Raw genomic sequence first — 111,351 nt, 5'->3', positions numbered from 1 at the left:
TCGCGCCGCGCTCCTTGCGCGCGCGGGATGCATGCGTCATCACGTTGACCTGGGTGTTCACCGGATTGGTGCCCCAGATCACGATGAGGTCGGAGACGCCCATCTCGCGGGGATCGACGCCGGCGATCTTGCCGGTCCCGGCGGCAAAGCCGATGCGCGCGATGGTCGCGCAGATCGTGCCGTAGAAGCGCGAATACTTCTTCACATGCGACAGCCGGTTGAGGCCGTCGCGCATCACCAGCCCCATGGTGCCGGCGTAATAGTAAGGCCAGACCGACTCGGCGCCGAATTCCCGCTCGGCCGCGTCGAATCGCGCCGCGATCTCGTCCAGTGCCTCGTCCCAGGAAATCCGCGCGAACTGGCCGGAGCCCTTCGGCCCGGTCCGGCGCAGCGGATATATCAGCCGCTCGGCGTGATGAATCCGCTCGGCATAGCGCGCCACCTTGGCGCAGACCACGCCGGCCGTATAAGTCTGCTGCTTGGAGCCGCGTACCCTGCCGATCGAGCGGCCCTCGATCACCTCGACGTCGAGCGCACATGCCGAGGGGCAGTCGTGCGGACAGGTGGAATGGCGGATATCGACCTTGGCATGCTGGTTCATGGCCAAATTGGTAACATCAAACGTCGCCTCCGCCGAGGGGCATTATTGACCCAGCTCGCGCGAAATCCGGGCACGTGCCATGCGGCAGGCGCCCGGACGGGCAGTTATTGGTCTGAGCAGTCCCATCAGACTCGGAAGATGCGGGTATAATGCGATTTGATCGATTCCCCTTCCCGCTCCACCGCCACCGGATCGTCCTTCATCGTCTTGATGTCCTTTAGCGGCCTGCGTCCAGCCTTCTCCTTGGCCTGCGCGTGGACGGATCTGAGGCCGCCGATCTCGACATTGAGCTGTTGGCCCTCACGCCCGAGCGCGAAGGATTGAAACAGCCTGGCGGCATTCGGGTGCGGACAGTCCTTGAAGATCCCGTTAGGGCCGACGATGATCGGTGACCCCTCGGTGGCGTAGACCGGCTCGACCGGGCGGCCGGCCTCTTTCATCTGGAAGATGTTGTATTCGTTGCCGTCGGCCATGACAGCACGCTCGCCGAGATCGAGCTTCTTGGGTGGATCCGTCGAGGACTGCACCTGCATGATGTTCTGCTTGGCGAGCTTCTCGAAGAAGCTCCAGCCGAGATCGCGTTGCATCTGATAGGTCGCGGTCATGATGGTGCCGCTATAGCCGGGATGCGCCTTGACGATCTTGCCCTTCCATTTCGGATCCAGCAGATCGGCAAAGCTCTGGGGCGCCTCCTCGGCCTTCACGAGATTGGTGTTGTAGGCAATGATCGAAAGCCAGACCCGGAAGCTTGCGAATTGCCCGTCCGCATCACGATGCTCGTCGGGGTAGTATTTCGCGACCTCCTCCGGAACATAGGGCGCGAGAATGCCGTCGCGCTTCCACACGATGAAATGTGCGGCGTCGGAGGAATTGACGACATCGACGGCATGAATGTTGCTGGAATATTCCTGGCCGACCCGCTGGAACACACGCTCCGCCCCGGTGCGTTCGACGCGCACGGTGATATCGGGATATTTCGCTTCAAATGCCCTTGCCAGCTTCTCGGCAACCGGCAGATCGGTCGAGGTGTAATAGACGACCTGCCCCTCTTTCTTCGCTGCCTCGATCAACGTCGGCGTCACCGGTTCGGCTGGCGGCGCAGCAGCCAGCACGCGCGTTGAAAGGGCGGCCCCGGCCAGCACCGCGCCCGAGCCCTTCAGCATGTCGCGGCGCGATAGCCCAGGATGTTTCCTCATATGATTCCCCGCACGCGATGGCGAAGTTTGAGTACACCGTCCTCCCGCTCTTATTCCGATGCGCGAAAACGGAGTCTGTCGTCGACAGAAGCTTCAGGTTGCAGCTAGACTTCTGATCAAGAAACAAGACTAAAGTTGGGGGATTCCGTCAATGGCAGGCTTGCGGTACGCCTTGGTGTTCGTCGCGGCGTTGCTGACCGTGTCCATGTCAGGCTCATATGCTGACGCCGAAGACTATCCCGCACGGCCGGGCAGGATCATCGTTCCCTTCGGTCCCGGCGGTCCGGCCGACGTCGCCGCGCGGCAGATCGGCGGCATCTTGCAGGAAAGCCTCGGCCAGCCCTTCGTGGTGGAGAACCGCACCGGCGCCGGCGGCGTGATCGGCACGCTCGAGGTCGCCAAGGCACCGGCCGACGGCTACACCCTCTTGATGATGTCGAACACCCAGACCGCGAACGAATCGCTGGTGCCGCAGCGCAAATATGAACTGATGCGCGACCTGACGCCGATCGCGTCGTTGAATACCTCGGATCTCGTGATCGTGGTCCACCCCGCCGTGCAGGCCAAGACCTTGCAGGAATTCATCGCCCTCGCAAAGGTCCAGCCCGGAAAGCTGAACTATGCCTCGTCAGGTCAGGGCACGCCGTATCACATGGCGGGCGAGCTGTTCAAAGCCATGGCCGGGATCGACGTCGTGCACGTGCCCTACCGCAATAGCGGCGAAGCCCGCGGCGGCGTCATCGGCGGCCAGGTCCAGATGATGATCGATGCCGTTCCCGCGATGGCGCCGAATGTCGCCGAAAACCAGGTGCGAGCGCTCGCAACGACCGGCAAGACCCGTTCGACGGTGCTGCCCAACGTTCCGACGGTGACCGAGGCGGCCGTGTCCGGCTATGAGGCAACGATCTGGCTCGGCCTGATGGCCCCGGCGGGCACGCCGAAGCCGATCGTCGACAAGCTCAACGCGGCTGTGAACGCGGCGATCAGGCGGCCGGAGGTCGAGAAGCTCTGGGCCGCGCAAGGCGCGGCGCCGATGACCATGACGCCGGAGGAATTCGACGCATTCCTGCGCGCCGATATCGTGAAGTGGGCAGACGTCGTCAAGAGATTGGACAAGCTCCAATAGGCACGCGGCGGCGAGTCCACGGGCGAAGGGAACATGGCGCATGAAGACGTTGAACATCCTGAGCGGCGGGGCGGCGCAAGGCCTGGTGCGCAGCCTTGAGCCCGCGTTTGAAGCCGAAACCGGCCTCGGCATTGCCGGCGATTTTGGCGCGGTCGGCGCCATGGCCGACAGATTGCGCGCCGGCGTACCGACCGACATCGTCATCCTGACCGCCGCTCTGATCGCGAAGCTTGCCGACGAAGGGCTGGTTTTGCGCAGCTCGATCACGGACATCGGCCGGGTTGAAACCGCCCTCGCCGTTCGGGCCGGCGATCCATTGGTCAGCGCCGACGACGCGGCCAGCCTGCGCGCGGCATTGCTCGCCGCTGACGCGATCTTCGTGCCGGATACCAAGGCATCGACCGCCGGAATTCATGTCGCCAAGCTGCTCGCACAAATAGATGTCGCTGATGTCATCGCCGACCGGTTGAGAGTCTTTCCAAACGGCGCGACCGCCATGCGATATCTGGCCGAGTCCAATGACCGGCGGCCGATCGGCTGCACGCAATCGACCGAGATCATCAGCACCAAAGGCGTCGTGCTGTCCGGCCCCTTGCCGCCAGGATGCGGGCTCGCCACCATGTACACAGCTGCCATCCCCGCACATGCATCGTCGGCATCGCCGGCGCAACGCCTGATTGCGTTGCTGACGTCGTCGGAAACATCTGAACGCCGCAGCCAGGCTGGCTTTGTTTCTGGCTTGACGTCCTAAATGAGCCAGACCACCTAAAGTGTGATGAAAATGTTCAACCGTTATCGCAAGGTCTTCCTGCCGCCACGATAGCAACGTGCATCGGGCTTGCTTTGTCCGCTGGAACCGAACCTTTTTATCATAGGTGAATTACCCACGGGGGCTTCGCGAAATGTGAGGCGCACTATGACAAATCTGTCGGCTGGCGACGTGTTTCTCACCGTCGCTATCATGAGTGTCGCTTTCTTGACCGAAGTCGCTCTCTTCTCCCTGGTCGGGCTGTTCTGAAATAAACGCGCGCACTGGTACGGCGCAGCCGATGCGACGGCGTGTCCTTCTGTCGGCTCGACAACAAAACCCAACGTTCAAGTCTTTGGGGGAGTTCCGGCGATCGCTCATAGGAACTCGCTCAGACCGGGGAACCAATTTTGAATTTGCCCGGTTATCTGATGGGGTCGATGCGAGGGACCATCGCCATGAGGATCGATCATCTCGTTGCAATTGCGATAGCCATTTGTACCGCTGGTGCCGGATTGGCGGCGGCGCATTCCGTCGCCTTACCACTCGAAAAGCAGTCCGCGCCGACCGCTACTGAATTGGCAACCCGAATAGCCGCGTCCGTGGATGCGTTCGTGCCTCGGTCCGGCGGGTAAACAGCCTCCACTCAAGTGCGTCTAACGCCGTCCGCCACTCGTATTCGGCCGGGATGGAAGTGTGCTGGCACCACAGCACACTCGCAGTGTTCATCGAGTTCATATTTGCATTCGCCCGGCCATCTCAACTAGTAGCCGAGCTTTTGCATAGAGCCGAGTTCTTTTGCGCTATATCAATGATAGGCCAGCCAAGCGGGCTATAGATGAGCCGCATCCGAAAACCTGACTGTTCAAGGGTTACGGGACTCAGGCTCTAGCACTCCGAGCCCCGTTTCGTCCGAGGAGGCTCGTATGCCCGTAAGCGGCCACGTAGATGATTTGCGTTCAGCCGTGCACTACGCACTGGAAACGACCCATGCCATAGCAGTATGTCCCTTCCATCTGGATATCGTGGTCCGTGTCGGCGATGATGCGGCTGAAAACCACGCCTTTGCGCGCGCCAGAAAGCTGATCAAGTGCGATGGCACGACTAGGGAGGGAGAAGCTCTCCGGCAGGAATTCCGACGCCAACTCGGCAAAGCCGCTGATCGGTACTGTCCTCACTGCGCTCTCGCTCGGGTGATCCATAGCTTTAGGCCATATCATTGCTCGTCCGAGCACCGACTAGACTGACCGTCTTACGTGATCGCGGTAACGCTAGGCGTCGGTGGCTGAGAGACCGAGAGCGCTCCCGCCTGCACAAGCGAAGGAGCGCGGTCCATGGCCGATCAGCGAGTCATTAATTGCATTTACACTTCTCAACAGCGAGACAAGCGGATCGTTGATGAGGCCGTAAAGGCCTCTGCCAAATCTATCCGGTTGCTCAAAAGAAAACCCGGCCCGGACACGTTCATCGATCGCAAGACGCAGGAGCCCTTCCCGGAAAAGGAAACCAGATATGGGATCGTGTCCTTTGGCGTGGTGTAGCTGACGGCAGGCCACCGCCGATTTTCCGGCGGGTCGGAAGGCATCAGCTTGCCACGGCGGGCAAGCCGACGATGGGATCATCGCTCAAGGGCGCGATCGTTTCCAGCGTCATGTAGCGGGCGCGCTGGACCGCCCATTCGTCGTTCTGCTCGAGCAGGATCGCGCCGACCAGGCAAACAATGGCGTCTTCATTTGGGAAGATGCCGACGACCTCGGTGCGCCGCTTGATCTCGCCATTGAGGCGTTCGATCGGGTTGGTCGAGTGCAACTTGGCGCGGTGCTGAGCCGGGAAGCTCATGTAGGCAAGTACGTCGGGTTCGGCGTCATCCATGAAGGCGGCGAGCTTGGGCAGTTTGGGACGGAGCTGGTCGGCGACCTTGCGCCACTGCGTCCGGGCCGCTTCGGCATCGTCCTGGGCGAAGGCGGTAGCGATGAAGGCGGAGACGACACGCCGGCCGTTCTTGCCGGCATGCGCCAGGACGTTGCGCATGAAGTGCACGGGGCAGCGCTGCCAGGTGGCGTTGAGCACCTTTACGACCGTGGCTTTGATCCCCTCATGGGCGTCGGAGACAACGAGCTTCACGCCGCGCAGGCCGCGACGGGCGAGCTTGCGCAAGAACGCGGTCCAGAACGTCTCGGCCTCGGACGGGCCGATGTCCATGCCAAGGATCTCGCGCCTTCCGTCGCTGTTGACCCCCACCGCGATGATCACCGCGACCGACACGATGCGGCCATTCTGGCGTACCTTCACGTAGGTGGCATCGATCCACAAATACGGCCAGTCGCCCTCGATCGGACGGGCGAGGAACGCTTTCACCTTCTCGTCGATCTCACCGCACAACCGGCTCACTTGGCTCTTGGAAATGCCGCTCATCCCCATCGCCTGCACCAGATCGTCGACCGAGCGGGTCGAGACGCCCTGCACGTAGGCCTCTTGGATCACGGCGGTCAGCGCCTTCTCCGCCATCCGGCGCGGCTCCAGGAAGCCCGGAAAATAGCTTCCCTTGCGCAGCTCGGGGATGCGCAGCTCGACCGCCCCGGCACGGGTCTCCCAGGTCCGGTCACGGTAGCCGTTGCGCTGCGCCAGCCGCTCGGAGCTCTTCTCGCCGTAAGTCGCTCCGGTCAGCCCGCCGACCTCCAGCTCCATCAGGCGTTGGGCGGCAAAGCCGATCATCTCGCGCAGCAGATCGGCATCGGGGGCCTTCTCCACGAGCGCGCGAAGATTCATCATCTCGTCGGTCATCGGTAGTTCCTCGAATCAGGTTGGTGTCAGCAACCCGACCCTACCGGCGAATTACCGGTGACCACCGCAAAGCCGTCCGCCCGCTACGGCGCTATTTGAGGGCGCGCGTGCGGACTGGTCGGGTTTATGTGGGCGGTCGCCAGGCAAGTGCAGACAGCCAGATAGGAGCCCCCCTTCTTATCATCGTGCATGGGCGGAGGCGGCACCACGGCAGAGGGAATGCCCGTCAGACGCATTGTGGCCGGCAAGAGCGCCGACGCCCGCAGTAAGATAGGAGCAGACCTCGGACGCACAATCGGGAATGCGGTAGCCAATCCGCGCATCAGAGCTTGATCACTGACGTCCTTCGGTTCCGCCTCCACCTATGCACGACTATCTCTATGAACAGCCGATCGGCGATCGGACAATGCTCTGCGATCTAATCCTTGACAGCGGACATCAGTTCGTTTTCAGGCCACGGCTTTGAGGGCTTGAGCGCGGTAGGCCCAGGGCAGTAGCTGGTCGATGTCACGGTTTGGATGCCCGTTGACGATCCTTGTTAGGACGTCAGTGAGATAGGCGAGCGGATCGACATTGTTGATCTTGCAGGTCTCGACCCGGTCGCGTTGCTGCACGATATCCGCGCCGCACAGGAGCGCCTCGCGGCGCTCGCGGATGCACAGCCAATCGCCCATCCTGCTGCGGCAACGCAATCGATCGATCTCTTTCTGGCAAGCCTACGAACCGCCTGGAAGGACGGAGCTATGCGACCGACGGATCGGCCAATCGTGAAAGCGAAAAGAGGCCGGCGCCGTCCCGACTCGCTCATCAGGGCAACGCCGGATTTGCGAAAATGGTTTGAGGTGGAGCCCTGGCGGACGGCAGCGAACTGCTCTCCCGGTTGCAGGTGGAATATCCTGGAGCCTATCCGAACAAGCTTCTTCGAACGCTTCAACGTCGGCTTAAATCCCGGCGCAGCGAGCAAGCGTACGCGTTACTGTTCGTTCCTACGGAGAAAACGCCGCCGGGTATGAGGTCACAACACCCCAATGATGTGCCAGGTGCCAGCGGAGGAGGCGGCCGGGCGCTCCGAAACCCCGGCCATCTCCGCACCCGGCCTCCTCCTCAACCCAAGCCGGGAGCAAAATAAATGAGGCAACCGACCGCACTCGGGAGCATCGATATGTGAGGCAATACGGAGTCTCACCCTGATCGCCGCCGCGCACCCTACCAGGCCCACATGTCGCTGGGGCCACTTCTTACAAAAACACCAGCGCTCTAGCCCGCGCTGGTGCCGTAGTTGCGGAGACGTGCAGCGTGCTCGCCCCGTGCTGCAAGTTTCCGAAATCTGGCCTGCGCAAGGCAATGCGCCATTCGTTCTACGCGGGAGCTCGCAAAATTCGGCCATGCATACCTATTCTCCGGTAATGCCCATTAGCCGAAAGCCGCTCGAAATCCCGCCCGAGGTCGCTAGGCAATTTGCCGCGAAAATGCAGGCGTTCCACGTTCAGTAGAGTCCGCTCCAGCGTGACGAGATGGCGGCCAACACGCGGCACCTGCTCCTAGAGCACATGCCGTCCCAATGCAGAGGCGACGCCATTTCAAGAAAACTCGGTCTCTTGTGAGCGATTGGTCGATGAGGCGAAGAGCCTCCGAGAGGAAGTCAAAGCCATGCCTCCGGGGTCAGATCGTGAGACGCTACTGCGCAAGGCCCGGAGGAGACGGCGGCGCACATGACCGAGTAGATAACGTCGCCCGGACTACGGCAGCCAAGTTGAGGCAATTACCTGAAACACTCCGGCCGGTAGGAACGTTCCCGCCATCTTCGGTTTATGTAATCCGCCAGAGCGGAGCACGGTCCCGGCCGTGACCCTCAGACAGCACGAACGGGACCGCGTTTACTGCGCCGGGGTGCACCTCATTTCCCCCAGCCTCATCCCAGCCCGAAATTCTCCGGAATTGCAGCAGTACGTGTGACAGCTAGGATTGAGCCGCGTGGGTTGAGGGCTGATCGTGTCGAAGGAACGGCAGGCGAAGGAAGCCGCGCAGATATTCCGGCTCTTGAGAGCCTTTCGCTCGATCCGGGACCGGGCAGTACGACGGCATGTGATCGAAGCCGTCGAGGCGATGGCGGATCGCCGCGAGGCTCCCGACGACAAGGCCGACACGGTGAACATCGCGGACAACCAAGATCGAGCCACCATCCGGCCAGAACGCGGCCATGAAGGCGAACAATGATCGCGATGTCAGCAGCGGCGAGGCAGCGCGATCTCGGCCTGGTTGACCCCTATCCCCAAGGTCGAGATCGCGCCTTCGTACACCCGAATCAGTCATCGTACCATTCACTGGAATTCCCCGCGTGTTCTTTGCGTCGTTCGAGGCTGAAACGGCGGTGGCGGCATGAGTATGTTTCTTGTTTTCGGACATGCCTTCAGCGCGTCCATTGAGCCGAAGATCGTGCATCTTCTGCACGATCGCGAGGCCTTTAAGAAGGGATTCGTGGCTGGGTTTGAGGAGGCAGCTGCTGCCGGATTCAATGCCGTGGATAAATTGCCGGTCGTGCTCGATGACATGCTGATCAGAACAACCTTCCAAGTGCTGCAAGAAAAGTTCAATCGATCAAACGACACATCGGAGCGGCGTAAAATCGTCGCCGAAATATTAAAGCTGGCGGAGTTGGCAAAATGATCGCCCCCGACATCGAATTGCGCGCCCTCTTGCTGCCCGAATCGGCTTACCATTATCTTTAGTGCAGCGACTTCGAAATTTACCGCCGCCCCGCCCACGTCTTGAGGACGGCAGCCAATCGGAAGTTCAATATGTTAACGGGGCTGCCCTCCGAAACTGGAGGGCATCCGATTTCATGGCGGCCTTGTTGTGCGCGGCCTTGCCTAAGGAGCGGGTATTCCCCGGTAATAGTCGTCGACCGAGCGAGCCATCGCAGGATCCGACCAATTCCAGCTGCGCTCGTCGCTGTATTTCGGCGCGCTGCTCAGCCGGTCTTCAGTAATGCCCGTTGCGTAGCCGCCGAGGCCAGTGTCGAACTTCAGTGAGTGCCAAGGCAGCGGATAGTGGTCGTCGCCGATCCCGAGAAAGCCGCCGAATCCCAAAACAGCGTACGCGACTTTCCCGCTCACTTTGTCGATCATGACCCGTTCGATCGAACCGATACGCGATCGGTCGGAGCCGTACACCGCAGTCCCTTCGACCTTGTCACTTCCTATAAGACTTCCCGTTTCTCGTTCTTCGTATGCCATGTCATCCCTCCATTTGATTCCAGTTCAACTGCCCCTGCTATCGGCTGTTCCTAGCGATGAGCAGATGCTGACTGGAAATTTAGGCAATCGAAAATGGATGACGTTCGCGGTTACCATGCCGTCGCAGGAGGAACCTCCGCGACCGAAATTGGTTTTGCTCTCATGAGTGAGCTCCTGCCAGTCCTCGTAGAAAAGTCGATCCAAATCGCCTGGGACTTCCTCGAGCGCTCCGGCGAGATCATAGATCCTGGCGACGCGAGCCGCTTCCTTCTCAGAAACATCGATGACATGGCGCGGGCTGGTGAGCGTCGGCCGCTGATGCTCGCGAACAACGCCATTGACGCTTACCGGCGCTACAAGCGTCTGCTCGCGGCATGATCAACCCCAATTGTCCGATCTGCGGCGGCCTCGGCTGGGTTTGCGAAAACCATCCGCACTTGGCGTGGACGACAGACCGGCATGGATGCCAGTGTGGCGCGGGTATGAGATGCGCGTGCAACGGCTCCGACGACATTAATCAGGGTGTGGAGGAGCCCAATGTGAGCGGGGTGCTCGAGGAGATCCCGCCCACCAAAAACTAGCGCCGCGCGGTCTTCTTGCGACGATTGTAGGGTGAGCGGTTGACCGGCCGCAGCGAGATGCCCTCGCGCTGCGCTTTGCTAGCGATCGAGCCTTTCGGTCTCTCCATCTTGAGACTGATGACACCTGTCGGGGTGTTCGCCCTTGCCAGCGCTCGAAGCCGCTTGACTTCCTTGTCGGTCCAGGGCTGACGCGAACGGCGCTTGTACTTGGGGTTGGCTTTTCTTGGCCCCTTTTTGCCGATGGGTGAACCCGGTCGTTTCCATGCTGCCTTTGCCATGTCGTCACCTCCTGATCGAATGAACACACGAATTAGGCCGGCAGTTCCTAGTTAGGAACGGAGCGCCCAAGCCGGAGTTGTTCGAGAATGGAGAGCCTTACGAAAAAAGATCAGTTCGAGCGCTCAAAGATCAATCTGCATGCGCCCGACCAAATGAAATGCTGGGCTCATGCGCTCGGTGTCTCGAAGGAAGAGCTTCGTAAGGCGGTCGATAAAGTCGGGAATTCTGCGGCGGCCGTCCGCAAGGAGCTGGAGGCGAGCTATGATGAAAGAGCAAGAAGTCAGCTCTGAGTGTGCACGCGAAGCGCGAAGACAGGCCGCTCTTCTTCCGCCCGGCCCGATCAGAGACGCGCTGCTGGAGAAGGCTCACCAGTACGGATTGGCCTCAAAGACTGATTTGCATCGCAATGCCAAAGAACCGCCCTTGGGATCCCGCTGAAGACGATACTCTGCAAAAGCTCATCGCGGAGGGCCGTTACGCTGTCGACATTGCCGTTGAGATGAACCGCAGCGAAGCCGCGGTGCGGCTCAGAGCTAGGGTTCTTGGTCTAACGTTCGCCACCGCGCCGCGGGGCCCGAGGCCAAGATAACGCGGGGTCCGATAAGGGTCGCCCCGGCCGAACGCTGGGACGACCCGTACGCCGGCTACTTGGACCTGGACGAGCCACCCGATTTCATTCCGGTGCTGGACCCTGTCGTCTGACCAGGAACATATCCCGATGCGCCGGGGCTGCCAGACTTCGAGCCCTTTGCCTGCATTTCCTGTCCGGGCGCATAACCTGAGGCGCCGGGGCTACCCTTCTTGGAGCCCCTGTCCTGCATCTCGTGGCCGGGAGATTTGCTCGAAACGCCTTGCGCGAACACGGCGGTGCTCGAAGCCATTAAGGCAGGCGGCAGAAAGTGCGATAATTGTGCGCTTCATTTTGTCCTCCAGAATGAGCCCCGGCAACCAACCGCGCGATCCGAACGACGTTCCATGAATATGGCTCATCAGATTCCAATAGACCCCAGAGGGGTCTAGGCAGCGCCGAAGCGCGGCATCGATGAACCGTAGGTGAATGCACCGTTCAGCGAGCATTGCAATGCGCGACTGATAGTCTGCTGGGTTAGCGCTCAAAACGGGAGGACCATCTTATGAAAAGGCTCTTGGCAATCGCAGTTATCGGTTGTGCTTTTTCGCTTACGCCCATGCTGTCGGCATCGGCCATGCCGATGGCAACGCCACATGCAATGGGTAGCACCGCGGGTGAAGTCATTCAGGTCAGAGGCGGCCACGGACACGGGAATGGACACGGTTGGGGTCATCATGGCGGTCGCGGCCATCACTACGGTTGGGGACGCGGCCATCATTATGGCTGGTACCGGGGCCATCACTACGGTTGGCGCCATCATCACCGCCACTGGTGGTGACTGCTTAAATCAAAGAGAGAGGTCGCAAAGTCTGCGGCCTCTCTTTATCGACTGATCGCTGTCGCCTCACGCGCCGGCCGCCCATAGCCTCATCCGGATTCATTGCCCGAGTGGCATAGGCCTGCCCGATCGGATTCGCCCATCGGAAATAATGGAATACGGACGAGCCCTTGTCCGTATGCCTATGCGCACAACAAGCACCACTTAACAGCGAGCAGTCCACGACTTAGCCGAGTTGCATACGGGCGCCCTTCGCTCCGTTGAGTAGACGCTTGAGGTGAAAGCCAGCAAGGGGGTCATCGGCATGCACTCCGACCAGCGCGGCGAAGGCCGGCATGGCCGAAGCGTCTTCGGCCTCGAGCTTGGCAAAGGCTTGGGCGTATCGTGCGGTCGCTGGCGCCTCGAATTCCGCCGGGGCGAGCGGTTCATAGGCGCGCAACGGTTCGCTGCGCCCGCGCAGCAGAAGGTCGCCGACCGGCCGTCCCTCGAAGTCTGCCGCTGCACCCGCAACCGCAGCACTAACGCAGACCCGTGTTCCCAAAGTCTTGTTCGCTGTCTCGAGCCGTGCAGCGGTATTGATGGTATCGCCATAGGCTGTGTAATCGAAGAAGCGACTGCCGCCGAAATTGCCAACCAGGGCGGGACCAGCGTGCACGCCGATCCGTGTGGCCCCGAAATCGACACCCTTTTCCTTCCAGCGTCCGCGGAACACCTCCGCCCATCGATCGATCGCCTGCGCGCAGGCTATAGCGCGGTTAGCGTAGTCGGCCTGCTCGCCGGGCGCGTTGAACAGCACCTGGATCGCATCGCCGATCACCTTGGCCACCGTGCCCTCATGAGCGAAGACGACGTCGGTCAGGCCGCCGACATATTCATTAAGCAGCTCGGCCAGCACTTCGGGCGCGGCGGTTTCGACCAGCGAGGTGAAGCCCGTGATGTCGGTGAAGATGACGGCGACATCACGCCAGTGCACCTGCATATCGTTACCGTCGCCGCCTGCAGCAAGACGCTTGGCAAGCTCAGGCGAGAAATAGCGGGACAGCGAGGCGTGGGCGCGCTCGGCTTCGACCTGGCGGCGGCGCGCCTCGCGCAGCATGTCGATGTGACAATAGTCGTTTCCAGGTCGGCAAAATCGATCGGCTTGGTAAGGAAATCAAACGCGCCCCGGTTCATCGCCGTGCGGATGTTGCTCATGTCGCCGTAGGCGGAAACAATAATGGTCGACTTCTTTTCCTCGGCCTCCTGTAGTTTCGCCAGCAGCGATAAGCCGTCCATGCGCGGCATGTTGATGTCGGAGACGACCAAGTCGACGTCGGGATGCGCCTCGATCGACTGCAGGGCTTCAAGGCCGTCATGGGCGAAGACGAAGCTGACCTGCCCGTCGCGAATCTGACGGCGGAATTTTTTGGAGGACGAGAGCCTCCAGATCCGGCTCGTCGTCGACCACTAGGATGGTAGCGGTCATGCGACCTGTCCGAGCCGCGCGTCGATCTCCTGGCGAAGCTGCCCGAAGTCGATCGGCTTGGTCAATAGGGCGTCGGCGCCGCGCTCCAATGCTGTCCTGCGGGTTTCCGCGTCACCATAGGCCGTAATCATGATCACGGGAACGTCGGGCCGTCTGGCTCGTACCTCTGGCAGCATTTCCAGCCCGCTCATTCCGGGCATGTTGATGTCCGATAGAATCAGGATTAGCGAGGGATCGCGAACGTCGGCGGCCCGCTGAAGTGCCGCCGGCGCGGAAGCGGCGAACTCCATGAGAAAGCGGCCGGCACGCAGCTCGCGCCGAAAATGCTGTCGATACAATACCTCCACGTCGGGCTCGTCGTCGACGACGAGAATGTAAACGCTCAACTCGTGCCTCCGCTATTGCCTTGCACTGCCACCACCCGCGGCAGGGTAATGACGAACTCGGTAAATGCTCCCGGCTCAGTCTCGACGGCGATCCTGCCGCCGTGCTGTTTCACGATGATGTCATGGCTCATCGAAAGGCCGAGCCCGGTGCCTTCGCCGGCGGGCTTGGTCGTAAAGAAAGGATTGAAGATCTTCGTTCTGATCTCCTCCGCAATCCCGACGCCATTGTCGCGGATCCTAACCTCCACTTCATTTGCCATAGCTCGCGTGGTTGCGCTCAATGTCGGCTCAAAGGCATCGCCGGCAGCTTCCTTGCGCTTGTGAGCCGCATAGAAGCCATTGGAGATCAGGTTGAGCAACACCCGCATGATCTCCTGCGGGTAAAGCTCCGCCGTCCCGGCATTCGGATCGAGGTCGCGTTTGAGCGTGACGTTAAAACCGGATTTCTCCGCGCGTGCGCCGTGATAAGCAAGGTTAAGGCTTTCCTCGACAATTGCATTAATGTCGGTCGGACGACGTTCGCCCGTCCCCTCGCGCGAATGCAGCAACATGTTCTTGACGATGGAATCGGCACGTTTGCCGTGCTGGACGACCTTGTCGAGATTGCCCTTCAGCATCTGCGCAAGCTCGTCTACGTCGGTGCGGATCTTGTCATCGAGTTCCGCATTTCCGAGCAGCTCGTTGAGCTCGCCGATCAATTCGGCGGACAGCGCAGAAAAATTGTTGACAAAATTGAGTGGATTCTTGATCTCGTGTGCGATGCCGGCAGTGAGCTGGCCGAGGGATGCAAGCTTCTCGGTCTGCACCAGGCGGTCTTGGGCGGCGCGCAATTCATCGATGGATTTGGCCAGTTCGCGGGTGCGAGCTTGAACCTCCTCGAACAAGCGGACGTTGCCGAGCGCGATCACCGCCTGATCGGCGAAGGTCTGCAGGAGCGCGACCTGCTTGTCACTGAAAGGCAGCACCTCGGCACGGCGAAGTACGATCGCGCCAATGCTCTCACCTTCGCTTAGCATCGGCACGGCCAGAATGGTGCGGCAACCATCCTGTCGCGACATCGCTTGCGCAATAGGAAAGTCGCGGCCTTCATCGGAGAGGACGTCGTGCAAGTGTATCGGCATCCGCTCGGCAAGTGCGAGCCCCGACACGGAGGTGCGGTCGTCGGTCCACGTCTGAGTGCCCATGCCGATCGATCCGTAATGCGCGCGAACGACGAGATCCTGACCCTCCTTCAGGACCAGCACCGAATCATAGGCCTCGCAGAGCTTACAGGCGCTCTCGACGATGGTGCGCAGGACCGGCTCAACGTCGGTCGGCGAGGAGGCGATCACCTTGAGGATGTTGGCACTTCCGGTCTGATAGGTCAGGGCCTCGGAGAGGTCGCGCGTCTTTGATTGCACTTCTTCGAACAAGCGGACGTTTTCGATGGCAATGACGGCCTGGTCGGCGAAGGTCGAGACGAGTTCGACCTGCTTGTCGGTAAAGGGCTCAACCATCTTGCGGGCCAAAAACAGGACACCGACGGGCTCTCCCGAGCGAAGAAGTGGAACGCCGAGCAGAGTGCGATATCCGGCTGCTTGCTGCATCTCCGGATAGGAGTAATCGGCATCGGCGAGGACGTCGGCGATTTGGACCGCCTTGCGCGCCAGAAGCACCCTTCCGACGAGGCTGCCGCGTCCCGGATGCAGACGAACGGCGTCTGCGATCTTTACCCAATCGATCGAGAACTTGTAGTTGGTTACGTGGTGGTAGCCGCCCGTTTCATCTTGCCGGGTCATCGCCGCCATGTCGGCGTTGCAGAGCTGCGCGGCCGATTCGGTCAGGGTGTCGAGTACGGTTTGCAGATCGAATGCCGAGCGGCTGATGACCTTAAGCACGTCGGCGGTCGCGGTTTGCTGATTCAAGGCTTCGGTAAGGCTGCGCGTCTTCGCCTGCACTTGCTCAAACAATTTGACGTTCTCGATCGCGATCACCGCTTGGTCGGCGAACGTCGCTACCAGCTCGATCTGCTTGTCCTCAAAAGACCCGACAGCGAAGCGAAATAGGTTAATGACACCGAAAGCGTGGCCCTCCCGCACGAGCGGGACACCAAGCGCCGCACGAAAGCCCATGAGCTTTTGTGCTCGCGGGCGATTGAACTGTGGATCAGCGAGCACGTCCGGGACGCGAACGGGACGCCCATCGAGAATAGTCCGGCCGACGGAAGCCATGACGGATTACGCCAAAGCGCAAAAAGCGATGCACGATAATCGAAAGCGCCTAAAGGCCGAACGGCTGGCGCGGGAGCCGAAGCGGCCAACCGCACAAGAGCGGGCTAAGCGTCCCATCTGGATGATCACGGAGGTGGAGGGTGAAATGGCCCTGCACTTCCGCCGAGTCGATACTGAACTGGAGATATGGATCGCAAGCAGCGACGACTATTCATTCGTCATCAGCAACGAGAGCCGGAGTGGCCTGGATTGCATGGAGAGCCGGGCTTTGTTGCATCATATCGCCCCGACTATCTGAATGGCTCACGTATCCGGGTCTCCCTTCAGTTCGTTCGCTGAAGCCGAGCGGGCCTGCAATGCGTTCCTGGGGCGCCTCATCATTGAGGGATGACCACCGCCATCCGCCCCCTGCGCAACGGCAAGGACGACGCGATCGGTGGGCTAGGAACATTGGCCGCGTCTCCGGAGTTGCCATTGGCGTGAATAAATAAGGAGGGAAGCGATGGGACGAGGCGTTTTGCTTTGGCTTTTGGGCGTGCCAATTCCTGTGATCATCCTGCTGTGGTTGTTCTTTGGGCACTGACTTCGTATACCAACGCAGTCTGCCGGCGCAGCTAACTAGGATCCATTTCGGGCGGCACATCGAGCGATCGAATCGAGCCCTGCCTTTCAAGGCCGTGCAGTTAAACTGTCTGGATCTACACGGACGCGGCTAAGTAAATCGGCGACGAGGACCACATCAAAGTCTTCGCTTCGATCGAGGCCGCCGAGAAATGGTTCGAGGAAAACGCCCCGGAGGGCGGCGTGGCATTTGAGTAACGCTCCTGGAGTGAAAATGGCAAAGGCCTTACTGCTCTCATTGCAATTGCTGCATTGGCTGTTAATCGCAGGGGTCGCGCTGATAGCGGTTGGCCTGATTGGCCCCTTGTGGCCGGACCAATGTCCAGGGCGAAGCAACCACAGAGCCAAGTTCCGAGCTGCGCCCCCAGTTGTGGTCGAGTAGCTCAGCCATTTGGCTTTCGCCCTCACAGATCCGGGCGGGCGGATTTCCCGCACCCGGCTCTTCCCGAGGGTAACCCGCGTCAGATCCCCGCCATTCGGTCGAGGCCTGCGGAGCCGATTTTAGCGGACGCCAATAGAGCTAGGAACTCCGTTCTCCCACGGAGAACCCCGGTAATCCATCCGCGCTATGGATTGAGAACGAATCGAGGACCCACGATATGGGCAGTCTACTTCGCAGGCAGTCGCACCGGCTCGGCGAGAAACCTGTACGTCGGCACCCGAACCGATTTCCCGCTTTCCAGCGTCGCCCCGCAGAGGGAGCATTCAAAGCTGCCGTCTCCCGGCGCTGATGCATGGCTTCTGGGTTCGCGTCAAAAGTCACCTGCCGCGCGCGATGAGCGCCTCACCCTCAAATGCCCCTCGGATTGGGGGTGTCCTATGCGCTTCTGGCGCGCGCGACACCGGAGCGGAACGTGAAATCGCTTGGTGGCCATACATAGGAATGCCGCGGTGGGAAGTCGCCCGGTCTGACCGCCAAGGCCGGCTTTTGGACCGAAGCGGCAGTTTGGATCAAGGACAACAGGCCAGTTAGGAACGTGCGCGCTTGGCGCGGGTTTCAAACTTTGGTTGTTTCTGCGCGGTTTCAGGGAACATCCGTGATGGCGCTCCAGACCCGCCTTGGGAATAGACTTTTGGCGGCGTTGCCCGCAGCCGACTTCAATTTGCTTGCGCCCCATCTTCAGAAAACGTCTTTCGGGTTCGATGCTGTGCTGGTACGAACAGGAGACGAGTTCAAGCAGGTCTATTTCCCCCTCAGCGGCGCCATCTCGTTCTTAGTCGAAATGTCGGGCGGTCAGATTGTGGCGTCCACTCTCATGGGCTCAGAAGGAGCGGTCGGCGCGCTCTCCGTCCTAAGTCCCTCCCGGTCGCGATCGCCAGTCACGGCAACGGCCTATGTGGCCGGAAGCGCGCTCCATGTACCTGTTTCACAATTGCAGCATGTCTTTGAGCAAAGCGCTGCGATTAGGCGTGTTCTTCGTTTCCATTTTCGCACGCAATTGTTGCAGCTTCAGAACGTAGCAGCCTGCAACGCGGTCCATTCGGTGGAATGCCGTATGGCCCGATGGCTGCTCGACATTCACGACCGAGTTGCGGACAGCCGAATTCAATTAACGCAGGAGGCGTTAGCACAACTCCTCGGGGTGCGCCGAACGACCGTGACGCTAACGATGCGTAAACTTCGAGCGGCCGGCGGCATCATTTCAGAACAGCGACGAATGCTAGAGATCGACCGAACGCGGCTCGAGACGATTGCATGCGAGTGCTATGGCGTGATGCGAGACAGGGTCAACGGCATGTATGATGAGGAGTTGCTAATGAGCTCGCCGAATACTGCACATGCGCAGCACTGCCTTCCTCATGAAATTTAGTAGTTAGAGCGCGATGGTTGCGCGATCCGCAGTAAGCATTCGCCCAGGGCCGCGCTGAAGGACTTGCCGGAGAGCCCCTACGTGTTCGCCGAAGTGGCGGATCTGCCGGGTCAGCATCGACTATCACGTCGAGGTCGAAGCGCATTACTACAGCGTCCCGCATCGCTTCCTCCGCGCCGAGGGTCGAGGTGCGCTTCACCGCCCGCACTGTCGAGATTTTCCACAGGGGCGAGCGGATCGCCGCGCATCAGCGCATGAGCGGCAACCACAAGCCCACCACCGTGCCGGAGCACATGGCGTCCAGTCATCGGCGCTACGCCAGCTGGACCATCGAGCGCATCCGCAAGGAGGCCGCCACGATCGGGCCTGCCACCGCGGCGCTGTGCAACCTGATCCTCGATGAGCGGGCACACCCCGAGCAGGGCTTCCGCGCCTGCCCCGGCATCATCCGGCTCGCCCGATCTTACGGGCAAGAGCGGCTCGGTGCCGCCGCCCTGCGGGCGATCGACATCGGCGCCCGCACCTACGGCTCGGTCAAATCGATCCTCACCAACAATCTCGATCGACGTCCTTCAACCAAGCGCTCCGCGGACAATGCGCCGATCCTTCATCCCAACATCACGCGTCCGACCCTCGACAACTCCACGCGCTCGGCCTTCATGGCATGGCCAAAGCCTTTGCCGACATCGAAGCCGGCGGCGATGCTGCAAGCCTCGGCCATGCCGAATGGCTTGCGCTCCTGCCCGAACGCGAAGCGTGGCTGCGACGCGACAAGCGGCTCTCCACGAGGCTGCAATACGCCAAGGTGCGTCAGCAGGCCTGCGTCGAGGACATCGACTATCGACCACTTCAAGTCGATTCAGCGTACTGATCGTGTGGCTGTCCATACGTACAGTTCTCAACCATCAGCCCAGCCCGCCGCAAGGCGTCTCCCCTCGGAGGCTTACGAGAAGGAAGCCCTTCGCTTCAGATCTTCCAGGGTGTGACCGGGATGCCAGCGCTCAAAATCCTCGCAGATCAGGGATTCAAGCTTAGTCCGCTCTTGTTCGCTCGTGGCGCGGGCGTCGAAAGAGACATCTCGGGGCATGGCTCATTGCATCGCCAAGAGAGAGTCGCTCGCTGACTTCTGCGGGTGGTGTGCGCATGAAGCGGTCGAGCGCATGGACAATCCGCTGCGCGGACTGACGGCCCGCTCATAGTTGCGGCTTTGAGGCATTGCTTGAAACCAACGGAGAAGGCGCCCCGCTCTTGCCTGGCTGCTCGATCTGCGGAATGGCACGGTCGTTATCGGTCCCATGCGCGAGGAGCAGCACGATATGTCGTGCCGCGCAAATGGCTCCTGCCGCGGCCATGCTATTCGCGGTCATCAGACAAAGAATGAATGGCGTTAGCATCGTACAGTCAAGCGCCTGAGCCGAAAGTGTGTTTACCGTTCCTTCGAATGTTGTATGGACTTTTCAGACAGGCTCCTCCTGTCAGCATCGCGGACTGTACCTTTTCAAATGACCGTTGCTCGATTTGGCGGACACGCTCGCGCGATATTTCGTACTCTAAGGCAAGCGCTTCGAGCTTCGGGGGATCTTCACTCAAATAGCGCGCTGTGAAGATATGCCTTTCGCGGGGGCTTAGCTTCTCAATGGCTGCTGTCAGAGCTTGCCGCCGTTGAGCCAGTTCCTGGTCCTCGGCCAACGTCACGTCGTGAGTAGGCGCCGGATCTACCAGCCGTTCGAGGGCATCTCCGACGTCGCCGGCATCCTTGTGACGTAAATTCAGGGACAGGTCGCCACGCAGGCGACGGTCCATATTCACGACTTCACGTTCGGGTACCTTGAGCTGAGCGGCGATCGTCTTGACCTGTTCTGGCCTCAGATCCCCGTCCTCCAAGGCGGAGATCGCACTCTTCGATTGCCTCAGTTTGAAGAATAACTTCTTCTGGGCAGCGTCCGCCGTGATCTTCACCAGCGACCAGGAGCGAAGAACAAAATCCTGGATCGTTGCCTTGATCCACCACATGGCATAGGTGGAAAGGCGGATGCCCCGCTCCGGATCGAATCGCCGCACGGCCTGCATCAGGCCGACATTGCCCTCGGAAATGATATCGGCAATGGGTAGCCCATAACCTCGATATCGCATGGCGATTTTCGCAACGAGACGCAGGTGGCTTGTCACCAGGCGATAAGCCGCTTCACGATCGCCGCGGTTTCGCCATCGCCGACCAAGAGTGGTCTCTTCTTCCCGAGTGAGGATCGGAAATTGTCTAATTTCCGTTAAATACTTCGTCAGCCCGGTGCCGAGCGACGGCAATTTCTGAGAAACAGCTTGAGACATTTCCCCCTCGCAGCGCTCAACAAATTCCCACCTCTGCCGCGCTCTCGTCAGGGTGGCGGCAGAGCAACGAAAGCATCGGTCTACAGAGCGGGACTATCGTCCGCCTCATGGCTGCCAAAACGTCGGCCTTTTCGGTTGGAGCCATTGGTCCTTCGATCCGAATCGGACTCCAGAAGGCGCAGGGCATCCACGATGTCGTCGAAGCTCACAGCTCCATCGATTGTCCGGTTCAATTCTGGATCGTCTTTCAAGGCGCAAGCATCCGCGGCCCAAAGCGATAGAATGGCCCGTTTCTCGTACGAGGTGAGGTCGCAATCATCGACAACGTACATCGGATGAGCAAACGCCTCGGCTGGATGCAGCAGCCGAGCCATCTCCAAGTTCATTGTTCGTCGGCGATCCGTCTGCAGCGAGAGGCGATCGGGAAACGTCTTGTGCAAAAGGGCCTCCACGGAATGCTGCTCTTCGCTCATCCGGCGTGCGATATACGCTCGCTCTAGGTCCGACAGCCGCGTCGCGAGCAGCCTGCGGTAGCGCCGAATATTGGCGCGATGGGCACGCAGGCGTTCAAGATTTCCCTTGATCATCACTCGTCCCCTTCCGGCTCAGGCGGCCAAGGCACGTTCGGTTGAGCGCAACCGACAAGGCTTTCCACCCGGAGGATTCCGGGGTCCGCCGTCGAGTTCGCACAGGGCCTCGAGGATTTCGTCGATCGATACGGGCTTCTTCAGTCCGGCGGGCGAGCGGAGCGACGGGCATGCTATCGCCGATGCGTCGGACGCCCAGGATGCCAGAATTGCCCGCTTCTCGGCCGTCGTCAGGCCGGCATGGCACACGACATCCCTGGGATGTTCGAAAGCGGTGCCGGGATGCAGGAGCGCGTTGAAGTCAAACACGTTGTCGTCAGCGGTCGTCGGCCGCATGGTATCCTCCTTTGCATTGACGACGAGCGGCAGCCGCGCGAAGCCTCGCGCGGCGCCGGTCGGAGCCTGCTTAGGCTGCCTTAGCTTCCAATTTCTGGACATTGTCGGCCGATACGCCGTTGATTGCGATACGGCGCGGCTTCATGGCTTCCGGGATTTCCCGGACCAGCTCAATTTTGAGCAAGCCGTTGTCGAATGCGGCGCTCTTGACCTGAACGTAATCCGCCAGGTTAAACTGCCGCTTGAAGCTGCGGGTGGAGATGCCGCGGTAGAGAAAATCGCGCTCAGCCTTCTCCGACTTGCTGCCCTCAATGGTGATCACGTTCTGTTCGGCCGTGATCGCGATCTCGTTGGGCGCAAAACCTGCAACCGCCAACGAAATCTGGTAGCGGTCCTCAGACAGCCGTTCGATATTGTAGGGCGGATAGTTGTCCTCGCCGGCCCGCTGGGCCATTTCCGCGAGGTCAAAAAGGCGATCGAAGCCAATGGTCGAACGCCAAAGGGGCGAGAAATCATAAGTGCGCATAGCCAAATCCTCCAAAGAGCAAGATGGTTACGAGCGGCACCGGACACGACCGGTGCCCGTCTCAACGGCCGGACCCAAGAGGCGCCCGGAAACCACCGTTCGGTGGCGACAAAAAAATAGCAAAGTCGTTTTTGGTTTCAAGAGGGGGCCAAAAATTTTTTAGGGCTTTGGTCCTCGGTAACCTGACCTGACGTCCGTTTCGTTAACAAGGGCCAAAGCGAGTTATGCACGGGCCCGCAATTCGGCAACGCGGTTGAGGCGCAGGTTCGCCGTCCTCGAGTGCCAGGGAAGCTGCGTGACCCATAGACGGGCCGCGCGTGAAGCATTAGCTCACCCGGGGGGCAGTCCCCTCGAGGTCGGACGGAAGACGAAGGACATGGGGTTCATTGCTGTCTGGCAACAGCAGCGTGTCCATCTTGAACAGCGGCGGGCTCGGTTTCCAGCTCATCCACTGCATCGAATCCAGATAGGGGATGGGCGGAAGCGGCAGAAGGTGGTTCGCGCGCTCGGGGATCTGTTTTGACGGACCGTCCAGGCCCCAGGCACCCGCCGGGAGCAGCATTGCCGCATAAGCGAACGCGCCCGCAATCATCATTCGGGCCCGGCGGTCTGAAGTCTCAGCACGAGCGGAAAGGGTATCATTTCTTGTCATCTCATCCTCCTAATTTCGGCAAGCTGATCCAAGCGATGGTCGGAAGGCTGAGGGCGAACATGAGCCAATGCATCACAGCCGCCCCGCCGTTGGGTGGTGGAGATTGTCTGCGCCTGCTCATCTGAAGCTCCTTGGTACTATCGTTGCTTTCTCGTGGTGGATCGGATGAGCCCGGCCGTCGCCGGCCGGGCTCAGGGTTGATCAGAAGTCCATGGACTGCGCGGCAGGCGCCGTCTCCGCCTTCTTCGGCTTGTCGGCCACCAGTGCCTCCGTCGTGATGAGCAAGGCGGCGACTGAAGCCGCGTCCTGCAGCGCGGTGCGGACGACCTTGGCAGGATCGATCACGCCCGCTTTGACCATGTCCTGGTACTCTCCCGTAGCTGCGTTGAAGCCCCAATTGTAGTCGGCGTTCTCGAGCAGCTTGCCGACGACGAGCGAGCCGTCTTCACCGGCGTTCTGGACGATCTGCCGGGCAGGAACCTGGATGGCGCGACGCACGATATCGATGCCGGCCTTCTGATCTGCATTAGAAGCTTTGAGACCATCGAGCGCCTTCAACGCGCGCAGAAGCGCCACGCCGCCTCCGGGCAGGATACCCTCCTCGACCGCGGCGCGCGTTGCGTGCATTGCATCGTCGACGCGATCCTTTTTCTCTTTGACTTCGACCTCGGTGGCACCGCCGACGCGGATTACGGCGACGCCGCCAGCGAGTTTCGCCAAACGCTCCTGCAGCTTCTCCCGATCGTAGTCGGAGGTGGTCTCCTCGATCTGCGCCTTGATTTGGGTGACGCGGGCCTCGATGTCCTTCTTGGCGCCTGCGCCGTTGACGATGGTCGTGTTCTCCTTGTCGATGACGACCTTCTTGGCGCGCCCGAGCATGTTGAGGGTTACGTTCTCGAGCTTGATTCCGAGATCCTCCGATATCGCCGTTCCGCCGCTGAGAATCGCAATGTCCTCGAGCATGGCCTTGCGGCGGTCGCCGAACCCGGGCGCCTTGACGGCTGCCACTTTCAAGCCACCGCGCAGCCGATTGACGACAAGAGTCGCGAGTGCTTCGCCCTCGACGTCCTCGGCGACGATGAGCAGTGGCTTGCCCGACTGCACCACCGCCTCCAGCAGCGGCAGCATGGTCTGGAGCCCGGAGAGCTTTTTCTCGTGGATCAAGATGTAGGGATCCTCGAGCTCGACCCGCATCTTCTCTGCGTTGGTCACGAAGTAGGGCGAGACATAACCGCGATCGAACTGCATGCCTTCGACCACTTCGAGCTCGGAATCGAGGCCCTTGGCTTCCTCGACGGTAATCACGCCCTCATTGCCGACCTTCTGCATGGCATCGGCAAGGAAACGGCCGATCTCGGTGTCGCCGTTGGCGGAAATGGTGCCGATCTGCGCGATTTCCTCGTTTGAGGTGACCTTCTTGGCATGCGCCTGCAGGTCCTTGACGATGGCTTCGACCGCTAGATCGATGCCGCGCTTGAGGTCCATCGGGTTCATGCCGGCGGCGACCGATTTTGCGCCTTCCTTGACGATGGCTTGGGCTAGCACGGTCGCCGTCGTGGTGCCGTCACCGGCGAGATCGTTTGTCTTCGAGGCGACTTCGCGCACCATCTGTGCACCCGTATTCTCGAACTTGTCTTCGAGCTCGATTTCCTTGGCAACAGTGACGCCATCCTTGGTGATGCGCGGGGCGCCGAAGGATTTCTCGATGACGACGTTGCGTCCCTTGGGACCAAGCGTCACCTTGACCGCATTGGCGAGCGTATCGACGCCGCGCAGCATCCGCTCGCGGGCCTCAGTTGAGAATTTCACGTCTTTGGCAGCCATATTATCTGCTCCTTTCTCGAATGACTGTCAGCTTCCAGCTTGCTCAGGCGGCCCTCTTGAGCGAGGCGGCCTTGTCGACCACGCCCAGAAGATCGCTTTCCTTCATGATGAGGTAGTCCTGGCCGTCGATTTTCACTTCGTTGCCGGACCACTTACCGAAAAGCACGCGGTCGCCGGGATCAACGTCGAGGGGCACCAATTGCCCTTGCTCATTCCGACCGCCAGGGCCCGCGGCGACGATTTCACCCTCCTGCGGTTTCTCCTTTGCGGTGTCGGGAATGATGATGCCGCCAGCAGTCTTTTCTTCGGCATCAATGCGGCGCACGAGCACGCGGTCGTGCAATGGACGGAAATGCATGCACATCCTCCTGATTAGGTCAGCGATGTCAAAAATCCGGGTCCGGGAACCGGGCCCCGGGCGGAAGCGACTTAGGTAACGCACAAAATCCGTTCAAGAGCTTCTACGAAAATTTTGGCGCCTCATCCGAACGATGCACTGAAGGCTCTTGAACAGTCGACTTGAGCCAACCAGTTAATCGCCGCCACCGCCCCGGAGGACGGGGCGATAAACGCGGTGTGCTGCCGGAGAGAAACGATGCGATACTTGCGTGGGCTTGCGCGACTCGGGCTCGGCTCGACGCTGGTGTTAACCCTTTCCGGACCGCCAGTTCTCGCCCAAATTCCAGAGATCAACATCGGCCGCGTGCCAACCCTTGCGCCGTTGGTCAAGGAGGTGACGCCGAGCGTCGTCAACATCTCGGTGCAGGGACGCGTGCGTGAGGACAATCCGCTGTACCAGGATCCCTTTTTTCGGGAGTTCTTCGACGTTCCGAAACAGCTGGAGAAGGAAATCAACGCCGCCGGATCGGGCGTGATTGTCGACGCCCAGCGCGGCTATGTGTTGACAGCAAACCACGTTGTTGCCAACGCGACCGCAGTGCAGATCAGAACCAAGGATGGCCGAAAGTTTGCCGGTCGCGTGGTCGGCCGCGATGCGCCGACCGATATCGCACTACTACAGGTCAAGGAGCCAGTCGGGCTGAGGGCCATCGCGCTGGGCGACAGCGACGCGCTTCAGGTCGGCGACTTCGTCATCGCGGTGGGTAATCCCTTCGGCCTGGGCCAGACCGTCACGTCAGGCCTTGTCAGCGCGCTCGGGCGCACCGGCCTTGGCAAGCACGGCTATGAAGACTTCATCCAGACTGATGCTGCGATCAATCCCGGCAACTCCGGTGGCGGCTTGATCAATCTGCGCGGCGAACTCGTTGGCATCAACACGGCGATCATCTCTCCGGGAGGAGGCAATGTGGGAATTGGCTTCGCGGTACCCATCAACATGGCCCGCAAGGTGATGGAGCAGCTCGCGCAGACAGGGCGGGTCGAGCGTGGCCGCATCGGCGTTGCGCTGGAGGATCTCGAGGCGCCCGCTGCGGGTGTGACGCAGGGGGCCCGTATCAAGGAGGTCAGTCCCGGCTCGCCCGCAGAGCGCGCGGGCCTTCGCCGCGGCGACATCATTCTGAAGGCCAACGACATCCCGATCCGCAGCGCCACGCAAATGCGCAACCTCATCGGGCTGACCGCGGTCGGTCAGCAAGTTCGGCTGACTATTGAACGAGAGCGCGCTCTAGAGAGCGCCACGGTCGAAGTCGCACCGTTGGCCGAGCCGAAGCCGAGAGGGCGCGGGCCGGGGTGAAGAATGTTTGCATATGACCGATTCCGTCGAAAAAGGCTGGCAGTATTTCGTTGTAATAGCTCCGTCGCGACGTGGCCGAACTGCTCTACCGACCCTATGCGAGCCTCGGGGTGGGCATCGGGATCAACTGGCCATCTTTCGAAGGTTTTGGGCGGTGGCCGCGAGGATGAACTCGTCGCGCGCGCCGTTTGGACCTCGTAAACGCAAACGGTCGAGCTTGAGAATGCGCTTGAGGTGCGCCAACAAGCGGAGCCGGCGCGAGGTGCCTCCCTCCCACGATCTCGCGATGTGGCGCGCCATGTCGCGAGCGCCCTCGTAGATCGAGCGCGGCACTCTCCGTGAGGCCTGCTTGGGGCAACACCGAGCCTTCAATGTGCATCGATCACAATCGCGCTTGCTGGCGAGGTAAAGCATGGTGGCACCATCATTCACCAACGTTCTGTCGTGGTAAGAAATTTGCCGCCAGGGCAACGATAGATGTCCCCAGCATGGTCGTAGGTGAAGTCGTCGCGCGAGAAGATCCCGCCTGTGCGGGCCGAATTGTCGAAGACTGTAACGTGCGGCTCGATGCCATGCTCATAGACCAGCCAGGCGAGCATCTCGGCCGAGCCATCGCCACTGTCGCCGAGGAGCCGGCTCGGATAGAGATCAAACCGCTCCAGCGACCGCTCAATCATGCGCTTAGCGGTCAATACCTCCGCCTGCCGGATTGCCGTCGTTGGCCAAGTCCCTTATCGCCTTCGATCGCCTTCTGCCGATTTGCATCGGCCTTGACTAGGCTCGCATCGACTGCAAATCCTTCGCCGCCGACCAGTCGTTCCTCGATGCAGCGGCGCAGCACGCTCTCGAACACGCGACGGAAGAGGTCGCTCTGCCGGAAGCGCCTATGCCTGTTCTTGGAGAATGTCGAATGATCTGGCACCGCCCATCCAGACCGAGCCGGCAAAACCACCGGTAGGCCAAATTGAGGTGAACCTGATCGCACAGGCGCCGCTCCGATCGGATACCGAACAGTAACCGATCAGGAGCATGCGGATGATCAGCGATCGAAGGCCGACCGATGCTGCTGTAGAAAAGCGCCAGGTCCCGCCGGACCTGTTCAAGATCGACAAACCTGTCAATCAACCACAGCAAGTGATCAGCCGGGATATGTCTTTCGAGCGAGAACTCATAGAACAACGCGGCCTGTTCGACTTTCCGATGCTCTATCATGATCTTCAGTCCTGCCAACTAGACAGACTGAATCACCGATATCTCTGCAGTCGCAACAGCCGCCATTTTCAACAGAGTCGGCCATAAGCAAAAGTTGTAGCGGCGAGAGCAGCGAAGCTCGATTGGCATCTCACGTCGGAACGGCGATTTCGCAAACCAGCCCTTCCGCGCGCCAGTCAAAGAGCACCTTCCCGCCAAGTGGATTGATCGTCCCTTCGATGAGCCGACTACCAAATCCCTTGCGTTGGGGCGCCTTTACCCTCGGTCCGCCCAGTTCGGTCCAGCGGAGCACCAGCTGCCCATCCTCGGCGCGCGACCAGGCCAATTCTATCCGGCCTCTTGTGTTGGATAGCGCTCCATACTTGATAGCATTGGTTGCTAACTCATGCAGGACAACAGCAATCGCCTGCGCAGCGATGGGTTCTAACACCGTCTGCAGCCCCTCCATCACAATCCGCTTCTGGTGACCCTCTTCGAGGTAAGGGGCAAACTCCTGCTTGGCGATCGCCGAGACTTCGGCTCCTATCCACCGCGTTTCAACAAACAGCGAGTGAACATTTGCCATCGCTTGGATGCGCCCGCTGATCACTTCCTTGAGGCCCTCGGAGGTGTCGGACTGAGAAAGGTTGATAATTGCCTGTACGTTAGAAAGGATGTTCTTGCTTCGATGCTCCGCCTCGCGAGCCAGAATGCTAATCTGCTCCTGAGTTCGCTTCTGCTGGGTAATATCTCTAGCAATTTTTGATGCGCCGACGATGTTGCCGTGGGCGTCTTTGACAGGAGAAACAGTTAGCGAAACGATGATTGAGCTACCATCCCGACGTCGCCGGACCGTCTCGAAATGGTCGATGCGCTCACCTCGTCGGATGCGGGTTAAAATCTCCCGTTCTTCGCTGAGCCGGTCTTGTGGAATCACGAGTGTAATGGGCTGACCAATAGCCTCCGTGGCCGAGTAACCGAAAATGCGCTCGGCCGCCTTGTTCCAACTCGTAACAATGCCATCTAGATTCTTGCTCACAATAGCATCGTCGCTGGACTCGACGATGGAGGCCAGAAGATTGGCCAATCGCTCGGCGCGCTCCAGAGCCCGCTCGCTGGCCAACGGCTTGAGTTGAAATCCCGACTCGTTTTTAGGCCCCAATGGCCGCTCCCCGAAACTCAGATGCTGCACCGCCGTTGGTGCCCAATCATAACATCAAACGCAAAGAGCTGCGATGTTTCAAGCTGGGTCAAAAGTCGCCCTTGGCGGTCAGACCGGGCGACTTCCGCTTTATGACCGCAAGCCAACGTTTATGAGTACACATACGCGTCGGCTCTCGGTAAAACGGCAAATTGCCAAACGCTGGTGTCTTTAACGCTTGCGCGCGGCGAAGTGCCAGTGATGGTCGCGTTACGTCTCTTTCTGCCAGACAGTTGGACAAGCGACGTATCTCGTATGAAGCGCGCTCGCATGCCAGGGAGGCGGGAGGGATCGAACCTCCGAATGGCGGAATCAGAATCCGCCGCGGTCAACGCCGTTCTAGACTTGCAGGCGCCTCCGATTGGATTCCCGCCCTCGGACCTCAGGGGGCAATCTGATAGCCAGCTTAGTTTAGTGACGTCTTCTGAAGATAATCAGTTTTTGGTCTGATTCTGGCTCTGCAGAATGTGTATTTCGGCGCGCGCCAAGTGGCGACGAAGTGCGGCAATTGCTTGAAGATTCACCTCGAAGGCGACGGGGCCCATCTCCTTGGTCTCCAGTCGAATGGCAGCATGTCCGTCGGAACGCAACATCGTCTCCGAACCAGTCACATTCAGGATCACAAGGTTTCGGTCCATTTTCCCTCCCATCGAACCCGTCTCCTCACGAGGACGCTTCCTCGTTGCCTAGACGAGGCAGTGCTACCGTCGGCTTGGCTTCGGCGTAAGCAGACTCTATTTCACCTCGCTTCTTTCATTTTAGCATGAAATCGCCGTTCCGTTCCGCCAACAGATTACGCGGCTCCGCCGCACAGCGCTGGATCGCGTCGGCTCTTGAGAAAATCCCGCTATTCGTCGTTAACAGGAAATTCGTCTTAATTGATCGGCATCTACACCGCGTTGGGCAGCTAGTAAATGCGGTGAAAGCGCAAGGCTAGTGGATCATGAACAAGCGGATGGGGACGGACGGCGGTCTGTCGCGGTTTCAGCCCGACGGGGAATTGACGATTTGGGGGCAGCAGCCGGGCTTTGATGTCCGGCATCGGCGCGAAATCGCGAAAGGGCTGAGTGGCCTTTGATCCAGCGAGATTGCTGGCGGCGCTAATCCGCTCAAATAGCGCTCGCGAAAGTGGCGACAGTGGTCAATGCCTTCACTTGCATACTGAACCGTGCGGTCGTGATATTGGCGTTTGTCGTGTTCGCGGCCTGATCAAAGTCGAGCGAGGGTGACGCATTGCCGATCTGACTGAATGCTATCCAGTACACGGCGACTTGCCCGCAAACAGCCCGATGGCATGCGCAGGCGAATTGCGGACGAAGCGCCGAAATGGCGCGAGATCATCGCAAAGGCGGAGATCAAGGCGGTCTGAGCAGATCAACATTGCGCGACACGCACAGCGTGTGATCTTGCGAGCACTAGCCAGCATCCGTAGGCTCCCTGTCCATAACAAAACACCAGGGAGGCGATCGTCATGACCACAAGGCGGGATTTCCTGAAAGCGGGAGCAACGGCGACGGCAGGCATCGTGTTCTGCGGCTGCGGGCTCGTCCACAACGCGAATGCGCAGCAATCGCGCCAGCAGTTGCCAATCACGATCAACGGCAAACGTGTCAAGACGATCGATATTCACGCGCATTGCCATTTCCGCGAGGCCGGAGCCCTGCTCGGCGCCGACGCCGGAAAGCTGCAACTGCCGCCGGTCAACGGCGCCAGCGAGGCCTTCATCGAGATCGACAAGCGGCTGGCTGCGATGGACGCGCAGGCCGTCGACATGGAGGTGCTTTCGATCAATCCGTTCTGGTACGACCGCGATCGCGACCTTGCCGCGCAGATCGTGAAAATCCAGAATGAAAAGCTCGCCGAACTTTGTGCCTCGAAGCCCGACCGGTTCGCGGCTTTCGCCTCGCTGACGCTGCAGGCACCGGACCTTGCGGTGCAGGAGCTGGAGACCGCGGTGAAGAAGCAGGGGCTGAAGGGCGCGGCGATCGGCGGTGTCGTCGATGGCGCCGAATTCTCAAATCCGAAGTTTCATCCAATATGGGCCAAGGCCGAGGAACTCGGCGTCCCCCTGTTCATCCATCCGCAGGGCGTGCCCGAGCTCAACAAGCGGCTCTCCGGCAATGGGTGGCTTGGCAACACGATCGGCAATCCGCTCGAGACGACGATCGCACTCTCCCATTTGATCTTCGAGGGCACGCTCGATCGCTTCCCGGGACTGAGAATCATCGCCGCACATGGCGGCGGTTATCTCGGCTCATACGCCGACCGCTCGGACCATGCCTGTCTGGTTGGACCCAAGGGATGCAATCCGGAGATCAAGCTCCAGAAAGCGCCGGCGGAGTATCTCAAGCAGATTTACTTCGACTCTCTGATCTTCACGCCTGAGGCGATCAGGCACCTCGCCGCCCAGGTTGGCGCCGGCCAGATCGTGCTGGGAAGCGACTATCCCTATCCATGGCAACTGGCACCGGTCGACCACATCTTCGCCTCGTCGTCGCTGAGCGACGATGACAAGGCCAATATTCTCGGGCGGACCGCAGCAAAGCTGCTTGGAGTAGCCGCGTGAGGACGGCTGCTGCTGGACAGGGGGCTGTCGTCGCGCCTTGCCGCGCGACGACGGCATCAACGATCAGTAGGCCTTCACCGTTCGGATCTCGCTGCCCGGCCGAACCGTTGGTGCCACCTGCGCGATATTGGGTATCGGATCAGTGTAGACGGCATCGGTTCCGACGAACTCCGCTTGCGCCGCGTCCGATATCCATCTGACCGGCGCCGGATGACTGACCAGCATCCCGATCAAGGCAACGACGACGAGCAGCGGCAACGCGACAAGCTTGATGCTGAAGCTCTGGTAATTATGCTGTGGGTCCTGCCGCCGCTTGTCGAAAGAGCTGTGCATGGATTCCTCCATATGTGCTCCCCTGACGCGTCACTTACCGCAGCGCACGCAAGGCCGATGTGAATGGCTTCACAGGCGTTCTTCAGCTCACCGTTTCGTGAGATGCGCGACCGACCGGGCAGCCGGCGCGACTACTCGCCGTCGTTCGCCCCGGCGTCGACCAGTTCCTGGAGCGTCTCGGGCTTCAGCACGACGATCGCGCCATGCTCGAGCCTGACCCAGCCGCGTATCGCCCACGCGCGGAGCTGCTTGTTGATGCTCTCGCGCGTCATCCCGACCATCTCGCTGATCTCCTGCTGGGTGATCGAGATGGCGCGCCCCTGCGGCTTGTGCTTGTCGCTCAGGCGCAGCAGCGCGCTGGCCAGACGGCCGGGCAGGTTCTGCAGGATAACCTGCTCGACCTGATCGCTGGTCCGGCGCAGTCTTTCGCAAAGCAGCTCGATGAACTTCATCGCAAGCGTCGGCTGGCTGCGCACGAACGGAATGAACTCGCGCCGGTCAATGACGAACAGCTCGCAATTGGTGTTGGCGGTGGCATCGGCCGTCCGCGACAAGCCGTCGAGCAGCGCGATCTCCCCGAATATCTCGCCGGCCTCGATCAGGTTCAAAATCGCGTTGCGACCATCCGGCGACGAGATGCTGATCTTGACCGTGCCCGAGATCACCGCAATCAGGCTGGTGCCGGGATCGCCCTTGGAAAAGATCGTCGTCCCACGCTTCAGCGTGATGTGCTTGGCGTAGCGGCAGAGCTGATCGAATGCCTCGGGCTCGAGATCGGCAAAATAGGGATGCTTGCGCAACACCGACAGCTTGTTGTTCGAAAACAACGGCGCGCCGGCAGTTCGTTCTATGGGCGGCGCTCCGGTCATCGTTTTCCAGACTGATTGTGTTGCGTTCAATCGGCCGGGCGCCGACAATGCCATCGATCAATGAAAGCAGCAGAAGTATAGCCCCACGGGGCCCCTACAGCAACAAAAGGTCCGAGCCGGCGCATTGGGATGGAGGGCATCCAAGGTACAATTTGGAATAAATCTGCGCCGATGCAACGCTCAATTGCAGCCTGTGGGCTGCCCTTGATCTGACATGCCCGGCCGACAATCTCGCCTGTCAAAATCCCGTCTGTGCGAAGGGTCAACGCGCCAACTCACAGCAGCTTGCCGTCTGGCCCAAAGAACGGATGCGGCCCGTCAAACTGACCGATCGGGACCTGATGCGTGACCAATTGTCCAAAATCCGGCCCGCCAAACCACGTGTGCAGGTGAAATGCCGGCGGTTCCACCTTGAACGATGGTTCGCGGAGCTGTCCAAGGTCCAGGTCGACCGCATGGTTCGGCGCGGGGCACAATGTCACGGGAATCCCGGCAAAGGAGGTCAGCATGGCACGATGGACGTGCCCGCAGCCGATCAAACGCACCCGCGGGTGACGCCTGACGATTGCAGCCAGTTCTGCGGCGTTGAAAAGGTCCTGGCGGTCCATGTGCCAGATGCCGCCCTTGAACGGCGGGTGATGCAGGAAAAGCAGCGCGGGCCGGTCGAGCGCTGCCGCCAGCGTCGCGTCCAGCCATTGCAGCGTCGACGGTTCGAGCATGCCATGGGGCTTTCCGGCAACGCTTGAATCAAGCAGCAGCAAATCGAGGCCATTCACCTCGATCCGCTGATCGAGCGGGCCTGTCGCGTGAGCATAGGGTGCGCCCGGAAACGCGCCGCGCATCCACGCACGCGAGTCGTGATTGCCGGGAATTCCGGCAAACGGAACGCGCAGCGGGGCGAGCAGTCGCTTGAGATAGTCGTATTCCTCGACCGACGGCGTATCGACAAGGTCGCCCGAGATGACGACGAAATCGGGCGCCGGCTCGAATGCGCTGAGCGCGGCCACGCAGCGTTCAAGCGCCTTCGCGGTATCGACCCGGCCATAGGCCAACGCTCCCGGCGGCTTGATGTGGAGGTCGGAAATCTGGGCGATGAGGACCGGTTTCGACGGCATCGATCAATCTCGTGGTTCGGAGGGGAGCAGACGGACAGCGTCGGGCGCAATCGAAAGCCCGACACGATCGCCGATCCTGGCTTGAATCGTGTTGGGAGCGTCGACATTGAGCGGCTTGCTCGATGCACCGCTCACGACGAGCCGCTGTCGGTCGCCGATGAAGCTGACGGAATCGACGATTCCCGAGAGCAAACCCGCGCCCGCCTCCGTCACGCGAATGGTTTCGGGGCGGATCATGACGGTCGCGTTCGCGGTCGTCGCTGCACCCTCGATCGGCAGTCGCCCGCCGGGCAGGATCAACACGCCGTTCTCGACCGGAGCCTCGACAATGTTCGCCGCTCCGATGAACTCCGCCACAAACCGTTCCTTCGGCGCGAAGTAGACCTCGCGCGGCGTGCCGATCTGGGCGATTGCGCCTTTCCGCATCACGACGATCCGGTCGCCCAATTCCATGGCTTCGGCCTGATCATGGGTGACATAGATCGTCGTGATCCCAAGTGCGCGCAACAGCCGGTTGAGCTCGCTGCGCAGCCGGTCCCGCAACGCGGCGTCGAGCGCGGTCAAGGGCTCGTCGAGCAGCAAGATGCCGGGCCGGATCGCGACGGCGCGCGCCAGTGCGACGCGCTGACGCTGGCCGCCCGAAAGCTGGTCGATGCGGCGATTCTCCAATCCCGTGATGTTCATCAGCGCAACCAGTTCGGCGACGCGTGCGGCGCGCTCGCCCCTCGCAACACCGCGGATCTTCAGCCCGTAGGCGATATTGTCCGCCACCGACATGTTGGGGAACAGGGCGTAGGACTGGAACACCATCCCGACATTGCGCCGTTCGATCGGGACCGAAGTCATGTCCTTGCCGTCGAACAGGACCTTGCCGCCGACATCCGGCAGCTCGAGGCCTGCGATGATGCGCAGCATCGTGGTCTTGCCGCAGCCGGACGGCCCAAGCAGCACCAGCGTCTCGCCGCGCGCAATGTCGAGGGTTGCGGGATCGAGCGCGCGCGTGCCGTCGGCAAAGGTCTTGCCGCAGGCCTCGATCCGCACCGCTGCGCCGTGCCCGGCCGTACTCATCGCTTGTGATCCCTGTCGGCCAGCAGCTGCATCGCGACCAGCAGCGGAATGATCATCACGAAGAAGATCAGCGTATAGGCCGACGCCACTTCGAGCCGCATCGAGGCGTAGCTGTCGGCGAGCCCGATCGGCAGTGTCTTGGTCAACGGCGTATGCAGCATCCAGGTCAGGTTGAATTCACCGAGCGACAGCGTGACCACCATCAGCGCGCCGGCGAGAATTCCGGGCAGTGCGTTCGGCACGATGACGTCGCGGAAGCGCCGCCATGACGACGCTCCGAGCGAGGCCGCCCCCTCATCCAGCGTCTTGATGTCCACGGTCGCGAACACCGCCATGACCGACCGCACCATGAACGGCATGGTGAAGATCACATGGCCGACCAGGATGAACAGCCAGGAGCGGCGAAAGTCGCCGAAGCTGCCATAGGCGAGCAGCAGTGCAAGCGCAATCGCAAGCCCGGGGATCGCCAAAGGCAACGTAATGACCTCCTCGACGATGCGCGCAAGCCGGCCTCCCCGCGCATGCAGCGCATAGGCTGCGGGAACACCGGCGAGCAGCGTGACGGCAAGGGTCGCGAATGCGATCACGAAGGAGAGCAGGATGGTGCCGGCATAGAGCTCCCATACCTGCGCGACCCATTGCAGCGTCACGCCGGACTGGATGCCCCGGAAGTAATTGACGGTCACGCCGGCGGAGATCGACAGCCCTGCGGGAACCACCAGGAAGCCGGCAACGAGCAGCGTGAAGATGAACTGGCCGGCGAAGATCAAGCCATTGCGCATGCGTTCACCCGGCCGCCGCGACCGCGCTGCCGCTGAACGAGCGGGCGAGCGCGAGGATGAGCCAGGTGATCAGGCCAAGTCCCACCGACAGCGCGGCCGAGGTCGCGAAATTGGCGGCCAGCGTGAACTCGGTATAGATCAGCATCGGCAGCACGTCGATATTCGTCGCCAGCGTAAACGCAGTCCCGAAGGCCCCCATCGCGGTCGCAAATGCGATCGCGCCGGACGCAACGAAGGCCGGCGCCAGCGCGGGCAGCACGACGTCACGCTGCACCGCCCAGGGGCTGGCGCCGAGCGAACGCGCGGCTTCCTCCAGACCGACATCGAGCTTTTGCACGGCCGCCATGATGGTGAGGATCACGCGCGGGATCGAGAAGTAGAGATAGCCGAGGAACAACCCGTAGATCGAATAGGCGAAGACGAACTTCTCTCCGAAGATCCGGTTCGACAGATCGCCGATCAGCCCCTGCCGCCCGGCCAGCAGAATGATCATGAAGCCGACCACCACGCCGGGAAACGCCAGCGGAAAGGTCAGCATCGCGATCAGCACGGCCCGCCCGGGAAAGCGGTGCCGCTGCAGAAACATTCCGGCTATCGTCGCCACAATCAGCGTGACGACCGTCGTTGCCGCAGCGAGGAGCACGGTATTGATCAGCGTCGCGCGATAACGAGCTTCGGTCAGGATGGCGAGATATCCGGCGAGCCCGTGCGGTCCTTCGGCACCCGCGACCACCAGCCGCGCCATCGGCAGCAGGAAGAATGCCGTGGTCACGACCGCGAGCGGCAGCAGGCAGAGCCAAACGAAGGATTTTTGCGACATCGGAAGAATGGTGCCCCGGCGAAGGGCACCATATTGCCTCAGCGAACCTCGGCGAGATAGCGGTCGACGAAGGCTTTTTGCACGTTTTCCATCTCGCCCCAGTCGACGCTCTTGGCGCGGGCATAGTCGCCGTCGGGGAGGAATTTCCCCTTCACGGAAGCCGGCAGCTCGATCGGGCGGGCCGGACGCAGATAGGCATTGGTCCAGATCGCCTGCCCCTTGTCGGACAAGAGATAGTCCATCACCTTCTTGGCCTTCTCCTTGTCGGGCGCGTTCTTCACGAGGCCAACGACATAGGGAAACACCACCGATCCCTCGCAGGGAATCACAAACTCGAAGTTGCCCTTCTCCGAGTACTTCGCGCGGTAGGCATTGAAGTCGTAATCGAACAGGATCGGCATCTCACCGGAGACGACGCGGGATATGACGTCTGCTTGGGTACAATCGGGTCGTTCTTGCGCAGCTCCTTGAAGAAGCTGATCGCCGGATCGAAATTGCCTGGCGAGCCGCCGAGCGCCAGATTGACGGCGACCGCGCCGACATAGCCGACCGCCGCCGACGACGGGTCGAGATAGCCGACCATCCCCTTGTAGTCGGGTTTCAGGAGATCCTTCCAGCAGGCAGGCACCGGCTTGCCGCCGAGCGCATCCTTGTTCACGAACAGGCCGAGCGTGCCGGAGTGGATCGTGGTCCAGTAGCCATCCGCGTCCTTGAGGCCGGCCGGGACCTGATCCCAATGCGCCGGCTTGTAGGGCTCGAGCGCATCCTGGGCCTTGGCCTTCATGCCGAAGGTCACGCCGAAATAGCCAATATCACCGACCGGATTGCTCTTCTCGGCCAGTATCTGGGCTAGCGCCTGGCCGGAATTCTTGTTGTCGTGCGGGATATCGTAGTTGAGATCCGCCTTGATCGCCTTCAGCATCGACGCCCAATCCGCCCATTCCGGCGGACAATTGTAGCAGATCACGTCGGCCGCCCTGGCTGATTGCCACGGCGCGATCAGCATTAGCGCCAGCAACGCAAGGACAAGGCGGACGGTCTTCATGGGAGGCTCCGATCTGGGAGAGGATGCAATGAGGATTTCAACATCAACCGGGCGACCAAGTATAGGCCGCGTATGAATGTTTTGCGACGCGCTTGCTGCCGTGCAGCAAATGCAACGGCTCCGATGCCGACTATCGGGTGCTCGCGGCAACCACTGGTTTCGCGCTAGGCTGCCGGCCAGAAGAGGAAGCCCATGTACCAGCCGCCCGGCGTCAAGACATCGCCCGATCTTCCCGTCCCAGACCTGATGACAGCCTGGGTCCTTGGTGACCCCGATCAGCTCCTGCTTCGCGAAAAGCCGACGCCGGTCCCGTCGCGTGCCGAGGTGCTGGTGCGCATCGACGCGGTTGCGATCTGCGCCACCGATCTCGAAATTATCCATGCCGGGTCGCCAGCAAGCATTCAGGGCGGCCTGCCCTTCAACAAGAACTTTACGCCGGGCCACGAGTACATGGGCACGGTCGCCGCGCTCGGGCCTGAAGTCGACGAGTTCAGGATCGGCGAGCGGATCAGCGTCGAAATCCACGCCGGCTGCGGCCAATGCAAACGCTGCCGCCAGGGCATGTACACGTCATGCCTCAACTATGGAAAGCCGGAAAAGGGCCACCGCGCCAACGGCTTTACGACCGACGGCGGATTCGCGGAGTACGCAGTCAACCACATCAATACGCTGGCGCGCGTCCCGGATAGCATGAGCGACGCGGAGGCGACGCTCGTGGTGACTGCCGGGACGTCGATGTACGGCTTGACGGAATTGGGGGGATTGGTGGCGGGCGAGAGCGTCGTGGTGATCGGCCCGGGGCCGATCGGACTTCTCGCAGTTGCCGTGGCCAAGGCGCTTGGCGCAAGCCCGGTGATTCTGACCGGCACGCGCAACAAGCGGCTGGCGATCGGCCAGGAACTGGGGGCCGACCGCGTCATCAACATCAACGACGAAGACGCCGTTGCGGTCGTGAAGCAACTAACAGGGGGGATCGGCGCGGACTATGTCGTCGAATGTGCAGGCACCGAAGCGACACTCAACCAGGCCATTCACATGACCAATCGTGGCGGCAAGATCTGTCTGGCCGCCTTCCCGCACGAGGCCGCGACGCTGGACATCGCGCATCTCGTGCGAAACAACATCTACGCTTACGGGATCCGCGGCGAGGGCCGCAGCGCCACTCACCGCGCCATGGAATTGATGGCAGCGAAGCGGTTCGACGCGTCGAGGATCCACACGCATACGTTTCCGCTGGCCGACCTGCCGACGGCGCTCAGATATGCACGGGATCGCGTGGATGACGCGATCAAGGTCGTCGTCACCACTCGCAAGACCGACGCGATCGCGCGCGCCGCGGAGTAAGGTCCATTCGCGCCGGCGGGAGACCGGAAAGCCCGCTCACACCGAACAATATCGTTCCTTGATCTCGTCGTCGGCCAGCAGGGCCTGCGCCGACGCCTGGTGCACCACCGCCCCCTGATCAAGGACGTAGGCACGATCGGCGATGCCAAGCGCGAGCTCGACGTTCTGCTCGACCAACAGCACCGTCGTTCCCTGCGCCTTCATGTTGCGGAATAGCTCGAACATCTCGTCGACCAGGACCGGCATGATGCCCTCCGAAGGCTCATCCAGCATGATCAGGTCGGGCTTTGCGATCATCGCCCGCGCGATCGCCAGCATCTGCTGCTCGCCGCCGGACATCGTGACTGCCTCCTGGTCCATACGCTCGGCCAGCCGTGGGAATACTCCTGCGATCTCGTCGATCAGCTCGGCTTCCCGCTTCTTCGCCGGCGACGCCACCAGCCCGAGCCGCAAATTTTCCCGGACCGACAATCCCTGCACAATCCGCCGCTCTTCGGGAACATAGGCAAGTCCGAGCGCGAAGCGCACATGCGGCGGCCGGCTCAGCAGCTCCTCGCCCTTGAAGGTGACCGAGCCGCGCGTTCGTCCCATCAACCCCATGATCGATTTCAGCGTGGTCGTCTTGCCGGCTCCATTGCGACCGATGAGGCAGACGATCTCGCCTTTGGTCACCTCGAGCGTGACGTCCTGCAGCGCGTGACTTGCGCCGTACCAGGCATTGAGCTTGCTGATCTGCAGCATCCGTCAATGCTCCCGCTGGCCGAGATAGACCCGCTTCACCGCCTCGTTCTGCCGGACCTCCTGCGGCGTTCCTTCGGCGAGAAGTTCTCCGTGGTGCAGCACGAGGATGCGATCGCTGATCCCGAGCACCAGCTTCATCTTGTGCTCGACGAGGATGACCGTACGTTCCTTTGCGAGCTTCACGATCAGATCCATCATGGTCCGGGTTTCCTCCGGGCTCATGCCGGCCGTCGGCTCGTCCAGCAGCAGCAACCGGGGTTGGCTGGCGAGCGCCATGCCGATTTCCAGCGCCCGCTGCTCGCCATGGGCCAGCGTCTTGGCGGCACGTTCGCGAGAGTCCCACAATCCGACCAGGGCCAGCAGTTCGTCCGCTCGCTCGACCAGCTCGGTCAGGCGCGCGCGGGGACGCCAGATGTCGTATCTCGACACCAGCGCCTGCAGACCGACGCGGATGTTTTCACGGGTCGTGAGCTGCGGAAACACGCTGGTGATCTGAAAGGACTTTGCGATCCCCATATGCGCAAAGCGGTGCTGCGGCAGGCCGGTGACATCCTTGCCCTCGAATTCAACGCTGCCTTTGGTGGGCGCAAGCGCGCCGCACAGCAGATTGAAATAGGTGCTCTTACCGGCCCCGTTCGGACCAATAATGGAGGTGATCGCTCCTCTCGAAAACTCCGCCGAGATATTGTTTAGCGCGACAAACTTCCCGAACGTCTTGCCGACGCCCCTGGTGCGCAGGATGATTTCTTTGGTTTGGTCTTCCGCGGCACTCATCGCCTGCCTCGCGCGATCAGCGTGCCCCAGATGCCGGCAGGGAAGAACAGCACACATGCAATGAAAATGGCGCCAACGATCAGTTGCCAGTGAACGGTCCACACCGAGACCACATTCTCCAGGACCAGGAACACCGCGGCGCCGATCATCGGCCCGAAGAACGTCCCCATACCACCCAGCAATGCGATCATCACGACCAGGCCCGACGTCTCGTAGTGCAGGATCTCGATCGGAACGATCGACAGATGCAGCGCCTGCAACGCTCCCGCGAGACCGCAGAAGCCGCCAGACAAAACGAAGGTCAGCAATCGGGTCTTGGTGACGTCATAGCCTGACGCGCGCGCGCGCATCTCATTCTCCCGCACGGCCTCAATGACGGCGCCAAATGGCGAGGCCAGAATGCGCGACATCACGAAAAAAGCGGCAATCACGAAGGCCGCGATGACATAGTAACGGATCATCGGATTGATGAAGTCGAGCCGCACGCCGAACAGATCGATGGTGCGGACGTTGATGCCGCGGAGGCCGTTTTCGCCGCCAGTGAGGTCAACCGCTTGATAGAAGAGGTAGTAGATACATTGCGACAACGCCATCGTCACCATCGCGAAGTAGATGCCGCGGGTCCTGATCGCGAGCACGCCAATCAACGAGGCCATCAACAGGCCGCCGGCGATCCCGGCCGCGATGGCCGCATACCATGGCCAGCCAAAATGCACGATGGCGATTCCACAAAGGTAGGCACCGGTTCCGAACAGCGCCGCGTGACCAAACGACAGCAGACCGAGATAACCGAAGACGAGGTTGAAGCCGACGGCGTACAATCCATAGATCAGGATGTTCACCGCGAGGGCCGTGAACGGCATCACCAACGGGAAAATCAGGATCACCGCGGCCACAATGCTGGCGCGATGCCGCGTTGCGAATTCGTACCAACTGCCCGCCGCGGCACAGGACTGTTTGATGGATTCGGTGGCTCCGGTCATCCCTGGCTCTCAGCTCATCAATCCGGCACGGCCGAAGAAGCCCTGGGGACGAACAATCAGGACGATCGCCATCAGGGCAAAGATCGACACCTTGGCCATCTCGGGTGCAAACAGCGACGTCATGCTGACCACCACACCGACGAGGAGGCCCGCCAGTACGGCGCCACCGATCGAACCCATGCCTCCTACGACCGTCACCACGAAAGCCTCGGCGAGAATCGTGCCGCCCATCTCGGGAATGACGCCTTGAAGCGGGGCAGCCAGCAGCCCGGCAAAGCCCGCAATCGCGGTGCCTATCCCGAACACGATCAACCAGACCCGAGAAACGTTGACCCCAAGAACGCGGACGATTTGCGGATCGCGCGCGCCGGCGCGGATAATGAGTCCGAAGCTGGTTTTTTCCAGGAACAGCCAGAGCGCCAACAAGACGACGGCCGTCGCGCCGATCACGAACAGGCGGTAGAGCGGAAAATATCCGACACCGATGTTGACAGCCCCCTGCAGAAGCTCGGGCGTATCGAAGGGATAACCAGTCTTGCCGAAGGCAATGCGCACGCATTCGACCATGACGTAGCTCAGCCCGAAGGTCAGCAGTAGCGGATAATCGATGCCGCGGCCGTAAAGCGGCCGGATCAGCACGCGCTCGACGGCAAGGCCGAACAGCCCGATCAGGAGTGGTACCGCCAGCAAGCAGAGCCAGAAATTGCCGCCGATCGAAATCAGGTACAGCCCGACATAGGCGCCGACCATGTAGAACGCGCCATGGGCGAAGTTGACGACGGTCAACATCCCGAAGATCAGCGAGAGGCCGATCGCAAACAGCACGTAGATCGCGCCGAGCGCCAGCCCGGCGAATAATTGCAATGCAATCAGGTCAAAGCTCAGGCCCGCCATTTGTCCCCCTCAGCACGGTGCGCACCGCCCCGCGGTGCGCGCCGGCGCATGGCTCAACTCTTGTGGCCAAGCGCGTCGCAGCTACGCAGGTTCTTCTCGTCAGGCTCTTCGGTCGATAGAACCTCGAACACATCCGACTCGTTCTTCATGTCCTTGGACTTCGACTTGATCACGAGCACCGATTGCACCGACTGGTGATCGCATTTGCGATAGTATTGCTGCCCCTTGTAGTAGTCGTATTTCAGAGCCTCCAACGACGCGACGACCTTGTCGGTCTCCACGCTGCCCGCGCCCTTGACCGCCTCGAGCACCGTCCGAACACCGCCATAGCCGAGCGCGCCGTAGTCGGTAGGCAACTTGCCGTCATACATCTTGCGGAATGCGTCGTTGAACGCCTTGGTCGAGGCGAACTTGTCCTCGATGCCCCAGAAGAACGAGCAGCCGCCGACGACGCCTTCGAATGCCTGAGGGCCCGCCGCAACGCGACTGGCATGCGACAGCAGCGGCGCGATGATCTGGATCGATTTCTTGATACCGAAGTCGGTAGCCTGTTTCAGTGCGATTTGCTGATCCCGGCCGAAATTGCTGATGCAGAGAATATCGGGCTTCAGCGCCTGGAGACGCGGCAGCAGGGTCGAGAAATCAGTCGTCCCGAGCGGATGGCGGATGTCACCGAGATTCTCGATGTTGAATTGCTTGCCGACCTCGAGAAAGCCGCGAACCATCTCGTGACCGTAAGCATAGTCCGCTGTGAGAAACGCAACCTTCTTGCCGAATTTGGTGAAGGCGTAGCGACCGACCGCCCCTGACGTCATGTGCGGGTTCAGCGCTTCGTGGAACGTGTATTTGCTGAAATCTGCTGCCTCGTTGATGGCGTCGGACTGGCTGATCGAATTGAAGATGACGCCGCGTTCCTTGGTGACGTTGTTGATCGCGAGCTGAACCGCCGCGGACAGACTGCCGACGACGAAATTCACCTTCTCCTTCTCGACCAATTCCAGGGTCCGCGTCGCCGCCTCACCGGGATTCAGCTTGTCGTCGCGCACCACGAGCTCGGCCTTGCGGCCGTTGAGACCGCCGGCATCATTGAACTGGGCGATAGCAAGCTGACCCGCCCGCACCTGGTCCTGGGCCTCGGCGCCGTATGGACCGGTCAAAGGAACCGGGAAGCCGATCTTGATCGGCGCTTCCTGGGCCTGAAGCAGATTGATGCGAAAAGGCGAGACGGCAAGAACGGCGCCGGCGCTTGCCGTCGTCAGCAGACGACGCCGCGATATCGATCCAGCTTTGGTGACCTTCTTCGTCATGACTATTCCTCCCCAAGAACTGTCTGCGTTTTGCTTATCGTATTGTCGTTGCCCGGAACGTCTCCGCTCAGATCCGTCCCAAGGCGGTCAGGATAACCTGAGGCGTGAGCGGAATCTCGGTAATTGTTGCGCCAAACGGCCGGAGCGCGTCATTGACCGCGTTGGCGACCGCAGCTGCCGCGCCGGCCGTCCCCGCCTCCCCTGCCCCTTTGGCTCCCAGCTCCGATTCCTGCGTCGGAGACACCACGTGGCCGATCTCGATATCGGGCATCTCGCCGGACATCGGGACCAGATAGTCCGCCATATTGGCATTGGTCAGCTGACCGCGTTCATCGTAGATGCACTTCTCGAACAGCGCCGCGCCGAGTCCCTGAACGACCCCGCCCCGGATCTGCTCGTCAACCAGTTGCGGGTTGATGATAGTGCCGCAGTCTTCGACAACCCAATGCTTCAGCAGCTGAACGAACCCGGTCTCGGTATCGACCTCAAGCCATGAGGCCTGAACGCCATTGGTGAATGCAAAGGGATATTGGCGCGGAACGAAATGCCGGGTCGCCATCAATTCGGGCTGGATGCCTGGCGGCAGGGTGTCCGGCCGAAAATAGACGATCCGCGCAAGCTCGTTCAGGTCGATGCGCGGCGCGCCGTCGGCGGCGTTGACGACACCGTTGTCGACGATATCGAGCTCGGCCGGCGTCGATTGCAGGATGGCCGCGGCGACGTTCAGAATATTCTCTCGCAGGGCCTTGGCTGCCTGCAATGCAGCTTCGCCGCCGATGCCGGCACCGCGCGAGGCCCAGGTGCCGCCGCCATAGGGCGTGTTGTCGGTGTCGCCCAGGGTGACGCGAACGCGCTCCATCGAAACGCCAAGCACGCTGCCGACGATCTGGGCCGTCAGCGATTCCGACCCTTGCCCCTGTTCCGTGATGCTGGTCTGGCAGATCACCGACCCTTGCGCGTCGAGCCGGACCGCAACGCCGTCCTGCGACGAGATTTTCGCGCCGCCCACGCCATAGAAAGCAGCGCTGGGATTGGTCACCTCGATGAAGCTCGCGATTCCGATGCCTCGATGGACGTTTCTGGCGCGCAAGGCCGCTTGCTCAGCGCGCAATGCGTCGTAATCCATCATCTGAAGCAGCTTGGTCAACGAAGCGTGATGCGAAAGCCGCTCGAACTTCATGCCGGAGGGTGACGCACACGGATAGGCATCGTCGGCGATCAGATTGCGCCGCCTGATTTCGACGGGGTCCATGCCGATCTTCGCTGCCGCCAGATCGACCAGGCCCTCGGTGACCGAACAAGCGATCGGGTGTCCGACCGCCCGGTACTGGCACATCACGTTCTTGTTTTGGAAGACGACGCGCGCCCGCGCCCGATAGTTCGCCGTGGCATAGGGCCCGCCGACCAGATTGACCACCTGATTTGCCTCGATAGCGCTGGTGCGCGGATACATCGAATACGGGCCGATCCCCGTCAGGTCGTCGATCTCGAAGGCCGTAATCGTACCGTCCGGCCTGACGCCGATCCGACCCCTGCACCGATGGTCACGGGCGTGGATGTCCGTGTTGAAACTCTCGACGCGGTCCGCCACGAACTTGACCGGCCGGCGCAACAGCTTGGACAGCGCGTAGGTCGCCATTTCGTCGGCGTAGATATGGACCTTGATGCCGAACGAGCCGCCGACATCCTTGCAGACCACCCTGACCTGCGCTTCCCTTAACCCAAGATGCAGCGCTGCGATGTTCTGCACCATATGGGGCGCCTGCGTACCCTGATAGATCGTGAGCCGTGCCTCGGCCGGATTCCAGTCGGCAACGACGGCCCGCGGTTCCAGCGTCACGCCGGTGTGGCGCCCGAATACGAAGTCGGCCTCGACGAGTTCGGACCCCGACAATGCAAGATCGACGTCGCCGGCGTCGAGTGTCCGTTCAAAGGCAAGATTGTCGCCGAGCGCAGCATGAATGACGGAAGCTGCCGGATCGAGCGCAGCTCGCATGTCCGTCACCGCCTCGAGCTCCTCGTAGTCGACTGAAATATGCTCCATGGCATCTTCGGCTGCAGCACGGCTGGTCGCCACAATCGCTGCAACGGCCTCGCCCTGCCAGCACACGCGGTCGACCGCGATCGCGTGCTGCGGCGCTGACTTCAGTCCCTTCAGGTGCGAGAGCACCCCGACCCACGGCGTGATGACCGCTTCGAGTTCACGGCCCGTGACGATGGAAATGACACCCGGCATCCGCGTCGCCGCGTCGGCGTCGATCGCTGCGATTTTGGCGTGGGCATGTGGCGACCGTAGAAAAACCACATGCGCCATCCGCGGCAGTTCGAGATCACTGACATATTGGCCGCGCCCCTGCAGCAACCTGTCGAGGTTCGGCCGCGGCACGGTCTTGCCGATGTAGGAATTCGGGCGATCAAGCACCGAAAGCGTGTCTGCTGGCGCCCGCGTCACCGTCATACGCCCCGCTCCGCGCGCATCTTGGCTGTCGCCTCCACCGCATCCACGATGGCCTGATAGCCTGTGCAGCGGCAATAGTTGCCGGAAAGATGCTCGCGGATTGCTCGACGATCAGGCACGGACACGTGCTTCAGCAGGTCCTGCGCCGTTATCAGCATCCCAGGCGTGCAATAGCCACACTGCAATGCATTGCGCTCGCGAAATGCCGCCTGAAGATCGGCTATTTCACCGCTGTCAGACAGCCCCTCGATTGTCTCAACTGACGCCCCCTGCGCCTGGACTGTCAGCATCAGACAGGAGCGAACGATCTCGCCATCGAGCCGGACTGTGCAGGCACCACAAACGCCGTGCTCGCACCCAACGTGGGTTCCGGTCAGCTTGAGATTTTCCCGAAGGAAATCAGCAAGATTGAGCCGCGGCAAGACGAATGCGTCGATGGGTTCGCCGTTGACCAGAAGCGAGACCGGTACCGGAGCGTTCACTTGCCGACTCCCATTCCCAGTTCTGGCCGTGCGAGCAATGCTGCCACGCAGCGGCGGAGCAAGACCATCGCGAGGTGTCGACGCATGGCGGCGGTCGCCTGCTGGTCCTCGTGTGGATCGAGTTCATCGGCAAGTGCGGTCGCCGCCTCTGCGAGCAAGGCGGGAGTTACCGTGGCATTGATCAGTTTGCCGGCGGCCACAGCGAGCAATGGCCGATCGCCAACAGCAAAGAAGCCGAGCCGAAGAGCTGAGAACCTCCCGGCTGCAACAACAGCACGGGCGGCAAGACCAACGACAGCGTAGTCGCCATGCCGCCGGGCATACTCCTGAAAGAAAAATGTCGAGCCTTGGCCTGCGACCGGCACCTCGACCGCGACAAGCAACTCGTCCGGCAGCAGCGCCGTTTCGTAGATTCCCCTGAAAAACTCAGTCGCAGCAATCCGGCGCCCGCCGGCCGAGCCCCGAACAACGATGGTGGCGTCAAGCGCCACAACACAGGCCGGCAGCTCCGAGGCAGGATCGGCGTGAGCGAGGCTACCGCCGATCGTTCCGCGATTGCGAATTGCGGGATGGGCAACGTGGGCAACGGCATCGCGCAACAGCCGCGCGTGCAGTGCAATCTCCGGCGATCTGAGCAGATCGACGTGCCGGGTCAGCGCGCCGACGACCAGCACGTCTCCCCTCACGGTGATGCCGCGCAACTCGGCGAGGCCGCCGATATCGACCAGAATGTCCGGGGACAGGAGCCGCAGGTTCATCGCCGGCATCAGGCTCTGACCTCCCGACAGAACCTTCGCCTTGTCGCCGTGCATGGCGAGCAGCTCCAGCGCATTCACGACGCTGGTCGCGCGGGCGTAGGCGAAAGCCGCAGCTTTCATGTGGGCGTGGCCTCCCGGGCCCAATTTTGGTTTGCCCGATTAGAGGGCCGCCCTCTTCAAAGGTCAAGCTTGTTTATCGAGTGATTATTTGTGCGGCAGGGCTTGTCTTGGCCTCGGGAAGGACGCAGGTTCCTTGCCAACCAAAGTTCAAATCGCGGGGAGGCGGATCATGAAGCTCGGTTTTTTTACGATGCCGATCCATCCTCTCGACAAGGATTGGCGGCAATCGCTCCGGGAGGATCGTGAGGCTTTTCTGCTCGCGGATGAGCTCGGGTTCACCGAGGCGTATGTCGGCGAGCACGTCACCGACAAGGCCGAGAACATCACCTCCAGCATCGCTTTCATTGCCTGGCTCGCAGCCGCAACCAAGCAGATCAAGCTTGGAACCGGCACGATCAACATGCCAAACACGCATCCGGCAGCAGTCGCAGCGGCCGTCGCCATGCTCGATCACATGCTTGATGGCCGCTTCATCCTTGGAATCAGTCCTGGTGGATTGCTGTCGGACGCGGAGGTTTTCGGCAATCTCGATGCCGACCGCAATGCGATGTTCCTCGAAGCCATCAATCAGGTTCTTGATATGTGGGCTGGTAAGCCGCCCTATGACTTGCAGGGCAAATATTGGAACATCTCTGTCAAAGGGACTCTGATCGAGGACATCGGCCAGGGAATCGTCGCTCGCCCCTTGCAGGCCCCTCACCCACCAATTGTGGTGACCGCGGTTGCGCCATTCTCAAAGGGCGTCACGGAGGCGGCGGCGCGCGGCTGGGATCCGATTTCGGCGAACTTCCTGATGCCTGCCTGGGTAAAGAGCCACTGGCCGAAATATGTCGAGGGTTGTGCGCGCGTGAACCGGGCAGCCGAGCCAGCCAATTGGCGGGTCGCCAAGAGCGTGTTCGTGGCACAGGATGCAGCAACCGCGAAGGCCTATGCCACGTCGCCCGATAGTCCCTACGTGTATTATTATCACCAGTTGTTCACGAAGCTGAAGCGCAGTGGCCGGCTCGAATTGTTCAAGACGCGACGGGATCAACCCGACGCTGAGGTTACACTGGAGTCGATCTGCGACAAATTGATCATCTACGGCACGCCCGAAAGCGTGGCTGACCAGTTGCTGGCGTTCCAGGAAGAGATTGGCACCTTCGGAACCCTGCTTTACGCCGGCAAGGACTGGAAAGATCGCGAGCTTGGCCGTCAATCGATGATCCTGATGGCCGACAAGGTCCTGCCGCGGATCAATGCCGCTGCCGGATCATCGACGTGAAGGAGGTTCGACATGGCCCTTACTGATCGCATTCCGTACCAGGCGCAGGTCGATCGCCCGAAATTGACATTGCCTGACGGCAAGAAGCTTGCCGTGTGGGTCATCCTCAATGTCGAGGAATGGCGCATCGAGAACGCGATGCCGCGCACCGTGCTGAGCCCGCCAATGGGGCAGCCCCTGCTGCCCGACGTACCGAACTGGTCGTGGCATGAGTACGGCATGCGCGCCGGCTTCTGGCGGCAGTTCAAAGCTTTCACCGATCGAAAGATACCGGTGACGCTGGCTGCGAACGCCAATGTCTGCAACAGCTATCCGCGTGTGGCGTCTGCGGCGCGCGAGGCGGGCTTCGAATTCATGGGACATGGGTTTGTGCAGGGCCCGATGCACAAGGTCGAGAACCAGGCGGACGCAATCAAACGCGCGGTCGACACGATTGCTGGATTTACCGGCAAGCCGCCGCGATCATGGGAAAGCCCGGGCCTGACCGAAACCGAAGAAACGCTCGATCTCCTGCGCCTCAACGGGATCGAATACGTGGCCGATTGGGTGATCGACGATCTCCCCCAGGACATCGCCACGCCGCACGGCACCGTGACGACGATTCCCTATTCGGTCGAGACCAACGACATTGTCATTCACGCGCTGCAACACCTTCCTTCGGAACAGTTCCTGACGCGCTGCACTGACCAGTTCGACCGGTTGTACCTCGAGGGCGCAGAGAACGCGCGGATCATGGCCATCTCGGTGCATCCCTACATCACGGGTGTACCGCATCGTATCAAGTACCTTGAGGCCCTGCTCGAGTACGTCATCGGCCATGACGGCGTCGCCCTCATGACGGCAAGCGAGATCGGCGATTGGTATCGGGGTCAGATGGCGACAACGTAGCGCGACTCAGCCGACGACCTTGATCGGCGCCCGTCGACGATCGGTCGCACTCTCGGCCATCCTCTCAAATCCCGCGAGGAAGATATCCAGCGCGTCACTGATCATCTGCGCCTTGTCCTCGAGGACAGGCGCCTCGTAAATGTACTTGCGTACGCCATAATAGAAGATGCCGCCGTGAAACACCCAGGCCAGCTCGAGTTCTGCGGCGCTGGGCCTGCCTTGCGTCGCGAGGCCGGCGTCGTGGCGGCATTCCCTGAGAATGCGCGTCAGGATCTTGTCCTTGACCATGCCAACATACCAGCGATTGATATCGAGGCCCTTCAGGCCGGAGTAGAGATAGATCCGGAGCCATCTTCGGTTGAAGATCGCGTCGGTATAGATTTCGTAAAATTCCTGGAGCCGCACGCGGAGCGGACGTGACCGATCCGAGAGCAACTTCTCCCAGCCGATTTCAAGCGGTTCGAGATACACCTTGCGGTAGACCTCCTTGATGAGATCGTCCTTGCTCGGAAAGTAGCGGTAAAGCAGCGGCTGCGTTACTCCGAGCTTGTGAGCAAGGGCACGCGTGCCGCCGCCAAATCCCTCCTCCGCAAATAGCTCGGTTGCCTTGGTAACGAATTCACTGCGACGATCGACAGCTGATAGTCGCCTCTGCTTGGCACGAACGCGCTTGACGGGCGTCTTTCGATTCATGATGTCTTGTCACCACCGTCGGCCAGGAACCGGCCAAAACCTCCGCGCGCGAACAACAGCGGATTGTTCCGGTTATAGGCGTAGGCTTCCACCGCGCCCAGGAAAATGACGTGATCCCCGCCATAGTAGCGGTTGGCGGCACGGCATTGGAAATTCGCGACCACATCGGCAAGCACGGGAGCATTCCCGAGACCCGGCGTCCAGCTCACGCCCGCGAACTTGTCACCCGACGATCTGGCAAACTGCATCGCCAGCGCCTGCTGCGACGCGTCTAGAACGTTGACCGTGAAATGGCTGGCATTCTGGAAGATCGGCAGCCCCTGCGAAAACATGCCCAGGCTCCACAACACCAGTGGCGGGTTAAGCGACACCGATGCAAAGGAATTGCAAGTAATTCCATACGGCCGTCCTTCAGCCGCCATCGCAGTGACTATCGTCACACCTGTTGCGAATGTGCCGAGCGCATTGCGGAAATCACGGGGATCGATCGCCGAACTATCGCTTGCGAGCTCACTGGCGGGATCCAGCGGATGTTTGGGTAAGTCGGACATCCGGCTAACCTCAAAGCGTCAGGTTTTCAGACGGCAGCCCGAGAGCCACCCGCCCGTAATTGGTGCCCGCCGCGTCGAAATTGAACGCGAGATGCGAATTCACCGCATGCGCGTCGCGGAATTGGCGCTGCAACGCTCCCGAGGTAAACAGGCTGCGTGCGCCGCCCGCCGCAAATAGAAGAGATACCGCCTCGGTGCACAAATTGACCGCGAACGCACCGTCGCGCCGGAGCTTCGTCTTCGCTGCAATGCCCGGAATGTCGCCACGCCGGACCTCCGCAAGCGCCTCAACGCAGTTCGTGCGCATGATCAGCCGCGCGGCATCTATTTTCGCCGACGCCTCGGCGATCTTGATCTGCGTGCTTTGCAGATCCCCGATCTTGGCCCGGTTATATGTCGATACGCGGTGTCGCGCGATCTCGACATAGTCATCAAGGCAAGCCTGCGCATTTCCCAAACCAACCCCGGACAACACATAGGGAAACAACGAAAAGACCGGAAGCATGTAGAGCGCATTCGGATTGACGACACTGCCCGGTGTCGCACCTCCCGCAAGATCGCTGACGGCAACCGTCATATGCTCGGGAACGAAGGCGTCGGTTACCCGCACGTCGTTCGACCCCGTCCCGCGCAAACCAGCCGCATTCCAGGTGTCGTCGATGCTGTAGTCCCGCCTGTTCAACAGGAATAGCCGATACTCGACACCATCGGCCTCATCATCCGAGGCGACCACGCTGGCGAGCATGTTCCATCCGCAGGATTCCACCCCGGAGGAAAACGGCCAATGACCGCTCAGAACATATCCGCCACCTACCTTCCTCGCACGACCTGCCGGGAAGACGAAGGAAGACGCGATCAGCGCATCCGGATCCTCTCCCCACACCGCGCTCTGCGCTTCGGGGGCGAACATACCCAGCATCCAGTGGTGACTTGCAAGGTTGGCAAAATTCCAGGAGACCGAGGCGTCTCCCTGCCCGAGGGCATCGGCGCAGTCGACCAGCGCAACATAGTCGAGCTCGCTGCCTCCGACGCGCTTGGGCTGCAGGATCCGGAAAAGGCCGCTATCGAGCAAATCCCGCTCGGTCTCCGGCGGCAATCGGCGCAGCTCTTCGGTCCGTGATGCCCGTTCGCGCAAGGCCGGAACAAGCGCCTTGGCTCGTGCGACCATGACCGAATAACGATCCATATCCGGGCCTGGCTGTAGCTTCGTGTCGAGCCCGCGGTCAACCTCAACCATGGTCTCTTCCTTCGTTCGATCTCCAAGACATTTGCACGTGCGATCGAGCCGTCAACTCAGTTTATCGACCGATCACCAAGACGCGCAAGCCTGCATTTCGCGAAATCAGCGCTCAGGATCCACGACTGCTGCCGAGCGCCCATTTTGAGAGAACGCTTCGATCGATGCTTCGTTTGCGCTGGACTGGCCATTCTAGCACTCCCGTGGCCAAGATTCGATCCCGCTAGCGACGGCATCGAAAGTGCTACCTACTGACCGGAAAAAGGAAAAAAATGGCCCCGTCGGTTCGGCTAGGGACCTCTAGGGGGACGAATTGTTCGCAACAACTCGGATCCGCGCGCCGCAGTTATTTTCCGAGCGTCGTCCTATGCCTAACCAAACGGCTCCGAGAAACCCCGTGGCGATTACTGTGGCGAACGCTTTGAACGCATAGCTTTGCGCCTGCTCCGCGTTCCCGCGCCATCGTCGGAGATGTTGAAATCAGCGCAGCTTTCGTCGGTCCCCTTCCTCGAAACCGAATGAGGTCAAGACGGTCGCAATGGTCTTGACTACAGTGGCGTCGATTTCGCTTCGGCGCACCCGATCTTGCTCGATCAACGTTTCCATCACGATTGCTCGACGTCTGCTTCATGTATCGATAGTCACCGTCGGGTGGGCGAGATGGCAAAGACAAGCCCGCCGCGGATTGCTCCGCGCGGGCTCAATAATTTCTGATTTTCGGATTACGCCCCTGAGTTGCCCGACCGGTCAAACCCTCTTTTCGGGTTGAATGCGATCGGTAAAATGCGATGCGTCGGCTTCGACGGTGAGAAACCGCCTTGAACGAAAGTTTGCGCATTGATCCGAAATCGCAACGCGAGCCGGCGCCAAGCGCCTATGCTTGCTGCGATGATGTCAGTGTGCCGCTGAGTTGCCCGACGCGTCAAGCGGACAGCTCACAATGTTTGGATCGACATCAATACAGTTTTGGCTCGCGTCGGTCGAACTGACCCGCGCCGCATTTGATTGCAAGGAGGAAGCGTCGATGTATTTCGTTGCTGCCGTGCTCGCGGTCCTGTCCGGCCTGTTCTACGCCGCGGGCCATCATCAGATCGGCTCTCTCGGTGCCACCATGTGCCAGTATGGCGGCATCTTCTGCGATAGTCCGATGCTCGTTCTTGTCGGTGCAGGATTTGCAGCAGCGTGGGGCATGCTGGTCAGCGTTCGCTGATCATCCCGCGATATTTCCGACGATGATTTTGTGCCGCTGATTTGCCCGACGAGTCAATTCCTGCACCCTGCGTCGGGATGCGATCCCACCAACGCCCGCATCTACTGCGGCGTGCCCGGATTTGCCGGATGAGCGGGCTTTGGGCCGGGTGGAACAGGCTCGATCGGTGCCTTGGGCTCGGTCGGTATGACCTTTGCGCCAGCCGCGCGCGCCGCCTCACCGGTCGTTGAGTAGTTAGCCGAAGCGGCCGGCTGCACGTTCGGCTTGTTCCACGGGCCGTGATCCACGATCAGCATACCGAGCACGCCGAGGATCGCAACCACGGCCGCCACCAACAGCGGCGTGCCACCATGCCGATTTCGATGCTTGACCGAACCGCCATCCGCAATGCCATGCGCCTGCATAGTCATCACCGTCTCCTCCACGGAAACAAGCCGCGACCCGCGCGTAAGTTTCCGGTTCCTCGACGTGAAAGCGAGGCATATTCGGTGGAACCAATCCACCGCTGCGGAATTTCTGGGATATGTGGCCGCCACCGCCGTCCAAAACGTGCGGAAAGCAAAGGGGGGGCGGTCACCCGACGTCGGTCATCTGGCCTTCAATGAAATTGCGGCACGCACATGAGCTCCGAAATACCCGAGTCCCCGCTTCAGCCCACACTCGGTGAACGAGCGATCGACACCGCGACGGACGTTTCGCGTACGATCACGGAGGTGTCGGATGGACTTCGAGCGGCCGCCGACCGCCTCAGCGATGCCATCGCGACTTCGCGCCGACCGGGCGGAGCCCTGGCCACCGTGAGTGCGGTCACGCGCGAAGCGCCGCTCGCAAGCCTGTTCGTCGCGTTTCTGCTCGGCGTCGCCGTCGCGCGCCGGCGATAAAGCGTCGATGGGACCGCGAAAGCCGTTCTAGAACTTGCCCTTCGTCGCGTCCTTGGTCACCGACATCACGCTACCGCTGATCTGCCGCATGTGTTCGCCGGCATTGGTGAACTGGCTTCGCAGGAATTCCGACTGGATCGCATCGCCTCCTGCAGATCCGTTGCGTGCACGAGCTTGCGCGCATGCTCGAACGCCGCCTTCATGTTCTGCTCGGTGAACGACAGCGCTTGTTTGGATATCTCGGTACCGGCGCCCGGCATCGACGTCATCGACTTGCTCGCGGCATCAAAGAACAGGCTAAAGGCCTGTTCGGCCTGGTCGATGGTCTTTTCCGCGAGATCGCGCAACTCGGCGGGAACTTCAAGCTTCGGCTCAATCATGATCGCGCCCCTGAAATAAGCGTCTGGCGAGGTTAGCATAGATTGTGACGGCGTCAGCGCCGGATCGCGAGCTATGAAGACCCCACCCGCTCCGGCCAATTGAGGAAAAATTACCTAGCCGCGCCCGACAGCCGATTCCAATCATGTCAGCACTGTGGCATAGTGATTCGGCTTCTTCGTCGGTCGCGTTCGCGTCTTTGGGGAATAAGGGGATCCGATGCTGCGCGCCGTTCGTCCAACACCGACCTGCACCCGGTTCAAGACCAGCATAGAGATGCCGTGCATGAAGTGCGGCACGCAAATGCGGCTTGCCTTGATCGAGCCGCGCGACCAGGTCTACGACGTGCTGACCTATCAGTGCACGCCTTGCAATTCCGGTGAAAGCTTCCTGAACGCGCGCTAGGCCGGGCGCCCGTTCAGTCGCTCAGCACCGCGGCTCCCGCCTCCGTCAGCCCGGGTTCGTCGTCATGCAGTTCGATCAGACCGAGCTCAGCGAGGACGTGCAGATCCTCATCGCTGACCGGTGACAATTTGAGCCTGCCAGCTTGGATATCCCGCAAGGTCCAGCGCAAGCCGATCGCGCGCTCGAGTGAAAATTCCGCGAATGGATTATTTGCCATCCGCCTCGACTAGTGCGGCATTTGGATCAGACTTTGTCGTTGCCGCGGCGGCTTCATGGACACCACAGATTGATGGCGGCTGGCGCGATCGGGGCGCACAATGCCTCGATCGCGCCGGCGCTTCATGCATCGCTCGCAGCGGCTCAGTAGCGGTAAGGATCGATATCGAGAAGCGGGAATGCGCTGAACACGCTCGGCGGATTGGTCGGCATCGCCGGATGCAGGAAGGACTTGTCCAGTTCGGCAAAGCTGGTGACGCCGAGCAGACCGAGGCAGCGGATCACCTCATCCTCGAGCAGTTCAAGCATCCGGACAATGCCGGCCTCGCCGGCCGCGGCGAGCGCCCAGCACTGCAGGCGGCCGATGCCGACAAGATCAGCGCCCGAAATGACAGCCTTCACAATGTCGGTGCCGCGGCAGAACGAGCCGTCGACCATGATCTTGGCACGGCCGGCGACCGCCTGAACGATCTCGGGCAGGACATGCATGGACCCACGGCCATGGTCGAGCTGTCGGCCACCATGATTTGAGACGTAGATCCAGTCGACCCCGTGGTCGAGAGCGATCTTGGCGTCTTCGGCGGTGGCGATCCCCTTGAGGATAAGTGGAATCTTGAACTTGTCCTTGATCAACTTCACCGTTCGCCATTCAAGCCCCTTCTGGAAATCGCCGCCGGTGGCGCGGATGCGGCTCTCGCGGACATAGCGCTTGGCTATGTCGCGCTCGCGCCGGCTGTAATGGGCGGTGTCGACGGTGAGGCAGAACGCGGCGTAACCATTGTCGATGCTGCGGCTGACCACATCCTCGACAAAGGCATCGTCGCCGCGCACATAGAGCTGGAAGATGCGAAGCGCATCCGGTGCCGCCTTGGCGGTGTTCTCCAGCCCGGGCTCGGACACCGAACTCAGCATGTGCGCCGCGCCGAACGTTCCCGCTCCGCGCGCGACGGCCGCGCCCGCATCCGGATCGAAGATCTCGAGCGCGCCGACCGGGGCGATCATCACGGGAAGCCGGAGCTTGCGTCCGAATACCTTGGTAGAAGGATCGACGTTGATGACGTTGCGCAGGACGCGCGGCCGGAACGCGATCTCGTCGAGCGCCATTCTGTTGCGGCGCATCGTGGTCTCGGTCTCCGAGGCGCCGACGATGTAGTCCCAGGCGTTCTGATTCAGCTTGGCGCGGGCCTTTCGCGCGAATTCGTGCAGGTTCTGGAATTCCTCGCCGCTGGCGCCGAGTTCGACATTGCGCGCCTGTCGAATGGGGGTCCCGTCATTCATGGTGTTTCTTCTCCCGATTTGGCCGGCACATTAGCCGCAGACAAACCGGAAAAGCTACCACCTTGAGCCACGAATCCGGCCAGCGAAGGCCAGCTATTCGCTCGTGAGATGGATCGGCTTTCGACGCGAAGCGGTCCGCATCCGGACAGGCCTCGCGCGAAGCGAGCTAACTGCCCGAAAACCGGTTTCGGTACTCGGTCGGCGATACGCCGAGGTGGCGCAGGAAGGCTCGCCGCATTCGCTCGTCATCGCCAAATCCCGCGCGCTTGGCGACCTCGACCACGCCGCCGATCTGGCGGCTTTCGAGCAGCAAGCGCGCGGTCTCCACGCGCAGCGCCTCGACGCCGCTTGCCGGCGTCATTCCGGTGCGGCTGACATAGGTCCGGGCAAAGGTGCGCGGCGTCATCCCCGCCTTTTCCGCGAGGGTCTCGACCTTGAGGTCGCTCGTGATGTTCTCGATGATCCAGGCGTGCAGCGCGCTGAAGCGTCCCTCGACGTCCGATGCCTGGGCGGCAAGGACGGTCGAGAATTGGCTCTGACCGCCCGGCCGTTTCAGAAACACCACAAGTCTGCGCGCGACATCGAGCGCGATGGTGTGGCCGAAATCCTCCTCGATCATGGCGAGCGCCAGATCGATGCCGGCACTGACCCCGGCCGATGACCAGACCCGTCCGTCCTTGACGAAGATCGCGTTGGGCTCGACCCGGATATTCGGAAAGCTATCCTGCAGACGGGGACAATAACGCCAGTGCGTTGCTGCCCGCTTGCCGTCCAGAATCCCGGTCCAGGCCAGCGCAAATGCGCCAAGGCAAACCGACGCGATACGGCGCGCCTTCGGCAGCGCCTCCGCGATCCAGTTCATCAACTTCGCATCGTTGCGGATCTTCCAGATGCCGGGCCCGCCGGGGATCACCAGCGTGTCGACCTCGGCGGGCGCAATACTGTCGATCGGCGCCGTGTCGATCATCATGCCGACATCGGTCGGCACCAACCCGCCGGAGGTCGACAGGTAGGACAGCGAGTAGTCCGGTCCCGGCAACTCGATCGCTTCCAGTTCTGCAAACACCTGCGCCGGTCCCGAGATGTCGAGCAAGGTCACACCCGGAAAGGCAACGATCGCGATTCGCCGCGTTGCTTTCTTGTCGCGCGGCTCAGGCCGGGGCGCTTTGGCAGTTTTCGAGGGCATATTGTCCTTTAAGCCATTCGAGGCTGCCCTGTATAGCTCGCAATGGAATTCTGGAGTTCTGCCATGCTGCGAAATCTGGGCAGCGGATACGAGGCGATCAAATCGCCTTGGACGGATTACGCGATCTACAGTCTACCCGATGCCTCCCGGGTGGAAGCCTGCGACCGTCAGCCGCTGATGGACGCCATGAACGGCATCATTGCCGTCAACTGGCAGGCCACCGAGCCGCACTGGACGGCAACCTCCTCGCCCTTCGACAAGAAGTATAGCCTGATCCTTGTCTACGATCGGTCTGGCCTCATTGCCTTCTCGGTCTACCGCGTTCTGGAGATGTCGGCCGGACTTGGCATCTATCGCAGCGGCACGGAAGTGCTCCCGGCGCACCAGGGCCGCGGCTTCTACGGCTTCTTCACATCGGAAGTCCTGAAATGCTCCGGGGCCGCCGCGAGAGCCGCGGGCAACGTGATCTACGGCTGGCGAACCCGCAACCCGATCGTCTGGGCAGCGAACGCTAAGATTTGCGAAAAAGTGACTCCTTCTTTGCTCGACGATACGCAGGATCTCGCCCTGCAGGCGGCCTGTATCGAGATGTGCACCTCGCTCTATCCGGGCAGGCCGCTCGAACTACCCGACATGATCATGCGTGGCGCTTACGGCCACATTAAGCACCATCGGCAGGCCTATCATGGCGCCGCGTCGCTGGTCGATGCCGCGATGTCGCGGAAGATTCCGAATTCAGCGGATGCCCTTTTCTCGGTGGGTTACGCGAGGGTGTGATGTCGATGCTCGGACAACAAGCTGTTTATGCCCCGACGTCGCGCTTCACCGATCGCGCCTATCTCGCGTGGACGGCGGTGGCCATCGCCTACGCCATTGCCTTCCTGCAGCGCGTATCGCCGCAATCGGTCAGCCTCAGTTTCATGCACGACTTCAACACCGATGCGGCCGGCGTTGCGATGCTCGCCTCAAGCTACTTCTGGGGCTACACATTGATGCAGATTCCGGCAGGCCTTCTGGTCGACCGTTACGGCGTCAAGCGCGTCGTCCTCGTCAGCATGATCGCCTCCTCGCTCGGCAGCGCCGCGTTCGCGCTGGCACCGAACCTGCTCGACGTTTTTGTTGCACGCCTGATCGTCGCCTGCGGCGATGCGCTGGTCTTCACCGCGCTCCTGAAGCTCGTGGCACAGAGCTTCGCGGATGAGCGGTTCGGCATGATGTCGGGCATCTCGCAGGTCTCGGGCTATGTCGGCGGCGTGATCGCGACCACGCCGCTTGCAGCCGCGGTCTCAGGCTTTGGCTGGCGAGCCTGCTTCCTGTTCATCGCGTGCATTGGGTTGGCCAACCTCGCTTTCGCCAAGCTTGCGCTCAAGCCCGATCCGGCCTCGCACAGCAACAAGACGCTGAAGGGCGTGGTGATCGCCGCGCGGCAATCGCTGGCCCATGTCGCGAACTGGGGTTGCGCAATGACGTTTGCGTCGCACTTCGCGGTGGTAACGACGCTGTCGGGCGTCTGGGGCATTCCGATGGTCGCGCACTTCTTCCACATCTCCCCGACGGCGGCCGGCACGCCCCTGCTCGCCTTCATGATCGGCAATGCGCTCGGCTCGATCTTCCTGGGTCACGCCGCCGATCGCGCCGCGGCGGCGCTTGACCGCGCGCTGATCGGCATTTGCGTGCTCCGCATGCTGCTGATCGCGATGCTGCTGCCGCCGATCGCCCAGACATTTGGTCTCGCCTACGTCACCGTCGTGTTTACTGCCTTGGGGCTCGTCGCCGGCGGCACCGTCCCGCTGGTGCTGAAATGCGTCAAGAAGCTCTACACCGCCGATCTGATCGGCGTGGGCGCATCCGTGAACACCACAGCCGCCGGAATCCTCGCCGGCATCTCGCAGCCCATCATCGGCTTCGCGATGCTAGCCGCCAGCAACGCCTCGGGGACCGACGCCGTACACAACACGGCCGCGATCGGCGACGGCGGCTACAGCGCCTTGATTGTCATTCTGCTTCTCATGTCGCTGCCGGGCATTGCCGGGCCGCTCTTGATGAGAAGCAAGTTGATAGCTCGTTAGTGTCGTTATGAGTGTAGGGGGTGTTATGGAGCGCTTGTTCTTGAGAAAAGGCGAAATCGCGTCAAACTTTCCGGTTAGCAGCTGGCAGAGCGTGATGTTCTCCGAGTTTGAAGCGCAGATGAGCAGCGAGGCAAGGCCGTTCCCTTGCGTGTTCGGCGTGACTGGACATCGCCAGGATCAGCTCCGCTACCTGTTTCTCGACCCATATGATGTGGCGGTGCTGGGCGAGCAACTCGGGCAATATGTCTCGCAGGCGCGCTCGTTCGGTCCCAACACCTCGTTGATCGTGTTCACGCGACCCCGCCCGGTACAGACGCTCGATGCCTATTATCGCAAGATGTGGCTGACGCTCGACCAGCTCGCACGGCTGGACAAGAACCCGTGGCCATCGGAGATTCCGGAACAGATCGACCACCCGATGTGGGAGTTCTCGTTTGCAGGCGAGCCGATCTTCGTGGTCTGCACGACGCCCGCGCATGTGATGCGGCAGAGCCGCCGGTCCAGCGCCTTCATGCTCACATTCCAGCCGCGCTGGGTGTTCGAGAAGATCCTCGGGACGGAGAAGGCCGCGAACGCCGCGTTCGCGGAGGTGCGCAAGCGCCTGATCCCGTACGACAGCGCGAGCCCCTCTCCGCTTCTGGGCCGCTACGGTGCGACCGACGGCCGCGAGTATCTGCAGTACTTCCTGCACGACGACAACAATGCGAGTTCGGGCTGCCCCTTCGCCAAGCTCGCGCAGAACAAGACGCCACCGATCGCGAACAAGGAGCAGGCAGCATGACCCAGATCATCGCAGGCACGAAGACTGAATTTGCGATCGACCCGGAGATCCTGAACCTGCTTCCGCCCCAGGGGTCGGTCGAGTTGCAACATGATGCGGCCGGCAAGGTGCATCAATTCCATACCCATCCGGTCGACGAGATCCTGATGATCATCAGCGGCCGGCTGCACTTCATCTGGGATGGCGGCGAGCGGGTGGTTGGCGCCGGCGACACCATCTTGCTGCCAGCCGGCACGCTGCATCAATCCGAAGCGCTCGAGGGCGGCGCAATCTACGTGATCGCGACGCAAACGCCCGCCAAGCCAATGAACAACTGACGCACAGGAAAGATTTGCGAGCACCTCAGGACAGAGAGGGATCGCGCGGCGGCTCAGCCGCCAAACGTTCGACCAGCTCGATGACCTCGGAACGCTGGTCGGGCGCAAGTCGAAGGAAAGCCTTCAACAATCGCAGGCTTTCCAGTGTTTCGCTCGATGGAGCTCCGAGCTTCTTCTGCAGCTCTGCAACGTATGTGGGATTTTTCATCTCGCACCTTAAGTGAGGATTACGAATGGCATACCCAGGTAAACGTGAAGGCTTGGCCCAGAAGGTCGACACCGCAGCACAAGAGGCCGAACGCCTCGGCCTCACCACGGCAACCCTCATCCTCCGGATGGCACGCCTCGAGATTGATCGGGCGGAGCCCGAGGAAGTTGAAAGTATGCCAAGGAACAACTTGCGCAGCAAGCCGAACTGAGTTCCCGAAACGGACCAGCTCCCGGGCCGCCGGCGACGCGCCGGGCCTGCGACGCCTGAAAGACATCTCGCGAGGCGAGAGGCTTTCCTCTCGCCTGCGGTCAGGCTGGTTTGCGAATAGTTGATCCTTTGTGCAGGCCGAGCACGCTGGAGCGTTTTCGAGCGAAGCGGATACGGGTTCGCGTCAAGGAAACGCGTCAAACCAGAATCTAGAGCCCCGTTCCGATTCCACAGGCACGGAAAAAGGCTCTAGCCGGTGTTGCCTGCCTTGCCAAACGCGCCGGCCTCGGCCAGCGCGGCAATGCGCCGGTCGTCGTAACCAAGCGTCTTGCTCAACACGTCCTTTGTATGTTGACCGAGCAGCGGAGCCGCAACAGGATCAACGGTCGGCGTCAGGCTCATATTGACCGGCGACTCGATGTTCGGAACCGAGCCGGCGGTTGGATGCGCAATCCTGCTCAGGCGATGCCGGTCGCGCACCTCGGGCGCATTGAACCCCTCCTCGACCGTCCGCAGATAGCCAACCGGAATGTTGGCCTTCTTCATCTTCGCCATCCAGTTCTCGAGCGTGTCGCCTGCAAACACGCTGGCAATGATCCCGCGCAGCTTCTCCTTGTTGGCGGTCCGCGCCTTGCGGTGAGCAAACTCGGGATCGGTGACGAGATCCGGGCGTTCCAGCACGTCGGTGACCAGCCGGCGATAGAGCCGGTCATTGGCGCAGGCCATGTAGAGCGGACCATCGGACGCCCGGTAGACGCCGACGGTCGGCGAACCGTTCGGAGAGTTGCCGAAACGGCCGGGATTGTTGCCATTGATGAGATAGGCCATGCCATAGAAGCCGGTCATTGACACCGCGGTGTCGATCAATGCGACCTCGACCTGCTGACCGCGACCGAGCCGATCGCGAGCGATCAGCGCCAGCAGGATGGCGTTGCAGGCCGACATGCCAGTTGCCATGTCGACGATCGGCGGCCCGGTGCGCACCGGCTCGCCATCCGGGAAACCGTTGAGCGACATGAAGCCGCTTTCGGCCTGCGTGATCGGGTCGAAGCCCGGGCGCAGCGCGAAATCGCCTTTGCGGCCGTAGGCGGAGATCGAGCAGTAAATCAGCCGCGGATTGGTCGGCGCCACCGACGCATAATCGAGACCGAATTTCTTCATCACGCCGCCGGAGAAATTCTCCACCACGACGTCGGCCTTGGCAATCAACGCGCGAGCAACCTCGAGCGCGGCCGGATTGTTGAAATCGAGCGCGATGCCGCGCTTGTTGCGATTGAGGCTCAGATACGCCGCGCTCTCTCCGCCGATTTCAGCGTGCTCATAGGCGCGCGTGTCATCACCGCCGTCCGGATTCTCGATCTTGATGACTTCGGCCCCGAAGTCGGCCAGCGTTTGCGTACAGGCCGGGCCGGCCACGACGCGGGTGAAGTCGACGACCAGCAGGCCGTCGAGCGCCGTCGGAACCCCCTCCCCGCGCGGCGTGCGCCCCGGCAATTCTGGTCTGGTCATGATCTGACGCTTCCTCTGTTATTTTGTCAGGCGAAATACGACGGTCCCTGCCAAGACCGGCACTGCTCGCCTTTTAGCGGAAGCTCGTCAGCAAAACCAAACCCGGATTTTGCAGGGCGGGACCTTCGTCGGACATGGCTGTCAATGGTCAGGACGCCCCGGCGGCGCGGGCGGCCGCCGACATGGTCGGACGCCTCGCGTGCGAAGCAAGCCTGCCGGACACCGATCTGGGGGGCTATACGCAGACGGGTGGCGGCACGCCGCCGCCACCCGCTTTCGTGATGGAGAGCCTTCGGGCTATTCGGCAATCATTTCGCCGGAGCCGCCGAACTCGGCCGGAAAATCCTTCAACTTCGGCAGGCCATCGCGTATCTGCAGCACTGCCTCGGAATAGTTGACGTGAACGCCCGGGCTGAACTTCAGCGTCGGGATCGTTGCGGTGAACACGTCGACGAGCCCGAGCGTCGGGTGGTTGGTCATCAGGTGACCGCCGCACTTTGTGCAATATTTGCGCTGGCTCATCGCGGTCTTCTCGAATGTCGCGATGTGGTCCGCGCCCTTGGTGACCTCGACCGCCTCGGGCTTCCAGAGGCTGAAGGCATTCACCGGACCGCCGGACCAGGAACGGCATGAGCGGCAGTGGCAATAGCCCATTGCCTCGGGCTCCCCGCTGACCTTGAGTTCGACGGCGCCACAAAAGCAGTTTCCAGTGTGATTCATCGGTCGTTTCTCCCTTGGGTTATTTTGAGTTATTTAGATTGGGCTCCGCGTCGGCATCGATCCACGTTGCTCGTGATGTTCGTGATGGAGAGAGGATGTAGACAGGTGCGTATCCGCGGCGAACACCCTTGCATGGACGTACCAGACCCTTCCCTGCGCGAGAGGCTTCGAATGCAGGCAGGTCGTCGACGCGACGGAAGTTACATGAGAGTCCGCGCCGCTGTCGACCATCTTCGACACAGCCTGGCCGGGCCCAACCTCGACCGCACACAAGGAAGGAGTTCAGTGTGAGGCAAGGCACAGTCATGCGATGAGTTGCTGCCGTGACGGATTCCAGCGCGGCAAACCGCGTCAGATCAGCGTGGACGGTCCTTCACCGGAGCCCTGCTTGCCGTCGCGTCGTCTGGCGCCGCCCCTCGGTGATCGGCTCGCGCCGCAGGACGCCATCGACATCTGGAAGCTCGTTTCCGAGTTCAGATATCATCCTTTCATACTCAAATACTTAGCTAGCTCTCGGTCCCACGACGCTGAATGGTCTTTCTTGGCAGCAGGGCTGGGGCGACCAAGACAATCCGCGCATTGTTACTGACGTCGATCACAATGGACCTTCGGACTATCTTGGCAAAAGAGTCGGGGGTTGCGAGCGTACATGCCAGAGCAGTGGTCTCGTAGGCGAGGCCGCTGCTCATGGTCATCATCGTGGTGAGTGTAGGTGCGCACAACGTTGCTCAGTCGAGCGGTACCTGGCCGCTCCAGCTGTTTTTTGTCTGCTTTGTTTTGCTCGCTCAGACGCGCTCTACGAGCGATCGAGACAGCGCCTCGAAAGTTTGAAAGCGCTCGATTTTGTTGGCCGCGCGTGTGTCCTCAGAAAAAGAGAATACGTGGCTTTTGAACGAAAGTAACGCCGACGGCAGCAATAGATAATCCAGGACCGCCTCGTTGTTCTCACCCATCCTTAGCGCGACGACCCATCCCTTTTGCAATGTCACGCGACCAACCATCGCCCAGCGCAGCGGCTGGCGCCCATACTTGCGCCATTTGGCCAATCGGAAGCAGATATTCACAGCGTTATCTATCCGCAAACATTCGGTCGACTGATCAAGTGTGGCGCGCCTACCCGCATCCTCAAAGGCTTCGCGAAGACGGTTGGCATTTTCGAGGTGGAAATTGACCCACTTTCTGTGCGCGTCAAGCTTGTCGAAGCGGTCTTGGTTGCCCGTGTAGCCGATCAATCGATAGAGATTTCGAAGCGTGCCAAAGTGAACGAGATACGTGGTGAGCGAAGGCAAACTGGGGCTTGCATCAATAATCGAGGCGTTGAGCTTGCCGTTCTTCATCAGGACCTTACGAAGGCGCACGAGCATCTCCTTCTCGGAAATGCAAACGCAACGCTCCTCCATTGTCTTCTTTGCGCGCAGAAATGTATCACGCTTAATGATTGGCTCGATCGCGCCCTTACGTGTGATCCAGAGATCTCTCGGATTGTGCGTTCGCTTCGCTCCTAGTTTAGCGGTGTCACGATTGTAGATGGAGTCGCCGATATACGCTTCGTTGTGAAGAAGTGCACTTATCGCACTTTGCTGCCATCGGTATCCTCGGTTCGTAAGGACGCCTCTTCGGTTAAGCTCACGCGCGATTTCCGCCTGCGATTTGCATCGTAGATATTCATCGAAGACCCACTTCACGACGTCGACTTGATCTCGCGAGCCTGGCCCGAGTGTGACACGGTCGGTGGTAAGAGACTTCCGCTCGCCGCTCTTCAGAACACCTTTCGGCCTACATTTATCGTCAACGAGTCGCCTCTCTAGACCATAAGGTGCCGGGGCACCCATCTTGAACCCGCGACTTGCCAGACGCAAAGCTCCTGCAAGAACCTTGGCCGAAAGCTCCCGGCTGAACTCTGCCGCCATGACCCTCTTGATATTCTTAACTATGCTCGAAAGGAGACTGCCGTCGTTGTCGAATTGCTCGGCGCAATAGGCAACCTTGACGCCGGCCTTTCGACATATGAACTCGTAATGCGCGCTCTCATCAACATCCTGAAAGCGCCCCCATCGACTGACGTCAAATACCAGCAAATGACCAAACTCAATTCGACCGGACTGAACATCGTCAATCAGTTCGGTCAAGCCAGTTCGATTCTCGATCTTCAGGCCGCTTTCGCCCTCATCGCGATAGGTGCGCACGATCGTGAGTTTATGAAGCTCGGCGTAGGCAGCGATAACCACCGCCTGATTTTCGATGGAGTATTTCTGGTAGTCGGTGGACATGCGGACATATTGCGCCGCTTGATGCATCTTTTGCGGCTGAGGCAGCCGGTCCTTGTGTACAATGAGAGCTTGCACCATAAGGCTGCTCCCGCGCATAGGCGATATAACCGTGGGCTTCTCTGTGCGCAAAAACAATAGCAAAGCGCAGCAGCCTCGTCAGTGTGGCTGAAGATGCTAATCACGTGAGAGGCAGTTTACCTGACGTATCGGCCCCTAAGCCGCAGCCCGCTCGCCTTCCGCCTCTTTTGGTGCAGTCACAGCTTTTTTTACAGACGACCATCCGCGTCGCGCATTGACCGCTTCGCGCGCTCCGGCGGGATCGTGCGGCTTCCGGCGCCTGGCTCGCGGCATTGGTAACCTCCAAAATATCTGATGATGGACGCGCGGAGGCTTCCGCGCGATCTCGGTTGCGGACCGATGTCCGTCGGTCTGGTGATGAATTGCCTCAACCGGCCCCGATGGCTTGAAGCCAGGCGGCGCTCAATACCGGCCTCGCCGTGGCCTCAGGATCGCGACTGAGGTGAAAATGCGGGGTGCAGTAGCTCGAGCCCGACCGGCACGGATGACCGCAGAAGGTCATTGTCTCGCCGTCGCGATCGCCACCATAGGGATAGCGACAGTCTCCGGGTTTGAGGTCGAGCAGCGAAAGATGCCGCGGCACGACCACCACGCAACGAAGTTGCGGCATCTCCACCGTTTCAGTGAAGATCTTTGGCCCGCGAAGCAGATCGGGCGTCAATTCGGCGCGCCCTTCACGCAGCCGCCCGAACCTTGGGAGCTCCGGCAGGGGCGATTTGGGCGGATCGAGGTGCCCCGGCAGGGACGGCTCGAGCCTTTCAAGGCCCGCCAACCCCATGCGCTGCGCCCGGCTGAGCGCCGCGTTGCGCGTATAGGCCGTCTTGAAGGTAGCGTTGATCGTGTCAGCGATTTCCGAATAGGACAAGCCGCGGGCGCGGAGGTCCTGCAAGGCTGCCGAATGCTCCGGCAGCCAGTTCATCGTTTCCATTCCAAATTCCCATTTCTGTCATTCCGCCGGCGCCTCGCACATCTTCCGATATTCCGAATAAAATGTCAAGCCTTGTTTCTGATAATCGTAACGGATATAGTGTGTCCGGGTTTGGGAAAGGATGAAACATGCTGGACGCGGCACTGATCGAACGAGCACTGGAAAAGACCGGGAAGAGCAAAGGCGGGCTCGCCCGCGCGATGGGGGTTCGGGCCGGGGCGGTCTCCGAAATCCTGTCGGGAATTAGGTTGATCAAGGCATCCGAGATTGCCCCGATCATGGAGTATTTGGAGCTGAATTCGGTGCCGATCGTGGGCCGGGTCGGCGCCGGCGCCTCGATCCAGCCGGAGCTTGAGCAGGTCCCGCCGGAGGGTCTCGGCGAAATCGAGCTTCCGTTCCCGATGACGGAGGAGACCGTCGCTTTCGAGGTCTCAGGCGATTCGATGCTGCCGAAATACGAGAACGGCGACGTCATCGTGGTGTATCGCGAGCAGCGCTATCCGCTATCGAGCTTCTACGGAGAGGAAGCTGCGGTCCGGCTGAAGAGCGGCGAGCGATATCTGAAGACGATCGAACGCGGCAGTTCGTCCGGCACTGTCAACCTCAAGAGCTTTAATGCCAAGCCGATCAACGGCGTAAAGCTTGAATGGATCGGCGAAATCTGCGTCACCCTGCCCCGCGGCCAGATCGAAAGGCTGCGCGGCAAATCGGCGGCGAAGAGTCGCAAATCTGCCCGGACGCAGGGCGGGCGATCGTCCGAAAAGTAACCGTGCTGCTTCAGGGACCGATTCGGACGCCTTCGGGCCGAATCGGTCCGGCCGGTGTATGCCTGAATTTCGGTTTTCAACAATTCACCTTGACATACTTCCGATTATCGGAAATAATGCCCGGTGACAGTCAGAACACCGAACGATCCGGCAATGCAGTACTTCGTCGTGATGATCGATTATGGCCGCCGTGGCCGCGAGGCGATCGTCGATCCCGAAATGACACGACGCGACGTCGTCTCACGAATCGCCTCGGGCGAATATACGAACATCAGCTTCATTCACGAGACTGCCGAGCGTTCGGTCGAGGATGTCACGGACGACCTCCTGGCCGAGGCCGCCCTGCCGGAGCTCCCCGCGACCGGCGCGAACCTGCAAGCCAATACGCTGGATCACGCCCGCGACCTGCGCAAACACGAACCGGTCTGACACCGCTCACGGGATGATTGCGAAAACGTGATCTTTCTTGAGCCGGCCACTTGGCCGGAACCCGAAACGGACTAGATAGGGTTCACGCAAAGTCTATTCGGACCAGGCGCGGGTTCCCTCTAGATTAGCGATTCGTTTCTCGGGCCGGCAAATTTCAGCTTCAGATGACTTCGACAACAAACGCCGAGATCGCGAAAGCCGATGGCGATCTCAGGATCGCGCTGCTGCTTGGCATCGCAAACTGGTTTCTGTTTCTGGACCATATTCCGCACAACGTCGTCGGCGCGCTGACCATGCGCAACTTCGGCTTCAGCGGCGCAACCGACCTTTTTGTATTCGTTGGCGGCTACGCAGTGACGCTGATCTACGCCAGAATGACGCTGGAACGCGGATTCCTGGTGGCCGCAACCCGCATCTTCAAGCGCGTATGGCAGCTCTATGCCGCCTATATCGTTTTGTTCGTGATCTATGTCGAGTTGATCAGCTATGTCGCTACCCGGACCGCGGCGCCCGAGATCATCAGCGAGTTCAACATCACCGGCTTCATCGATCACCCGATCCGGACGTTGATCTACGGCCTGTTCCTGCAGGCCAAGCCGCTCAATCTCGACGTGCTGCAACTCACCATTGCCTTGATGGCGTTCCAGCCCATCATCGTGTTCGGGCTGTTGTACGTGCCGAACGTGACGATCGTCGCGTCCGTGACCCTCTATGCGGCCGGCCGGCTGCTCGACTGGAACCTGTCGTCATATCCGTATGGAGACTGGTACCTCAATCCGTTCTGCTGGCAATTGCTGTTCGTGATGGGCGGCTGGCTCGCGCTGATCGGCGCGCGATATGCACCCGCGATCCGCGCGATGCAGGCCGCTCCCGCGCTACGCGCTACGGCGTTGCTGTATTTGCTGTTCGCCCTGACGATCGTCTCGACCAGCGATATCCCGGCACTCGCGCAAATGATGCCGAGCGGGCTGAGCGATATGCTACCGCCAAACGACCGGGAGGATGTCGCGCCTCATCGCATCCTGCACTTCGTGACCTTGACGTTCCTGTTCACGTGGCTGGTGCCGCGCGATTGGGAATACCTGCGATCTCACGCCTTGCAGCCGATCATCAAGTGCGGCGAGGAATGGCTGGCCGTGTTCTGTGCAGGCGTCTTCCTCTCATTCGCTGCGCACCTGATCCTGATTACGGGCCCATACTCACTGGCAAGGCAGGTCGCGGTCAGCATCGCCGGTATCGCCGCGATGACGGCCGTCGCCTACTACGTCTCGTGGTCGAAGCGGCAGGACGGCAAGTCGGCCGTCGGGGCGCATTCCTCAATCCGGTGATCTAGGCTAGTCGATCACACACTAAGCAACATTTTCGACCTTTCCTTTTCGGGAGCGCGGCGAGTTCCTACTCGCCGCATCGGCTGTGCTGCTGGCGACGGTGCGATCGGGCGCAGAGGAATTTCCCGCGCAGTGGACAAAATTGATGTCGCATCCGGGTCTTTCTTGCGGATCAGGTTCCTAGTTGGTCGTCACGGGACGTAATCGGTGATCAGGGCGGGCATTTCGACATCCTCTCCCGTGATGCCTTCCATCGTCGCAATCGCGGGCGCATGGCGTCTCGCGCTCTTTGGTTGTCTCATCAAGCACGCTCAGCCGAGCCCTGCTTGACGGGCAAATTCGTTTGTGCCCAGCTGCTCAAAACAACAAGGTTACTCAGGGGCAGGACATATGGGCGGGCTTTGGCAGGCGCTGGCCGGTTACGGCTTCCTCATCGCATCGGTCAATCTTGCGGCGGCGGACCCGATCAAGCTGCGGGTCGCCGACTCCTTTCCGAAAGGCCACTATCTCGTCCGCCTCGTGCTCGAGCCCTGGATGGCCGAGGTCCAGAAGCGCACCAACAACGCGGTGACGTTCGAGCATTATCCGGCCCAGCAACTCGGCAAGGCCGCTGACATGCTCAGGCTGACGCAAACTGGCGTCGCCGATATCGGCTATGTCGCGCCCGCCTACGTGTCCGACAAGATGCCGGTCTCCGAAGTCGCGATGCTGCCCGGCGCGTTCGAGCATTCCTGCCAAGGCACGCTGGCGTATTGGAAATCCGCGCGCAGCGGCGTGATTGCACAGCAGGATTATACCGCAAACGGCATCCGCCTGCTGCTCGCGGTGAGCCTGCCGCCGTATCGCATCCTGACCGTGAAGCAGCCGGTGAAGGATGTTGCCGATATCAATGGACTGAAGCTGCGATCGACCGGCGGCGCGCAGGACCTCACCCTGCGCGCCATCGGTGCAGTGCCGGTGCGCATGGCGGCGCCCGACGCTTATGAGTCGCTGTCGCGTGGCACGATGGACGGCCTGCTGTTTCCGCTCGAGAGCGTCGTCGCCTACGGCGCCGACAAGCTCGTCAACCATTCCACCGAAGGCTTCGGCTTCGCAAGCTTCGTGGTCGCATATTCGATCAGCGAGAACGCCTGGAAGAAACTGTCGCCCGCGATCCAGAAGGCCATGGTCGACGTCGCCGAGGAGATCCTGCCATCAGCCTGCAAGGAAGTGCAAAAGCAGGACAGCGAGACCATGAGGTCGATGGAGACCGCGGGCGTCCGCTTCGACACCCTGCAGTCCGACGTCGTCGCAAAGCTCAAGGATCTGACGAAGGGCGTGAGCAAGGCCTGGGCCGACGGGCTCGATGCACGCGGCAAGCACGGCAGCGACGCGCTCAAGGAATTCGACGCCGCGGTCGCTGCCATTCCGGCAAAGTGAACACACAAAGCCACGGGGGCAAGACTCTTGATCGACGGATTGTTAAGGGCGCTCGGTGCCATCGAGAAGATCGCCTCGACGATTGCCGCGACGTTCATGTTCACGATCATGATGATCGTGTTTGGCGACGTCATCATGCGTTACGCCTTCAACAAGCCATTCTCGTGGGCCTATGACCTGATCTCGCTCTATCTGATGGCTGGCATCTTCTTTCTCGTGCTGTCGGAAGCCTACGCCAGCCGTGCCCATGTCAGCGTCGATATCCTGCAGCAGAAATTCTCGCCGGCGATGATCCGCATCTCGGAAATCGTGACCTGCATTGTCGGCATCGCCATATTCTCGCTGATCGCCTATCTCGGCTTCCTGCGTGCCGTCGACAGCTTCGAGTCCGCTGACGTGATGGCCGGCGCGATCCCGTGGCCGATGTGGCCGTCGATCGGACTGGTGCCGTTCGGCGCCGGGCTGATCACGATCCGCCTCGTGCTGCACCTCGTCGCACACGCGATTTCGCTCGCGACCGGACGCAGCGTGATCGCACTGCCCGCCTCGCATGCCGCCGGAGAGACATTCGAATGACGCTTCTCCTGGTGATGCTGGTACTGTTCAGTCTGCTTGCGATCGGCACCCCAGTCGGCTTTGCGATGGCGGGATCCGGCGTGCTCGGCCTGTACATGATCGGCGGCATGCCGATCCTCACGGGAATTTTGCAGACCGCGCCGCTCTCGGCCGTCACCTCTTACGAGTTGATCACCATCCCGATGTTCCTGCTGATGGCGGAATTCGTGCTCGTAAGCGGAATCGCCGACGACCTGTTCAAGGCGACTGCGGCTTGGGTCGGACGAATTCCGGGCGGTCTCGGCATGGCGACGGCGCTGGCCGGCGCCGGCTTCGGCGCGATCTGCGGCACAAGCACTGCGTCCGCCGCCACGCTTTCCGCCACAAGCCTGCCGGCAATGCTGAAGCAGGGCTATGAACCGAGAATGGCAGCGGGCGTCGTCGCGATTTCCGGCACCCTCGCGATGCTGATCCCGCCATCTGTGGCGCTGGTGATCTACGGCCTGCTCGCGGAGGTAAATATCGGCGCGCTGTTGATCGGCGGCGTGATCCCCGGGATACTCGTCACCTTCACTATCATGGCCACCGTCTGGTTCCTGGCCTGGCAGGACCCTAGTCGTGCTCCGTCGGCTCCTTCCGTATCGCTTGCGGAAAAGCTTCGCATGATGCGCGTCGTGGGGCCGATGCTGCTGTTGTTCGGCATGGTCACCGGCGTCATCTATACCGGCGTCGCCACACCGACCGAGGCATCCGCGCTCGGCGCGTTTGGCGCGTTCGCGCTCGCCTGCTGGAAGGGCAGGATCAACCGCAAGACTCTGCGCAGCGCATTGCTCCGTTCGGCTCACGGCACCTGCATGATCGCCATGATCCTGTTCGGCGCTTCGATCTTCGGATATTTCTTCACGCTGACGCAGGTGACGCAGAATCTTGTGAGCTGGGTGGGCAGCCTGCCGGTGCCTCCGTGGCTGATCCTGACAATCATTCTCTGCGGCTACATCGTGCTCGGCTCGTTCATGGACCAGATCGCCATCCTGGTGTTGACCGTTCCGATCGTGCTGCCGCTGATCAAGTCCCTTGGCTACGATCCGCTGTGGTTCGGCGTCATCAAGATCGTGACCGCCGAGGTCGGCATGATCACTCCTCCTGTGGGTCTCAATTGCTTCGTGGTCGCGCGCTATTCCGGGCGCCCTGTGGCGGAGGTCTTCCACGGCGTATTTCCGCATTTCGTCGCCCATCTGATCGCGATCGCAATTCTCGTGATCTGGCCGACGATTATCCTCTGGCTGCCTATGAAAATGGGCTACTGAGAAAAGCAACGAATAGAGGGAGAGAAATGTGATGTCCGCTCCAACGAGGTCGCTCGCGCTCGCCGCGGCGTTGTTCGCGGCCACGGCCGGATCCGGCAGCGCCCAGGAGAAGATCACCCTTCGCCTTGCGGACAGTCTGCCCTCCGGCCACGTGATCCATGAGCTCGTCGGCAAGCCGTTCTCCGAGCTCGTCACCAAGCTGACCAACGGCCAGGTCACGTTCCAGCACTTCCCGGCGGAGCAGCTCGGCAAGGCCAAGGACATGGCCCAGCTCACCGCGCTCGGTGTCGCCGACATCTCCTACATCGTACCGTCCTACTCTTCGGACAAGTTTCCGCTGACAGCGGCTGCCGAGTTGCCCGGCATCTTCGACAGCGAATGCCGGGGCTCGCTCGCCTTCTACAAGATCTCGCACAATGGCGGCATCCTGGAGACCAAGGAATTCGTGCCCAACCAGCTTCGGCCGCTGGTGACGCTGGCGCTGCCAGCTTACCAGATCCAGCTCGCAACCGGCCGCGAGGTGAAGACGGCAAAGGACCTCGAAGGTCTGAAGATCCGCACCACCGGCGGCGCGATGGATCTGATGATGCGTTCGATCGGCGGCGTGCCGGTGCGGATGGCCGCTCCCGAAATCTATGAATCGCTGACCCGTGGCACGCTCGACGGGCTGATCTTCTCCTATCAAAGCTCGGCATCCTACGACTTCGGCAAGATCTTGAAGTCGGGCACCGAGGGGCTGAACTTCGGTACCGCGATCTTCACCTATTCGATCGGCGAGCTGAAATTCAAGTCGCTGCCCGAGAACGTGCGCAAGGCGCTGGTCGAGGCCGGCGAACGGACCACGCGCGAGGCCTGCAAGCGATTCGAGGACGGCGAGAAGGCCGCGACCGACAAGATCAAGTCGCAGGGCATGAAGGTCATCAACTTCAGCGACGATGACAAGAAGGTATTCGACACCGCCTTCAAGTCGGTGGCGCAGGATTGGGTGAAGGACGTCGACAAACGCGGCAAGCCCGGCACTGACGTCTTCAAGGCCTTCACCGAAGCGCTGGCCGCCAGCCATTGAGCAGGGTGCCAACGAAAGACGCGCCATCCGCGCCGGCTGGCCCGCTCGCCGGCGTCAGGATCGTCGACCTCACCAGCGTGATGATGGGACCGTACGCGACCATGATCCTCGGCGACTACGGCGCCGACGTGATTAAGGTCGAGAGCCCGGACGGCGATGTCATGCGCCATGCGGCCCCGATGCGCCACCCAGCGATGGGCGCAATGTACCTGCAGGGTAACCGCAACAAGCGCTCGATCGTGCTCAACCTGAAGAAGCCGAGCGGCCGCGCGGCGCTACTGCGGCTCGCCGCAGCCGCCGACGTGTTCGTCCACAACGTCCGCCCCGCGGCGATGGCACGGTTGAAACTCGGCGCCGACGACCTCCTCACCACGAACCCGCGGCTCGTCTACGCCAGCTTGCATGGATTCGGCGAAACCGGGCCGTATGCCGGCCGGCCCGCCTATGACGACCTGATCCAGGGGCTGACGGCCCTGCCCGCGCTGACCGGTAGGATCACCGGCGAGCCGCGCTACTCTCCGGCGACGATGGCCGACCGCATCGTCGGTCTCAATGCCGTCCACGCCGTCCTCGCAGCGTTATTCCATCGCGAGCGCACCGGCGAAGGCCAGGCGATCGAGATCCCGATGTTCGAGACCATGGCCCAGTTCGTGCTCGGCGATCACATGGCCGGCCGCAGCTTCGAGCCGCCGATCGGACCGCCCGGCTACTCCCGGCTGCTGTCGCCGGACCGCCGCCCCTATCAGACCAGCGACGGCTACATCTGCGCGCTGGTCTATTCGGACAAGCAGTGGAACGCCTTCTTCGCCAAGATCGGCCTTGCGAACGAAGCCGATCGCGATCCTCGGCTGAACAGCATTTCCGCCCGAACCCGGAACTACGATTTCGTCTACGACTGGTTCTCGCAGATGATGAAGACCCGCGGCACCGCCGAATGGATGCGCTTCTTCGAAGAGGCCGACATTCCGCATGCGCCGTTGCATGACCTCGATCGCCTGATCGACGATCCGCATCTGGCTCAGGTCGGGCTGATCCAGTCACTGGAGCATCCGACCGAGGGCACGCTGCGGGTCGCCGGACCGGCCGCGACCTGGAGCCGGACGCCGCCGTCGATCCGGACCTGTCCGCCGCGGCTTGGCGAGCATGGCAGTGAGATTCTCCGTGAAGCAGGACTTGCGGAGGCGGAGATTGCCGCGCTCCTTGCGAAGGGCGCGCTGATCGAGCCCGACCGCTGACTATTTCCTGTGCGACGCCAGGATCTTCTCGGCGGCGCGCAGATGCGGCTTGTCCAGCATCTTGCCGTCCATCTTGGCGACCCCCGATGGGTTATTGGCGAACGCGGCGATCACCCGCTCCGACCATGCGATTTCTTCATCCGTCGGCACGAAGGCCGCGTTGACGACGTCGACATGCTTGGGGTGGATCACAGCCTTGGCGAGGAAGCCATCCTGCCGCGCGGCGATCGCCTCGGCCTTCAAGGCATCGAGATCGTTGATGTCGGTCGCGATGGTGTCGATCGCGACGACGCCGGCGGCGGCCGCGCCGATCAGGCAGAGATCGCGCGCCAGGATGAAGGGCGAGTGATAGCGGCCGTCGCTGCGGTTGCGCGTTGCCCCGAGCGAGGCCGCGAGATCCTCCGCGCCCCACATCATGCCCCACAGCCGCGGGCTCATGTTCTCGAAATCGAGGATTTTCAGCACCGCCCGCGCCGTCTCGGTCGCGACCGTCACGATCCGCGTGGTGCCCTGCGCGATATCCGAGGCCGCCTCGAATGCGTCGAGATAGAGCGCGAGCCTGTTGACGTCGGCGGCGCCGGCGCATTTCGGCAGCACGATTCCATCGGGCTTGCCGGGCATCACGGCGGCGAGATCGCCGAGCGTCAGGTCGGTGTCGAGCGCGTTGACGCGGATATAGAGCTTCTGCTCCGGATTGCGCGCATCGAGCATCTGGCGCGTGATGCCGCGCGCGACGACCTTCTGGTCCGGCGCGATGGAATCCTCGAGGTCGAGAATCAGCGCGTCGGCCGCGGTCTTCTTCGCGCTTTCATATTTCCGGGTGCTGTCGCCGGGAACAAACAGGAACGATCGCATCGCTTACGCCTTCGGCTTGCAGTGCATCAGGCCGGTGCGGCGGCAGCTCGCCACCACCTCGCCGCGCTGGTTGGTCATGGTGTGCTCGAACTCGACGATGCCCTGGGTCGGCCGCGACTTGCTGGCGCGCTTGCCGATGATCCTGGTGTGCGCCTTCAGCGTGTCGCCATGGAACACCGGCTTGGGGAACTTGACGTCGGTCATGCCGAGATTGCCGACGGTCGTTCCCAGCGTCGTATCGTACACGCTCATGCCGATCATGATGCCGAGCGTATAGAGGCTGTTGAACAGCCGCTGGCCGAACTCGGTCTTCTCGGAGAAATGCGCGTCGATATGCAACGGCTGCGGGTTCATGGTCAGGAGGCTGAACATGGTGTTGTCCATCTCGGTCACGGTCCGGCTGAACTCGTGGTGGAATTCTTGCCCGACCTCGAACTCCTCGAAATACAATCCAGCCATTTACCGTCCCTTGTAGTTGGGCGCCCGCTTCTCGACGAACGCATTGAGCCCTTCCTGGCAGTCTTCCGTCGATGCGACCACAACAAAGCTTTCCGCCGTGTTTTCCACCGAGCGGCGGAAATCGGCATCGACCGCACGCATGAAGGCGTCGCGTCCGATCTTCATCACGATCGGCGATTTCGCCGCGAGCTTGCGTGCGATCTCGCGAGCCCGCGCGAGCGCGGTGCCCTTCGGCACCACCTCGCTGAGCAGGCCCATGCGAAAGGCGGTCGCGGCATCGAAGGGCTCGCCAAGGAACAGCGGGCCGAATGCCTGGTGCTTTCCGACCAGCCGCGGCAACTGCACGAAATGGATCGCCGGGATCAGGCCGACATCGATCTCGGGATAGCCGAAGGTCGAGCCGTCGCCCGCGACGATCATGTCGCAGGAGATCGCGATCGTCATGCCGCCGGCGCGCACCGCGCCATCGATCGCCGCGATCGTCGGCTTGCCCATGCGGTACTGCGTATCGTTCAGCGCGAAATACAGCCGCTCCAGGAATGTCTTGGTCTCGATCGCGGGCTTGCCCCTGACGATGTCGAGATCGAGGCCGGCGCAAAACACCTTGTGGGCGCTGCTGATGATGACGGCGCGCACCGCATCGTCATCGCGCGCTTTCGCCAGCGCCGCCAGCAGCGCGTCGATCAGGGGAATGCTGAGTGCGTTGACCGGCGCGCGATCCAGCACGATCTCCGCAATCTGGTCGGTGACCGAGTAACGAACGAGGTCGGTGCTCATGATGTGTTGCCTCCCGTTAGCTCTTGGCGTGCCGCACCGCGCCCGACAGCAGCAGGCCGTCGATCTCGGCGGAACCGAAGCCGGCTTCCGTCAGCACGGCGCGGCTATCCTGCCCGACGTCAGGCGCGGGGCAAAGCTGATCCTCAGACAGGCTCGCGATCCCCGGCGTGCGTGGCGTGTAGACCGCGCCGACGCCGGGAGTGTCCTGGCACACCGACGCCCTGGTCGCCTCGACATGGACGTTGCGCAGCCATTCGCCGGGATTGAGGATCCGCTCGGCGATGATATCGGCCGCATGCAGCCGGGTCAGCCAGGCATCCGTCGCGTGGGTCAAGAACACCTCGCGCAATTGCGGGATCAGCGCGTCGGCCGCATCGGCGCGCCGGGCGAAGTCGGCAAAACGCGGATCGCCGGCGAGATCCTCACGCCCGATCGCACCGCACAGCCGCTTGTATTGCGGCTCGTTCACCAGGGTGACCATCATCCAGCCGTCCTGGGTCTGGTAGGTGCCGGCCGGAACGTTCAGCGCGCGCGGCGCGCCGCCCTCGAGGATGAACTCCGCCACCTTGTGGCCGAGCAGCGCCGACGTCGACTGGCAGAGATTGACGTCGATCCAGCGGCCGGTGCCGACGGTCGCACGCGCGAACAGCGTCGTGGCGATGGCCTGGAACGCATAGACGCCGGTGACGACGTCGGAAATCGTGGTACCGACCCGATGCGGCACGCCATCGGCGCCGAGATTGACCGAGACCAGCCCCGAGAACGCCTGCGCGACCGAATCCGAGCCGGGCCGCTTGGCGTACGGGCCGCTCTGCCCGAAGCCGCTGACCGACAGATAGACCAGGCCGGGATTGTCGCGCGACAGGCTCTCATAGCCGAGCCCGAGCCGCTCTGCGACACCAGGGCGAAATCCTTCGATGAGGACGTCGGCCTCGCGCGCCAGCCGCTGCGCGATCGCGATCCCGTCCTTGTGCTTCATGTCGAGGCACAGGCTGCGCTTGCCGCGGTTGTAGACCGCCGACAGCGTCGTGTGGTTGCCGTAGGTCGTGCCGAGATAGCGCGACCAGTCGCCCTCCGGCGGCTCGACCTTGATGACGTCGGCGCCGTAGACACCGAGCAGCATCGCGCAATAGGGCGAGGCAATCCCCTGCCCGAAATCGAGTACCTTCAGCCCACGATACGGCGCTTCATGCGTCGGCGTCAGCTTGCCCGCCATTTGTCCTCCCACCGCTGTCGAAGTGCCCTGTCCTTTGGGTATGATCCCCGCGCAAACGCTGCGCGTTTGTCGCGGGGGAAAACCGCTCCGCGCTTTTCCCCGATCATGCCCTACAGCGCCAGATAGCGCTGCCGGATGTTATCGTTGGCCTTCAGCTCTTCGATGGCAGATGTGTAGACGATCTGTCCCTTGTCGATAACCGTCGCGTGGCTCGCAAGGCCAAGGCAAAAATGCATGTTCTGCTCGGCGATCAATACTGTGGCACCGGTGCCGCGGAGCTGCCGCAGCAGTTCGCCGATGCGCTGCACGATGATCGGCGCCAGCCCCTCGCTCGGCTCGTCCAGCAGCAGCAGCACCGGATTGCCCATCAGCGTGCGGGCGATCGCCAGCATCTGCTGCTCGCCGCCGGACAGCCTGCCGGCGATCCGGTGCCGCAGCGGCTCGAGCAGCGGGAACACGTCATAGACGCGGCGGATCGACCACTCGTCCTCGCCATCAGGCCCCTTCTTCTGGCCGATGACGAGATTGTCCTCGACCGTGTGCTCGGGAAAGATCTGACGGTCTTCCGGCACGAAGCCGAGCCCGGCGCGCGCGATGTGATGCGGCCGCATTCCTGAGACCACCCGGCCGCGCAGGGTCACCTTGCCGCGGCGCGCCGGTGCCAGCCCCATGATTGCCTTCATGGTGGTCGACTTGCCGGCGCCGTTGCGGCCGAGCAGCGCCATGGTTTCGCCCTGCCGCACCGACAGGCCGACGCCGAACAGAATCTGGCTGGTGCCATAATAGACGTCGAGATCTTCGACCTGCACCACCGGCTGCGCGCTCATGCCACCGCTCCCGCGTGGTCGTCGCTGCCGAGATAGGCGTCGATCACGGCGTCATTCCTGCGGATCGCGTCCGGCGTCCCGGTCGCCAGGATGCGGCCGTAGCACAGTACGACGATCCGAGGCGCAATCTTGAATACGATGTCCATGTCGTGCTCGATGAACACGACGGTGATCTTCTGCTTCTCCCAGAGCTCACGCACCTTGTCGATCATGCGCCAGCGCTCCTCGGTGCCCATGCCCGCGGTCGGCTCGTCGAGCAGCAGCACCTTGGGCTCGAGCACCAGCGCGAGCGCGATGTCGAGCAGCTTCTGGTCGCCGTGCGACAGCGTCGCCGCGGTCCGGTTGCGCTTGCCGGCGAGGCCGAGCAGCTCCATCGCATGCTCGGCGCGGTCGCGCGTCTCGGCCAGCGGAAACCGGCGATGTATCACGCCGGCGCGTCGCAGATCGGCGCAAACAGCAGCTAGCATGGTCTCCTCGACCGTCAGCGACGGGAAGATGCTCGCGACCTGGAAGGCGCGGCCGATGCCATGGCGCACGATCTCCGGCGGGGCCTTGCCCGCCATGTCGACGCCATTGAGCAAAATCTGCCCGGCATCAGGTTGCAGCGCGCCCGTGATCAGATTGAAGAACGTGCTCTTGCCGGCGCCGTTTGGGCCGATCACGGCGGTGAGCGAACCGTCGGCAAAGTCGAGCGAGACGTTGTCGGTCGCCTTGACGCCGCCAAAGGATTTCGAGAGTCCGCGAATCTCCAGCATGGCTAGCCGCTCGCCTCCCGCAGACCGCCGTAGGTGCTCCACGATGTGCCGGCGAGCCAGCCGCAATCGACCGGCACGTTGGCGCCGGTCATCGCCGAGGCCACGTCGGACGCCAGAAATGCGACGACGCGGCCGATTTCCGAGGGATCGACGAGACGGCGAAGTGCTGCATTGGCAGCCAGCGCCGAGACATCCCGCTCTCCGCGATCGATGGCATTCTTCAGCGCCGGCGTCAGCGTATAACCAGGGGACACCGCATTGACGCGGATGCCGGACGGCCCCCATTCGGCCGCGAGGCATTCGGTGATGGCGATCACCGCCGCCTTGGCGGGCGCATAGGCATGCAGCGGCATCGAGCGCATGCCGGCAATCGAGGCGATGTTGACGATGCTGCCGCGCTTGCGCGCGATCATCTGCCGCGCAAAGGCAACGCAGGCGACATAGGTGCCGCGCTGGTCGACGCGCACGACGTCGTCCCAGGAGGTCATCGGCAGATCGTGCGGCCGGACCGGCGCCTGGATGATGCCGGCGCTGTTGACCAGCACCGCGACCGGGCCGCAGTCGCGCTCGATCGCGGCCGCACAGGCCTCGACGCTGCGCTCCTCCGCCACGTCGGCCGCAAAGGCCTTGCCACCGACTTCCGCCGCAACCGTCTGCGCCTTGGCGAGATCGCGGTCGAGAACGGCGACGAGATCGCCGGCCGCTGCGAGTTCGCGAACGCAAGCCGCGCCGATGCCGCTGGCGCCGCCGGTAACGACGCTGATCCGCGTCTGTGCACTCATGGCGCGCGCTCCCCGGCTTCTCCGCGACGCTGCGCGAACCACTCGACGACAAAGTCCATCAGTCCCTTTCGCAGGCCGATGGCAAAGAACAGGATCACGATGCCGAGCACGATGCCGTGATACTCGGTCAGGCGGGTAACGGTATCGTTGAGGATCAGCAGCAGCACCGTGCCGACCATCGGTCCAAGGAAGGTTGTCACGCCGCCGAGCATGTTGATGAAAATGCCCTCGCCCGAGATCGTCCAATAGGCAAACTCGGGATAGGCGCCGGAGACGAACAGCGCCATGATGATGCCGCCGGTCGCCGCGAACAGCGCGGCGAGCACAAAGATCGTCAGCTTGGCGCGCCAGACATCGATGCCGATGAAGCTCGCTCGCGTGGCGTTGTCGCGGATCATCCGCAGCGTGTAGCCGAACGGCGATTGCGCGATCTGGCGCATGAGCAGCAGGCCGATCACCAGCAGGGCGCAGCTCGTGATGTAGAGATGCAGATGGTTCGACAGATCGATACCGAGAAACGGCGGCCGCGGAATCCCGCCGCGCAGGCCCTGGTCGCCGCCGGTCAGCGACTGCCACGACAGGATGGTCGAGTGAATCAGCATCTGGAATGCCAGCGTGACGAAGGCAAAGTAGATTTCCCTTAGCCGCACGCAAATCGCGCCGATGACGACGGCGACGACCAGGGTCATCGCCAGCGTGGCGACGAAGGCCACCGGGATCGGCACGCCGGTCTTCTGCATCATCAGCCCGAAACCATAGGCACCGAGGCCGAAGAACATGCCGTGGCCGAACGAGATCAGTCCGGTGTAGCCGACCAGAAGGTTGAGCGACGTCGCGAACAATCCGTAGGCGGCGCAGCGGATCACGAAGTCGAGCAGCTGCTTGCTGCCGAAGATGAACGGCAGCAGCGCGAGCAGGGCAAAGGCTACGAGCGCGATCAGCACATCGCGGTAACGCTGCGGCTTGGCATCGATCCGGGTAACATCGAGGGGCTGCGTGCCCTGCCCGGCCTGCAACTCGGTCATGCGACCTCCCTGCCGAACAGCCCGGTCGGACGCGACACCAGCACGATCACCATGAACAGATACATCAAGCCCTCGGTGAACAGCGGGAAACCGAGCGATCCGAAGGAGCGGATCAGGCCGATCAAAAGCGCGCCGATCAACGCGCCGAGGATCGAGCCCATGCCGCCGATCACGGTGACGATGAAGGACTCGATCAGCACCGAGAACCCCATGCCCGGTGTCAGCGAGCGCACCGGCGCGGCGAGCGCTCCCGCCAGTCCCGCCAGCATGCCGCCGAGCGCGAATACGCCACCATAGATCAACCCGGTATTGATACCGAGCGCCGAGACCATGCCGGGATTATGCGCGGCCGCACGGATCACCTTGCCGATCGTGGAGCGCGCCAGCCCCAGACCGAGAACAACGGCTGCGGCGAGCGCCACCCCGATCAAGAGCAGATAATATGGCGGCACCACGCCGCCGGCGATGAACAGCGGCGGCACCTGGAACGCGGCCGGCATGCCCATCGACCTGAATTCAGGCCCCCAGATCATGCGGACGACATCGTCGAAGATCAGCACGAAGGCGTAGCAGACCAGCAGCTGCATCAGGACGTCGCGGCCATAGACCCGGCTCATGAACACGCGCTCGAAGATCAGGCCGAGGATCGCGGTGCCGGCGGCGCCGCTCAGCATCGCCAGCGCGAAGCTGCCGGTGAGCTGATAGGCCGTCATCGCGAAATAGGCGCCGAACATATAGAAGGCGCCGTGGCTGAAATTGACGACCTTGAGCACGCCGAAGATCAGCGTCAGCCCAACGGCGACAAGGAACAGCAGCATGCCGATAATCAGGCCGCTGGTGGTTTGCGTCACCAGGCAGGCAGGGCTGGCGAGGCAACTGGCGAGCGCGTCGAGGTCCACGGAAAATCATCCATTACGGCGGGCCGCAACGTCGGCGCGCGACAAACATCAGATGCGAGGCGGAGGCAGCAGGCTGCCCTCCGCCGCACACGCGGGTCAGGTGTAGCCCTTGCTCTTCTTCCACTCGGCTTCGAGCTCGAAGATGGTCTTCCAGTCTCCGGCCTTCACATCGGGAACGTAGGGCTCCTGCGGAATCGTAGTGCCCCAGCCGATGGCATAACCGACCAGCGTGTGATCGTCGGCGCGCATGGTGACGGTGCCGTCGGCGCCGAACGGGCACTTGATCGTGAGGCCGGTGAGCGCCTCCGCGACCTTCTTGCCGTCGGTCGAGTTCGCCTTCTTGACGGCCTCGTTGAGGAACATGACCGCCGTGGCGTTCTGCCACGACCAGTTGGTCGGATACTCGTTGTACTTGGCCTTGTAGGCATCGCCCCAGGCGGCATTTTCGGGCGTCGGCGGGAATGTCTTGATGTAGCGGTCGCCGGAGTGGATGCCCTTGGGCAGGTTCTTCACCACCGTGAGCGCGGTGTAGTCGGCCATGTTGACCGCGAACACCTCCATCTGGGTAAACATCGCGTAGATGTTGGCCTGATCGATGTAGGAGGTGAGATCGCCGCCCCACAGACAGGAATAGAGCGCCTGAGGCTTGGCCTGCAGGATCTTCGTCACCACCTCGGTGTAGTCGGGTTGGAACAGCTTTGGCCAGGACTCGCTGATGATCTCGACGTCGGGCGCGAACTTCTTCAGGTACAGCACGAACTCGCCGGTGGTGTCGCGGCCATAGGCGTAGTCGGGCGAACAGGTCGCCCATTTCTTCAGGCCCTTGGCCTTGGCGATCCCTGCCGCGTAGCTGGCGCCGACGATCGAGTCATGAATGCCCTGCCGCACGCAGCGGAAGGCGTTCGGGATGTGCTGCTTGGGATCGGCGGTCAGCGATGACGCTTCCGAGCAGGTGTGGATGCAGAGCACGCCGAGATCCCGCGCCACTTCGTGAACCGCGAACGATCCCGAGGACGCTTCGCCGTCAAGCAGCATCTCGCAGCCGTCGGTGTTGACGAGCTCGCGCGCGATGCGCGCGGCTTCCTGCGGCTGTCCCTTGGAGTCGCGGATCACCATTTCGATCTGCCGTCCGGCAAGGCCGCCGGCGGCATTGACCTTCTCGACCTCCAGCAGCACCGCGTTGCGCGAGGACGTCCCGAGCTGCGCGACGCGGCCCGACAGAATGGTCGGCATGCCGATCTTGATCGTCTTGGCCTGTGCGCGCGCCACCCATGGCGCGGCAAAGCTCACCGCACCGGCGCCCATCAGCACAAGCGTCGAGCGCCGGGTGATGCCCGGTTTCCGGGTCCTCTTCATCATTCCCCTCCCTGTCGGGTTCGCGTTCCCCAAAATTCCTGCCGGAGATCGTTTCGTCTCCATGGTCACAATGTTTTCAGAGCAAGGGGGGTGACGTCAAGCCAAAGATGAATTACGACTCATAATTCATCTAGGGAGAGAACGGCGCCGGAATCGGCCCCGCCAGCGGCAAATGATCAACCTTTCCAGCTTCATCGCATTTCATGCCCGGCGGACTCCGGACCGCTGTGCGCTGAAATATCGCGGCGAAGACGTCTCCTACGCCGACTTTGATCTGCGGATCCGGCAGGTCGGCGGCTGGCTCGCGGCGCGCGGGATCACGCCCGGCGATGTCGTCGCCGTGCTGATGAAGAACAGCACGGCCTTTCTCGAGCTGGTGTTCGCGACGAGCCATATCGGCGCGGTGTTCCTGCCGATCAACTATCGCCTCTCGGCCGACGAGGTCGGCTACATCGTCGGCAATTCCGGCGCGCGCCTCTTGATCACCGACGAGGAATTTGCCGCGATCGCCGCCGGCGGCGCGCCGATCGTGCTGCTCGATGAGGTCGCGCAGTCCAGCGTCACCAACCTTGCGCCCGACATCGCGCCGGCGCCGATCCATGTGCGCCAGCCGCGCGACCTGATGCGGCTGATGTACACCTCGGGCACGACGGATCGTCCCAAGGGGGTGATGCTCACTTACGAGAACATCTACTGGAAGTCCGCCGACCAGACCCTGGTGCTCGGGCTCAACGCGGACACGCGGCTGCTCGTCGTCGGCCCGCTCTATCACGTCGGCGCGCTCGACCTGCCCGGCATCGCGGTGCTCTGGCATGGCGGCATGCTGTGCATTCACCGCACCTTCGAGCCTGAACCCGCACTCGCCGCGATCGAGCGGGAGAAACTCAACGCTGCATGGTTCGCGCCGGTCATGACCACGGCGCTCCTCACCTGCCCGAACCGCGAGCGCTACGACGTCTCCAGCCTGCAATGGGCGATCGGTGGCGGCGAGAAGACGCCGGAGCTTCGCATCCGCGCCTTCTCAAACTATTTCAAGAACGCGCGCTACATCGATGCCTACGGTCTCACCGAAAGCTGCGGCGGCGATACCTTCATGGACGCGGGCCGCGAGATCGAGAAGATCGGCTCGACCGGCCGCGCCATCGCCCATGTCGAGATCGAGATCCGCGACGATGCCGGCAAGCGCCTGCCGGCCGGCCAGAACGGCGAGATCTGCTTGCGCGGCCCGAAGGTCACGCAGGGCTATTGGAAGGATCCGGAGAAGACCGCATCCGCGTTCTTCGGCGACTGGTTCCGCACCGGCGATGTTGGCTACCTCGACGATGACGGCTTCCTCTATCTGACCGATCGCAAGAAGGACATGATCATCTCCGGCGGTGAGAACATCGCCTCCTCTGAGGTCGAGCGCGTCATCTACGAAATGCCTGAAGTACGCGAGGTCGCGGTGATCGGCCTGCCGGACACGCGCTGGGGCGAGAAGCCGGTCGCGATCGTGGTGCTCGCCGACAACGCCAAGCTCGACCTGCCCGGTCTCACCGACCACTGCCGGACACGGCTCGCCGGCTTCAAGGTGCCGCGGCAGCTCGTCATCCGCGACAGCCTGCCGCGCAATCCATCCGGCAAGGTGCTCAAACGCGTGCTCCGCGCCGAACTCGAGGCCACCGCATGACGCAAGCGACATCCGCCAAAGTGACAAAGCTCAACCGGGTCGAGCGCAACGCCTGGACCAAGCAGAAGATCTTCGACGCCGCGACCAAGGTCGTCGGCAAGTACGGCTATGCCGAAGCCTCGGTCGCGCGCATCACCGAGGCCGCCAGCGTCGCGCAGGGCACTTTCTACAATCATTTCGAGAACCGCCAGGAGCTGCTCGACCAGCTGCTGCCGAAGATCGGCCTCGACATGGTCCGCTTCATCCATGCGCGCACCGGCACCGCGAGCGAGGCCCGGCAGGAGGTCGAGCGCTTCAGCGCCTTCTTCGATTTCATCCGCGAGGTGCCGGAATTCCTGCGCATCCTCAACGAGGCCGAATTCTTCGCGCCGATCGGCTACCAGAAGCATTTTGACAACATCTCCAGTGCCTATGTGCGGATCCTGCAACGCGCGCGGGCAGCGGGTGCGACCAACACCTTCAGCGACGAGGAATTCGAGGCCATCGTCCAGGTGCTGATGGGCGCGCGCGGTTATCTCAGCCGCCGCTACTCCTATTCCGAACGCGGCGTCACCGCGGTGCCCGACTATGTGATCACGGCCTATCAAAAGCTGGTCACCCGCGGCCTGTTCGCCACCAGCGACAAGGGAAGAAAATCATGAGCGCTGAGGGCACTATCCTCGTCACCGGCGGCAGCCGCGGCATTGGCGCGGCGACCGCAACGCTGCTCGCCGATCAGGGGCATCGCGTCGTCATCGTCGACATCGCGCCCGAGCCGCCGGTTGGAACGACCGCCATCCTGTGGCCGGCGCCGTTCGACGTCGCGAGCGAGAGCGCCGTTGTCGCAGGCATTGCCGATATCGAGAAGGCGCATGGTCCGATCGGCGGCCTCGTCAACGCCGCCGGCGTGTTCGGCAAGATGCACACGATCGAACGGGTGCGGATGGAGCAATGGGACCGCGAGGTCAATATCGACCTGCGCGGCACCTTCCTGGTCGCGCGCAGCGTCGGTATCGGAATGGCACAGCGGCGGCATGGCGCGATCGTCAACGTCGCCTCGGTGGCCGGCATGACGTCGGGTCCGATCCACGCCTATACAGCGGCAAAGGCCGGCGTCATCCAGATCACGCAGACGCTCGCCGCCGAATGGGGACGTTCCGGCGTCCGCGTCAACGCGGTATCGCCCGGCTTCACCCGCACGGCCGCGCTTGAAGCCGGCATCGCATCGGGCGCGCTGAACAAGGATCTGCTGGCGCGGCCGACCGCGATGAACCGGCTGGTCGAGCCGATCGAAGTGGCGCAGGCGATCGCCTGGCTGCTCTCGCCGCAGAGCAGCGGCGTCACCGGCATCAACCTGCCGGTCGATGCCGGCTACATCGCAGGCACCACCTGGGCCGCCTATGGCGGCCTGCCGGAAGCCCCACGCAGCTGAGGACAACGCATGAATATCGAGCTTCCGCGCCAACACCTCGATCTGTCCTCCGCCATCGCCGAAGGCGACATCCGCGTGCTGCTGATGGTGCTGGTGCACATGACCGGCGACGAGAAATGGCTCGAGCCGCCCTACAAGCCGAAGCGCGACGTCCGCCTGATCCCGGATCCCGACGCCGGCGTCCCGAAGGATATCCAGGACGAGATTCGCGCGGCCGTCCTGAACCTGTTCGCGCGTGGCACGCCCAAGCCCGTCATCACCGATCCCGGCGATGAGCTGATGCTGCGGATGATGCGCGCGACGCTCGGCGAGAATGTCGCGCCGGAATATGCCCCGCTGATGCGGGAGGAGATGGGCTTCGTTCCGCGCGACGTGCGTTGGCGCGAGCGCCCTTCTGGCGAGAAGCTGGCGCAGCAGCGTGTGCTGATCGTCGGCGCCGGGGTCTGCGCGATCGCGCTTGGCGTTGCGCTCGGCCGGCTCGGCATTCCCTATACGATCGTCGAGAAGCAGGACGAGATCGGCGGCACCTGGTACGCCAACCGCTATCCCGGCTGCGGCGTCGATACGCCGAACCACTCCTATTCCTTTTCGTTCGGCGCCCGCAATCCGTGGACCCGCTATTTCGCGCAGCGCCAGGAGCTGCTCGACTATCTGCTCAAGGTCGTGCGCGAATACGACATCCGCAAACACGTCCGCCTCAATACGGAACTCGTCGCCTCGCGCTGGGACGAAGGCAAGCGGCGCTGGATCTCGACGCTGAGGACCGCCCGCGGCGAAGAAACCTTCGAATCCACCGCGCTGGTCAGCGCGATCGGCCAGCTCAACGATCCCTTGCCTGCCCGCTTTGAGGGAGACGACGCCTTCACCGGTCTGAAGGTTCATTCGGCGCTGTGGTCCGACGACATCAAGCTCGACGGCAGGCATGTCGCCGTGATCGGCACCGGCGCGACCGCGATGCAGCTGGTGCCGTCGATCGCCGACCGCGTCGCTTCGGTCACCGTCTACCAGCGCACCGCGCAATGGGCGCGGCCGGTGAAGGGCTATTCCGATCCGATCACCGAAGGCGCGCAGTGGCTGCTCGCGCATCTGCCGTTCTATGTGCAGTGGTATCGCTTCAACATGTTCTGGCGATACGGCGACGGATTGCTGCCGTTCCTGCGCAAGGATCCGGCCTGGCCGTATCCGGACCGCGCCGTCAACAAGGGCAACGACCGGCATCGCCAGGAGCTGGCCGACTTCATTCTCTCCGAGCTGAAGGATCGCCCCGACCTGATCGAGAAATGCATGCCGACCTATCCGCCCTACGGCAAGCGCATCCTGCTCGACAACAACTGGTTCAAGACGCTGACCAAACCGAATGTCGAGCTGGTCACCGACAAGATCGACCATTTCGCTGCGGATGGAATCGTCACCGCCGACGGCACATCGCGGCAGCACGACGTCATCGTGATCTCGACCGGCTTCAAGGTCTCCGAGATGGCGGCGCGGCTCAACATCACCGGACGTGACGGCAAGAATCTCAAGCAGGCGTGGCGCGACGACAATCCGACCGCCTATCTCGGCCTCACCGTGCCTGATTTCCCCAATCTCTTTCTGATGCTCGGGCCCAATTCGGGGCCTGCGCATGGCGGCAGCGTGATCTTCCAGTCGGAGTGCCAGAGCCGCTACATCTCCGCCTGCCTTGTCGAGATGATCGAGAACGACATCGCCGCGATCGACGTGCATCCCGACGCGCATGACGCATATATCCGCGACGTCGACGCCGAGCATGAGCAACTGATCTGGACGCATCCGGGTATGACGACCTATTACCGCAACAGAGGCGGCCGCGTGTTCTCGGCGATGCCGTGGCGGTTCGTCGACTACTGGAAGATGACGCACGATCCGGATTTCACCCAATATCGAAAGTCGCGACAGGACTCCTGACCTGAATTACCCCGCTCGTTAACTTGACAGATCGCCATAACTGCCGCAGCATTTCGCTAACTGCACCTGTTGGGGTGGTGGAGCGCTCGCTCCTCGCGTCGCAGGAATTGACGGACGATTATGGGATCGGCCGCCAGGCAGCAGAAGCGGACAGATGTCCGTCGGCCCACCTCTTGGAGAGGAGCATGACGCCACCGGCGCAAGCCAGCGACCTTGCTCAGCGGCAAGGTCTCGGTGCACGTTGAGGCGAACAGCAGCTGCTAGCCGCGTGCACTGCCGACAATCTGAACATATCCGCAGGACAGGAGCGCAAAGGCCACGCGCTTTTAGGTCCCGAAACACCACTGGTCGATACCAGAGATCCTTCGCTAAAACGAAGTAGCAGGGCCCCGCGATGCTTGACTGCACCGGGGCCCGTTCGTTTGCCCGCGATTTCCCCTTCGTCACACCGCATTGCGCCACCGCGCGGGATCGGGAACAATTATCCCGACGAGGTGAGGAACGATGATGGAAAAGCCGCGGGTTCGAATCTACACCGACTACAAGTCTCCCTATGCCTATGTCGCCAACAAGCGGCTGTTCGAACTCGAGGAGACATACGGCGTCGAGCTGGAATGGCTGCCCTATACGCTGCGCATTCCCGAATTCATGGGCACGGTCGAGGAGCGCACGCCGCACTTCTGGCGCAAGGTGCGCTACGCCTACATGGATGCGCGCCGGTTCGCCAACGCGCAGGGACTGACCATGAAGGGCCCGCGCCGGATCTATGACGCCTTCTACGCCAGCGCCGGCATGCTGTTCGCGCAGCGCCACGGGCTGTTCCGGCGCTATCACGACACGGTGTTCCGGAAATTCTGGAACCACGAGCTGGAGATCGACGAACTCGCGGAGATAGCGGGGGTGATCACCGCGGTCGGTGGTTCCACTGAGGCCTTCGAGGCCTATGTTCGCGGCCCTGCCCGCGCCGAACATGATCGCATTATCGACGAGGCTGAAGCGCTCGGCGTGTTCGGCGTGCCCAGCATGGTGTTCAACGGCGAGCTGTTCTGGGGCGGCGACCGCATCGACATGCTGATCGAGCGGATCAAGCAGCCGGAGACGATCGCGATCGCGCTTGGGAGCCGGCACCGGACCTAAGCTCACGCTGTTTTGAACCCCGATTGTCGTCCCCGATCGATCAGCCTCCAACCAGGATGGCCCAGCAGCCGGTGCGTTCCAGCACCGGTTTCAACGCCGCACGTTCGCCGGCATCGAGCGCGGCAAACTTTTCGCGCAGCTGCTGCAGGCATTTGACCTGATATTTGAACGGCGCCAGCGCGTAGGGCAGTCCCCAGACGTTGATCTCTACCCGCTCGAGGCCCTTCGCGAACGCATCCGCATTGGCAGCCAGGAACGGCAGATAGAGTTCGCCGGCGATCCGCAGCAGCGCCTCCGCAAACCCGCCAAGCGCCTGCTCACGAGGATACCAGTCACCTTCGACACCTGACGCGTCATCGAGCCGCCGCACCCAGTGATCGGTGAACGGTGCGCGTTCGCGCATGATCCGCATCGGGGTCGGGTCGGTCGCCATCTCGCTGAGCTGGCCGAACCAGGCAAAATCCGCCAGCGACGGCCGGCTGCCAAACAGATATTTCTTCATGCCGACATGCGGCTCGAACGCCGCAAGCGTCCGCCGGTAGCTTTCCTCCAACAGCGGCCTGTTCTCATCCGTCGCGCCGAGAATGTCCATGCGCGAAATCTGCCGCTGCCTGAACTCCTCGATCTCCTCGCGGCTGCCGGCCTCGGCCGCCGACGTCGACCACTCCTCGCCGGCCCAGCGCGAGACATAGGCCTGATCTTCCGGATCCCACCAGCGATAGAGAAACAGCGGCTTCACTGCCCATTCGTCGGCGAGGTCCTCGAGCAGATCGCAGATGAAAGCGATGGACCTGTCTTCCGGGATCACCGACCGTCCCTGATGGCGGGCCTCCAGATCATAGGCCAGCGTCGTAGTCTCGCCGCGGTAGCTGCCGTCAGGATATTGCAGCACCGGGATCAGCATCGGCTTCAGATGCGCGGTTGCCTCGCGCAAGGCCTTGGTCATGATCACCCAATCGTGCGGAATCCGCCGGTAGCGCATCAGCGCGCGCAGCTTGATCGCATAGGGCGAGGCGGTCGAGCCGATCAGGCGATAGCGTCCCTCCGTCATGACGATTGCTCCGAAAACGCCGGATTGCCGTACGGATAGAACTGCGCAAGATCGACATTCTTGTAGGGCAGCTTGTCGAGACGCGTCGTGCCGAGGAACGGCTGCTCGGGCTCGACCGGGAGGATCGTTTTGGCAAAGCCGTTGTCGTCGAAGCCGCGCCGGAAATGGACCCGCGACTTGATCGCCATCACGTCAAAGGTGCCGATGTCGGGCACCAGCGCCTTCAGCGAGAACGGCTCCATGACCTGCACCAGATAGGTGGACAGGATCAGCACATTGTTGCGGCCGAAACGCACGCAGACCCAGAACTGCCCATAGCCCTCGCCCGCAGCCGAGATGGTGCCCTGGATCCGAACCGGATCGCCCGCCGACTCGTCGGCAAGGCCGCCGATCTCCATGTCGAAGGCATCGCCGGCCTTGGCGCCGGCGGCCTTGAGACTCGCCGTCGCCCTGGCGTCGGCAATGGTTGCGATGACAGTGTTGGCGAGGTCCTGCGCGATGATCTCACGCAGCAGCCAGGTCGCCGATCCCGACCGGTCGCTGTGATCGGCCAGCACCACCGGTGTGTTGCCAGCTGCGACGGCCTGCTTGGCCAGCGCGACGCCCTCGGCGATGCCGTGCAATTTGGTCGATTGCAGCAAGGCTTCGCGCAGCCGCCAGATCGTGCCGGCAAGATCGCGCGCAACCTGCTCGGCGAGCTTTGGATTGTCGTTGGTCAGAACCTGAACGGTCATGCCGACATCGGGAACGTCGGCGAACGGGAAGCCGAAGAAGATGTTGACGTAGACGTCGACCTCGCGGGCCTCCCAGACCAGCGCGCGCTGCACGAGATCCCTCCAAGGCCGCGCCCCGGTCCATTGCAGCACGGTGGGCGAGATCACGGGAACCTTGATCGTCCTGTGCGCCGGCTTGTAGTCGCCGCGGATCGCCCGCACCAGCATGCGCGCGGCGCGTTCACCCTGCAGGTGCGCGTCATAATGCGGGAAATATTTCACCGCGAACGCCATGTCCGCCTGCTCAAGGAACGTCTCGTCCTCGTTGCCGTGCAGATCGAAGGTTGCGGCAATGAAGGCGGAACGGCCGACCACTTCGCGGACCTGCCGCGCCAGATCGGCCTCCGGCCGCGGCAGGTCGCGCACGGCCATCGCGCCATGCAGGCACAGATAGACGCCGTCGAACGGTCCCTCCTCCTTCAGCCCGTCGATCATCTTGTCGGTAAAGGTGCGATAGGCTTCCTGGGTGATCCAGCCAGACCCGGTGTAGGTCTTCGGCCAGAGCGGGGATTCGATGCCGACCAGTTCGACCTCGGAGAACTCGCGCGCCACCTGCACGAAGCCGCCCATATAGTTCTTGGGATCGAACTGCAGCAGCGCCTCGCCTTTGGCCGGCGAGCCCGGATAGATGAAGTCGTCGAGCGTGGTCTCGTTCGGCAGGAACGAGACGGTTTCGTGGGAGAAATGCAGGACGGCGATACGTATCTTGCGATCGCTCATTTTGGTGCGCCTCGGCTGTTTTCCGCATTGTGGCATTGAAGGCGCGGCGCGCCAATCCGCATTCGGTTTTTGCCCGCCAGCCCTGCAAATACGCAGACGCGCCAAAGCTTGCCGCCGCGCGGATTCTGCTATGGTCCGCCGCAACAATCGGGCCCCGACCCCGCAGATATCTCGAGGAGAGAACGCCATGAATCCCCCCGTCAGCTCGCCCGCGATCAAGGTCGTCAAATCCGTCCGCGAGCAGGTGAGCGCCGAGGAGTGGCAGGCCCGCGTCGATCTTGCCGCCTGTTATCGGCTCACGGCGATGTACGGCATGACCGAGATGATCGCGAACCACATCTCCTGCCGCGTGCCCGGCACCACCGACCAGTTCCTGATCAATGCCTACGGCATGCTGTACGAGGAGATCGACGCCTCCAGCCTGATCAAGGTCGACGTCGAAGGCAACACGCTGCTCAACGCGACCGACTACGACGTCAATGTCGCGGGCTTCGTCATTCACAGCGCCATCCACATGGCCAAGCACGACATGGATTGCGTCGCGCACACCCATACCCCGGCCGGCATGGCGGTCTCCGCGATGGAATGCGGCCTGCTGCCGCTGGCGCAGACCTCGATGCGCTTCCTGCACATCGCCTATCACGACTTCGAGGGCATCGCCGACAATGTCGACGAGCGCGAACGCCTGGTCCGCGACCTCGGCGACAACGAGGCGATGATCCTGCGCAACCATGGCCTCCTGGTCGTCGGCCGCACCGTGCCCGCCGCGTTCAACGTGCTGTTCCGCCTCGAGCGCGCCTGCCAGACCCAGGTGATGGCGCTGTCCTGCAACACCAAGCTGATCTATCCGCCGCAGAATATCCTCGAAGACACCTATGAGCGGATGCTGCCAAAGCCCGGCCGCGCCGCCCGCAACGGCGAACTCGCCTGGCCCGCGCTGCTGCGCAAGCTCGACCGGGCGGATTCGTCGTACCGGGATTGAGAGCGAAAGCGGCGCAGGCTTTCTCCATTCGTCGTCCCGGCGAAGGCCGGGACCCATAACCACAGGGTCGCGTTGTTGAAAAACAGGCTGTAGCCCCAGCGTCGCGCAACAATTCGCATTCGTGGTAATGGGTCCGGCCTTCGCCGGGACAACGCTGAAATTGTTGCACGATCTGTGAGTCACAAATCCGCGTTCTCGCGGCGCGTTTCGCCCGAGCTTTGCTCTTCGTTCCGCCCTCCCTGTTGAAGAGAGCGTAGGGAAAGTTGGGAGCCGATCGCACCCATGGGCCCCGAGCAATGGGTAGAACTTGACGTGCCCCTCAAGCGCGTGAAGAAGCGCCGAGTGATCCAGCAGCCGCTGTCCGACCTGGCGGTCGAGATTGCCCGCGAGGCGCTCAGGGCATCGAACAAGCAATACGTCTTCGCCTGCCCGCTCGGCGATCAGCACGATCTACGCGGACGGCGGCGACCTTGGCCGGCGATCTTGGCTTTGATGATGCGTGGATCGCACGTTGCCTCGATCATTCCTCGAGCAAGAAGGCCGAGGTCGCCGTGCCCACCGTCACCGGCAAGGTCTACAATCATTCGACGCGAATGAAGGAAAATCGAGGGCGTCGCGGCCGAGTTGCGACGGATCATTGGCAGCCTCGCAAAGCAACCTGAGACCAATCTACGTCTCGTCGCCTGAATTACGTGCGGAATACCAGGCGGGCGTCTTGGGAGACCGCACGTGTGGGACCCTTTCTTTGTCAAGCGGTGCGAAGCCATTTGGCTTACGCAAGGCCCCGGCAGATGAGATGTCCATCTGGATCGACACGGGAGAACACCGCCGGCCCCTCGAATGATGAAACGCAAGAACCGAGGGGAGCGACTTTATGCGTCCCGAAGGGAACCATCTTCCTGCCAGGGCGTCAATTTGGAACTCGCTCAACGCTGCGGCGGGAGGTGGCCCCTTGGACACTATCGATATCCTAATCGTCGATGACGAGCATTTGGTCCACAGCTTCATTAGCGGTGCTCTTAGCGAGGCGGGCTTTGCGCCATTTGGCGTTTCGTCGGGCGATGAGGCGTTGAGCTTGTTGCGAGACAGCGGAGATAAGTACCGAGCCCTCGTCACCGATGTAAATCTCGGCGCGAATACGATGGATGGCTGGCAGCTTGCTCGCCGTGTCCGAGAAATGCATCCCGATTTTCCGATCGTTTACATGACCGGCGCCAGCGCCGAGCAATGGACTGCGAACGGCGTGCCCAACAGCATCCTTTTGACGAAGCCATTTGCGCCTGCCCAATTGGTGACTGCCGTCTCTCAACTGTTGAATGTTGGTACGTCTCCGCTCTGTCCAAAGGACTCGCCATAGCCGCGCCACCGGGTTTGCGACAAAGATGGCGGCATTCTAGGCTGCGTCTCGCCCGAGCCCATTTGCGGCTTAGTGCACCGTCTGCCGTCGATGCCGCGACACGTGCTCGATCAGTTCCGCGTTCAAACAATCTAGGATGCGCTCCAACTGCTCGTTGACCAGCAAGAGAGCCCTCAGAGCGCTGCGCACATCGCCGTCGCAGGCGGCAACGATCTCGTCTAGCTCCCGATCATATTCGTCCAGATAGTCGTTGGTCGTTGGGTGCGGCATACGAACAACATCCAAACAGAAAATACCGTCTCAGGATCGACGAGCACGCCGCTTGTCCTTGATATTCACAGGCGAGCGCCAAAGACCCGGTTGCATTTCGGCGAACGGCGATCTGCTCTGGACCAATACTTTCAACGGTTTTGGGAGATTACATGGTCGAGGTGTATTTCAATGTCAGACATGATCTGCTCGTCGTGAGAAAGGGTTTTCCGGTGCCGGCTGTCAGCGCTCAAGGTAAGTGGCGCAAGAGCAGAAGGAGGGGCGTCAGGGTCAGCGAGGAGATCAGACAGGCGGTCCAGAGCCACGGCTACTACATGCGTAAACTGCGCGATCTCAAGAAGAACTAGCACCGATCGGCACACAAAAGCCCGGCCGCCAATTAAGACGGCCGGGCGAAATGCAAATATGAACTCGATGAACACTGGGTATATGCTGCGGTGCGGGGCGAACTTCCATTCCGGATGAATACGGTGGCTCCGGTTTGCCGGCATGCCGTCCGGGTTTTTACGGATAGACTGCATCGCGCGCAGCGCCTCCAATGGCTGCATTCTTTTATTAGTATTTGCGGTCGCGCCGTTCCGTCGGACGATCTCCTGCCAGTAGACCTTCGGACCATGCGCTTCCGCTTCATTGGGAGCATGCGATGATCGACCAAAGGACTGCGCCTTACGCTGCGTTCATTTTGCGGATTACGATTGCCGGGCTGTTCCTGGCGGCGCTCTACGGCAAGTTCATCTTGAAGCCGATCAGTCTTTGGTGGAACGGCCTATTGAAAGCCGGATATCCAGAATGGGTGCTCACATACACGTTGAGCGCGGAATTCGCGGCGAGCATCCTATTGCTGCTCGGCGTCTATACCCGCTGGGTGAGCTTGTACACGCTGCCGATGATGCTCGGTGCCACGCACTTCTGGATGGTCCGTAAGAACTTCTGGTTCGTCGAAGGCGGATGGGAAATGCCCTTTGTCTGGGCGGTGATGCTACTCGCCCAAGCACTGCTCGGCGATGGCGCCTTCGCATTGAAGGTGCCGGCGCTGCCTTGGGAGCGACGATTGCAAAAGGCGCCTGCATGAACTTGAGCGACGTCATGTGAGGATCGACGAGCCGAGGAGCGGCCCTAGCTCAGGTAGCTAGGTCCGCCGGTAAGCCCAAGGCGCAGTACACCCCTGCGCTCGTCCTCACTAGAGCGGAACCCCTAAGGTTGCATAGAGCCCGGGACTGCTAAATCCCAAAGGAGTGCCTCATCTGTCTCACCATCATCATGGTGGCGTCGGTGTATCGGCCGTGGGTGAGATACTGGTCTACCTGCGATGCACCTAGCAGCGCGAGGGCTGCAATCGCAAAACCTTTGATCATCGTGGGCCCCATAGGGAGACCGCCAACCGGGCTGGTCAGGTTGAGCATTCCGGAATGCGTTGTCGCTCGTCGCGACCTAACCGCAATGACCTAGACTGACACCAATTGGTAGAAAACCGTTAATCGGCAACGCCGGTCTGGGTTGCCGGCAGTGATATCGCGCGAGCGGCTTGATACTGCCGATCCCGTTAAGGTTTTCGGTGCGCGAGCGGGCCGGCTTTCAGGGCATTCGACGGCGCGGCCTCTCTTTTCTACATGAACAGGGCAATAGCCACGATTGCGATGGGGCTTAGCCCGAGCGTCACGATGAGCGCGCTAAAAGGTAGGTCACTGCAACAACCCCTGCGTTTGGAGTTGGAACTCTACGCCCGGATGCTAGGGATCGCCGGTGCAATTTGTGCCACGGCAAAGCACCGTGGGGTGGTAAATAGCTGGTTCTCGGAGCATATTAGCCTTTATGAGACCGTGGCTAAAAATGGCGCTGATAGTTCTCGGCTTGTGCGCAGGCTGGATGGTCATCGGTTTATTGACCGTAGACGATGACGACGAATTCCACCAAGTCATCACGGCGTACAAAGCGCGCTAACTGGGACTGGCACTCGGTTCACCCACGGAGATCCCCGGACCGGCAGAACTACGACGCGAACACGGCAACCAAAACTCCTATGTGCTCTGCGGTTTGGAAGCGTTGATCGTCCGTTCCACCTCATCAGCGAGCGCCCGATGATGGGCGGCTAGCTTGGCAAACAAGTCTTTCTTAGTCTCGTTGGTCGCGAGCTTGCTGATGAGTTCGCACTCCTCGGCCTCGACCCGAAGCTTCTCCAAGTGCGCCTTCATGTCCTTCATTTGAGGTTCCCCGATGCCGGGAACCATTTGAAGAGGGCGCTAGCGGACGTCAATACCCTGCGCTAATCGAGATATGAAACTCTGTTCACCTCGGAGAACATCGGTAGTCCAAACGGTGGGGCCAGAACATCTGATGGCGCCTCGTCAAACGAGTTCGTGGCCCAATCGGCAACGGGACCTAAGCTAAGGTACTTTGAGCCGTGCCCTCGAAAGGCGGTGCGGGACGCCGGGCCTTTCGCGTATTTGGCCTCGTCTTTTCGCGATTTTGCTGCGCCGGGTTATCGTTGCGACTTCCGTAGGATAGCGCGATGAGCGATTTGGAACTGGTATGGCGATCATGGCGGGCGCTTTCGCGGCTTGACCGGCGGCGATCTGTCGAGATGCTTCGGTCGCATTGCGCCGAGGAGCGCGCAACGGTGCTGCGCCGGAATGGCAGCGCCGTCTATGGCGTCAAGGCGGCCTACTATTTGCTCGCGGCGAAAAGATCCCATTTCCCGGGCAGCCCCTTTAATTCGTATGAGCCTCGCTCGGAGAACTTCAGATCGGTGCCTGCTACGAGGTCGGTGACCACCCGCGAGACAAATACCTCATTGCTTCCCGACTGCGACATCACCCGCGCGGCTGCGTGGACGGCAATGCCACCGATGTCGTTGCCTCTGATTTCGACCTCGCCGCAATGAAGACCCGCGCGAACTGGCAAACCAATGCTTTTGCTCTCCTCACTGAGCGCCAAGGCGCATCGCACAGCCCGTCCCGGTCCATCAAATGTTGCCAGAACGCCATCCCCTGTGCTCTTCACCAAAGTGCCGCGATGCTTGCTGACAATCCGGCCGGAACGATCGTCGTGATTGTCCAAGAGGTCACGCCAACGGTGATCGCCGAGTTGCAAAGCAAGATTGGTCGACCCAACGATATCAGTAAAGAGAACGGTAGCGAGTATGCGCTCCAGATCAATTCCCTCGCTGGCGCGTTGTCCAGTGATGAATTCTTCGATGTCTCCGGTAACTCGCTCAATGTCTCCCGTCCAGAACGCGTGATCGCCCGACGGATATTCAATGTATTTCGCTCCCGGGATACCGGCGGCGAGCTTGCGGCCTAACGTTACAGGCACCTGCGCGTCGGTTGTTCGGTGCAGCACTAGGGTTGGCGTGCGGACGACTGGGAGGATGGGGTTGATGTCTATCCGTCGGTTCGAAAGTATGTAGGATTTTAGTGCGCCAGGACTGCTGCCCAACTTTTCGAATTTTGCGATGCGAGCGAGTATCTCCGGATTGCCAGCATCACTCGCGAAAACTCGCTTGAGGAAGTCCCCGTTTCCCCAACTCTTTACGACGTAAGCTAACCGTTCCTGAACCTCGGATGGCGTGAGGTTGGGCGGGAGCAGGTCTGATATCCGCGCCAGCCCTCCGAATAAGACCAAGTGGGACACGCGCTCTGGGTAGGTCGTCGCGAATAGAACGCTCATCGACGCGCCTTCAGAGAAGCCAACTAGCGCAGCACGCTTGGAGTTGATGGCGTCCATGATCGTGCGGACATCGTCGATACGTTCCTCAAGAGACGGTACGTCGGCCAACCGATCTGATAGTCCTTGACCTCTCTTGTCGAACGTGACGACCCTTGAGAACTTCGCCAAGCGACGAAGAAAGCGCGTATAGCCCGGGAGTTCGTGCTGAAAATCGATGTGGGATATAATCCCCGGAACTAGGATAATGTCGGTGGGCCCGTCGCCCATGACTTGATAGGCGATGTTGAAGTCGCCGCTCTGCGCATACTGCGTCTCGGGCAACGCTACTTCCGTCATCGCGGCCCCCACCGTTTGTTCGCGTTTCCAACTATCTTCCAGATCAGGCCGGACATCAACGGACGTCATCCACCGTAGATGCCCGGTATTTGCCCGTCACACGATGGGCCGAAGCTATGGTCTGGCACCGGCGGACCCGAAGGTGAACGGTCTAAGGGCCTATTGGGACCCAGCTCAAGCGGCTCTGTTTAAACCATTGACAGACATGGCTTTTATTCGTTCTTTGGATCATGAAAAAAAGGCTTGGCATCAGGACCACACGGCTTCACCGTCCACGTCATGCGCACTCGTCAGTTGCGCAATCGGCGTCCACCGCATCTCGACCCACGTTCGTGACGACCGCGAAGCGCCCCTCAATCGGGTGAGACGGGCGGAATTGGATCAATGATTTGCCCGACGACGGAGCGGGATTTTGCCCGTCGGGGTGATTTGTCGCAGCCATCGTGCGGTGGGCGCGGAACGTCGTGCCGCTCAGCTTCCGAGCTGAATGGTGCGCTCCAGCGCCGCGGCGAAGCCGTTGAGGGGGACGTTAAAGACGACAGCCCGCCCGTTGCTGATGCTCTGTGCGGCAACGGTGAGCATTTTGGCCCTGCTGATGGTGTCGGTCACGACCGTGGGAAAGGATACCGGCAGCAAGCAGCCTTGCGTCGTGCAGGTGGAGAAGCGCGTCTGCTCCAGATCCTTGCCGTCAAGCTTGAGGACGGAACCGGCGTCGAACTTCAGCCCGAACGGCATCAAGATGTTGCCTTCGGCCTTTCCGTCCCTGGGAATCAGTTCGATGGCGAAGATTTGCTGATTGGTTTCCTTGGCGAGCTGTGTCTGCCCGAGGGTACACAGCTTGGCCCCGCCGTCGAGCTGGCATTTGACGATCCAGTCTCCGTAGGTCTCGCTGATCGTGGAAGCGCCCTTGGGAAGCTGGACGGCGCGGACCACGCCATCCATCGCGGACGTCTGGCTCCGTGTGTCGATCGGCATGGAGACGGCGCTCCCACTGGCATCCGACATATCGGGTGTTCGGGCGACTTGCGCCGAACCGACGCCGGCCATGACGACGAGAGCGACGATTGCCCGAAGACGCCTGTCTGCTGCGCTGACCGTCAGCATCGCATTCGCTCCGCCTCGTTACGTCCCGAAACCGATCTGCCTTTTCGGCGCATTTGTGGGCATAATTCCCACGTATGCGAGGTACGAATACTTGGAGAACCGCTGATATGCAAGAGCTGATCGCCGCCGGTGTGATTGTCGCGATTGTTGCATTCTGCGGCGGGTATTTCTGGGCAATTGCACGTGAAGTCAGGACGACCGCGAACAAGCGACAACGCAAATGGTAGTCCGGCGCCGTCACCTTGCTCCCGTGATTTGCCCGCGGGACGCGTTTTCAACTAAGCTCGCCGGATGGACATGCTCGTCAAGCTCTACGCTCTGCCCGATTCCCGGCCCGCCTATGATCGATTGCTCAAGGCCGGAATTGCGATGCGCCGCGCGCTCGCGCCTGAAAAGCACAAGGTCGTGGCCTGGGTGCGGGAGACATTCAGCGAGGCGTGGGCCAGCGAAACCGAGGTCGCGTTCAGCCGCCAACCGGTCTCCTGCTTCATCGCGATCCAGCAAAAGAAGATCGTGGGATTTGCCTGCCACGACGCGGCCTGTCGCAACTTCTTCGGCCCGACCGGTGTCGCGCCGAAGGCGCAGCAGGGCGGAATCGGCAAGGCGCTGCTGTTCGCCTGCCTCGAGGACATGAAACACGAGGGTTTTGGCTATGCCATCATCGGCGGCGTCGGGCCGGCAGAATTCTATTCGAAGGCCGTCGGCGCGGTCGCCATCGAAGGCTCCGCGCCAGGAATCTATCGAGGATTGCTGTAGCTGCGCCGCAAGTCCCTTTCCGGTCTTGTCGCGCGACGAGACAGACTGACAATCTCTGCGTTCACGGAGGTCGGACAACTCAAGGATGGCAGGCGGGTTGAAGATCACGACCGGCATCATCGCCGCGGTGCTGGTCATTGCGGCGGTGGCTCAGGCGCGCAGCGTGCTCGCCCCGCTTGCGGCCGCCCTGTTCATCATCGCGATCGTCTGGCCCGTTCAGCAACGGCTCCAGTCATGGCTGCCGAAACTCCTCGCGCTCGCGGTTACCGTCGTCGTTACGACCGCTACCTGCGTCGCATTTGCCTCGCTTGCGGCGTGGGGGTTCGGCCGCGTCGGGCGCTCATTGATTACGGATGCGGCGCGGTATCAAGCCTTCTACGATGCCGCGGTGATCTGGCTCGACGGCCATGGCGTCTCGTTCGCCGGCCTTTGGGCGGAGCATTTCAACGTCGGCTGGCTGCTGCGCACCACGCAATACGTCACCGGCCGCGTCAACACCACGTTGAGCTTCTGGCTCGTCGCGCTGGTCTATGTCGTGCTGGGACTTCTCGAGGTCGAAGACGCTGGTCGACGAATCCAGCGGTTGGAGAATCGCACCGCTGCGCGCGTCCTGCTCAAGGGCAGCAAAGCGACGGCCGCCAAGTTTCGCAAGTATATGCTGGTGCGGACGCAGATGAGCGCGGTCACGGGTCTGTTGGTCGGCCTGTTCGCCGCCGTGACCGGACTGCCATTCGCATTCGAATGGGGCGTGATCGCCTTTGTCCTCAACTACATTCCTTTCGTCGGCCCTTTCATCGCGACGCTGTTCCCCACGCTGCTGGCCATGACGCAGTTCGAGAGCTGGCCCGCGGTGTTTGGTGTGTTCGCCTGTCTCAACGTCATCCAGTTCGTGGTAGGCAGCTATATCGAACCGCGGGTGGCCGGCTCGACATTGTCGATCTCGCCGTTCCTGGTGCTGTTTGCGATCTTCTTCTGGAGCTCGCTTTGGGGCCTGTTCGGGACCTTCATCGGCGTGCCGATCACGCTCGCTATTCTGACCTTCTGTGCCGAGAGTCCGTCGGCCGCCTGGATCGCTGATCTGTTCGGCGGATCGCACCAAGATAAGCCGCAAACCTCCTAGCTTCTGGCAATCTCAACCCGCTCAGGCTCGGCGAGGCAGAGCTTCCGGTCCGGGCCGACCATCATTCTGTGGATATAGAAATAACTGACCGCATCGTCGGCCCCCATCACCGGTGAAGGGGCCGAGACGACCTTCGACGCACCACACGTACCGATCCAATCGATGTGCCGGTGACCGTGCATCACCACCGAGCGATCGGAAAACCTTTGCAACCTGCGCACAAACCAACTGCCGTTGATCAAGGCCGTCCCAATGCGCTCGGCAAATGTCTTCACCGGCATGGGATATTCCATCAAGTGATGATGTAGCGCGATGGTCCAGCATGCCGTCGGGAAATGACGGATCGCAGCCTCCAACCGCCGTGTTTGCGCTTCCGAAACCAAACCGAGCGCGTTGGTGAAGGAGAAGTGGGTTTCGGCGTTGGAGTTGAGAATGGCGATCCCGAGGCCGCCGTCCTGGTCCGGCGGCAGGATCATTGGGAATTGATCATCGAACAGGCCGCGGAGCGCCGCCGCGCGGCGCACGCCCCCGTGCTGCGCAAATTGCGTTATCCGATCATGATAAGGGGCCAGCGCCTGGTTCAGCGTGGCCGACGGTTTGCCGAAACCGTCGATGACGCGGACGCGATCGCCCTGGACGGCCGCGATCGCCGACAGGGTGCGCATCTGCCGTAGCCGCTTGCCTGGGCTGAACGGCAGGTCGAGGCGCGCGGGATTGGCACGATCCACCACGTTAACGTCATGATTGCCCGGAAGCATGATGATGCGTGCAGCGAGCTCGGGATGACCCGCCAATGCATCGAGAAATTCCGCCCATTCGCCGGGCCGGCCGGCGTCCGTCATATCGCCGCTGATCAGCACATGGTCGAGCGGATCAACGGAGTGAATTTCGGCAAGGCGAGCCAGCACGCGATTGAAGCGTTCGTTTCCCCGCGGACCGGCGGTCCCGCTTTCGATGCGGAAGCCGTATCGTTCGCCGACCACGTGAAGATCGGACAGATGCGCAACGCGCCAGCAGCGGCCTCCGGACGGCGCCGCGTCGAATCCGGCAAGGTCGGCCGGTTGTTCCATACTGGCGTCGGCCACGCTCCAGGCCAGTGATGCGACCGCAAGATAGCAGGACACCAGCACCACGGCGTTCGCGAACGTCGGCAGCACAAGACGATGGATCAGGACCAGGTCATTGATGGTCGCAGTCCATTGCGAAGCAGGCCAGGCCAGGGCCGCGATCAATGCCGCCCCCGCAGAGAGCAGTATGCCGGCGCCGACCGAGCAACTGCGCCGCAGCCTCGTGCGAGAGGCAGGAGTTGCGCCAGCGCGCCAGAGCAGCTCCGCCAGATGGCCCAGTGCCTCGCGCGTGAAGGCGTAACTCGGTTGGACCGCGAGCGCGTTCAGCGACCAGAAGCTTGTTTCCGCGATTTGAAACAGCGGTCGCCCGCCGAGCCATCCCAACGCCGCGATCACAACCAGCGCCAGCACGGCGCCCACTTCGGAGAGGGCAAGAGCGTGTTGCGAAAGGCTCGAAATCCAGGCGGACGCGACCAGTGGCGCAAGGCCGAGCAGCACGCCCGGGAGCAGAAGCGAAATCGTCCAGGCGAACAACAGTTTCGCGGGGCTTATCTCAACCAGAAGGCTACCCACGATCGCGAACAACGAACGCTGTTCCGGGCTGGCGGCATTGTCCTCAAAGTCGCCGTGGCGGGGATCAAGCAGCACGCCGACGTCCTCCGTTGCATGGCGCATTCTGTCACAAACCGCTTCAGACCAACATACGCGCTCTCGACCTTGGCGGGTTACTCCGTTGACACATGCTTACCTGGAGGTTTCGCCTGCGGCTTGCTTGAGCATGATCTGTCCGGAAAACCGCGTCGCACTTTTCCGGTTCATGCTTCAGCGCAGCTTGCCGAAGAATTCGCGCACCTCGCCGATGAACAGCTCGGGCTGCTCGAATGCCGAGAAATGTCCGCCTTTCGGCATCTCGCTCCAGTGCTGGATGTTGGTGAAGTTCGTCTCCATCCATTTGCGGACCGGCGTGACGATCTCCTTGGGGAACGCGGCAACGCCGGTCGGCACGCTCACCTTGTGCGGGGTTCGCTTGCCCGGCCCGAAACTTTCCCAATAGAGCCGCGCCGACGACGCGGCCGTTGCGGTGACCCAGTACAGCATGACGTTGTCGAGCAGCTCGTCGCGGCTTAGGATGTTTTCCGGATGGCCGTCGCAATCGGTCCAGGCCCAGAACTTTTCCAGGATCCAGGCCGCCTGCCCGCTCGGCGAATCCGTCAGGCCATAGCCGAGCGTCTGCGGCCGGGTGGATTGCTGCTTGGAATAGCCGGAATCCCAGTCGGCATAATATTTGATGCCGTTGAGCGCCCTCGTCTCCTCCGGCGTCGGCTGTCCCTCGACATTGGGCCGGGTCGACATCGCAAGCGTGATGTGAATGCCGGCGCAATGTGCAGCATCCTGTCCGCCGATCGCGGTCGTGACCGCGGAACCCCAGTCGCCGCCTTGTGCGAAATAGCTGGCGTATCCGAGCCGCTGCATCAGGACGGCCCAGGCCTTGGCGATCCGGTCGACGCCCCAGCCCGTCGCTACAGGCTTGGCCGAGAAGCCGAAGCCCGGCAGTGACGGGCACACCACGTGGAAGGCATCGGCGGCAACGCCGCCATGCGCCACAGGATCTGTCAATGGCTCGATCACCTTGTGGAATTCGACCACCGATCCCGGCCAGCCATGAGTAATGATCAAGGGCCGCGCCTCCGGGTGCTTCGAGCGGACATGGATGAAGTGGATGTCGAGCCCGTCGATTTCGGTGGTGAACTGGCTGAAGCGGTTGAGCCGCGCCTCGCGCTGCCGCCAGTCATAGGTCTCGGCCCAATAGTGGCAGACGTCCTTGATCCATTGCAGCGGCGCGCCCTGACTCCAGTCGTCGACCAGCTCGGCTTCCGGCCAGCGCGTTCGGCGCAGCCGGCTGCGCAGATCCTCGAGGACATCGTCGCTGACGGCGATGCGGAACGGGCTGATGGCGGTCATGGCGTCTCCCCGGGGATGCTGAACTTTCCGGAGAAGATAGGGGCGCCAAGCCCGCCGATCAAATCCGGGCCGCGTCATTTGCGGCGCCTCTCTGCGTCGTCTGCACAAACCCTGCACGACAAAGCGCGAATTCGGCATGACAAAGTCCGTCACAGCCGCCGTCATTTTGTTAAGAGAGGCGGCGATGGATCGGCATGCATCGCGCGATCGAGGCACGCATATCGCAGCTCACGGAGATTCTTGTGGCACTCTACCTGACGAGCGTCCTGAACGCGCAGGACGTTCTATTGAAGCTGGGATTGCCGCTGATCATCATGTTCTTGGCGGGATGGATCATCATCAGGCGATGGGTTAGCACGCCCGGCATCGCGCCAGGGTTTTCGCCGGCAGCATCGTCTGCCCTGTTCGCCCCCGTTCTCCTCGTCATGTACTTCTACGTGCTGCAGTCCAGCATGCAGGAAGGCATTGCCGCGCAAGCGGAGCTCGTCATGTTATACGGCGCGATTTTCGCGCCGACATTTCTTCTGCTCGTTCCATTCGGGGTCGCTTCCCTGATCCGGGTGCGCCGACAAGGCAAGCCGCTCGGCAATGGGCTGCTGTGTATCGCATTTGCGGCCTGGCCGATCCTGCAGGTGGTGTGGATGTGTCTGCTGTTCGGCGAGTGGGAATAGCTCGCTGAGCTATTTGCCGATCGCCGCCTCGAGCAGCGCCTGGGCCTGCCTGATGGCCGCGGCGAAGGCCGGCTGCTGCGGCGCGCGCTCGGTGAAGCAGCGCTTGAACGCGTCCTCGCCCTGCTGGCGCAGGTCGCCGAGCTTGTCATAGGCCTGCCTGGTGATCTGCTTGCGCTCGAGCTTCTCGGCCGCTGCGTCGGCCTTCTTGTTGTAGTCGGTGCGGATCGCGGTGCAGGCCGGCACTTGCACCGCCGGCTCGATCTCGCCATAGGCGACATACATCTTGCCGCCGGCGAGCGCCGCCACGAACACCTCGTCGGCCTTGTCGGGGAACGAATCCTGGGTGCGGCCGGCCAGGAAGCCGTAAGCCAGGGCGACGGACGCCGGCTTGGCGATCGGCAGCTCGTCGAAATTGACCACCGCGGCATCGGTCGAGATCGCCTGGGTGTAGAGGCCCTCGAACTTCAGCGCAGCATCGACCTGCTGCGGCACGTTCTTGCTGCCCTTGTCCCACCACGTCTTGTGTTCGTGCAGCCAGTGCGCGAACAGAGGCTCGGTGGTGACGATGATATGGGCTTTCGGCTCGACGAAGCTGCCGTCGGGGCGCTTTTCTCCGATCTTTGCCCCGTCCCTGCCGGTGTCGGCATCGAAGCGCAGGCCGTCCAGCATACCGAACCCCATATCGCCCTTATATAAAGTGTCGAGGTTGAGCTGGGCGGGAGCAAAGCCTGGCCGGGCGGGCTGGGACAGGATAGCCGTCAGCTGCTCCTTCAGCTCGTCGCGCGCGGCCGCCTCTGCCTTGTCGACGGACTCATTGATCTTGTTGTCGTTCGACAGCTTGGCGAATTTGGCGATCGCGGCGTCACGCGCGGCGATATAGCGGTCCTCCGGCGACGCGGCGCGGGCCGGCGAAAGCAGCAGGATCGGGGGAAGGACGAGGGCAAGGCGGAAAATAAAATGCATGCCCTGTGGTCGTCCGCAGGGCATGCAAGGTTCAAGGTCACGGGTACTACCAGCATATCCCTCGCCGGCAGATCCTCTGCCGGCGCAGGATCTCGTCAAGGCGAGCCGGTCAGGCCGCCTTTGTCACGATGCCGTCGTCAGGCCGCTTTGGACTTCGCCACGTGGGTGGCGATCGCGTCCATCAGCGGCGGCGACAGGCAATCATAGGGCTCGAGCCCAAGCTCCTTGAGCCGCGACCTGATCCCGGCCATATCGGACGGCTTGACGCCGGACTCGATCACCGACGACACGAAGGCGGCAAATCCGGGCGCAGCCGAGCCGGACTCCTGGAACAGCTCGGGATGGATGAAGTCGAGGCCATAGAACGGATGGCCCTTGTTCTCGATCCGGCCGTACATATGGGTGCCACATCCGGTGCAGGCATGGCGCTGGATCACCGCAGCCGCGTCGACGATCTTCAGCTTGTCGCCGTTTTCCAGCACGGTGACGTTCTCGCGCGGAACCACCGCGACCACCGAGAAGGTGGCGCCCGAAGGCTTCCAGCATTTGGTACAGCCGCAGGCGTGGTTGTGGGCGACGTCGCCCTTGATGCCGACCTTGACCGGCTTGTCCGCGCATTTGCAGACCAGCGTGCCGCCGGCAAAGCTGCCGGAGCCTTGCTTGACGCCATTGTCGACCGACGGGTGGATATGAACAGTCATTGACCTATCCTCCTAGTGCTTGGTGTTTTGATTTCAGAATACGACGACCGAACGGATCGATTTTCCCTCGTGCATCAGGTCGAAGCCCTTGTTGATCTCGTCGAGTTTCAGCACGTGGGTGATCATCGGATCGATCTGGATCTTTCCGCCCATGTACCAGTCGACGATCTTCGGCACGTCGGTGCGGCCGCGCGCGCCGCCGAAGGCGGTGCCCTTCCAGACCCGTCCGGTGACGAGCTGGAACGGCCGGGTCGCAATCTCCTTGCCGGATTCCGCGACGCCGATCACCACCGAGACACCCCAGCCGCGATGGCAGGCTTCCAGCGCCTGCCGCATCACGTTGGTGTTGCCGGTGCAGTCGAAGGTGTAGTCGGCGCCACCATCGGTGAGCCCGACAAGGTGCTGCACGATGTCGCCCGACACCTTGGTCGGGTTGACGAAATGCGTCATGCCGAACTGTTTGCCCCAAGCCTCCTTGGAGTCATTGATGTCGACGCCGATGATCTTGTCGGCGCCGACCATCTTGGCGCCCTGGATCACGTTGAGGCCGATGCCGCCGAGGCCGAACACGACCACGTTGGAGCCCGGCGTCACCTTGGCGGTGTTGACGACCGCGCCGACACCGGTGGTGACGCCGCACCCGATGTAGCAGCTCTTGTCGAACGGCGCGTCCTCGCGAATCTTGGCCACCGCGATCTCGGGCAGCACGGTGAAGTTCGAGAAGGTCGAGCAGCCCATATAGTGGAAGACCGTCTTGCCCTTGTAGCTGAACCGCGAGGTGCCGTCGGGCATGACCCCCTTGCCCTGGGTGGCGCGGATCGCGGTGCAGAGATTGGTCTTCTGGCTCAGGCAGCTTTTGCACTGCCGGCATTCCGGCGTGTAGAGCGGGATCACATGATCGCCGGGCTTGACCGACGTCACGCCGGCGCCGACCTCGCGAACGATGCCCGCACCTTCGTGCCCGAGGATCGAGGGAAAGATGCCCTCGCTGTCGAAGCCGTCGAGCGTGTAGGCATCGGTGTGACAGATGCCCGTCGCCTTGATCTCGACAAGGACCTCGCCGGCCTTGGGGCCTTCCAGATCGAGCTCGACGATCTCAAGCGGCTTCTTTGCTTCAAATGCGACTGCGGCGCGGGTCTTCATCTTGGTCTCCACAAAACATCAAACAGGTTTCTCATTCGCGCCGGACACGCTCACTTCTTGTCGTTGTGACCCATGCAGGCGTCTTCCGCCTTTCCATAGGCTTCCGACTTGTCTTCATGCTTGGCCGGCCGAACACGCCCAACCGCATCATTGGCGCGGGCGCGCAGGTAGACATAGAGGTCGTCCATGTAGCAGGCAACGTTCGGGTTATCGCCGAATGCCGGCATGACGTTTTCCTGCGCCGTCGAGACGTTCTTGCGCCCGCTAGCGACCACGCCCATGAAATCCGGATAGGTCATGGTCTTGAGCGAATTCGCCAGCGCCGGAGCGTAGGTCGATCCCATTCCGTCGGGACCGTGGCAAACGTGGCACTCCGAGTGATAGCGGCGGTAGCCGGAGTAGGTGTACCAGTCCGTCGTGCCGTCGGCCGTAACCTTGAACGTCGGGTTTCCATCCTTGTCGAGATACTTGCCGTCCTCGGACTTGACGGCGGTCGGGTCGCCAGCGTCCTCGGCGGAGGCAACTCCACCCATTGCCACGACAAAGATCGCAGCACTCACAAACCAGATCTTACGCAAAAGCATATCCTCGCGTGCAGATTGAAGACGGACCGGCGCATGGAGATCGCCCATGCGCCGGAACGAGGTTGCTCAGCTCACTGCTGCGGCAGCGAGAACACGGTGAGCGTTCCACCGAGCGCGGTGTAGTTGCTCAGCGCGGCATAGCCGCCAACTGCACCAAGACCGGCCGTCGGATCAGTCAGACCGGCCGCGAGACCGATGCCTGCCCAACCGCCAACACCCGACAGAATGGCGACGTACTGCTTGCCGGCATGCTCATAGGTGGTGACGTTGCCGATGATGCCGGACGGGGTCTTGAACTTGTAGAGCTCCTTGCCCGTCTTGGCGTCGACAGCCTTCAGGTAGCCTTCCAGCGTGCCGTAGAACACCACGCCGCCGGCGGTCGCGAGCGCACCCGACCAGACCGAGAACTGCTCCTTGTTCGACCACACGATCTTGCCGGTCTTGCCGTCCCAGGCGATGAAGTTGCCCATGTTGGTCTCACCGGGAGGCGGATACATCGACAGCGTCGCGCCGACATAGGGCTGACCTGCGGTGTAGCTCACCTTGAACGGCTCGTAGTCCATGCAGACGTGGTTGGTCGGCACGTAGAACAGCTGCGTATCCGGCGAGTAGGCTGCCGGCTGCTCGTCCTTCGAGCCGAGCGCTGCCGGGCAGATGCCCTTCACGTTGACGTCCTCACCGGCCTTGTCGGTCGACGCGGCATCAAGAACCTTCGGACGACCATAGGTCGGCGAGTCCTTCTTCATGTCGACGCCGGAGGTCCAGTTCACCTTCGGATCGTACTTCTCGGCGACCAGCAGTTCGCCGGTGGCGCGATCGAGGGTGTAGCCGAGGCCGTTACGGTCGAAGTGGGTCAGCAGCTTGCGCGCCTTGCCGTCGATCGTCTGATCCGAGAGGATCATCTCGTTGACGCCGTCATAGTCCCATTCGTCATGGGGCGTCATCTGGTAGACCCACTTGGCGACGCCGGTATCCGGGTTGCGTGCCCAGATCGTCATCGACCACTTGTTGTCGCCCGGACGCTGCTTCGGATTCCAGGTCGAGGGATTGCCCGACCCGTAATAGACGAGGTTCAGTTCGGGATCGTAGGAGATCCAGCCCCAGGTCGCGCCGCCGCCGATCTTCCACTGATCGCCCTGCCAGGTCTTCAGGCTCGAATCCTTGCCGATCGGCTTGCCAAGCTCGGTGGTCTTGTCGTCGACCAGAAGCTGGTCATCCGGACCTTCCGAGTAGCCGCGCCAGACCTGCTTGCCGGTCTTGATGTCGTAGGCGGTCACATGAGCCTGGACGCCGAACTCGCCGCCGGAAATGCCGAGCAGCACCTTGTCCTTGACCACCAGCGGCGCGGAGGTGCCGGTCGAGCCCTTGCTGGGATCGCCGTTCTTCACCGTCCATTCCACCTTGCCGGTCTTGGCATCGAGCGCCACCAGCGTGGTGTCGGCCTGGTGCAGGAAGATCTTGCCGTCGCCATAGGCAACGCCGCGGTTGACGGTGTCGCAGCACATCACCGGAATGACGTTCGGATCCTGCTTCGGTTCGTACTTCCAGACGATCTTGTTGTCCTGCGAAAGGTCAAGAGCATAGACCTTGTTTGGGAACGGGGTGTGGACGTACATGATGTTGCCGATGATCAGCGGGCCGCCCTCGTGGCCGCGCAGCACGCCGGTCGAAAACGTCCAGGCGACCTGCAACTTTCCGACGTTCGAGGCGTTGATCTGATTCAGCTTGGAGTAACGCTGATTGGCGTAGTCTCCAGCCGGCATCACCCAGTCCTTCGGGTTCTGCGACATTTTGTGGAGTTCGTCATTGGCGTTGGCAGCTCCGACGGCAAATACCGCCATTGCCCCAAGACCGGTCGCGTAAAGCATCTTGCGCATCGTGGATTTCCTCCCAGGTTCAAGAGCTCAAGGGTTTCCGCCGAAACGGCCCCACTTCTTCCATTTTGGTGCCCCAGTCGTAGTCCTCTCGAAACACGCTGGCTTGCCCAATAGAGAAGAGCCGTTTGCTCAAAAGCGAAGCTTCGTCAGATTTTTGTCGCCCGGCCCTGAATTGGCTGGAAAGCTTGCTTCATGTTGCAGGGCATCAATCGCAGCCGGCGCGATCCGGATGCCAGATTGACGCGTGCTAAGGTTGCGCTTGACGAGCCCAGAACTAAGTCGGAGGATCACCCGACATTAACCGGGAAGAAATCCCGCCGCCTCCCTAAGCTATTCAGAATCAGGGAGAAGGCGCATCATCCCGGGCCAGACTTAAGCTCGGTGAGCAGTCACGTTGGGGATCGAATCGGTGGCTGGAAAGATGTCCGATACAGTCCATTCTCTCAGCACGAACGGATTGACGCCCAAGCGGCAGATCCAGCGCTGGTCGGATGCGCTCACTGACCTTTGCGGCCAGTTCG

The 111,351-nt window shown here is 61.6% G+C and carries 112 protein-coding genes, 1 tRNA gene and 8 pseudogenes (2 of these 121 running past the window's edge); 49 read left to right on the top strand and 72 right to left on the bottom strand.

Translation table 11 applies throughout. The features are described from left to right. Together JEY66_RS15990 and JEY66_RS15985 are read right to left on the bottom strand one after the other, a co-directional pair. Positions 1-601, bottom strand: partial view of a molybdopterin oxidoreductase family protein gene (locus tag JEY66_RS15990; protein ID WP_018272770.1) — the beginning only. Its footprint begins 1,499 nt before the window's first position; only the first 601 of its 2,100 coding nucleotides appear in the window; its start codon is at positions 599-601; the stop codon falls past the left edge of the window. A gap of 125 nt (positions 602-726) precedes the next feature. Next, positions 727-1,797: a substrate-binding domain-containing protein gene (locus tag JEY66_RS15985; RefSeq protein WP_026193065.1), complete on the bottom strand. Its 1,071-nt coding sequence runs from the start codon at positions 1,795-1,797 to the stop codon at positions 727-729. A gap of 205 nt (positions 1,798-2,002) precedes the next feature. On the opposite strand from JEY66_RS15985, the gene JEY66_RS15980 reads away from it, so the two are divergent. Together JEY66_RS15980 and JEY66_RS15975 are read left to right on the top strand one after the other, a co-directional pair. After that, complete coding sequence (locus tag JEY66_RS15980) at positions 2,003-2,923, top strand: tripartite tricarboxylate transporter substrate binding protein (RefSeq protein WP_370182553.1); 921 nt, start codon at positions 2,003-2,005, stop codon at positions 2,921-2,923. Positions 2,924-2,963: 40 nt separating this feature from the next. Continuing rightward, complete coding sequence (locus JEY66_RS15975) at positions 2,964-3,674, top strand: molybdate ABC transporter substrate-binding protein (protein WP_018272773.1); 711 nt, start codon at positions 2,964-2,966, stop codon at positions 3,672-3,674. 956 nt (positions 3,675-4,630) lie between these two features. Here JEY66_RS15975 and JEY66_RS15970 read toward each other — a convergent pair. Then, positions 4,631-4,849, bottom strand: coding sequence for a hypothetical protein (locus JEY66_RS15970; RefSeq protein WP_157183469.1), 219 nt, complete (start codon positions 4,847-4,849; stop codon positions 4,631-4,633). A 156-nt stretch (positions 4,850-5,005) separates the two neighbouring features. Here JEY66_RS15970 and JEY66_RS15965 point away from each other — a divergent pair, with 156 nt between their 5' ends. Then, positions 5,006-5,212 carry a hypothetical protein gene (locus JEY66_RS15965; protein WP_018272776.1) on the top strand — a complete coding sequence of 69 codons (207 nt, stop codon included), beginning with the start codon at positions 5,006-5,008 and terminating at the stop codon, positions 5,210-5,212. 43 nt (positions 5,213-5,255) lie between these two features. On the opposite strand, the gene JEY66_RS15960 is transcribed toward JEY66_RS15965, so the two are convergent. Beyond that, positions 5,256-6,455: an IS256 family transposase gene (locus tag JEY66_RS15960; RefSeq protein ID WP_018272777.1), complete on the bottom strand. Its 1,200-nt coding sequence runs from the start codon at positions 6,453-6,455 to the stop codon at positions 5,256-5,258. A gap of 449 nt (positions 6,456-6,904) precedes the next feature. Next, a pseudogene (locus tag JEY66_RS15955) lies at positions 6,905-7,102 on the bottom strand (transposase domain-containing protein); the annotation flags it as partial. Between JEY66_RS15955 and JEY66_RS15950 the strand changes: the two are divergent. The 3 genes and pseudogenes from JEY66_RS15950 to JEY66_RS15940 all read left to right on the top strand — a co-directional run. Continuing rightward, positions 7,046-7,487 (top strand): annotated as a pseudogene (locus JEY66_RS15950) (ISNCY family transposase); the annotation flags it as partial. The pseudogenes JEY66_RS15955 and JEY66_RS15950 overlap by 57 nt on opposite strands. A 960-nt stretch (positions 7,488-8,447) precedes the next feature. Next, positions 8,448-8,672, top strand: a complete 225-nt coding sequence (locus JEY66_RS15945; RefSeq protein ID WP_016840991.1) for a hypothetical protein — start codon at positions 8,448-8,450, stop codon at positions 8,670-8,672. A 162-nt stretch (positions 8,673-8,834) separates the two neighbouring features. Beyond that, positions 8,835-9,122, top strand: coding sequence for a hypothetical protein (locus JEY66_RS15940; RefSeq protein ID WP_018272779.1), 288 nt, complete (start codon positions 8,835-8,837; stop codon positions 9,120-9,122). A 203-nt stretch (positions 9,123-9,325) separates the two neighbouring features. Here JEY66_RS15940 and JEY66_RS15935 read toward each other — a convergent pair whose 3' ends face one another. Further along, on the bottom strand, positions 9,326-9,691 hold the full coding sequence (locus JEY66_RS15935) for a PRC-barrel domain-containing protein (RefSeq protein WP_026193068.1): 366 nt from the start codon (positions 9,689-9,691) through the stop codon (positions 9,326-9,328). Between the two features lie 93 nt (positions 9,692-9,784). On the opposite strand from JEY66_RS15935, the gene JEY66_RS15930 reads away from it, so the two are divergent. Continuing rightward, positions 9,785-10,069 carry a hypothetical protein gene (locus JEY66_RS15930; RefSeq protein WP_018272781.1) on the top strand — a complete coding sequence of 95 codons (285 nt, stop codon included), beginning with the start codon at positions 9,785-9,787 and terminating at the stop codon, positions 10,067-10,069. Between the two features lie 199 nt (positions 10,070-10,268). On the opposite strand, the gene JEY66_RS15925 is transcribed toward JEY66_RS15930, so the two are convergent. After that, positions 10,269-10,550 (bottom strand): hypothetical protein, encoded by a 282-nt coding sequence (locus JEY66_RS15925; protein ID WP_026193070.1) that lies wholly within the window; start codon positions 10,548-10,550, stop codon positions 10,269-10,271. 87 nt (positions 10,551-10,637) lie between these two features. Between JEY66_RS15925 and JEY66_RS15920 the strand changes: the two genes are divergently transcribed. Next, on the top strand, positions 10,638-10,841 hold the full coding sequence (locus tag JEY66_RS15920; RefSeq protein ID WP_018272783.1) for a DUF3606 domain-containing protein: 204 nt from the start codon (positions 10,638-10,640) through the stop codon (positions 10,839-10,841). Positions 10,842-12,186: 1,345 nt separating this feature from the next. Here JEY66_RS15920 and JEY66_RS15915 read toward each other — a convergent pair. The 3 genes and pseudogenes from JEY66_RS15915 to JEY66_RS15905 form a co-directional block, all read right to left on the bottom strand. Beyond that, positions 12,187-13,425: pseudogene (locus JEY66_RS15915) on the bottom strand (adenylate/guanylate cyclase domain-containing protein). Beyond that, the gene (locus tag JEY66_RS15910; protein WP_018272786.1) at positions 13,422-13,811 is read right to left on the bottom strand and encodes a response regulator; all 390 of its coding nucleotides are present in this window, start codon (positions 13,809-13,811) and stop codon (positions 13,422-13,424) included. Before JEY66_RS15910 ends, JEY66_RS15915 begins: the two are co-directional and overlap by 4 nt. Continuing rightward, positions 13,808-16,021 (bottom strand): GAF domain-containing protein, encoded by a 2,214-nt coding sequence (locus JEY66_RS15905; RefSeq protein ID WP_080650402.1) that lies wholly within the window; start codon positions 16,019-16,021, stop codon positions 13,808-13,810. Before JEY66_RS15905 ends, JEY66_RS15910 begins: the two co-directional genes overlap by 4 nt. Between JEY66_RS15905 and JEY66_RS15900 the strand changes: the two genes are divergently transcribed. The 4 genes and pseudogenes from JEY66_RS15900 (at position 16,020) to JEY66_RS15885 (ending at position 19,324) form a co-directional block, all read left to right on the top strand. Next, positions 16,020-16,319 carry a hypothetical protein gene (locus tag JEY66_RS15900; RefSeq protein ID WP_018272788.1) on the top strand — a complete coding sequence of 100 codons (300 nt, stop codon included), beginning with the start codon at positions 16,020-16,022 and terminating at the stop codon, positions 16,317-16,319. The genes JEY66_RS15905 and JEY66_RS15900 overlap by 2 nt on opposite strands. A 1,363-nt stretch (positions 16,320-17,682) precedes the next feature. Beyond that, the gene (locus tag JEY66_RS15895) at positions 17,683-18,453 is read left to right on the top strand and encodes a Crp/Fnr family transcriptional regulator (protein WP_018272789.1); all 771 of its coding nucleotides are present in this window, start codon (positions 17,683-17,685) and stop codon (positions 18,451-18,453) included. Between the two features lie 51 nt (positions 18,454-18,504). Next, positions 18,505-19,082 (top strand): annotated as a pseudogene (locus JEY66_RS15890) (Mu transposase domain-containing protein); the annotation flags it as partial. A gap of 35 nt (positions 19,083-19,117) precedes the next feature. Continuing rightward, a complete protein-coding gene (locus JEY66_RS15885) occupies positions 19,118-19,324 on the top strand; it encodes an ATP-binding protein (RefSeq protein ID WP_018272791.1) in 207 nt (68 codons plus the stop codon). Between the two features lie 530 nt (positions 19,325-19,854). On the opposite strand, the gene rpoH is transcribed toward JEY66_RS15885, so the two are convergent. From rpoH to groES, 7 genes are all read right to left on the bottom strand, one after another. Beyond that, a complete protein-coding gene (gene rpoH / locus JEY66_RS15880) occupies positions 19,855-20,781 on the bottom strand; it encodes an RNA polymerase sigma factor RpoH (RefSeq protein ID WP_018272792.1) in 927 nt (308 codons plus the stop codon). Positions 20,782-20,861: 80 nt separating this feature from the next. Continuing rightward, a complete protein-coding gene (locus JEY66_RS15875) occupies positions 20,862-21,368 on the bottom strand; it encodes a hypothetical protein (RefSeq protein WP_018272793.1) in 507 nt (168 codons plus the stop codon). 18 nt (positions 21,369-21,386) lie between these two features. Further along, positions 21,387-21,704 (bottom strand): hypothetical protein, encoded by a 318-nt coding sequence (locus JEY66_RS15870; protein ID WP_018272794.1) that lies wholly within the window; start codon positions 21,702-21,704, stop codon positions 21,387-21,389. A gap of 70 nt (positions 21,705-21,774) precedes the next feature. After that, positions 21,775-22,230, bottom strand: coding sequence for a small heat shock protein HspD (hspD, locus tag JEY66_RS15865; protein ID WP_018272795.1), 456 nt, complete (start codon positions 22,228-22,230; stop codon positions 21,775-21,777). A gap of 325 nt (positions 22,231-22,555) precedes the next feature. Further along, positions 22,556-22,882, bottom strand: coding sequence for a hypothetical protein (locus tag JEY66_RS15860; protein ID WP_026193071.1), 327 nt, complete (start codon positions 22,880-22,882; stop codon positions 22,556-22,558). Between the two features lie 201 nt (positions 22,883-23,083). Beyond that, positions 23,084-24,706 (bottom strand): chaperonin GroEL, encoded by a 1,623-nt coding sequence (groL, locus tag JEY66_RS15855; RefSeq protein ID WP_018272797.1) that lies wholly within the window; start codon positions 24,704-24,706, stop codon positions 23,084-23,086. A 43-nt stretch (positions 24,707-24,749) separates the two neighbouring features. Then, positions 24,750-25,064 (bottom strand): co-chaperone GroES, encoded by a 315-nt coding sequence (gene groES / locus JEY66_RS15850; RefSeq protein WP_016844150.1) that lies wholly within the window; start codon positions 25,062-25,064, stop codon positions 24,750-24,752. Between the two features lie 237 nt (positions 25,065-25,301). On the opposite strand from groES, the gene JEY66_RS15845 reads away from it, so the two are divergent. Then, positions 25,302-26,399, top strand: a complete 1,098-nt coding sequence (locus JEY66_RS15845; protein ID WP_026193072.1) for a trypsin-like peptidase domain-containing protein — start codon at positions 25,302-25,304, stop codon at positions 26,397-26,399. 123 nt (positions 26,400-26,522) lie between these two features. Here JEY66_RS15845 and JEY66_RS15840 read toward each other — a convergent pair. Next, positions 26,523-27,548 (bottom strand): annotated as a pseudogene (locus tag JEY66_RS15840) (transposase). Here JEY66_RS15840 and JEY66_RS45710 point away from each other — a divergent pair. Next, positions 27,435-27,698, top strand: coding sequence for a hypothetical protein (locus tag JEY66_RS45710; RefSeq protein WP_018272798.1), 264 nt, complete (start codon positions 27,435-27,437; stop codon positions 27,696-27,698). The pseudogene JEY66_RS15840 and the gene JEY66_RS45710 sit on opposite strands and share 114 nt — an antisense overlap. A gap of 43 nt (positions 27,699-27,741) precedes the next feature. Here JEY66_RS45710 and JEY66_RS15830 read toward each other — a convergent pair whose 3' ends face one another. After that, positions 27,742-28,752, bottom strand: coding sequence for a PAS domain S-box protein (locus JEY66_RS15830; protein ID WP_244620824.1), 1,011 nt, complete (start codon positions 28,750-28,752; stop codon positions 27,742-27,744). A gap of 162 nt (positions 28,753-28,914) precedes the next feature. On the opposite strand from JEY66_RS15830, the pseudogene JEY66_RS15825 reads away from it, so the two are divergent. After that, positions 28,915-29,067: pseudogene (locus JEY66_RS15825) on the top strand (transposase); the annotation flags it as partial. Here the strand turns inward: JEY66_RS15825 and JEY66_RS15820 are convergent. Both JEY66_RS15820 and JEY66_RS15815 read right to left on the bottom strand, forming a co-directional pair. After that, a tRNA-OTHER gene (locus tag JEY66_RS15820) sits at positions 29,068-29,150 on the bottom strand. A 75-nt stretch (positions 29,151-29,225) separates the two neighbouring features. Beyond that, positions 29,226-29,429, bottom strand: coding sequence for a hypothetical protein (locus JEY66_RS15815; RefSeq protein WP_016843872.1), 204 nt, complete (start codon positions 29,427-29,429; stop codon positions 29,226-29,228). Between the two features lie 833 nt (positions 29,430-30,262). On the opposite strand from JEY66_RS15815, the gene JEY66_RS15810 reads away from it, so the two are divergent. Further along, positions 30,263-31,357, top strand: coding sequence for an amidohydrolase family protein (locus JEY66_RS15810; RefSeq protein WP_016843869.1), 1,095 nt, complete (start codon positions 30,263-30,265; stop codon positions 31,355-31,357). Positions 31,358-31,420: 63 nt separating this feature from the next. Here JEY66_RS15810 and JEY66_RS15805 read toward each other — a convergent pair whose 3' ends face one another. The 7 genes and pseudogenes from JEY66_RS15805 to JEY66_RS15775 form a co-directional block, all read right to left on the bottom strand. Then, positions 31,421-31,702, bottom strand: coding sequence for a hypothetical protein (locus tag JEY66_RS15805; protein WP_016843868.1), 282 nt, complete (start codon positions 31,700-31,702; stop codon positions 31,421-31,423). Positions 31,703-31,821: 119 nt separating this feature from the next. Continuing rightward, a complete protein-coding gene (locus tag JEY66_RS15800; RefSeq protein ID WP_016843867.1) occupies positions 31,822-32,559 on the bottom strand; it encodes a Crp/Fnr family transcriptional regulator in 738 nt (245 codons plus the stop codon). A 275-nt stretch (positions 32,560-32,834) separates the two neighbouring features. Beyond that, positions 32,835-33,674 carry a phosphodiesterase gene (locus tag JEY66_RS15795; protein ID WP_016843866.1) on the bottom strand — a complete coding sequence of 280 codons (840 nt, stop codon included), beginning with the start codon at positions 33,672-33,674 and terminating at the stop codon, positions 32,835-32,837. A 3-nt stretch (positions 33,675-33,677) separates the two neighbouring features. Further along, entirely contained in the window at positions 33,678-34,742 is a 1,065-nt protein-coding gene (locus JEY66_RS15790) for an ABC transporter ATP-binding protein (RefSeq protein WP_018272802.1), read from the bottom strand. Continuing rightward, positions 34,739-35,524: an ABC transporter permease gene (locus tag JEY66_RS15785; RefSeq protein WP_018272803.1), complete on the bottom strand. Its 786-nt coding sequence runs from the start codon at positions 35,522-35,524 to the stop codon at positions 34,739-34,741. The genes JEY66_RS15790 and JEY66_RS15785 overlap by 4 nt, the downstream gene beginning before the upstream one ends. 4 nt (positions 35,525-35,528) lie before the next feature. After that, complete coding sequence (locus JEY66_RS15780; RefSeq protein ID WP_018272804.1) at positions 35,529-36,344, bottom strand: ABC transporter permease; 816 nt, start codon at positions 36,342-36,344, stop codon at positions 35,529-35,531. Between the two features lie 38 nt (positions 36,345-36,382). Next, positions 36,383-37,128, bottom strand: a pseudogene (locus JEY66_RS15775) (extracellular solute-binding protein). Positions 37,129-37,581: 453 nt separating this feature from the next. On the opposite strand from JEY66_RS15775, the gene JEY66_RS15770 reads away from it, so the two are divergent. Beyond that, on the top strand, positions 37,582-38,733 hold the full coding sequence (locus JEY66_RS15770) for a zinc-dependent alcohol dehydrogenase (protein WP_016843861.1): 1,152 nt from the start codon (positions 37,582-37,584) through the stop codon (positions 38,731-38,733). Positions 38,734-38,769: 36 nt separating this feature from the next. Here JEY66_RS15770 and JEY66_RS15765 read toward each other — a convergent pair whose 3' ends face one another. The 8 genes from JEY66_RS15765 to JEY66_RS15730 form a co-directional block, all read right to left on the bottom strand. Next, complete coding sequence (locus tag JEY66_RS15765) at positions 38,770-39,474, bottom strand: ABC transporter ATP-binding protein (RefSeq protein WP_016843860.1); 705 nt, start codon at positions 39,472-39,474, stop codon at positions 38,770-38,772. Between the two features lie 3 nt (positions 39,475-39,477). After that, positions 39,478-40,248, bottom strand: a complete 771-nt coding sequence (locus tag JEY66_RS15760; protein ID WP_016843859.1) for an ABC transporter ATP-binding protein — start codon at positions 40,246-40,248, stop codon at positions 39,478-39,480. Continuing rightward, positions 40,245-41,231, bottom strand: a complete 987-nt coding sequence (locus tag JEY66_RS15755; protein ID WP_018272805.1) for a branched-chain amino acid ABC transporter permease — start codon at positions 41,229-41,231, stop codon at positions 40,245-40,247. The genes JEY66_RS15760 and JEY66_RS15755 overlap by 4 nt, the downstream gene beginning before the upstream one ends. Before the next feature lie 9 nt (positions 41,232-41,240). Then, complete coding sequence (locus JEY66_RS15750; protein ID WP_041482684.1) at positions 41,241-42,125, bottom strand: branched-chain amino acid ABC transporter permease; 885 nt, start codon at positions 42,123-42,125, stop codon at positions 41,241-41,243. Between the two features lie 53 nt (positions 42,126-42,178). Further along, positions 42,179-43,432, bottom strand: a complete 1,254-nt coding sequence (locus tag JEY66_RS15745) for an ABC transporter substrate-binding protein (RefSeq protein WP_018272807.1) — start codon at positions 43,430-43,432, stop codon at positions 42,179-42,181. A gap of 67 nt (positions 43,433-43,499) precedes the next feature. After that, a complete protein-coding gene (locus tag JEY66_RS15740; protein ID WP_018272808.1) occupies positions 43,500-45,890 on the bottom strand; it encodes a xanthine dehydrogenase family protein molybdopterin-binding subunit in 2,391 nt (796 codons plus the stop codon). Beyond that, positions 45,887-46,372, bottom strand: a complete 486-nt coding sequence (locus JEY66_RS15735) for a (2Fe-2S)-binding protein (RefSeq protein ID WP_016843854.1) — start codon at positions 46,370-46,372, stop codon at positions 45,887-45,889. Before JEY66_RS15735 ends, JEY66_RS15740 begins: the two co-directional genes overlap by 4 nt. After that, entirely contained in the window at positions 46,369-47,250 is an 882-nt protein-coding gene (locus JEY66_RS15730) for an FAD binding domain-containing protein (protein WP_018272809.1), read from the bottom strand. Before JEY66_RS15730 ends, JEY66_RS15735 begins: the two co-directional genes overlap by 4 nt. Before the next feature lie 169 nt (positions 47,251-47,419). Here JEY66_RS15730 and JEY66_RS15725 point away from each other — a divergent pair, with 169 nt between their 5' ends. Together JEY66_RS15725 and JEY66_RS15720 are read left to right on the top strand one after the other, a co-directional pair. Further along, on the top strand, positions 47,420-48,514 hold the full coding sequence (locus JEY66_RS15725) for an LLM class flavin-dependent oxidoreductase (RefSeq protein WP_018272810.1): 1,095 nt from the start codon (positions 47,420-47,422) through the stop codon (positions 48,512-48,514). Between the two features lie 12 nt (positions 48,515-48,526). Continuing rightward, positions 48,527-49,402 carry a polysaccharide deacetylase family protein gene (locus tag JEY66_RS15720; RefSeq protein WP_016843851.1) on the top strand — a complete coding sequence of 292 codons (876 nt, stop codon included), beginning with the start codon at positions 48,527-48,529 and terminating at the stop codon, positions 49,400-49,402. A 6-nt stretch (positions 49,403-49,408) separates the two neighbouring features. Here JEY66_RS15720 and JEY66_RS15715 read toward each other — a convergent pair whose 3' ends face one another. Genes JEY66_RS15715 through JEY66_RS15705 form a run of 3 tightly spaced genes read right to left on the bottom strand, consistent with a single transcriptional unit; the run spans position 49,409 to position 51,832 of the window. Beyond that, positions 49,409-50,095, bottom strand: coding sequence for a TetR/AcrR family transcriptional regulator (locus JEY66_RS15715; protein ID WP_018272811.1), 687 nt, complete (start codon positions 50,093-50,095; stop codon positions 49,409-49,411). Beyond that, on the bottom strand, positions 50,092-50,646 hold the full coding sequence (locus tag JEY66_RS15710) for a flavin reductase family protein (protein WP_026193078.1): 555 nt from the start codon (positions 50,644-50,646) through the stop codon (positions 50,092-50,094). Before JEY66_RS15710 ends, JEY66_RS15715 begins: the two co-directional genes overlap by 4 nt. A gap of 10 nt (positions 50,647-50,656) precedes the next feature. Then, positions 50,657-51,832 (bottom strand): acyl-CoA dehydrogenase family protein, encoded by a 1,176-nt coding sequence (locus JEY66_RS15705; protein ID WP_041482936.1) that lies wholly within the window; start codon positions 51,830-51,832, stop codon positions 50,657-50,659. Between the two features lie 1,075 nt (positions 51,833-52,907). On the opposite strand from JEY66_RS15705, the gene JEY66_RS15695 reads away from it, so the two are divergent. Continuing rightward, complete coding sequence (locus tag JEY66_RS15695) at positions 52,908-53,093, top strand: hypothetical protein (protein WP_018272814.1); 186 nt, start codon at positions 52,908-52,910, stop codon at positions 53,091-53,093. A 101-nt stretch (positions 53,094-53,194) separates the two neighbouring features. Here the strand turns inward: JEY66_RS15695 and JEY66_RS15690 are convergent, their stop codons facing one another. Then, complete coding sequence (locus JEY66_RS15690) at positions 53,195-53,497, bottom strand: hypothetical protein (RefSeq protein ID WP_018272815.1); 303 nt, start codon at positions 53,495-53,497, stop codon at positions 53,195-53,197. 216 nt (positions 53,498-53,713) lie between these two features. On the opposite strand from JEY66_RS15690, the gene JEY66_RS15685 reads away from it, so the two are divergent. Beyond that, the gene (locus JEY66_RS15685) at positions 53,714-53,974 is read left to right on the top strand and encodes a hypothetical protein (protein ID WP_018272816.1); all 261 of its coding nucleotides are present in this window, start codon (positions 53,714-53,716) and stop codon (positions 53,972-53,974) included. Between the two features lie 27 nt (positions 53,975-54,001). On the opposite strand, the pseudogene JEY66_RS15680 reads toward JEY66_RS15685, so the two are convergent. After that, positions 54,002-54,354: pseudogene (locus tag JEY66_RS15680) on the bottom strand (phasin). Between the two features lie 217 nt (positions 54,355-54,571). Between JEY66_RS15680 and JEY66_RS15675 the strand changes: the two are divergent. After that, on the top strand, positions 54,572-54,757 hold the full coding sequence (locus JEY66_RS15675) for a hypothetical protein (protein ID WP_018272817.1): 186 nt from the start codon (positions 54,572-54,574) through the stop codon (positions 54,755-54,757). A 13-nt stretch (positions 54,758-54,770) separates the two neighbouring features. On the opposite strand, the gene JEY66_RS15670 is transcribed toward JEY66_RS15675, so the two are convergent. The 3 genes from JEY66_RS15670 to JEY66_RS15660 form a co-directional block, all read right to left on the bottom strand. After that, on the bottom strand, positions 54,771-54,926 hold the full coding sequence (locus JEY66_RS15670; RefSeq protein ID WP_240536936.1) for a hypothetical protein: 156 nt from the start codon (positions 54,924-54,926) through the stop codon (positions 54,771-54,773). 191 nt (positions 54,927-55,117) lie between these two features. Beyond that, positions 55,118-56,251 (bottom strand): alpha-hydroxy acid oxidase, encoded by a 1,134-nt coding sequence (locus tag JEY66_RS15665; protein ID WP_018272819.1) that lies wholly within the window; start codon positions 56,249-56,251, stop codon positions 55,118-55,120. 166 nt (positions 56,252-56,417) lie between these two features. Then, the gene (locus tag JEY66_RS15660) at positions 56,418-57,437 is read right to left on the bottom strand and encodes a GlxA family transcriptional regulator (protein ID WP_018272820.1); all 1,020 of its coding nucleotides are present in this window, start codon (positions 57,435-57,437) and stop codon (positions 56,418-56,420) included. A 63-nt stretch (positions 57,438-57,500) separates the two neighbouring features. Between JEY66_RS15660 and JEY66_RS15655 the strand changes: the two genes are divergently transcribed. The 4 genes from JEY66_RS15655 to JEY66_RS15640 all read left to right on the top strand — a co-directional run bounded on the left by JEY66_RS15655 (position 57,501) and on the right by JEY66_RS15640 (position 60,604). Further along, entirely contained in the window at positions 57,501-58,214 is a 714-nt protein-coding gene (locus JEY66_RS15655; protein WP_026193080.1) for a hypothetical protein, read from the top strand. Continuing rightward, positions 58,214-59,506 carry an MFS transporter gene (locus JEY66_RS15650; protein WP_018272822.1) on the top strand — a complete coding sequence of 431 codons (1,293 nt, stop codon included), beginning with the start codon at positions 58,214-58,216 and terminating at the stop codon, positions 59,504-59,506. Before JEY66_RS15655 ends, JEY66_RS15650 begins: the two co-directional genes overlap by 1 nt. 94 nt (positions 59,507-59,600) lie before the next feature. Next, positions 59,601-60,287, top strand: coding sequence for a YqcI/YcgG family protein (locus tag JEY66_RS15645; RefSeq protein ID WP_018272823.1), 687 nt, complete (start codon positions 59,601-59,603; stop codon positions 60,285-60,287). Continuing rightward, the gene (locus JEY66_RS15640) at positions 60,284-60,604 is read left to right on the top strand and encodes a cupin domain-containing protein (protein WP_018272824.1); all 321 of its coding nucleotides are present in this window, start codon (positions 60,284-60,286) and stop codon (positions 60,602-60,604) included. The genes JEY66_RS15645 and JEY66_RS15640 overlap by 4 nt, the downstream gene beginning before the upstream one ends. A 25-nt stretch (positions 60,605-60,629) precedes the next feature. On the opposite strand, the gene JEY66_RS15635 is transcribed toward JEY66_RS15640, so the two are convergent. Continuing rightward, complete coding sequence (locus JEY66_RS15635; protein ID WP_038379149.1) at positions 60,630-60,812, bottom strand: hypothetical protein; 183 nt, start codon at positions 60,810-60,812, stop codon at positions 60,630-60,632. 25 nt (positions 60,813-60,837) lie between these two features. On the opposite strand from JEY66_RS15635, the gene JEY66_RS15630 reads away from it, so the two are divergent. Beyond that, positions 60,838-61,023 (top strand): hypothetical protein, encoded by a 186-nt coding sequence (locus tag JEY66_RS15630; protein WP_016847356.1) that lies wholly within the window; start codon positions 60,838-60,840, stop codon positions 61,021-61,023. Between the two features lie 248 nt (positions 61,024-61,271). Here the strand turns inward: JEY66_RS15630 and JEY66_RS15625 are convergent, their stop codons facing one another. The 4 genes from JEY66_RS15625 to JEY66_RS15610 form a co-directional block, all read right to left on the bottom strand. Further along, a complete protein-coding gene (locus JEY66_RS15625; protein WP_026193082.1) occupies positions 61,272-62,534 on the bottom strand; it encodes a CaiB/BaiF CoA transferase family protein in 1,263 nt (420 codons plus the stop codon). A gap of 294 nt (positions 62,535-62,828) precedes the next feature. Then, positions 62,829-63,251 (bottom strand): GFA family protein, encoded by a 423-nt coding sequence (locus tag JEY66_RS15620; protein ID WP_026193083.1) that lies wholly within the window; start codon positions 63,249-63,251, stop codon positions 62,829-62,831. 785 nt (positions 63,252-64,036) lie between these two features. Beyond that, positions 64,037-65,599, bottom strand: coding sequence for a recombinase family protein (locus JEY66_RS15615; protein ID WP_026193084.1), 1,563 nt, complete (start codon positions 65,597-65,599; stop codon positions 64,037-64,039). A 367-nt stretch (positions 65,600-65,966) separates the two neighbouring features. Then, positions 65,967-66,527 (bottom strand): GcrA family cell cycle regulator, encoded by a 561-nt coding sequence (locus tag JEY66_RS15610; RefSeq protein WP_018272829.1) that lies wholly within the window; start codon positions 66,525-66,527, stop codon positions 65,967-65,969. Positions 66,528-66,655: 128 nt separating this feature from the next. Between JEY66_RS15610 and JEY66_RS15605 the strand changes: the two genes are divergently transcribed. The 8 genes from JEY66_RS15605 (at position 66,656) to JEY66_RS15570 (ending at position 74,633) form a co-directional block, all read left to right on the top strand. Further along, a complete protein-coding gene (locus tag JEY66_RS15605) occupies positions 66,656-67,294 on the top strand; it encodes a LexA family transcriptional regulator (RefSeq protein WP_018272830.1) in 639 nt (212 codons plus the stop codon). Positions 67,295-67,447: 153 nt separating this feature from the next. Next, on the top strand, positions 67,448-67,723 hold the full coding sequence (locus JEY66_RS15600) for a hypothetical protein (RefSeq protein WP_018272831.1): 276 nt from the start codon (positions 67,448-67,450) through the stop codon (positions 67,721-67,723). A 164-nt stretch (positions 67,724-67,887) separates the two neighbouring features. Next, on the top strand, positions 67,888-69,051 hold the full coding sequence (locus tag JEY66_RS15595; RefSeq protein WP_018272832.1) for an OpgC domain-containing protein: 1,164 nt from the start codon (positions 67,888-67,890) through the stop codon (positions 69,049-69,051). A 390-nt stretch (positions 69,052-69,441) separates the two neighbouring features. Continuing rightward, the gene (locus tag JEY66_RS15590) at positions 69,442-70,470 is read left to right on the top strand and encodes a TRAP transporter substrate-binding protein (protein WP_018272834.1); all 1,029 of its coding nucleotides are present in this window, start codon (positions 69,442-69,444) and stop codon (positions 70,468-70,470) included. A 27-nt stretch (positions 70,471-70,497) separates the two neighbouring features. Further along, positions 70,498-71,046 (top strand): TRAP transporter small permease, encoded by a 549-nt coding sequence (locus JEY66_RS15585; protein ID WP_018272835.1) that lies wholly within the window; start codon positions 70,498-70,500, stop codon positions 71,044-71,046. Continuing rightward, positions 71,043-72,332, top strand: a complete 1,290-nt coding sequence (locus JEY66_RS15580; RefSeq protein WP_018272836.1) for a TRAP transporter large permease — start codon at positions 71,043-71,045, stop codon at positions 72,330-72,332. Before JEY66_RS15585 ends, JEY66_RS15580 begins: the two co-directional genes overlap by 4 nt. A 31-nt stretch (positions 72,333-72,363) precedes the next feature. Then, positions 72,364-73,398 (top strand): TRAP transporter substrate-binding protein, encoded by a 1,035-nt coding sequence (locus JEY66_RS15575; protein WP_018272837.1) that lies wholly within the window; start codon positions 72,364-72,366, stop codon positions 73,396-73,398. 5 nt (positions 73,399-73,403) lie between these two features. Beyond that, the gene (locus tag JEY66_RS15570) at positions 73,404-74,633 is read left to right on the top strand and encodes a CaiB/BaiF CoA transferase family protein (RefSeq protein WP_018272838.1); all 1,230 of its coding nucleotides are present in this window, start codon (positions 73,404-73,406) and stop codon (positions 74,631-74,633) included. On the opposite strand, the gene JEY66_RS15565 is transcribed toward JEY66_RS15570, so the two are convergent. From JEY66_RS15565 to JEY66_RS15520, 10 genes are all read right to left on the bottom strand, one after another. After that, on the bottom strand, positions 74,634-75,488 hold the full coding sequence (locus JEY66_RS15565) for an HpcH/HpaI aldolase/citrate lyase family protein (protein WP_018272839.1): 855 nt from the start codon (positions 75,486-75,488) through the stop codon (positions 74,634-74,636). A gap of 3 nt (positions 75,489-75,491) precedes the next feature. Next, a complete protein-coding gene (locus tag JEY66_RS15560; RefSeq protein WP_018272840.1) occupies positions 75,492-75,947 on the bottom strand; it encodes a MaoC family dehydratase in 456 nt (151 codons plus the stop codon). Continuing rightward, entirely contained in the window at positions 75,948-76,724 is a 777-nt protein-coding gene (locus JEY66_RS15555; protein ID WP_018272841.1) for an enoyl-CoA hydratase/isomerase family protein, read from the bottom strand. A 16-nt stretch (positions 76,725-76,740) separates the two neighbouring features. Then, positions 76,741-77,940 carry a CaiB/BaiF CoA transferase family protein gene (locus tag JEY66_RS15550; RefSeq protein ID WP_018272842.1) on the bottom strand — a complete coding sequence of 400 codons (1,200 nt, stop codon included), beginning with the start codon at positions 77,938-77,940 and terminating at the stop codon, positions 76,741-76,743. Between the two features lie 110 nt (positions 77,941-78,050). Continuing rightward, positions 78,051-78,767 carry an ABC transporter ATP-binding protein gene (locus tag JEY66_RS15545; RefSeq protein WP_018272843.1) on the bottom strand — a complete coding sequence of 239 codons (717 nt, stop codon included), beginning with the start codon at positions 78,765-78,767 and terminating at the stop codon, positions 78,051-78,053. After that, positions 78,764-79,522 carry an ABC transporter ATP-binding protein gene (locus JEY66_RS15540; RefSeq protein WP_018272844.1) on the bottom strand — a complete coding sequence of 253 codons (759 nt, stop codon included), beginning with the start codon at positions 79,520-79,522 and terminating at the stop codon, positions 78,764-78,766. The genes JEY66_RS15545 and JEY66_RS15540 overlap by 4 nt, the downstream gene beginning before the upstream one ends. 2 nt (positions 79,523-79,524) lie before the next feature. Continuing rightward, positions 79,525-80,304, bottom strand: a complete 780-nt coding sequence (locus JEY66_RS15535) for an SDR family NAD(P)-dependent oxidoreductase (RefSeq protein WP_018272845.1) — start codon at positions 80,302-80,304, stop codon at positions 79,525-79,527. After that, positions 80,301-81,329 carry a branched-chain amino acid ABC transporter permease gene (locus JEY66_RS15530; RefSeq protein WP_018272846.1) on the bottom strand — a complete coding sequence of 343 codons (1,029 nt, stop codon included), beginning with the start codon at positions 81,327-81,329 and terminating at the stop codon, positions 80,301-80,303. The genes JEY66_RS15535 and JEY66_RS15530 overlap by 4 nt, the downstream gene beginning before the upstream one ends. Continuing rightward, positions 81,326-82,228, bottom strand: a complete 903-nt coding sequence (locus JEY66_RS15525; RefSeq protein ID WP_018272847.1) for a branched-chain amino acid ABC transporter permease — start codon at positions 82,226-82,228, stop codon at positions 81,326-81,328. The genes JEY66_RS15530 and JEY66_RS15525 overlap by 4 nt, the downstream gene beginning before the upstream one ends. Positions 82,229-82,324: 96 nt before the next feature. Then, positions 82,325-83,584, bottom strand: a complete 1,260-nt coding sequence (locus tag JEY66_RS15520) for an ABC transporter substrate-binding protein (RefSeq protein WP_026193086.1) — start codon at positions 83,582-83,584, stop codon at positions 82,325-82,327. A gap of 172 nt (positions 83,585-83,756) precedes the next feature. Here JEY66_RS15520 and JEY66_RS15515 point away from each other — a divergent pair, with 172 nt between their 5' ends. The 5 genes from JEY66_RS15515 to JEY66_RS15495 all read left to right on the top strand — a co-directional run bounded on the left by JEY66_RS15515 (position 83,757) and on the right by JEY66_RS15495 (position 89,727). Then, positions 83,757-85,253 carry an AMP-binding protein gene (locus JEY66_RS15515; protein ID WP_018272849.1) on the top strand — a complete coding sequence of 499 codons (1,497 nt, stop codon included), beginning with the start codon at positions 83,757-83,759 and terminating at the stop codon, positions 85,251-85,253. Then, on the top strand, positions 85,250-85,894 hold the full coding sequence (locus tag JEY66_RS15510; protein ID WP_018272850.1) for a TetR/AcrR family transcriptional regulator: 645 nt from the start codon (positions 85,250-85,252) through the stop codon (positions 85,892-85,894). The genes JEY66_RS15515 and JEY66_RS15510 overlap by 4 nt, the downstream gene beginning before the upstream one ends. After that, a complete protein-coding gene (locus tag JEY66_RS15505) occupies positions 85,891-86,664 on the top strand; it encodes an SDR family NAD(P)-dependent oxidoreductase (protein ID WP_018272851.1) in 774 nt (257 codons plus the stop codon). Before JEY66_RS15510 ends, JEY66_RS15505 begins: the two co-directional genes overlap by 4 nt. A 9-nt stretch (positions 86,665-86,673) precedes the next feature. Further along, positions 86,674-88,590, top strand: a complete 1,917-nt coding sequence (locus JEY66_RS15500) for a flavin-containing monooxygenase (RefSeq protein WP_018272852.1) — start codon at positions 86,674-86,676, stop codon at positions 88,588-88,590. 507 nt (positions 88,591-89,097) lie between these two features. Beyond that, positions 89,098-89,727, top strand: coding sequence for a 2-hydroxychromene-2-carboxylate isomerase (locus JEY66_RS15495; protein ID WP_018272853.1), 630 nt, complete (start codon positions 89,098-89,100; stop codon positions 89,725-89,727). 40 nt (positions 89,728-89,767) lie between these two features. Here JEY66_RS15495 and JEY66_RS15490 read toward each other — a convergent pair whose 3' ends face one another. Together JEY66_RS15490 and JEY66_RS15485 are read right to left on the bottom strand one after the other, a co-directional pair. Then, complete coding sequence (locus tag JEY66_RS15490) at positions 89,768-90,778, bottom strand: glutathione S-transferase N-terminal domain-containing protein (protein ID WP_018272854.1); 1,011 nt, start codon at positions 90,776-90,778, stop codon at positions 89,768-89,770. Continuing rightward, positions 90,775-92,271 carry a M81 family metallopeptidase gene (locus JEY66_RS15485; protein WP_018272855.1) on the bottom strand — a complete coding sequence of 499 codons (1,497 nt, stop codon included), beginning with the start codon at positions 92,269-92,271 and terminating at the stop codon, positions 90,775-90,777. The genes JEY66_RS15490 and JEY66_RS15485 overlap by 4 nt, the downstream gene beginning before the upstream one ends. Positions 92,272-92,458: 187 nt before the next feature. Between JEY66_RS15485 and JEY66_RS15480 the strand changes: the two genes are divergently transcribed. The 3 genes from JEY66_RS15480 to JEY66_RS15470 all read left to right on the top strand — a co-directional run bounded on the left by JEY66_RS15480 (position 92,459) and on the right by JEY66_RS15470 (position 94,610). Further along, on the top strand, positions 92,459-93,253 hold the full coding sequence (locus tag JEY66_RS15480) for a class II aldolase/adducin family protein (protein WP_018272856.1): 795 nt from the start codon (positions 92,459-92,461) through the stop codon (positions 93,251-93,253). A 470-nt stretch (positions 93,254-93,723) separates the two neighbouring features. Continuing rightward, positions 93,724-93,915 (top strand): hypothetical protein, encoded by a 192-nt coding sequence (locus JEY66_RS15475; protein ID WP_018272857.1) that lies wholly within the window; start codon positions 93,724-93,726, stop codon positions 93,913-93,915. Positions 93,916-94,205: 290 nt separating this feature from the next. Continuing rightward, positions 94,206-94,610 carry a response regulator gene (locus JEY66_RS15470; protein ID WP_018272858.1) on the top strand — a complete coding sequence of 135 codons (405 nt, stop codon included), beginning with the start codon at positions 94,206-94,208 and terminating at the stop codon, positions 94,608-94,610. Positions 94,611-94,679: 69 nt separating this feature from the next. On the opposite strand, the gene JEY66_RS15465 is transcribed toward JEY66_RS15470, so the two are convergent. Next, positions 94,680-94,880, bottom strand: coding sequence for a hypothetical protein (locus JEY66_RS15465; protein ID WP_018272859.1), 201 nt, complete (start codon positions 94,878-94,880; stop codon positions 94,680-94,682). 152 nt (positions 94,881-95,032) lie between these two features. Between JEY66_RS15465 and JEY66_RS15460 the strand changes: the two genes are divergently transcribed. Together JEY66_RS15460 and JEY66_RS15455 are read left to right on the top strand one after the other, a co-directional pair. After that, a complete protein-coding gene (locus JEY66_RS15460) occupies positions 95,033-95,227 on the top strand; it encodes a hypothetical protein (protein WP_018272860.1) in 195 nt (64 codons plus the stop codon). Between the two features lie 296 nt (positions 95,228-95,523). Continuing rightward, positions 95,524-95,952 (top strand): DoxX family protein, encoded by a 429-nt coding sequence (locus JEY66_RS15455; RefSeq protein ID WP_016847325.1) that lies wholly within the window; start codon positions 95,524-95,526, stop codon positions 95,950-95,952. Positions 95,953-96,898: 946 nt separating this feature from the next. On the opposite strand, the gene JEY66_RS15450 is transcribed toward JEY66_RS15455, so the two are convergent. The 3 genes from JEY66_RS15450 to JEY66_RS15440 all read right to left on the bottom strand — a co-directional run bounded on the left by JEY66_RS15450 (position 96,899) and on the right by JEY66_RS15440 (position 99,986). Then, positions 96,899-97,081, bottom strand: coding sequence for a hypothetical protein (locus JEY66_RS15450; protein WP_018272863.1), 183 nt, complete (start codon positions 97,079-97,081; stop codon positions 96,899-96,901). A 463-nt stretch (positions 97,082-97,544) separates the two neighbouring features. Beyond that, positions 97,545-98,951: an adenylate/guanylate cyclase domain-containing protein gene (locus tag JEY66_RS15445; protein WP_016847321.1), complete on the bottom strand. Its 1,407-nt coding sequence runs from the start codon at positions 98,949-98,951 to the stop codon at positions 97,545-97,547. Between the two features lie 402 nt (positions 98,952-99,353). Next, the gene (locus JEY66_RS15440; RefSeq protein WP_018272864.1) at positions 99,354-99,986 is read right to left on the bottom strand and encodes an invasion associated locus B family protein; all 633 of its coding nucleotides are present in this window, start codon (positions 99,984-99,986) and stop codon (positions 99,354-99,356) included. 291 nt (positions 99,987-100,277) lie between these two features. On the opposite strand from JEY66_RS15440, the gene JEY66_RS15435 reads away from it, so the two are divergent. Further along, entirely contained in the window at positions 100,278-100,742 is a 465-nt protein-coding gene (locus tag JEY66_RS15435; RefSeq protein WP_018272865.1) for a GNAT family N-acetyltransferase, read from the top strand. Positions 100,743-100,827: 85 nt separating this feature from the next. Next, a complete protein-coding gene (locus JEY66_RS15430) occupies positions 100,828-101,862 on the top strand; it encodes an AI-2E family transporter (protein WP_018272866.1) in 1,035 nt (344 codons plus the stop codon). Here JEY66_RS15430 and JEY66_RS15425 read toward each other — a convergent pair. Both JEY66_RS15425 and JEY66_RS15420 read right to left on the bottom strand, forming a co-directional pair. Beyond that, the gene (locus JEY66_RS15425; protein ID WP_307724561.1) at positions 101,859-103,577 is read right to left on the bottom strand and encodes a metallophosphoesterase family protein; all 1,719 of its coding nucleotides are present in this window, start codon (positions 103,575-103,577) and stop codon (positions 101,859-101,861) included. The two genes, JEY66_RS15430 and JEY66_RS15425, sit on opposite strands and share 4 nt — an antisense overlap. Before the next feature lie 174 nt (positions 103,578-103,751). Next, positions 103,752-104,891 carry an epoxide hydrolase family protein gene (locus JEY66_RS15420; RefSeq protein WP_018272868.1) on the bottom strand — a complete coding sequence of 380 codons (1,140 nt, stop codon included), beginning with the start codon at positions 104,889-104,891 and terminating at the stop codon, positions 103,752-103,754. A gap of 194 nt (positions 104,892-105,085) precedes the next feature. On the opposite strand from JEY66_RS15420, the gene JEY66_RS15415 reads away from it, so the two are divergent. After that, positions 105,086-105,562, top strand: coding sequence for a hypothetical protein (locus JEY66_RS15415; protein WP_018272869.1), 477 nt, complete (start codon positions 105,086-105,088; stop codon positions 105,560-105,562). A gap of 9 nt (positions 105,563-105,571) precedes the next feature. On the opposite strand, the gene JEY66_RS15410 is transcribed toward JEY66_RS15415, so the two are convergent. The 5 genes from JEY66_RS15410 to xoxF5 all read right to left on the bottom strand — a co-directional run bounded on the left by JEY66_RS15410 (position 105,572) and on the right by xoxF5 (position 110,830). Beyond that, positions 105,572-106,525, bottom strand: a complete 954-nt coding sequence (locus JEY66_RS15410; protein ID WP_018272870.1) for a hypothetical protein — start codon at positions 106,523-106,525, stop codon at positions 105,572-105,574. Between the two features lie 137 nt (positions 106,526-106,662). Continuing rightward, complete coding sequence (gene gfa / locus JEY66_RS15405) at positions 106,663-107,226, bottom strand: S-(hydroxymethyl)glutathione synthase (protein ID WP_018272871.1); 564 nt, start codon at positions 107,224-107,226, stop codon at positions 106,663-106,665. A gap of 33 nt (positions 107,227-107,259) precedes the next feature. Further along, positions 107,260-108,369 (bottom strand): S-(hydroxymethyl)glutathione dehydrogenase/class III alcohol dehydrogenase, encoded by a 1,110-nt coding sequence (locus JEY66_RS15400; RefSeq protein WP_026193090.1) that lies wholly within the window; start codon positions 108,367-108,369, stop codon positions 107,260-107,262. 50 nt (positions 108,370-108,419) lie between these two features. Continuing rightward, positions 108,420-108,902 carry a c-type cytochrome, methanol metabolism-related gene (locus JEY66_RS15395; protein WP_038379125.1) on the bottom strand — a complete coding sequence of 161 codons (483 nt, stop codon included), beginning with the start codon at positions 108,900-108,902 and terminating at the stop codon, positions 108,420-108,422. Positions 108,903-109,024: 122 nt separating this feature from the next. Further along, entirely contained in the window at positions 109,025-110,830 is a 1,806-nt protein-coding gene (gene xoxF5 / locus JEY66_RS15390) for a lanthanide-dependent methanol dehydrogenase XoxF5 (protein ID WP_018272874.1), read from the bottom strand. 421 nt (positions 110,831-111,251) lie between these two features. On the opposite strand from xoxF5, the gene JEY66_RS15385 reads away from it, so the two are divergent. Further along, positions 111,252-111,351 carry the 5' portion of a helix-turn-helix domain-containing protein gene (locus JEY66_RS15385; protein WP_016847804.1) on the top strand. Its footprint extends 875 nt past the window's final position, so only the first 100 of its 975 coding nucleotides appear in the window; its start codon is at positions 111,252-111,254; its stop codon lies beyond the right edge, outside the window.

It is taken from the genome of Bradyrhizobium elkanii USDA 76, from assembly GCF_023278185.1.
Classification (GTDB): Bacteria; Pseudomonadota; Alphaproteobacteria; order Rhizobiales; family Xanthobacteraceae; genus Bradyrhizobium; species Bradyrhizobium elkanii.
Note: the sequence above shows the minus strand (reverse complement) of the source record. Positions and strands in the feature narration are given on the sequence as shown.

Excerpts from the sequence above, each read along its gene's own strand:
- JEY66_RS15635 (WP_038379149.1), bottom strand. The coding sequence starts at position 60,812 with ATGAAAAATCCCACATACGTTGCAGAGCTGCAGAAGAAGCTCGGAGCT.
- JEY66_RS15860 (WP_026193071.1), bottom strand. The coding sequence starts at position 22,882 with ATGACAAGAAATGATACCCTTTCCGCTCGTGCTGAGACTTCAGACCGC.
- JEY66_RS15900 (WP_018272788.1), top strand. The coding sequence starts at position 16,020 with ATGACGGATTACGCCAAAGCGCAAAAAGCGATGCACGATAATCGAAAG.
- JEY66_RS15755 (WP_018272805.1), bottom strand. The coding sequence starts at position 41,231 with ATGACCGGAGCCACCGAATCCATCAAACAGTCCTGTGCCGCGGCGGGC.
- JEY66_RS15905 (WP_080650402.1), bottom strand. The coding sequence starts at position 16,021 with ATGGCTTCCGTCGGCCGGACTATTCTCGATGGGCGTCCCGTTCGCGTC.
- JEY66_RS15690 (WP_018272815.1), bottom strand. The coding sequence starts at position 53,497 with ATGCAGGCGCATGGCATTGCGGATGGCGGTTCGGTCAAGCATCGAAAT.
- JEY66_RS15965 (WP_018272776.1), top strand. The coding sequence starts at position 5,006 with ATGGCCGATCAGCGAGTCATTAATTGCATTTACACTTCTCAACAGCGA.
- JEY66_RS15445 (WP_016847321.1), bottom strand. The coding sequence starts at position 98,951 with ATGACGTCCGTTGATGTCCGGCCTGATCTGGAAGATAGTTGGAAACGC.
- JEY66_RS15550 (WP_018272842.1), bottom strand. The coding sequence starts at position 77,940 with ATGGCGGGCAAGCTGACGCCGACGCATGAAGCGCCGTATCGTGGGCTG.
- JEY66_RS15395 (WP_038379125.1), bottom strand. The coding sequence starts at position 108,902 with ATGGGTGGAGTTGCCTCCGCCGAGGACGCTGGCGACCCGACCGCCGTC.
- JEY66_RS15410 (WP_018272870.1), bottom strand. The coding sequence starts at position 106,525 with ATGCATTTTATTTTCCGCCTTGCCCTCGTCCTTCCCCCGATCCTGCTG.
- JEY66_RS15845 (WP_026193072.1), top strand. The coding sequence starts at position 25,302 with ATGCGATACTTGCGTGGGCTTGCGCGACTCGGGCTCGGCTCGACGCTG.
- JEY66_RS15875 (WP_018272793.1), bottom strand. The coding sequence starts at position 21,368 with ATGATCAAGGGAAATCTTGAACGCCTGCGTGCCCATCGCGCCAATATT.
- JEY66_RS15885 (WP_018272791.1), top strand. The coding sequence starts at position 19,118 with ATGGCCAAAGCCTTTGCCGACATCGAAGCCGGCGGCGATGCTGCAAGC.
- JEY66_RS15925 (WP_026193070.1), bottom strand. The coding sequence starts at position 10,550 with ATGGCAAAGGCAGCATGGAAACGACCGGGTTCACCCATCGGCAAAAAG.
- JEY66_RS15805 (WP_016843868.1), bottom strand. The coding sequence starts at position 31,702 with ATGGAGGAATCCATGCACAGCTCTTTCGACAAGCGGCGGCAGGACCCA.
- JEY66_RS15790 (WP_018272802.1), bottom strand. The coding sequence starts at position 34,742 with ATGAGTACGGCCGGGCACGGCGCAGCGGTGCGGATCGAGGCCTGCGGC.
- JEY66_RS15720 (WP_016843851.1), top strand. The coding sequence starts at position 48,527 with ATGGCCCTTACTGATCGCATTCCGTACCAGGCGCAGGTCGATCGCCCG.
- JEY66_RS15575 (WP_018272837.1), top strand. The coding sequence starts at position 72,364 with ATGTCCGCTCCAACGAGGTCGCTCGCGCTCGCCGCGGCGTTGTTCGCG.
- JEY66_RS45710 (WP_018272798.1), top strand. The coding sequence starts at position 27,435 with ATGATCAGCGATCGAAGGCCGACCGATGCTGCTGTAGAAAAGCGCCAG.
- JEY66_RS15980 (WP_370182553.1), top strand. The coding sequence starts at position 2,003 with ATGTCAGGCTCATATGCTGACGCCGAAGACTATCCCGCACGGCCGGGC.
- JEY66_RS15800 (WP_016843867.1), bottom strand. The coding sequence starts at position 32,559 with ATGACCGGAGCGCCGCCCATAGAACGAACTGCCGGCGCGCCGTTGTTT.
- gfa (WP_018272871.1), bottom strand. The coding sequence starts at position 107,226 with ATGACTGTTCATATCCACCCGTCGGTCGACAATGGCGTCAAGCAAGGC.
- JEY66_RS15960 (WP_018272777.1), bottom strand. The coding sequence starts at position 6,455 with ATGACCGACGAGATGATGAATCTTCGCGCGCTCGTGGAGAAGGCCCCC.
- JEY66_RS15795 (WP_016843866.1), bottom strand. The coding sequence starts at position 33,674 with ATGCCGTCGAAACCGGTCCTCATCGCCCAGATTTCCGACCTCCACATC.
- JEY66_RS15420 (WP_018272868.1), bottom strand. The coding sequence starts at position 104,891 with ATGACCGCCATCAGCCCGTTCCGCATCGCCGTCAGCGACGATGTCCTC.
- JEY66_RS15485 (WP_018272855.1), bottom strand. The coding sequence starts at position 92,271 with ATGAGCGATCGCAAGATACGTATCGCCGTCCTGCATTTCTCCCACGAA.
- JEY66_RS15460 (WP_018272860.1), top strand. The coding sequence starts at position 95,033 with ATGGTCGAGGTGTATTTCAATGTCAGACATGATCTGCTCGTCGTGAGA.
- JEY66_RS15600 (WP_018272831.1), top strand. The coding sequence starts at position 67,448 with ATGCAGTACTTCGTCGTGATGATCGATTATGGCCGCCGTGGCCGCGAG.
- JEY66_RS15520 (WP_026193086.1), bottom strand. The coding sequence starts at position 83,584 with ATGAAGAGGACCCGGAAACCGGGCATCACCCGGCGCTCGACGCTTGTG.
- JEY66_RS15710 (WP_026193078.1), bottom strand. The coding sequence starts at position 50,646 with ATGTCCGACTTACCCAAACATCCGCTGGATCCCGCCAGTGAGCTCGCA.
- JEY66_RS15505 (WP_018272851.1), top strand. The coding sequence starts at position 85,891 with ATGAGCGCTGAGGGCACTATCCTCGTCACCGGCGGCAGCCGCGGCATT.
- groES (WP_016844150.1), bottom strand. The coding sequence starts at position 25,064 with ATGCATTTCCGTCCATTGCACGACCGCGTGCTCGTGCGCCGCATTGAT.
- JEY66_RS15430 (WP_018272866.1), top strand. The coding sequence starts at position 100,828 with ATGGCAGGCGGGTTGAAGATCACGACCGGCATCATCGCCGCGGTGCTG.
- JEY66_RS15985 (WP_026193065.1), bottom strand. The coding sequence starts at position 1,797 with ATGAGGAAACATCCTGGGCTATCGCGCCGCGACATGCTGAAGGGCTCG.
- JEY66_RS15975 (WP_018272773.1), top strand. The coding sequence starts at position 2,964 with ATGAAGACGTTGAACATCCTGAGCGGCGGGGCGGCGCAAGGCCTGGTG.
- JEY66_RS15620 (WP_026193083.1), bottom strand. The coding sequence starts at position 63,251 with ATGAATCACACTGGAAACTGCTTTTGTGGCGCCGTCGAACTCAAGGTC.
- JEY66_RS15400 (WP_026193090.1), bottom strand. The coding sequence starts at position 108,369 with ATGAAGACCCGCGCCGCAGTCGCATTTGAAGCAAAGAAGCCGCTTGAG.
- JEY66_RS15465 (WP_018272859.1), bottom strand. The coding sequence starts at position 94,880 with ATGCCGCACCCAACGACCAACGACTATCTGGACGAATATGATCGGGAG.
- JEY66_RS15435 (WP_018272865.1), top strand. The coding sequence starts at position 100,278 with ATGGACATGCTCGTCAAGCTCTACGCTCTGCCCGATTCCCGGCCCGCC.
- JEY66_RS15490 (WP_018272854.1), bottom strand. The coding sequence starts at position 90,778 with ATGACGGAGGGACGCTATCGCCTGATCGGCTCGACCGCCTCGCCCTAT.
- JEY66_RS15940 (WP_018272779.1), top strand. The coding sequence starts at position 8,835 with ATGAGTATGTTTCTTGTTTTCGGACATGCCTTCAGCGCGTCCATTGAG.
- JEY66_RS15450 (WP_018272863.1), bottom strand. The coding sequence starts at position 97,081 with ATGAAGGACATGAAGGCGCACTTGGAGAAGCTTCGGGTCGAGGCCGAG.
- JEY66_RS15580 (WP_018272836.1), top strand. The coding sequence starts at position 71,043 with ATGACGCTTCTCCTGGTGATGCTGGTACTGTTCAGTCTGCTTGCGATC.
- JEY66_RS15660 (WP_018272820.1), bottom strand. The coding sequence starts at position 57,437 with ATGCCCTCGAAAACTGCCAAAGCGCCCCGGCCTGAGCCGCGCGACAAG.
- JEY66_RS15615 (WP_026193084.1), bottom strand. The coding sequence starts at position 65,599 with ATGGTGCAAGCTCTCATTGTACACAAGGACCGGCTGCCTCAGCCGCAA.
- JEY66_RS15640 (WP_018272824.1), top strand. The coding sequence starts at position 60,284 with ATGACCCAGATCATCGCAGGCACGAAGACTGAATTTGCGATCGACCCG.
- JEY66_RS15530 (WP_018272846.1), bottom strand. The coding sequence starts at position 81,329 with ATGACCGAGTTGCAGGCCGGGCAGGGCACGCAGCCCCTCGATGTTACC.
- JEY66_RS15665 (WP_018272819.1), bottom strand. The coding sequence starts at position 56,251 with ATGAATGACGGGACCCCCATTCGACAGGCGCGCAATGTCGAACTCGGC.
- JEY66_RS15675 (WP_018272817.1), top strand. The coding sequence starts at position 54,572 with ATGCTGCGCGCCGTTCGTCCAACACCGACCTGCACCCGGTTCAAGACC.
- JEY66_RS15545 (WP_018272843.1), bottom strand. The coding sequence starts at position 78,767 with ATGAGCGCGCAGCCGGTGGTGCAGGTCGAAGATCTCGACGTCTATTAT.
- JEY66_RS15760 (WP_016843859.1), bottom strand. The coding sequence starts at position 40,248 with ATGAGTGCCGCGGAAGACCAAACCAAAGAAATCATCCTGCGCACCAGG.
- JEY66_RS15500 (WP_018272852.1), top strand. The coding sequence starts at position 86,674 with ATGAATATCGAGCTTCCGCGCCAACACCTCGATCTGTCCTCCGCCATC.
- JEY66_RS15645 (WP_018272823.1), top strand. The coding sequence starts at position 59,601 with ATGTTCTCCGAGTTTGAAGCGCAGATGAGCAGCGAGGCAAGGCCGTTC.
- JEY66_RS15515 (WP_018272849.1), top strand. The coding sequence starts at position 83,757 with ATGATCAACCTTTCCAGCTTCATCGCATTTCATGCCCGGCGGACTCCG.
- JEY66_RS15685 (WP_018272816.1), top strand. The coding sequence starts at position 53,714 with ATGAGCTCCGAAATACCCGAGTCCCCGCTTCAGCCCACACTCGGTGAA.
- JEY66_RS15440 (WP_018272864.1), bottom strand. The coding sequence starts at position 99,986 with ATGCTGACGGTCAGCGCAGCAGACAGGCGTCTTCGGGCAATCGTCGCT.
- JEY66_RS15535 (WP_018272845.1), bottom strand. The coding sequence starts at position 80,304 with ATGAGTGCACAGACGCGGATCAGCGTCGTTACCGGCGGCGCCAGCGGC.
- JEY66_RS15480 (WP_018272856.1), top strand. The coding sequence starts at position 92,459 with ATGAATCCCCCCGTCAGCTCGCCCGCGATCAAGGTCGTCAAATCCGTC.
- JEY66_RS15495 (WP_018272853.1), top strand. The coding sequence starts at position 89,098 with ATGGAAAAGCCGCGGGTTCGAATCTACACCGACTACAAGTCTCCCTAT.
- rpoH (WP_018272792.1), bottom strand. The coding sequence starts at position 20,781 with ATGTCTCAAGCTGTTTCTCAGAAATTGCCGTCGCTCGGCACCGGGCTG.
- JEY66_RS15920 (WP_018272783.1), top strand. The coding sequence starts at position 10,638 with ATGGAGAGCCTTACGAAAAAAGATCAGTTCGAGCGCTCAAAGATCAAT.
- groL (WP_018272797.1), bottom strand. The coding sequence starts at position 24,706 with ATGGCTGCCAAAGACGTGAAATTCTCAACTGAGGCCCGCGAGCGGATG.
- JEY66_RS15560 (WP_018272840.1), bottom strand. The coding sequence starts at position 75,947 with ATGGCTGGATTGTATTTCGAGGAGTTCGAGGTCGGGCAAGAATTCCAC.
- JEY66_RS15595 (WP_018272832.1), top strand. The coding sequence starts at position 67,888 with ATGACTTCGACAACAAACGCCGAGATCGCGAAAGCCGATGGCGATCTC.
- JEY66_RS15715 (WP_018272811.1), bottom strand. The coding sequence starts at position 50,095 with ATGAATCGAAAGACGCCCGTCAAGCGCGTTCGTGCCAAGCAGAGGCGA.
- JEY66_RS15725 (WP_018272810.1), top strand. The coding sequence starts at position 47,420 with ATGAAGCTCGGTTTTTTTACGATGCCGATCCATCCTCTCGACAAGGAT.
- JEY66_RS15555 (WP_018272841.1), bottom strand. The coding sequence starts at position 76,724 with ATGAGCACCGACCTCGTTCGTTACTCGGTCACCGACCAGATTGCGGAG.
- JEY66_RS15765 (WP_016843860.1), bottom strand. The coding sequence starts at position 39,474 with ATGCTGCAGATCAGCAAGCTCAATGCCTGGTACGGCGCAAGTCACGCG.
- JEY66_RS15510 (WP_018272850.1), top strand. The coding sequence starts at position 85,250 with ATGACGCAAGCGACATCCGCCAAAGTGACAAAGCTCAACCGGGTCGAG.
- JEY66_RS15815 (WP_016843872.1), bottom strand. The coding sequence starts at position 29,429 with ATGGACCGAAACCTTGTGATCCTGAATGTGACTGGTTCGGAGACGATG.
- JEY66_RS15650 (WP_018272822.1), top strand. The coding sequence starts at position 58,214 with ATGTCGATGCTCGGACAACAAGCTGTTTATGCCCCGACGTCGCGCTTC.
- JEY66_RS15655 (WP_026193080.1), top strand. The coding sequence starts at position 57,501 with ATGCTGCGAAATCTGGGCAGCGGATACGAGGCGATCAAATCGCCTTGG.
- JEY66_RS15810 (WP_016843869.1), top strand. The coding sequence starts at position 30,263 with ATGACCACAAGGCGGGATTTCCTGAAAGCGGGAGCAACGGCGACGGCA.
- JEY66_RS15415 (WP_018272869.1), top strand. The coding sequence starts at position 105,086 with ATGCATCGCGCGATCGAGGCACGCATATCGCAGCTCACGGAGATTCTT.
- JEY66_RS15870 (WP_018272794.1), bottom strand. The coding sequence starts at position 21,704 with ATGCGGCCGACGACCGCTGACGACAACGTGTTTGACTTCAACGCGCTC.
- JEY66_RS15895 (WP_018272789.1), top strand. The coding sequence starts at position 17,683 with ATGGCGCTCCAGACCCGCCTTGGGAATAGACTTTTGGCGGCGTTGCCC.
- JEY66_RS15630 (WP_016847356.1), top strand. The coding sequence starts at position 60,838 with ATGGCATACCCAGGTAAACGTGAAGGCTTGGCCCAGAAGGTCGACACC.
- JEY66_RS15745 (WP_018272807.1), bottom strand. The coding sequence starts at position 43,432 with ATGACGAAGAAGGTCACCAAAGCTGGATCGATATCGCGGCGTCGTCTG.
- JEY66_RS15540 (WP_018272844.1), bottom strand. The coding sequence starts at position 79,522 with ATGCTGGAGATTCGCGGACTCTCGAAATCCTTTGGCGGCGTCAAGGCG.
- JEY66_RS15565 (WP_018272839.1), bottom strand. The coding sequence starts at position 75,488 with ATGCGATCGTTCCTGTTTGTTCCCGGCGACAGCACCCGGAAATATGAA.
- JEY66_RS15935 (WP_026193068.1), bottom strand. The coding sequence starts at position 9,691 with ATGGCATACGAAGAACGAGAAACGGGAAGTCTTATAGGAAGTGACAAG.
- xoxF5 (WP_018272874.1), bottom strand. The coding sequence starts at position 110,830 with ATGCGCAAGATGCTTTACGCGACCGGTCTTGGGGCAATGGCGGTATTT.
- JEY66_RS15695 (WP_018272814.1), top strand. The coding sequence starts at position 52,908 with ATGTATTTCGTTGCTGCCGTGCTCGCGGTCCTGTCCGGCCTGTTCTAC.
- JEY66_RS15740 (WP_018272808.1), bottom strand. The coding sequence starts at position 45,890 with ATGACGGTGACGCGGGCGCCAGCAGACACGCTTTCGGTGCTTGATCGC.
- JEY66_RS15590 (WP_018272834.1), top strand. The coding sequence starts at position 69,442 with ATGGGCGGGCTTTGGCAGGCGCTGGCCGGTTACGGCTTCCTCATCGCA.
- JEY66_RS15930 (WP_018272781.1), top strand. The coding sequence starts at position 9,785 with ATGGATGACGTTCGCGGTTACCATGCCGTCGCAGGAGGAACCTCCGCG.
- JEY66_RS15785 (WP_018272803.1), bottom strand. The coding sequence starts at position 35,524 with ATGCGCAATGGCTTGATCTTCGCCGGCCAGTTCATCTTCACGCTGCTC.
- JEY66_RS15750 (WP_041482684.1), bottom strand. The coding sequence starts at position 42,125 with ATGGCGGGCCTGAGCTTTGACCTGATTGCATTGCAATTATTCGCCGGG.
- JEY66_RS15605 (WP_018272830.1), top strand. The coding sequence starts at position 66,656 with ATGCTGGACGCGGCACTGATCGAACGAGCACTGGAAAAGACCGGGAAG.
- JEY66_RS15705 (WP_041482936.1), bottom strand. The coding sequence starts at position 51,832 with ATGGATCGTTATTCGGTCATGGTCGCACGAGCCAAGGCGCTTGTTCCG.
- JEY66_RS15770 (WP_016843861.1), top strand. The coding sequence starts at position 37,582 with ATGTACCAGCCGCCCGGCGTCAAGACATCGCCCGATCTTCCCGTCCCA.
- JEY66_RS15455 (WP_016847325.1), top strand. The coding sequence starts at position 95,524 with ATGATCGACCAAAGGACTGCGCCTTACGCTGCGTTCATTTTGCGGATT.
- JEY66_RS15610 (WP_018272829.1), bottom strand. The coding sequence starts at position 66,527 with ATGGAAACGATGAACTGGCTGCCGGAGCATTCGGCAGCCTTGCAGGAC.
- hspD (WP_018272795.1), bottom strand. The coding sequence starts at position 22,230 with ATGCGCACTTATGATTTCTCGCCCCTTTGGCGTTCGACCATTGGCTTC.
- JEY66_RS15780 (WP_018272804.1), bottom strand. The coding sequence starts at position 36,344 with ATGTCGCAAAAATCCTTCGTTTGGCTCTGCCTGCTGCCGCTCGCGGTC.
- JEY66_RS15730 (WP_018272809.1), bottom strand. The coding sequence starts at position 47,250 with ATGAAAGCTGCGGCTTTCGCCTACGCCCGCGCGACCAGCGTCGTGAAT.